This is a genomic window from Bacillus sp. SCT118 (genome assembly GCF_058566435.1).
In genome coordinates, this window is the sequence record NZ_CP191225.1 from 2,939,431 (window position 1) to 3,054,773 (window position 115,343).

Sequence of the window (115,343 nt, forward strand, 5' to 3'; positions counted from 1 at the left end):
ACCATTTTGTCACCAGATCCCGAAACAGCCGTTCCGCAAAAAGAATCTCTTCCTCGGTATAGCGGTCAAAAAATGACAGAAAACGCTGTTCAGCCTTCTGATGATAATATTTGTGCAAACTGTGCAGCTTTTTTCCAGCAGGCGTCAATCGGAAGTAGACCTCCTTTTTATTATCGCTGAGCTGTGTTCTGTGAAGGAACCCTGCGCCGAGCAATTTTGTGCTGATGCGTGATACAGTCGCTTTTGTCGTATTCATTTTTTCTGCTATCGACGTGACATTAATTGGTTCATTGTCCCCGACACAAGATAGAACATGAATTTCTGTCATCGTCAATTGAGATTTACTCCCGTGCTCTACATCCAGCTTCCTCAATTCGTCAGATAAAAAGGCTTTAATAAGCCCCTCCCATTTCTCCTGCTGATGAATGAGCTCCGCATACAATTCAAAAAGATTGCGTTTTGTATGATCTGTGTTCATCGGGTTTTCCATCCTTTTTCATTCGATTGTTTCTTCTATCATACCGTTTTGTTACAGATGAAACAATCGAATTGAATTATACTCGGCTGGTGACGGAAAACCAGCGGCTGATCCCTTTTTGAATCACCTCGGCACAATCGGGCGCTGATGCATCCACCGCCCAGGCAACATGTCCATCGGGACGAATCAATATGGTATGCACATCCCGCAACTTTTCATTCGGTTCTGCAAGCGAGGCGGTTACCGTACGTAAGCCTTTCACTTCGATATGATCATCAGCTTCCTGCCTCAATGACAGCAAAACGAATGTCCCGTTTTGGAGAAAGCTGTACAGCCGTTCCGAATTGCCGTCGGAAAGAATCAGCTCCATGTCAGGGAGCCTTGCCCCGTTCAAACGATTCGGCGGCATGGTACGATCAGCTTCATATCTGACATCGAGTGCAGAAATTTGCCCTGCTACATATCGATTCACATCAGGGAAGGCCAGCAGCTCCGACATCATGCTTCGCAAATGGAGGCCTGCTTGACTGAAATCGATCAGCTTTGTCTGTGCCTCTGTGTTTCTGAGGAGCCCTTCAGCTGCCGGATGCCGCTCGTCATGGTAGCTGTCCAAAAGCCAAGAAGGCGCAGAGCCTTTGATGGCCGCCGCCAGTTTCCACCCGAGGTTCATTGCATCCTGAAGGCCGACATTCAGTCCTTGCCCGCCCGCCGGAAAATGAATATGCGCGGCATCACCCGCAAGAAAGATTCTGCCGTCCCGATACCGTTTCGCTTGGCGCGCGGCGTTCCCGAACCGCGACATCCACGAAGGGTCGCTTAAACCAAAGTCAGTTCCGCAAATTCGCAGGAGGTCAGCTTTCAGCTCTTCCTCAGTCACAGGCACATCTTTCGGCGTTTGCGTGCGATAAGGGCTGATCACAACGACACGATATCGGTCTGAAGATAACGGAACAATCATAACACCGCCCTCTTTTGTGCAAAGGGACAGCACGCCTGACGGCGGCGGAGAAAGGAGCACCACATCCCCAAGCGCAGCGGTGACAGTGCTGTCTGTTCCCGGAAACTCAATTTTCGCCTGTTTCCGGACGGTACTTCCGGCGCCGTCTGCCCCAACGGCAAACTTGCTTGTGATCGTCCGTACACTGCCGTCCCGATCCTTAAAGATCGTTTGGACCGTTTCCCCGTTTTGCGTAACCGCCAGCGCCTCGGCACCCCGAAACACCTCTGTTCCCAGGCTTCGTGCATGATCTTCAAGAAGCTTTTCTGTTTTTGACTGCGGGAGCAAAAGCGTGTAAGGACAGCTCGTATCCAAGCCTGAAAAATCCAGACGGGTATCCAGCATTGAAAAATGTCCGGAAGGTATCTTGCTTCCCTTGGATACGAACCGCTCTAAAATCCCTCTCATCTCAAGGAGCTCCAGCGTTCGGGGGTGCAGCGTCAACGCCTTGGAATGCGGAACAGGTTTTTCAAGCCGTTCAATCACACATGTTCCCACTCCGGCCATCGCAAGCTCAGAAGCCAGCATAAATCCAACCGGCCCTCCTCCTATAATCACTGCTTCATATTTCATCATCATTCACCACTCCTTTTGTTTCATACAAAACGAACAAAATCTAATAAAAACAACTCATAATCAAAAAACAACCGTTTTTTTTGTTACGCGCGTAACAATATTGATTATAGCTCCTTACAAATTTTTCTTCAACACATTTTTCCAAACGGCATACAAAAAGACGCCTCTTCCATTAGCGTCTTTTTATTCGGCATCAGAAATCACACCGACAATATTTTTTTCTCTTATCGGACCAAAATGCCGGCTGTCGAAGCTGTATATGCGATTATCTCCAACGACAAAATATTTTCCTTTCGGCACCTTGCTTGTTCCCGTCACATCTTTCAAAGAAAAATCACCCGTTACATGGCTGCCGGCAGAAACAGATTTCAAATGCTTCAAAAATGGCTCAGCAACCTGCTTTCCGTTCACATACAGCTGATCATCTTTATATTTGATCGTTTCACCGGGCAAGCCGATTACCCGTTTAATCAGCACTTTATGATCAGGGCCTTTAAAAAGGACGATGTCAAAACGATGGATGGTTTTAAATCGATGCGAAAATTTATTGACCAACAATTCGTTTCCTTCCTGGAAGGTCGGATTCATACTGACGCCTTCTACCTTGTAATCAATAAAGACAGCATTTTTAACCTGGATGGCGAGAACAACGGACACTACACCGGCAAGAAACCAAAACCGTTTTTTCATGTTACTGTCTCCCTCCATCATGCTCACGCTGACTGGCTCTTACATGCAGATACCGCTCCACCTTTTTGCCGACATACCATAAGACAGTGATCACCAATACGGCGATGACCGTTCGAATCGGCTGGGTAATCAGCGCGTGCAGATCATATCCGATGAAGCTGATCATAAAAATCATGACAAGCTTCCCCGAGGCTGCCGCCAAAATAAACGGCCGCGTTCCGATCCTTGACAAACCGGCAACAACATTCACCGCGGCTGACGGTGTAAATGGAAAACAAAGCAGAAGAAACATGGGACCGAAGCCGTGTCTTTCCACCCATAACATCAGCTTTCTTACAGACGGATGACTGCGGATAAATCCAAGCAATTTTCTCTGTCCGTATTGACGGACAATCAAAAATACGAGAATGGAACCAGCAGTTGATCCCGCCCAAGACAGGATGAATCCTTCCCACAAGCCAAACGAGTTCGTATTCGCCACCACAAACACGATCAGCGGCAAAAACGGGAGAAATGCTTCAATTAAAGGCAGCAGCACAGCTATGAGCGGACCGAAAGCCCTATAGCTTTGAAATAATTCAGTTAAATGTTCTTGTGTCAAATAGGATAAAAAATGCTCCAACATTTATACTCCTTACCGGGTTTGTCTATCCTTATTCTACACATTATCAGCAGAAAACTAAAAAGTTTTGGTGATTTTTTCTGTCTTGAAACATTTCACCAGCCGATATAGAATACAAATAGAACAAACGTTCCCTTAGAAAGAAGGAGTCAATATGCCAAATCTGCAGGAAGAAATATACGATTTAATTGAACGGGCTCTCTTTTTGCCCATGGCCATTACGATTTTTAACCGTGATCTCGCCGAAATTGAAGAAAGCACATTAAAATTGAAGCATCCTTATAAACAGCTTATCAGCGAATCATTAAAAATAGCACAAAAGGATTTGATTGAGGTCAGAAAAGAACTGAGGAAAAGAAAAATTGCAATCCGCGAGACGGAACGCGATGAAGCCTTTACGCTCTATACATTTGTCATCGACGGTTATGAAGAAAACCATCGCTATTTTAATCCGCGAATCCGTGAGCAGGTCAGCGAATTATTAACATACTATCTATTTGCCCCGGACAGACTCCGAGCCTTTTGAATCATACTGCCCGTTCCCTCTTCGGGCGATTCAGATCATTAATTTCAGACAATTCACACTATACAAACAAAATAAATTTATTTATAATTCGAACCACAGCCTTTCACCCTAAAAAGTGACATGTGCTGCCATATCTGCGACATCATTTTCAGTACGCTTGGGCTTGTACACCCCAATCCTAAATAGAAGGAGGATTCTATGAAACTGATTCACGTTCTTGCCGCTTTGCCCTTTATCGGAATCTTACTCGGCATCCCTTTTGCAAATAAGGTGACCCCCTATGTGTTCGGCATGCCGTTTATTCTTGCCTATATTGTGATGTGGGCTCTTTTGACCTCTGCGCTGATGGCGATTGTGTATGTCCTCGACAAGGAAAATAAAAAGGAGGAAGCAGAATGAATGCAGCACTCATCATCATTTTCGGTGTCCTGCTCTTGAGTATTTTTCTCGGTATACGCGCCCAAAAAGGAAAAGACATGAACCTGGAGCAGTGGACGGTCGGAGGGCGCGGCTTCGGAACTGTTTTCGTCTTCCTTTTGATGGCAGGCGAAATTTATACTACTTTTACGTTTCTCGGCGGCAGCGGCTGGGCCTACGGAAAAGGCGGTCCAGCCTTTTATATCATCGCCTACGGATGTCTGGCCTACATCCTTTCTTACTGGCTTCTTCCGGCAGTTTGGACGTACGCGAAACAGCATAAACTGATGTCGCAGTCTGATTTTTTCACAAAAAAATACAACAGTCCGCTGCTCGGCATTCTCGTTTCACTGGTCGGCATCGCCGCACTCATTCCCTATCTTGTACTGCAGCTGAAAGGCCTCGGGCTGATTGTATCGGAAACCTCGTACGGCAAAATCACCCCGACCGCCGCCATCTGGATCGGCGCTGTTTCCATCACGGTTTATGTTATGGTTTCAGGCATTCACGGGTCTGCCTGGATATCGGTTGTGAAGGACATCATGATTCTGGTTGTCGTTCTGTTTTTAGGTGTGTATTTGCCAATTCATTACTACGGCGGATTTCAAGACATGTTTCAGCAGATTGAAACGGCAAAGCCTGGCTTTCTTACGCTCCCCGAATCGGGACAAAGTGTGGCCTGGTTCAGTTCAACCGTACTCTTGACAGCGCTCGGGTTTTACATGTGGCCTCACACCTTTTCCGCCTCGTATTCAGCTGAAAATCCAAAAGTCTTTCGCAAAAACGCCATCATCATGCCTTTGTACCAGCTGGTCCTGCTCTTCGTCCTTTTCGTTGGCTTTGCGGCTATCCTGCAAGTTCCAGATCTGAAAGGCGCAGACGGGGATCTGTCGCTTTTGAGACTGTCTCTGCAAACATTTGACCCTTGGTTTGTCGGAATTATCGGTGCTGCCGGACTGCTGACAGCACTTGTGCCAGGGTCTATGATCTTAATGTCCGCCTCCACGCTGTTTGCAAAAAATGTGTACAAGGTAATCGCGCCCCGCACGACAGAACTGCAAGTATCGGCGCTTGCTAAGTTTTTAGTGCCGGTGATTGCGCTGATTTCGGTGTATTTTACCTTCAAAGGCGGGAATACCATCGTTACGTTGCTTTTGATGGGCTACAGCCTTGTCACACAGCTATTCCCCGCCCTTTTGTTCAGCCTGTTCAAGCATAATATGGTGACAAAGCAAGGAGCCTTCGCCGGCATTATTGCAGGTGTCGGAGCAGTTACTTATATTACAATGACGGAAACGACCATCGGCACTTTATTTCCGGCGCTGCCGCAAGCCGCAAAAGACTTGAATGTAGGCATCGTCGCCCTGCTTTTGAATATCACGGTCATGATGGCAGTCAGCCTTATGACAAGGAAGGCGAAAAGCGCTGCGGCCGATCAGGCAGCTTAAGCAATAGAAAAAGCAATCTGGACACCAGATTGCTTTTTCTTATTTACCGTTCACAGGCGATAAGATCTTTATCGCGGTCTTTCTTTTTATTGGCATCATAAAGGTCCTTAGAGACGTAAGGCTTGTACTTTGTTTTTCCGCCTTTGTTTTTCGCCTTCGAAGTGCGGGCCACTCCGCCTTTGTATACTTTGTTTAACTCCTTGCAGTTCTTATAAACCTTCACCTTTGTTTTGGCTTCCGCCACATGGTCAGCTCCGTATGAAAAACCGAAAACGAGACCGAGTGACAGCAAAATCGCCGCCGCTTTTTTCATGACGATTCACTCTCCCAATACCCAATATTTAGTTGATTTATAGCTCGAATTTATCATAATTCATATAGTCTTATTTGACAAGATAAATATGGAAGAAGGCTTTGTTTTTTCTTGTTTTCTTTGGTCCTTCAGTGTTCAAACTGCCAACACATGTTTTTCTGCTTATGCTCAGGGGTACACATACGAATGTACACCAAACAGAAAAGGAGCGTTGCTGATGTCTGATTCAAATCTTACGAATCCTATAAAAGCATTTTTTCATGATGAATTTCCCGAACAATATCAAGAACCGCCAGGCCTGCAAAAGAACATGAAGCCTGTCCCTGATTGCGGAGAAAAAAGCTACAAAGGATCAGGTAAACTAACGGGTCGAAAAGCGCTTGTCACGGGCGGCGATTCCGGTATCGGCCGCGCTGCCGCGATTGCTTACGCCAGAGAAGGTGCCGATGTGGCCATTAACTACTTGCCCGAGGAACAGCCAGATGCTGAAGAGGTAAAAGAACTGATTGAAGCAGAAGGCCGAAAAGCAGTGCTGATCCCCGGAGATTTGAGCGACGAATCCTTTTGCCAAGATCTAGTCAAACAGTCGCATCACGAACTCGGCGGACTTGATGTGCTAGCGCTCGTTGCAGGCAAACAGCAAGCGGTCGAAAACATCGAAGATCTGCCTACTGAACAAATCTATAAAACATTTGAAGTGAACGTCTTTTCCCTTTACTGGGTTGTAAAAGCGGCGCTTCCGTATTTGCCGGAGGGAGCTTCAATTATCACAACTACCTCAGTTGAAGGCTATAATCCAAGCCCGATGCTGTTAGATTACGCAGCAACGAAAAACGCCATTATCGGCTTTACCGTCGGACTGGGAAAACAGCTTGCTTCCAAAGGCATCAGAGTAAATTCAGTTGCGCCCGGACCAATTTGGACACCGCTGCAAATTTCCGGCGGACAGCCGACGGAAAACATCCCGAAATTCGGACAAGGCACGCCGCCAGCTCCATTACATCGCGCTGGACAGCCAGTGGAATTGGCCGATGTTTATGTATTTCTAGCTTCAGAGAATTCAAGCTATGTGACATCTCAGGTATATGGCATCACCGGAGGAATTCCGACGACATAGCTTTATGAAAGGAGCTGCCCTGTTCGGTCAGCTCCTTCCTATTTTTCTAATACCGTTCCCCGAGCTCACGCAAAATAAAATCATAAATCATCTTCGTCCGCTCTTCTTTCGGGTACAGCATAAATTCCTGTCTTTTCGGAACGCTGTGGTCGATTCTGTCTTGGAATTTGGTTCTGAGCCACGCTGTTCGGTATACCTGGTTCTCGAACGAATTATAAGAGATCGGCAGCTCCATCGTTTTCCCATTCGAAAACGTCACTTCCGTATCGTCGAATTCAGTCGCTTTGAATTCTTTTACATGCACATGGGAAATCCAGCCGCATTGGGGTCTTGTCGAAGAAAGTGTAGGGAATAAAAAGATTTGGTTCGAAGGGTCCACCATGATTGGCGGCTTGTGTGAAATTTTTGTCACTTCATAAGTTCCTGCTTTTCTTCCCGCATAGCTTGATCCAAAAAATCGGCAGCTTCTGTCAACAATTTGCAGCGGCTTCATGTTGACATAAAACACGCAATCTTTTTCAATAATTCTGGAACAGATTTTGCCGTCTATTTCTTCTGGCAGCACGGCAATTGTTGCGCCGTTCACTTCATACGATTCTAAAGGTGCGTCTGTTTTCTGACTCATATTATGGCCTCCATCCTTTTTCTGCAAAATTTATACTAATAATCTATCATCTGTTTTTGTAAAACGACAGGTTTTTTTAACATTTAAGATAAAATCATCTTTTAATGATATTTAATGGTACTAAATTACTAGTAATAAACCGATTTTACTTTCATAAGACTTGCCGGTTTACGGCATTTTGCAGGATATGTCGATAGATTGCCAAGTATTAGTTGTCTAAAAATTATAAAAATTTATTGATTTTTTCGACCGTTATCCATATACTATAAAAAAGGCATTGGGGGGATTCTTTATGAAAGAGAAAAAATCGTACACTGAGCTCATGAAGTCCCGCAACACGCAAAAAACAAAAGAATTCGATGTCACAATGACGGATATTTACATTCAAATGGTGCTCGATGAATCCTTGTATAACCGTCGGCTTGCCATGCTGACGGACCAAATTAACAAAGCCTTGGACGAAAAAGATAAAGATGCGTTTCTTACGCTCTCTAAAGAATATGCAGCGCTCAAGCAGAGCGAATAAGCCAATCCTTCAAGGATTGGCTTTTTATTATCCGTTCACAATTGTTCCGCCATTGACGTGAATCGTCTGTCCTGTGACGTATGTGGAATCGTCGCTGGCAAGGTATAGATAGCTTGGCGCCACTTCGACCGGCTGTCCCGGGCGTTCCATCGGCACGTCTGAACCAAACACTTCCACGTCTTTTGCGGCAAAGCTGGCCGGGATAAGCGGTGTCCAAATGGGACCCGGTGCCACTGCATTGACCCGTATGCCCTGCTGAACAAGCGACTGGGAAAGAGACCTTGTAAACGTAACGATCGCGCCTTTTGTCGCTGAATAATCAATCAGCGTTTTATTGCCTTTATAGGCGGTAATTGAAGCGGTATTAATAATAGAGCTCCCTTTTTTTAAATGAGGCAGCACTGCCTTTGTTAAGTAAAACATGGAAAAAATGTTTGTTTGGAAGGTTCTGATCAGCTGGTGGCTGGTGATTTTTTCAATACTGGGCTGGACATGCTGCTCAGCTGCATTGTTAACCAATATATCAATGGATGGAAACACTTGGCTTGCCTGCGCGACCACATCATTGCAAAACGCTTCATCCCCGACATCTCCTGCAATCAGCAGGCATTTTACCCCTTCCTTTTCTACATACTGCTTTGTTTCCTCGGCATCCTGATGTTCATTCAAATACACAATGACCACATTAGCCCCTTCTTTTGCGAATAACACCGAGACAGCGCGTCCAATCCCGCTGTCTCCTCCAGTAATAATAGCGGTTTTGCCCTCTAATTTTTTCGCTTTCTTCGGCTTATCAAAAACCGGACGCGGGTCCATGAGATATTCAAAACCAGGCTGCTGGTTCTGGTGCTGAGGCGGTAATGTTTTCTTTTTTTGATTCGCCAATGAAATCACTCCTTTTCAACCTTATTATGTTATGAACAATGCCTGCTTCCTATGTATGAAAAGATAGAATATGGAAAAATTAAGAATAAATCTGATTGGAGGTATAACGGCTTGGCTAATCAACATTTTGCAAAGGAAGCACCTGAAACATACTGGAAAACATCAACTGACCTGCCTTCTTTTCCTGCGCTTCAAAAGGACACTGAATGTGACGTCACCATTATCGGAGGCGGGATTACAGGAATCACAACGGCATATGAACTTACGAAGAGAGGCTTCCGTGTCGTTTTGATTGAAGCAAATCAGGTTCTTAACGGAACCACTGCGCATACAACTGCTAAAGTTACCGCACAGCATGACATGATATACGACGAATTTATCCGCAATTTCGGATTAAACCATGCGAGGCTTTATTATGAAGCAAACCAAAATGCAATTGATTACATAAAAGGCATTGTGGATGAACATCAAATTGATTGTGAATGGATCGAGCAAGACGCATATCTTTATACGGCAAATGAAAACGCTGTTCAAAAAATCCGCACCGAGCATGAGGCATACACAAAGCTCGGAATTGAAAGAGACCTTATCAAGGATCTTCCAATTCCCTTAGGTTCTAAGCTGGCGCTTGTCATGAAGAATCAAGCTCAATTTCATCCGCTTCAATACTTAAAAGCGCTTCTGGAGCAAATTGTTCAAAAAGGCGGCCGAATTTATGAAGAGACCGTTGCGCTTGATATCAAAAAAGGCGAAAGGCCCGAAGTGGTAACAAAAAGCCGGCACGCTATTAAGAGCCGCTTTATCATATGCTGTTCCCACTTCCCTTTTTATGACGGAGGCGGATTATATGCTGCGAGAATGTACTCCGACAGATCTTATGTCCTTGCCATCAAGCCGAAGATCGAGTATCCCGAGGGCATGTATTTGAGTATCGATCAACCGTCAGTGGCGCTCCGCTATACGGTTGTAAACGGTGAAAAGCTGATTCTCTTCAGCGGAGTAAGCCATAAAACAGGCCAGGGAAAAGACATGTCTACACATTATGAAACACTAAGACAACTGGCCGAAAGCACCATCGGCATCGAAAGCATTCCATATTATTGGTCCACCCAAGATCTAGTGACGATCGACAAAATCCCGTTTATCGGGCCGATGTCGGAAAATGAGGACAATATTCTAGTAGCGACCGGGTTCAAAAAATGGGGCATGACGTCCTCAGCAGTCGCAGCTACTTTATTGTCAGACCTTGTGGAGAAAAAAGACAATCCATACGAAAGCATTTTCACTCCGTCCCGTTTCCATCTGAATCCCGGGTTGCAGAAAGTGATTTCCTACAATGCCGATGTCGCCAAGCATTTGATTAAAGGAAAGCTTGAAAAGCCTGATGTCCAATTTGAAGACATTTCGCCAGGAGAAGGGAAAGCCGTCACCATAAACGGCAGGCGAGCGGGAGCATTTCGGGATGAGACAGGCTGCTTCCATCTCGTTGATACGACTTGTACCCATTTAGGCTGCGAAGTCGAGTGGAACGACAGTGAGCATACGTGGGATTGTCCGTGCCACGGATCACGCTTTAAGCCATCTGGCGAAGTTGTAGAGGGTCCGGCCATTAAACCATTAAAACAAATAGATCTCGATTAAACCGTTCATTTTAATGAACGGTTTTTCAAATATTTTTCATCTGCAGCTTCATTCATGTTTCCCTTAGCCGATAAAAAAGAAAAAGGCTTAAAAAGCCAAAAAGTAAAAATTATATTTTTCCCAAGGGGGATCATTGTATTGTTATTTAAAAAAGACAGAAAACAAGAAACAGCTTACTTTTCAGATTCAAACGGACAACAAAAAAACCGCATTCAGCTCACAAACAAACATGCAGATGTCAAAAAACAGCTCAAAATGGTCAGGTTGGGAGATGCTGAGCTTTACGTGTTAGAGCAGCTTCAGCCACTCATTCAAGAAAATATCGTATGCATCGTTGATGCGTTTTATAAAAACCTTGACCATGAAAGCTCATTGATGGATATCATTAATGATCACAGCTCAGTTGACCGATTAAAACAAACGTTAAAACGGCATATTCAGGAAATGTTTGCAGGCGTTATCGATGATGAATTTATTGAAAAGCGTAACCGAATCGCCTCCATCCATTTAAGAATCGGCCTTTTGCCAAAATGGTATATGGGTGCGTTTCAAGAGCTCCTTTTGTCAATGATTGACATTTACGAAGCGTCCATTACAAATCAGCAAGAACTGCTGAAAGCCATTAAAGCAACAACAAAAATCTTGAACTTAGAACAGCAGCTTGTCCTTGAAGCGTTTCAAAGCGAGTACAACCAAACCCGTGATGAACAAGAAGAAAAGAAAAACCTTCTTCATCAGAAAATTCAAGAAACCTCTGGATCGATTGCCAATCTGTTTTCAGAAACAAGCAGATCAGTTCAAGAGCTTGTGGACAAATCTGAAGGCATTTCTCAAGCATCCAAAGCCGGCACTGTAACATCCAGCACTGTTGAAGAAAAGTCGATCGGCGGAAAAAAAGAGCTAGAAGTCCAACAAAAACAGATGAACAAAATTGACACAAGCCTTGTCCAAATCGAAAAAGAAATGGTCAAGCTGGATGAAATCGCGCAGCAAATTGAAAAAATCTTCGGCATCGTCACAGGCATAGCTGAACAAACAAACCTTCTCTCGCTTAATGCATCTATTGAATCCGCCCGCGCCGGAGAACACGGCAAAGGCTTTGCTGTCGTGGCAAATGAAGTACGGAAGCTTTCTGAGGACACGAAAAAAACCGTCTCTACTGTTTCTGAGCTTGTGAACAATACGAATACACAAATCAACATTGTATCCAAGCATATCAAAGACGTGAATGAGCTAGTCAGCGACAGTAAAGAAAAAATGACGCAAATTAACCGCTTATTCGATGAAATCGTCCACAGCATGAAAATCAGCAAAGAGCAATCAGGCAAAATCGACGTCGATCTGCAAGCCTTTCTTGGAGGGCTTCAGGAAGTCAGCCGCGCCGTTTCCCATGTGGCCGCTTCCGTTGATTCGCTTGTCATCCTGACAGAAGAATAACCATCAAAAACCGGTCTGCCATACGGCCGGTTTTTTTGCGTTCATTATGTAAACTTAAATTAAAAATCAGTTGACATAATAATTACCTGCATTTATTGTATAACCATATTTGATTACTGTTTGGAGGATTTCACATGCTGAAATTAATCGACATGATGCATATTGCTATTTTCACCGCACTGATGGCAGTGCTCGGCTTTATGCCCCCTCTCTTCTTATCCTTTACACCTGTTCCGATTACATTGCAAACGCTTGGTGTCATGCTGGCAGGCAGCATCCTCAGGCCAAAGTCTGCTTTCTTAAGCCAGCTTGTCTTTTTGCTGCTCGTCGCCTTCGGAGCGCCGCTGTTGCCCGGCGGACGAGGCGGTTTTGGTGTGTTTTTCGGACCGAGCGCAGGCTTTTTGATTGCTTATCCCCTCGCTTCATGGCTTATCAGTTTAGCCGCTAACAGGATGCGGAAGGTGACAGTATTGCGTCTCTTTTTCACTCATATTGTATTCGGCATCATCTTTATTTATCTGCTTGGTATACCGGTACAAGCTTTTATCATGCATATTGATTTGTCACAGGCCGCCTTCATGAGCCTTGCATATGTGCCCGGTGATTTGATAAAAGCGGCTGTATCTGCATTTCTGGCGATAAAAATCACTCAAGCCTTGTCTCTTTCTGATACGATGTTTACGAAAGGAGGCTGATTTTATGACAATTACTCATACCTATTCATCTATTGCCGCAACATCGCCCGGGCGTGTGGCGATCCAGACTGAATCGGAGCAAATCACGTACCAGGATTGGGATCGGCTTGTCTTTCAAACCGCAAATTGGCTGCGGTCACAGCCGAGCATGCCGAATCGTGTGGCGATCCTGCTCCCAAATAGTCTGGCGTTTTTACAGCTGTTTGCCGGAGCCGCAGCGGCTGGATGTACGGCAATTCCCATCGACACACGCTGGAGCCCGGCTGAATGCAAGGAGAGGCTGTCCATAAGCAATGCGGATCTTGTGGTTACTTTAGCCTTTTTCAAAAACAAACTGACAGATAGCCAGACACCTGTTGTTTTTCTGGATAACTGTATGGCAGATATTTCTGAAGCAGCCGCTGATCCCTTGCCTACCATTGATCCGGAGCACCCTTTTTATATGGGATTTACATCGGGCTCGACAGGAAAACCGAAGGCCTTTACGCGATCTCACCGCTCATGGATAGAGAGCTTTACCTGTACAGAAACAGATTTTTCGATTTCATCAAATGACACGGTATTGATTCCCGGGACGTTAATGTCCTCTCACTTCTTATACGGGGCAGTCAGCACTTTGTTTCTCGGAGGAACCGTTTGTTTGCTGAAAAAGTTTTCTGCTGCCAAAGCGAAGGAATGGCTGTGCCGTGAATCCATCAGTGTTCTCTATACCGTACCGACGATGACAGACGCCCTCACAAGAATTGAGGGTTTTCCCGACAGTCCTGTCAAAATCATTTCATCCGGCGCAGACTGGCCGGCAGAATCCAAGAAGAAGCTTGCCGCTGCATGGCCTCATCTCAAGCTGTACGATTTTTACGGCACATCAGAGCTTAGTTTTGTGACGTTTTCTTCACCGGAAGACAGCAAACGGAAGCCGCATTCAGCGGGCCGCCCTTTTCATAATGTCCGGATCGAAATCCGCAACGCTGAAGGAGAATGCTGTCAGCCAGGGGAAGTCGGAAAAATATTTGTCAAAAGCCCGATGCGGTTTTCCGGCTATGTGAACGGCAGCACACCAGATGAATGGATGACAGTGGATGATATGGGCTATGTTGATGAGGATGGCTTTCTATACATATCAGGAAGAGAAAACGGGATGATCGTGTACGGAGGATTAAATATTTTCCCAGAAGAAATTGAACGTGTGCTTCTCGCCTGCCCAGAGGTTGAAAGCGCGGCTGTCATTGGCATTCACGACGAGTATTGGGGAGAAATCGCTGTAGCTGTCATTCTTGGAAACGCTAATGCCAGAACACTGAAAGCCTGGTGTAAACAGAAATTAGCCTCCTATAAAATCCCGAAAAAATGGGTGTTTGCAGACAGCTTGCCGGAAACGAGCAGCGGAAAAATTGCCCGTTCCAGAGTGAAAAAATGGCTGGGAAAGGGACGTACAGTATAAATGAATGCCGTTATTGTTGATGCAAAACGAACGATCTTTGGAAATCAAAACGGACTGCTGAAGCCCTTCCTGCCGGAGGATTTGGCGGCTCCCATCATCCGCTGTCTCAGCCGAAAGCTAGAGGATCAAATTGACGAGGTCATTCTCGGAAATGCTACCGGCAGAGGCGGCAACCTCGCCAGACTGTCAGCCCTTCAAGCCGGACTGCCTTTATCGGTTCCCGGAATGACAATTGACAGACAGTGCGGCTCCGGCCTTGAAGCTGTGCGCTATGCCTGCAGCCTTATTCAAGCGGGAGCCGGCACGATGTATATCGCGGGCGGCTCAGAAAGCAGCAGCCAATCCCCTTTTTCAGAACGGGCCCGCTTTTCTCCAGATGCCATCGGCGATCCCGACATGGGAATCGCAGCAGAATATACGGCAGCACGTTATTCCATCAGCAGAAACATGCAGGATGAGTACGCGCTTCTCAGCCATCAACGCAGCAGGAACGCGCATGATGGAGGATTTTACCGTGAAGAAATTGTTCCTCTCGGGGAATTGGAGACAGACGAAGCATTTTTGAAAACACGTCCGATAAAAGCGATTATTCCCCGCGCAAAGCCGGTTTTCGACACCAGCTCCGGAACAGTCACAGCAGCCAACAGCAGCGGCATAGCAGACGGAGCAGCGGCTCTTTTGGTAATGAAAGAAGAAAAAGCGGCAGCCCTGGGACTTAAGCCTGTGCTCCGGTTTATCGGCAGCGCAGTCAGCGGGATTCATCCCAACTATCCGCCCGCGGCTCCGGTTGATGCGATCCGTAATCTCTTACATACACACGATGTAACACCTGATGATATCGGTTTATTTGAAATCAATGAAGCCTTTGCCGTCAAAATTTGTGTCTGCTCGCAAGAACTCGGCATTCCCTTTTCAAAAATCAATGTGCGCGGCGGCGCATTAGCTCTTGGCCATCCATACGGTGCATCAGGTGCAGCTCTGGTAACCAGATTGTTTTATGAAGCGAAAAGACGGACAGACTGTCAATATGCTGTTGCAGCCATCGGAAGCGGCGGCGGAATCGGGCTGGCTTTATTATTTGAAGTTCTTGCATAGGCTTTTTCATAGGATGCACGCTTTCGATTTAGTATAATAGTGATATGAATAAAGTCAGGAAGGGGATTTTATGACAGCCGTTTGTTTAGTAAGACATGGAGAAACCGATTGGAACCTGCAGCAAAAATGCCAAGGCAAAACCGATATTCCGCTAAACGCAACAGGTGAACGCCAAGCAAGAGAAACCGGAGAATATGTAAAGGACTTTTCTTGGGATATTATCGTGACGAGTCCGCTGAAAAGAGCGAAAAGAACCGCGGAAATTATTAATGAATATCTGCATCTTCCGATTGTCGAGATGGATGATTTTAAGGAGCGCGATTACGGCGACGCGGAGGGCATGCCGCTGGAGGAACGGACAAAGCGCTATCCGGATAACATCTATCCGAATATGGAAACGTTAGAAGAACTCACTGACAGGCTGATGGGCGGTTTGGCAAAAGTGAACCAGGCGTACCCAAACAAGAAGGTACTGATCGTGGCGCACGGTGCGGCAATTCACGCACTGCTGACGGAAATATCGGGCGGTGACCCGGAGCTTCAAAGCACGCGCCTCGTCAACGCCTGCCTCAGCAACATTGAATTTGCAGAAGAAAAATGGCGGATAAAAGACTATAATATCAACAGCCACTTATCCGGCTTTATCAAATAAGAAAAAGACAGGTGTTTGCCTGTCTTTTCTTTTATTTCTTATCAGCCGGCATCTCTTTTTGAAGCTCGTCCAAAATGGCATTCGCCCCGTCTACACTGCGGCGCAAAGACCACACCGCACGGTCCACGTGGTATACATGCCCATTTTTCACTGCCTTCAGCTTTTTCCAAAGGACATTCTTTTCGATCGGGCGTTTACCGTCGGCGTCGAGGTCATCTGTTTTTCCTGTCATCAGGATGATCACATCCGGATCTGTTTTCAGCAGCTGCTCCAGTGTCATTTTCATATTCACAGAGTCGCCGCCATTGCTTGAATCGCTATTACCTGACGTACTGATTGCATATCGATAGCCGACCTGTGTTAAAAGTCTTGATGTAAAGAAGTTTTCATCCCTGGCCATAATCGTATCATTTGTATTTCCGATCAAAAGCACGGACTGGCTGTTCGCGCTGATTTTCTGCTTTGTCTCGCTAAGCTTTTCTTCATGCGCCGTCAGCTTTTTCTCCATTTCCTTCTCCTTGCTGACTGCTTTTGCAATCGTAAGTGAAGCGTCAATTGTATCCTGATAATCAGCATTTAAATTATTAAGCGCAATCGTCGGCGCTATTTTTTTCAGCTGATCGTACACCTTCTTATGCCGGGTTGTGTCAGCAATAATTAAATCGGGTTTTAATGAAGCGATTTTTTCCATGCTTGGCTGTGAGCGAGTGCCGACAGATGTGTAGCCGTCAATTTTCTTCAGCACATCCTTGTTGATCAGCTGCTTCGCTTTGTTGTCATCGGCAACCCCGACAGGCGTAATGCCGAGATCAAGCAGTGTATCAATAAAACCAAGCTCAAGAACAACAACCCGCTTCGGATGCTCAGGCACATTTGTCTTCCCTAAATCATGTGTTACCGCCACTTTATGTTCTATACTGTTTTGATTGCCGCTTGAAGACGAGCAAGCAGCCGTTAAGACAGAAAGAAGTAAAACTGTAAGAATAATCAGTGTTTTTTTCATATGTTCCAGTCTCTCCTGTTGGTAGTTTCTATGGTTAAGATGTCCAAGAGTAGTATAACACGGAATGAGAATCATTATCACCAATTATTTTAAAATGAGAAGAGAAAGTTCGGTTTACAGGAAAATCTTGTTTCGCGACACAGCAGTTCAGCAGCTGATCATCCTGTCCACAAAAAAGCTTGCAGAAAAATAACATTCTCTGCAAGCTGATCCTGTTAAAGCTTCACAATCACTCTTCCTTGAATGCGATTTTGCAAAATATCTTTTAACGCACCCGGCGTTTCTTCCAATGATACTTCCCTGTCTACGATGGTCAGCAGCTGATCAGGCTTGAGATCAGAAGACATGCGCTCCCAAACAGCGGCTCTGACGTCCATCGGACAGTATACTGAATCGATTCCGAGCAGGCTTACTCCGCGAAGAATAAAAGGATACACCGTTGCCGGAACTTCTCCTCCTCCGGTTAAGCCGCTCACCGCGACAGATCCGCCGTATTGAATTTTGCTTAAAAGCGAGGCAAGCTGTTTTCCGCCGACTGGATCAACCGCTCCCTGCCATTGCTGCTTGGACAGCGCCTTAAGCGTTCCGTCATAGACATCTTCCCTGCTGATTACTTCGCTTGCACCGAGCTGTTTCAAATAATCAGCCGCCTCCCGGTTTCCGGTGCTTGCCACCACATCATAGCCCCGCTTGTTCAGCATCGATACCGCAATTCCGCCGACACCGCCAGTTGCTCCTGTGACTAGCACGCTGCCTTTTTCCGGAGACAGACCGTTCTGTTCAAGCCGATGCACTGATAACGCCGCAGTAAATCCCGCCGTTCCGTACACCATCGCTTCTTTTAACGAAAGATTCTGTGGCAAAGGCACCAGCCAGTCACCAGGCACCGAAGCGTATTCACTTAATCCGCCATCACGGGAGACACCGAGCTCATAGCTTGTCGCGATCACCTCATCCCCCTCCGCAAAACGCGGATCATTGGAAGAGACGACCGTACCCGCAGCATCGATGCCTAAAATAAGCGGATACTCTCTGACAATATTGCCTCCTGCTTTTCCGGCCAGACCATCTTTGTAATTGATGCCGGAATAAGCAACTTTAATCAGGACACCATCCTTCGGCAAATCCTCTGTTGATATGGTTTTCACATGGACTGAAACATCATCGGCATTTTTTTCTGCCTGCAATGCTTGAAATAACGTTGACATTCGGCACACTCCTTTTCATTTATATCGTAACCGAAGAACGTTCAAAAAACCAAATCATCAAGCCGCCATTTTCACTTCGCCGGCACATTGAGACGATAATGGACAAATGCGGTATCCTCTTCATAGCCGTTTTGCTCATACAAGCTTCTTGCCTTCCGGTTGTGGTCTCAGTCTGAAGTGCTAAACATTTTGCCCCCCTGCATAAAGCAGCCGGCCACCGGCTCCCTTTGTACGCGCCTGAGGAACGACAAATAAGTCATTTAATATGTAGATCCTTTTCATTGACACAGAAGAAAACGTTGGATAGAGCTGGGTAAAGCCTATGAATTCTCCATTTTCTTCTGCTATCAAAATAACAGACTCGTGATTTTCCAAACGAGCTTTCAAAAAAGCCTCTGCCCCTTGCAAATCAGATGCCTGTCTATAAAATTCCCGATATTGGTTAAACAACGGCGCAATGGCGGCCACATCTGATGTCTTTGCTTGGCGAATGTTCATCTCATTTCTTCCTCCCTCTTCTATCCCTAATAGAATTTTCTGTAAAGTTTATTTTCCAGAATACTTTTATCATCATGCATTGAAAAAATATCACGATAATATCCATTGTTCTCACGGAAACACATGCAGGTCATTTGAACGAATTTTTTCGACAGGATTTTGCCGGGACTCAGGAGCATTTAACCTAAAAAAGCATGACATTTCAGCATAATGAACATTTACTCATGTCTATTTTCGTTCTTTTCTGTACGAAAGTAGTTATTTCGAGTCTCTACGGAAATAGCGAGAGATGATATACCTAAATAGAGATAAAATCATCTCAAAAAAATGGGTCTACTAAAATATTATTCCATCTATTACAATAAATTCACAGAATAGTCTTTTAAGTAAGTCTACTCTGAATTTTTTAAAAGGAGAGGGTAAAGAGTGAGAAGCAAAAAATTGTGGATCAGCTTGTTGTTTGCGTTAACGTTAATCTTTACGATGGCGTTCAGCAACATGTCTGCGCAGGCTGCCGGAAAAAGCAGTACAGAAAAGAAATACATTGTTGGATTTAAACAGACAATGAGTGCCATGAGTTCCGCCAAGAAAAAGGATGTTATTTCTGAAAAAGGCGGAAAGGTTCAAAAGCAGTTTAAGTATGTTAACGCAGCCGCAGCAACATTGGATGAAAAAGCTGTAAAAGAATTGAAACAAGATCCGAGCGTTGCATATGTGGAAGAAGATCATATTGCACATGAATATGCGCAATCTGTTCCTTACGGCATTTCTCAAATTAAAGCGCCGGCTCTTCACTCTCAAGGCTACACAGGCTCTAACGTAAAAGTAGCTGTTATCGACAGCGGAATTGACTCTTCTCATCCTGACTTAAACGTCAGAGGCGGAGCAAGCTTCGTACCTTCTGAAACAAACCCATACCAGGACGGCAGTTCTCACGGCACACACGTAGCCGGTACGATTGCCGCTCTTAATAACACAATCGGTGTTCTGGGCGTAGCGCCAAACGCATCGTTATATGCAGTAAAAGTTCTTGACTCAACAGGAAGCGGCCAATACAGCTGGATTATTAACGGCATTGAGTGGGCTATTTCCAACAATATGGATGTTATCAACATGAGCCTTGGCGGACCTTCTGGATCTACAGCTCTGAAAACAGTCGTTGATAAAGCAGTTTCCAGCGGTATCGTCGTTGCTGCCGCTGCCGGAAACGAAGGTTCATCGGGCAGCACAAGCACAGTCGGCTACCCTGCAAAATATCCTTCTACCATTGCGGTAGGTGCGGTAAACAGCAGCAACCAAAGAGCTTCATTCTCAAGCGCAGGTTCTGAGCTTGATGTAATGGCTCCTGGCGTGTCCATCCAAAGCACACTTCCTGGAGGCACTTACGGTGCTTACAACGGAACGTCAATGGCGACTCCTCACGTTGCCGGAGCAGCAGCGCTAATTCTTTCTAAGCATCCGACTTGGACAAACGCGCAAGTCCGTGATCGTTTAGAAAGCACTGCAACATATCTTGGAAACTCTTTCTACTATGGAAAAGGGTTAATCAACGTACAAGCAGCTGCACAATAATAGTAAAAAGAAGCAGGTTCCTCCATACCTGCTTCTTTTTATTTGTCAGCATCCTGATGTTCCGACGCATTCTCTTCTTTCTCCGCATGTTGAATCCGTTCCATGATCGACGGATGGCTGCCTCTGAAAATCTTCACAAGCACCGGAGGATCAACCTGGCTCAGCCCCGTCACGGCCAAATCCTGAAACGTTTTAACAGCGGCTTCTCTGTTCTCTGTCAACTCGATCCCATACTGGTCAGCCTTATTCTCCTGATAACGCGAGACAGCATTAGAAAAAGGCGTCACCGCAAAGCTCAAAACAGAAAACAAAAGCAATAACAGCGGAAGTGCCGCAAGATCATGCCGCCCTTCTAAATGAAACATGCTGCGGGTTAGGCGAACCGTCCGCTTGTAAAGCTTATCAATGACATAAAATCCAGCGAGCGACACGAGCAAATAGCCGGCCAGTCCGATATAGACGTGCTTCATGACATAATGGCCCATTTCATGGCCCATAATAAACAGAATTTCTGAATCGTCAAGTTTGTTCAGCGTCGTATCCCACAATACAATCCGTTTGTTGGCCCCAATTCCTGTAACATAGGCATTCAGCGCATTTGTTTTTTCTGACATGTTCACTTCATATACATGATCAGCCGGAATATTGGCTTCATCTGCCAGCTCTAAAATTTTGCTTTCAAGCTCTTTGTTTTTCAGCGGATAAAAATCATTGTATAAAGGATCGATAATGACCGGCTGAATAAAAAACAGAAAAAGCGAAAACGGCACTGTTAACAGCCAGGCGTATAACCACCATTTTTTTTCATGCCTTTTGATCAGCCAATAAAAAACGAGAATGCAAAGCGCAAAGATTGGAAAGCTGATCCAAAAGCTGATAACCTGATCCTTAGCCCAGCTGGCCGTTGTCTGTGTGGAAATGTTATAGTCAAGCGATACTTGATAGCCTATCCAATCTAAAGGCAGCGTCACCAATGTTGTAATCAGCAAAAGCACAAAGACAAAACCAACGGTCTGCAAAAACCGAAAAGACACGGCCGCTTCCATCCATTTCTTGATTTTCTTTGAAACACCGCTGACCAGCAGAACAAAAAACAGAAACCAATCAAGTGGTACCCCGATAAAAAATAAAAAATTCTTGACATTCGAATACTGCTCGGCCACTGCCAACTCAGACGGCTTCATGAAAGAAGCCGGATCAGCCTGCGTCCCTTTCACGGCTTCCGGTATTGCGGAATCACCCGACAGGAAAAAATACCAATAAAAAAACAGCCCGTACAGCACGTAAGCAAGTCCTGCTGCCGCAATCCACTTGCGCATAACGCCTCACTCCTCACATCAACCCGTTACTTCTATTCTAATCATAAATTCAAATTCTTAGAACCAAGCTGTGTTCCGCACTTTTCCATCCTTTTAAGCATGGAAAGCCTGATCGCTGGGAAAACTAACAATGTTTGGAGTGATGCAAATGAAAAAAATAGTGGCAGCCATCGTGGTAATCGGTCTTGTGTTTATAGCATTTTTCTATCTTTACAGCCGATCAGGCGATGTGTATCAATCGGTAGACGCGGATTTGATCACACTGTCTTCAAGCGGCCAGGAAGATATCGAGATTGAAAAAAGACAGCACGTCAAAGATATGCTGGATATTATGAATCAGGGAAAACAGGTGAAGACAGAAAAAACATCAGCCCCTGATTACGAAGGGTCAATCAAGTTTCATAAAGACCGGTATGACTCATTCAGACTATGGATTGACGGCAGCCAGCAAGCCGTTTTTTTGAAGGATGGCACATACTACAAATTAAGCAAAAATGATACAAAGGCGCTGCTAAATATTATTAAAAAAGAAGCAAAGGATTGAAAATGAAAAAGCGAAGCTAACCGCTTCGCTTTTTCATTTTATTGGGGCAAAATATCTCTCAGTGCCCGTCTGAGCATTTTCCCCGTCGCATTTTTCGGAATATCGTCAAGAAACGTAATGGCGGCAGGCCGCTTGTATTTTGCCAGATGCTTTTCACAGTGCTTCATGATGTCCTCTTCTGTTACCCCAGAGCGTTTCGGCACCACATATCCCTTTACCGCTTCCCCGCTTTGGGGGTCCGGCACGCCGATGACAACCGCCTCCTTGACGTCCGGATGGCTGTACAGCACCTCCTCCACCTCCCGCGGATACACATTGTATCCTCCTACAATGATCATGTCTTTTTTCCGGTCAACAATGTAAAAATAGCCGTCCTCATCCCGTCTTGCCAAGTCCCCCGTATAAAGCCAGCCGTCTTTTAAGGCATGCTCTGTTTCCATCGGCATTTTATAATAGCCCTTCATCACATTGGGGCCTTTCACGATCAATTCGCCGACCTGGTGAGCAGGCAGCTCGCGTCCGAGCGGATCTACGACCTTGTTTTCGACATGTAAGATACTTGTCCCTATGGAGCCCGGCTTTCTGCCCCTGTCAAACGGGTTAAAGCACGTGACGGGTGATGCTTCCGAGAGCCCGTAGCCTTCCAAAATGGTAACACCGAATTTTTCTTCAAACGCCGTCAGCAACGCGACTGGCATGGCCGCGCCTCCCGAAATGCACAGCCGGATGGAAGAAAAATCATCTTTCTTTCCGTTTTCATGCTGAAACAAGTAATTATACATCGTAGGTACACCGGCAAAAATGGTCGCCTGCTGCTGCTTAACAAGCTTAAAAACAGATGCCGGACTGAATTGAGGCTCAATCAAGACAGTTGCGCCGCTCATCAGCGGTGCATTCATGCAGACGGTTAAACAAAACACGTGAAACATGGGAAGAGCGCAGACCACATTGTCCCTCTCATCCATTCCCAAATAGCCTGCGACATCGTTGGCATTGCTGTACAAATTCTGATGAGTCAGCATCGCGCCTTTCGGTTTTCCAGTCGTTCCTGACGTATATAAAATAACCGCGGTATCATCAGGGACAGGTTCTTGGTTTTGTTTAACGGCAGATGTCGGCCGCAATATTTTTGCAAACGTTGTCATTTTCATCCTGACCTCTGGGTCCGCAGCTTCCGGCTCGGCCTCTCCCGTCTGGCATAAAATGACGAGCTCAACCTTTGGCAGCGATTCATGCATGCTCTCATAAAGCGGCAAAAGCTGGCTAACGCCCACGATCGCCTTTACATCACCATTTGTCAGCATATAACCAATTTCTGTCGGCGTGTACAACGGATTGATGGGAACAACCACGATCCCAGCTTTTAAAGCGCCAAAAAACGCGATGATAAAATCAGGCGAATTGCCAAGCAGCAAAGCTAGATGGTCCCCTTTCTCCATACCGGCTTCCTGAAGGCCGTCCGCAAATCGCTGAATATGTTCATTCAGCTCTTGATACGTCATCTTGTGATCTTTAAACCTGCATGCGATGCTGTCGGGCTTCTCAGATGCTGTTTCTTCCAATTTTGAAACAAGATTCATTCTCCCACCCCTTAAAGTGAATGAATAGTCATTCATTATTGAAGCCAAGCTTTCTCCTCCATTATAGAGAAACAGAAAAAAACACTCAAGAGCAAAAAGCCCTGAGTGTCAGTACTGTCATAGTTTCTTCAATGCTTCGGCAATCGGCGTATCTCCTTCTGTCAGATCAAAGGCCCGATTTTCCGTATTCTTCTCATCTAAAGAGGCAATGACCGTTTTTGCAACGTCATCACGGGAAATAAATCCCCGCTCCAGATCCTTCGCTGCTGAAACAGTTCCCGTTCCAGGCTCATTGCGAAGGCCTCCCGGACGGATAATCGTATAGGTTAAACCGCTCGCTACCAGAATTTTATCAGCATAATGCTTGGCCACATAATAAGGTTTGAGTGCCTCATTCCAATTTTCACGGTTATGGGCTTGCAGGGCGCTGACCATAATAAACCGTTTGATTCCGGCAATGTCCGCAGCTTCAATGGCTTTTGCCGCTCCATCAAGATCCACCAGCAGCGTTTTATCATAGCCTGTGCTGCCGCCGGAACCGGCTGTGAAAATGATCGCGTCACAGCCTTTTGCCGCAGCGGCGATTTCTTCCGGGCTGCCCTCCAGATTCGCAAGCACAGCTTCTGCACCGGCAGCTTCAAGAGACGCTTTCTGTTCTTCTTTTCTGACCATCGCTCTGATGGAATGATCAGGATTATCTTGGAATAAAGAGACGAGTCTTTGCCCGATTTGTCCGTTCGCTCCGATTAAAAACACTTTCATGTGAATCCCTCCTGCCTCCATTATTTCAAAAACACAACCGCTCTTTCAAACGATGTGTTTTGCCTTAATAAATCAGATCAAGGAAATCCTCTTTCGTAATGTTCCCAAAGTAATGCTTGAGATTCACACCTTCGAGCACATCAGCGATGACGCTGCGTTCGTATTGTTTTCCGACCAGCAGGTTTTCAATTTCAGATACATCACCGACACCAAAGAAATCTCCGAAGATTTTGCAGTCCTCGATTTTGCCTTTCTTGACCTCTAGGCGCAAATCGATCGATCCAACCGGATAACGTTTCGAATGATTAAGGTTAAATTTCGGCGAGCGGCCGTAGTTCCAATCCCAATTCTGATAGCGCTCTTTCGAAATTTGATGAATGGTCTCCCAATCTTTTTCCGTCAGCTTATACTCCGGCACGTTTCCAATGTCGTTTGTGTTAAAAATATGGCGAAGCAAATGGCTGCGGAATTCTTCGGTGGTCATTTTATCATCGAGAAACTCACTGATGTTTGCCACTCGGCTTCTGATCGATTTGATGCCTTTTGATTCAATTTTATCCTTTTTCACCTTTAATGCTGATACAACATGATCAATGGCTGAATCAAACATGAGGGTGCCGTGGCTGAAAATACGGCCTTTCGTTGCAAACTGAGCGTTTCCGGATATTTTCCGGCCATCTACTACAATGTCGTTCCGGCCGCTTAATTCGGCTTCAACCCCAAGCTGATGTAACGCCTGAATCACCGGCTCAGTGAATTTTTTAAAGTTATGAAAGCTGTCCCCGTCATCCTTGGTAATAAAGCTGAAGTTCAAGTTCCCCAGATCATGGTACACAGCGCCCCCGCCTGATAAACGGCGGACGACGATAATCCCGTTTTCCTCAACATATTTTGTATTGATTTCTTCTATTGTATTTTGGTTTTTCCCAATGATAATAGACGGTTGATTCACATAAAAGAGCAAATATTGCTGTTCAGGGTCTAAATGCTTGACACAGTACTCCTCGATAGCAAGATTGATCCGCGGATCATTGATATTTTGATTGTCTATAAATAACATGGTGCTCCTCCTTTATCCTTCCCACACAAAACCTGATTTCGCAATATTCACTTCTCCGTTAAAAACGGTTTTCGCTTCTTTGCGAAGGTTGTCATGCACGCCAAAATGCGGCAAATGTGTCAGCAGCAGTTCTCCCGCTCCCGCTTCTTTTGCAATGCGCCCGGCTTCCAGGCTGTTCATATGGCCTGCACTTGTTCCGTCTTGATCGGCATAAAAATTGCATTCCGAGATCAATAAATCAGCATCTTTCGAAAACGGTATAAATGAATCCTGATAGCTGGAATCAGCAGTATAAACGACAGTGTGGCTGCCGTCAGTAATCCGCATGGCATAGCACGTCACCGGGTGAATCGTTTTTAAAAAGGTGATCGTAAACGGACCGGCAGTCAGCGGCTGATCCGGCTGATAGGCGATCCCTTTTGTATGTGTTTTATATGTAAGCTTTTGAAACTGTTCTATATCAGCATCATGTGCGTAAATCGGAAGCGTATGCTCTCCTTTGCCGAGAAACGAACCGACTTGCTTGGCAAATTGAAGCGGCCCGATATCAGCGATATGGTCATGGTGATAATGAGACAGAACGACCGCATCCAGCTTTTCCGCCGGCACATATCCGAACAGCTTAGACAATACGGCACTGCCGCAATCAACAAGCAGAGAGTAATCACCTGATTGAAACAAATAGCCTGACGTCGCTTCATTTGCGGCCGGAAAACCGCCATAGCATCCGATAACTGTAACTTTCATAATGTCCTCCTATCTTTTCAAAAAAATTGATCCTCCTTCAATATACCCATTTTTCTTGAAAAAAGCATGTTTTAAACATTGTATCAAAACAGTTATTGATTTTTTCAATCTGTTATATTACAATGAAATCACTACAAAGGGGAAAGAGGGATTGGTTATGCTGGGGAAAATCACAGAATTTTTTAGAAACCTGCCTTCGAAAAAGTGTGCGGAATGCGGAAAAAAGATAGAAGAGCAGCATGAGTGCTATGGTAATATCTGCAATGACTGTATAAAAGTAAACGATTTGTAATGAGCGAAAATCCCGCGCCTTACGCGTGGGATTTTCTTATTTTTTCACATATCTCTTAATTTTGAAATAATAGTCAGGTTAGGTCAAAGCTCACCTGTTTTTAGATAATTCTGGTGATTATCATAATGTCATTGAATATTCTTTATTTTCGAAATATAATTTACTATAGACGAATTGATTTCTTATCTATTATAATTTGATCTAATAGTGAGATTAAATATATGTCTATTCATGATATATGTTGATACTTTGTTTTTTGGGAGGTAATCTATGAAAAGAATTAAGTTTGGATTAGCCACACAAATATTCGTTGGACTTATTCTAGGTGTCATTGTTGGCGTCATTTGGTATGGCAACCCAGCATTGCCTACTTACCTGCAGCCAATCGGGGATCTCTTTTTACGCTTAATCAAAATGATAGTGATTCCTATTGTTGTCTCCAGCTTAATCATCGGTGTAGCCGGTGCAGGAAATGGAAAGCAAGTCGGTAAATTAGGCTTCAGAACGATTCTGTACTTCGAGATCATCACGACTTTTGCCATTATTCTCGGACTAGCCCTTGCAAACATCTTCCATCCGGGTACAGGAGTTAATATACACGAAGCTCAAAAATCGGACATCAGTCAATATGTTGAAACTGAAAAAGAACAAAGTAATAAATCAGTGGCGGAAACGTTCCTCCATATTGTGCCGACAAACTTCTTCCAGTCATTGGTCGAAGGGGATCTTCTAGCCATCATCTGCTTTACAGTACTATTTGCATTGGGTATTTCCGCGATCGGTGAAAGAGGCAAGCCTGTATTAGCCTTTTTTGAAGGTGTATCCCATGCCATGTTCCACGTTGTAAACCTTGTGATGAAAGTGGCGCCATTCGGCGTTTTCGCTCTTATCGGAGTGACTGTGTCTAAATTCGGACTCGGTTCTCTTATCTCTCTCGGAAAGCTCGTCGGATTGGTTTATGTCGCGCTTGCTTTCTTCTTAATTGTTATTTTCGGGATTGTCGCAAAAATTGCCGGCATCAGCATCTTCAAGTTCCTTGCTTACATGAAGGACGAAATCTTACTGGCGTTCAGTACGTCCAGCTCTGAAACGGTTCTTCCGCGCATTATGGAAAAAATGGAGAAAATCGGATGTCCGAAAGGCATTGTTTCCTTTGTTATTCCGATCGGTTACACGTTTAACTTAGACGGTTCCGTTCTCTATCAATCTATTGCCGCACTCTTTTTAGCACAGGTATATGGCATTGATTTGACGATTTGGCACCAAATTACGCTTGTGCTCGTCTTAATGGTGACATCTAAAGGGATGGCTGCCGTGCCTGGTACTTCTTTTGTTGTCTTGCTTGCAACGCTTGGCACCATCGGCGTTCCGGCTGAAGGACTTGCCTTTATTGCCGGCGTAGACCGCATCATGGATATGGCACGTACAGTTGTCAACCTGACTGGTAACGCGCTTGCTGCCGTTGTGATGTCTAAATGGGAAGGCATGTTTAATCCTGCGAAAGCAGAAACTGTTATGTCCCAATCGAAAACAGAACAAAACGCAACCATTTCTGGTTAATGAAAAGCCTGCGGGGTTCTTGCCCCGCAGGCTTTTTTTAATCTTTAACGAGCACAAACAGCTCTGTAATCAAAACAGTATCCTCATTCAGCTCCAGTTCACCGCTTTTGATCAGTTCCGCCCATGCCATCTGATGATCCTCTTGAAACTCCTCAATTCGGTCTCCATTGCCCTCTCCTTTGACTAACCTCATATCAGGCGCACCAAAGCTGGTTTCAAAGACATCTGTTACTTTTATATTGCATCTTGGATTGTCATGTTTATCATAAACGGTAACAAGCTGACCCGCTGTTTGATAAACGTCCCTCAATTCATCTTTTGAATACAATGATTTCGGCGCGCACGTGGCGGTTTTTTCTCCGGCAAGGATCTGCTGAATCAGCTGTTCTCCCAACCCGTCATCACCTTCCCAGCCGAATGTGCTTTTCAGCTTATAAATCTTCATTGGTCCTCCCCCTTATACCATTGGTGACTGTACATAGTAATACAGAAGCTTAGCGGTATGGCGAAGAGATGATTTATGGGTGCGTTCAAATGCATGGGAAGCGTCAATTCCCGGCCCTATGAGGCCATGCACAATATCATGCCCGGATTTGATCGCTGCTGACGCATCAGACCCGTAGTACGGATATATATCAAGCTTATAGTCGATATGATGCTTCTCGGCTAATTGAACTAAATGCTTTCTGAGCTGATAATGATACGGCCCGCTCGCATCCTTCACACAGATTGATACTGAATATTCATCAGTCGCCTGCCCGTCACCGATAGCCCCCATATCAACCGCCAAATATTCAACTGTTTCAGGAGGAATATTCGAATTCCCGCCGTAACCGATTTCTTCATTATTGGAAATAAGAAAATGGGTTGTATACGGCAGCTCAATGTCTTCTGTTTGAATTTGATGAATTAAGCGGAGCAATAAGGCGACGCTTGCTTTGTCATCCAAATGGCGCGATTTAATAAATCCGCTTGATGTGATCTCGACACGTGGATCGAACGACACAAAGTCTCCGACGCCAATGCCAAGCTCCTCCGTATCTTTCCGGCAGTGAACAGGTTCATCTAGGCGGATCTCCATATTCTCTTGATTCCGCTCAGCCTTTCCCGCGTCTTTGTATACGTGCACAGACGTTTGATGCATTAAAATTGTGCCTGTGTATGTTTTTCCCGAGGCGGTTTCAATTTGGCAATACTCCCCCTCAATCGAGTTGTAGCGGAACCCGCCGATTAAGTCGATTTTCAGCCGGCCGTCCGCTTTAATCTCCTTCACCATAGCGCCGAGGGTGTCAACGTGCGCTGTCAGCATACGATGCCGGGATGTGTCGCGTCCTGGAAGCGTTGCAATTAAGCCGCCCTTGTGGTTCCGAACCGTTTCTACCTTCCATTCTTTTAAAAGGCTTTCAATATAATTGATCACCTCATATGTATTTCCTGTCGGACTTGGGATCGATACAAGTTCTTTAATGAGCTCCATCGTTTTACGTACGGACGTCATAGGGCATTCCTCCTTTTATTTTCTACTTAAAATATACTCTTTTCCCGAGGGACCCGTCCAATCTTTTCCTATCAATCTCTCATATGCTGTAGAGAGCATGGGAAGAGGAGGGATATCTATGTGCTGTCGTCATTCACATGAACAGAAATGTCGTTGTCACGATTGGTTCGATGATTTTTGGTTCTTTGACGAGTGGTTCGATAAAGATTTCCACGACCATTGCAAGAAAAAGAAAGAATGCCATGACCCTTGCGAGAAGAAGAAGAAAAAGAAACACCATTGTTTCTCTTGTAAAAAACACAGACATTCTTGCTGTCATTGCTAAAGACTGAATCAGAAATATTCTGATGACCCATGCTTAATGAATATTTCCATTCACATTTTTCCAAGCGGGCATTGCTGCTGCTTGGACCTTTTATTGAAACACCCTTTTTGCTTTTACAATCCAATAAACTGATAAAGCCGCTATAAGAGCAATAATGATTTCAACAGCTGCAGCATGCTCTATGATTCCTCTCTGATATAAAACCGCCGGTACATTAAACAGTGCATGTAAAAGAATAGAATACAACAAAAACAACGGTCGGCGGCTTTTAACCGCGTACAAAACAAGCAGAGACAGCCCAATTTGGACGGCAATGGCACTGATTCTTTCTATTCCGCCCAGCATCCATTCATACGAAGGAGTATGCAGCAGCTGCTCCTGTATCGGCAAAAGCGCCTGTTTGACGTCGCCATTGACCAAAAGCTGTTCAAACGTACCGCTATTGATTGCAAATGCGTATACAATAAGTGAGACAGAGGACAAGCCTGTAATCAGGATGGCTTCAAGCCCGCCATGGCCGGCCCCGAAAGCCAGACCATCCGCCCAGGTATGATGGCGCTTCATAAAAAATCGCATCATCATATACCTTCCGCACTCCTCAAAAATTCCGGCCATCAAGCAGCCGTAAATGCCATACCATAATGGATGTTGCATCGCTTCTTTCGTCATTTCATTCACTTGCAGTACATAAACATGAACGCCGCCTTCCAGCAGCTGAGCGAAGACAAAAAACGTGAGAGCGCCAATAAAAAACACTTTAAGCGAGGCGCCATACTTTCGCTTAAACCATACAATCAGCCCGATTGGCAACAGAAACGCAATAGCCCCGGATAATGCCAAAAAGACTACTGCTTCTTGACTGACCATTTTTCAGCCTCCTTTTTCTTTTTCATAGATTCCCTATTCTACACTTCTCTTTTTTTGTAAAAAAACCTTCTTTTTTAGTACCAGATACTAATATCTAGTGTTATAATCTGACCATAAGGAGTGATTCATATGTCAAAAGCAAAAATTACAGCTATCGGCACCTATGCGCCGAGCAGACGCTTAACCAATGCAGATTTAGAAAAGATCGTTGATACCTCTGATGAATGGATCGTTCAGCGCACAGGAATGAGAGAACGCCGGATTGCGGATGAACATCAATTTACCTCTGATTTATGCATAGAAGCTGTGAAGAATCTCAAGAGCCGTTATAAAGGAACACTTGATGATGTCGATATGATCCTCGTTGCCACAACCACATCCGATTACGCCTTTCCGAGTACGGCATGCCGCGTACAGGAATATTTCGGCTGGGAAAGCACCGGCGCGCTGGATATTAATGCGACATGCGCCGGGCTGACTTACGGCCTCCATTTGGCAAATGGATTGATCACATCTGGCCTTCATCAAAAAATTCTCATGATCGCCGGAGAGACGTTATCAAAGGTAACGGATTATACCGATCGAACGACATGCGTTCTGTTCGGCGATGCCGCGGGTGCGCTGTTAGTGGAACGAGATGAAGAGACGCCGGGATTTCTTGCGTCTGTACAAGGAACAAGCGGGAACGGCGGCGATATTTTGTATCGTGCCGGACTGCGAAATGAAATAAACGGTGTGCAGCTTGTCGGTTCTGGAAAAATGGTGCAAAACGGACGCGAGGTATATAAATGGGCCGCACGAACCGTCCCTGGCGAATTTGAACGGCTTTTACATAAAGCAGGACTCAGCTCTGATGATCTCGATTGGTTTGTTCCTCACAGCGCCAACTTGCGCATGATCGAGTCAATTTGTGAAAAAACACCGTTCCCGATTGAAAAAACGCTCACTAGTGTTGAGCACTACGGAAACACGTCTTCGGTTTCAATTGTTTTGGCGCTCGATCTCGCAGTGAAAGCCGGGAAGCTGAAAAAAGATCAAATCGTTTTGCTTTTCGGGTTTGGCGGCGGATTAACCTATACAGGATTGCTTATTAAATGGGGAATGTAACAAAAAAAGAACTTGTTTCCAAGGAAACAAGTTCTTTTTCTTTATGAAGCCGGCTGTTCTTCTGATGATTCTTCCTTCCGGCTTAACATTGTAAAGTAAGTAATGCTTAGTGCAATCATGACGAGGGCGATGCCGATTAAGACGCCGGCCATCTGCCACATGTAGCCAAAGTCACCGTTTGAAATGACTGCTCTGAATCCGTTAATGCTGTAGGTCATCGGCAATGCGCCATGGATGACTTGATAGAAATTCGGAAGCAATTCAAGCGGGAAGGTTCCTCCGCTCGCTCCCAGCTGCAGCACTAAAATAATGACTGCGATAAATCGTCCCGGGTTGCCCATCGTTGTAGCCAAAAATTGAATTATCGCCAGGAAAGCTAGACTCGTAATGATCGTAAACACGTAAAATCTCCACGTGCTCTCTACCTCGAGACCAATTCCCAATAGAAGAACCGTCGCCACAATCAATGATTGAATGATTCCTACAAGCATCATGACATTGAATTTGCTGAAGAACCACTCAAAACCGTTTCTCGGACGTCCTGACGCTTCCTTCAGCGGGAAGACAACCGTCAGCATGATGCCGCCGACATATAAGCCCATTGACAGGATATAAGGTGTCAGCCCTGTACCGTAGTTAGGAACGGAATGAATGGCATCATCTTTGGTTTTAACCGGATCTGCAAACATGCCATATGTTTGATCATCAGCATCGATATCTCCTGTTTGGTCAGCCGCATCCTTCAGCTTACTAGACAGCTCTCCTGTGCCGTCCAATAGCTTGCCTAAACCTGTATCAAGTGATGCAGATCCGTCTGCAAGTTTTGATGATCCGCTTTGGACCTGTTTAGACCCGTCTAACAGCTTAAACAATCCGCCGGATACTTGGCTGCTTCCTGTCACCAATTGCTCTGAGCCCGCTTTTGCTTTTGCGAATTGCTTATTATATTCACCGATGCCCGCTGTCAGTTTATTTTGGTTTTCTGTCAGCTGCTGTGAACCATTGTATATCTTCTCAGATCCAGCAGTTAATTTGTCAATCGCATCTTGAGTGGCTTTTGCGCCGTTATAAAGCTTAGCGGTAGCTTCCGGCAATGCCTTCACCTGGGCAACCTCCGCTTTCACATCTTCCAATGAGCTTTTTATCGTTGCGATGTCAGGCAGCTGATCAGCTGAAGGAAGCCCACTTAAAATTTCATCAAAATCAGGCGCATCAACTTTCGGAAGCTGCTTTTCAACAGAGCTGATCAACTGGCTTTTTTGCTCCGCTGTTAAGAAATCACTCGAATTGATGAGATTTTTGAATGCCTGATCACGGTTTTTTAAGCTGTTTTCAAAGTCAGACAGCTGTTTTTTAAATTCCTTCATCGCAGTTTCTGACTTTTCCAGGTTGTTCACAGCTGTTTCAAGCTGTGTTAAATCGAGCGCATTTATGAGTTTTTCCGCTTTTGCTGCTTTTTCCGACTCTTCTTGCGCTTTACTGTTGAGCTGATCCAGCCCGTTTGTCAGATTAGGCAAGCCCTGCTGCACCTTTTGAAGGCCGGCATTCAGTTCATTCAGTTTGCCCGTTATCTTGCCAGATCCTGTTGCAAGCTGACCAGATTTATCATAAATCTGGTTGCTGCTGTCCTGGAATTTCCCAAGCGAGCTGTCAAGTGATTGGATGCCGCTCGTCACCTGAGCCGCTCCATCTGCAAGCTGCGCTGTTTTGTCACTGATGGTAGCGGTGCTTTCCTTCAGCTTCGCCAGATTTTCTTTCAGCTGGGCGCTTCCGTTTTTCGCATCCTTTGTGCCGTCATCAATTTTTTTCGCGCCGCTGCTCGCGTCGCTCAAACCTTTTGCGATATCTTTAAAGTTATCAAAAATAACTTTCGTATATTGCTCGGTCACTTCTTTTGAAACAGAGGCTTTCAGTTTATCAATTGCTTTTTCGCCGATCGTTGCCCCTACATAGTTGGACCCTGCATTTGTATGGTATTTCAGATCCAATTTTTTCGGATTTTTGTCTAATACAGTGCTGGCATTCTTAGAAAAATCCTCAGGAATCTCGACAACTAAATAATATTTTTGATTCAATAAGTCCTTTAACGATTGGTCGAGATCATTGGAAAAATGCCAATCAAAGTTGTTATTATCCTTTAATTCTTTGACCAGATCATCACCGATTTGAAGTTTTTCTCCTTCATACGTTGCTCCCTTGTCTTGGTTGACGACAACGACAGGCAGCTGGTCAACTGTGCCGTACGGGTCCCAATAAGCCTTTAAGAATACGCCGCTGTAAATAAGCGGGACAAACAAAATGGCAATGATGGGAATCAATAATTTTTTACTTGTTACGATGTCTTTCCACTGACTTCGTATTGTGTTCATCCTGATGCCTCCATTCTAAAACTGACTCATCATGAAAAATGGTCATTTTCTTGCAAAGAGAAAGGATTATCTAGTTCGCTGACAATCCTTTGACAACATACAATTCAAGCAGTCCCGCAATTGTCTCTTTATCAAGCGGGGGGTGTTGTTTTTCCCAGTCAAAAATGAGCGCGATATAAAGCTTCAGCATCACAAAGGCTGTCAGCTCAGGGTCGCACGGCTTGATTGCGCCGCTTTTGATCCCGTCTTCAATCTTACTTTTGATATAAGACAGTATGGCTCGCTCCATTTTCTGGATCACTTCCTGAACAGCCATTGTACCAATCTCGGCATTCTCTTGGAAAATTTTAATCGTCAGCTGATGTGTTTTCCTGAACTCCAGAATGGCAAACAGCGCTCTGTGCACATTTTCATGGAACGGAAGGTTCGGCTCCATCGCTTCATCCGCTTTTTGCTTCATTTCCTTTAATAAAGTAGTGAAAATCTCGTCAAACAGCTCTTCTTTGTTTTTGAAAAAAGTATAAATGGTTCCCTTCCCCACGTTCGCAAGTTTTGCGACAAGATCCATTGTCGTCGCTTTATACCCGAACTGCGTGAAAGACTTTGTAGCCGCCTCCAAAATGAGCTTTTTTCGATCTATTGACATTGTATTCACCTCGAAACTGACCGTTTGAACATTTTAGTCATTAAGTACATATGCAAATGTATCATAACCTTCCGTTCAATTCAATCATTTTTTTACACAATATTGCCATTGCACATCAAAAAACCTCCGCGATATAGCGGAGGTTTTAGCTGAATAAATAGGTAAGCGCGTCAGACACGGCAGCTTTTCCTTGATCAATGCAGTCGGGAATGCCGACACCTTCGAAAGAAGCGCCTGTCATATAAACACCCGGATACGCAGATGCAAGTGCTTCACGCAGCTCCTTGATACGCTGCTTATGGCCGACATGGTACTGCGGCATGCTTTCATGCCATCGGGTGACACATGTCATTTCCGGCTCGCCGTTTATGTTCATGACTTTCTTTAAGTCTTCTAACACAATGTTGATAATGTCATTATCTGATAGATCGACAATGGATTCGTCTCCGGCTTTTCCGACATATGCCCGAAGCAGCGTTTTGCCTTCCGGCGCTGCGTGCGGCCATTTTTTATTCGTCCACGTACAGGCTGTGATCGCAAAGTCACTGTTTCTTGAAATGACAAAACCCGTGCCCTCATGCTCCATTTGGACGGAGCCTTCAGGGAAACCTAAAGCGACGTTTGCCACGGATGTGGAGTGCATATTTTTCAAATGAGAAATGGCAGGAAGCTCAGAAAGCATTCCCGCAGCCGCTTTATGCGGAGCAGTCACAATTACTGAATCAGCATCAAGTGTGACGCCGTTATCAAGTTCGAGCGAATAGCCAGAGCCGCTATGGCTGAGTTTGGTCACTTTTGTGCCTTTATACACCTTCGCCAGCTTTAACTGCTTTTCGATCTCTTCTACAAGGGTCTGCAAACCGGTTGACAGAGTCTGGAACTGCCCTTGTTTTTTTGCCGTCAGCTGCTGGCCTGAGCCTTGAGGTCTTGTTTTTTTCATGCCGAGAATCAGGCTTCTATGCTTTTGTTCCGTCTGGTAAAATTGCGGGAATGTCGACATCAGGCTAAGCTTGTCAATGTCGCCTGCGTAGATTCCTGATAGAAGCGGCTCGATTAAGTTCTCGACCACTTCATCTCCGACACGTCTGCGGAAGAATTCTCCCAATGACTGATCATCCTTTGTTTTGCTTGCAGGCAGGATGAAATCCATAGCAGCTCTCGCCTTCCCGGACAAGGAAAACAGACCCGTAGAAACAAACGGCGCAATTTTTGTCGGTATCCCCATTACAGCGCCCTTCGGCATTGGATGCAGGGTGCGGTTTACAAGCACATAGGATTGTCCAGTCGCATTGTTGACAAGCAAATGCTCAAGACCTAAGTCTTTAACAAGCTGCGGGGCGCTTTTCTTTCGTTCCAGAAATGAGTCTGGCCCTCTTTCGATGATATAGCCGTCTTTCTTGACAGTCTGGATTTTCCCGCCGACTCTCGGACTTGCCTCAACAAGTGTCAGCTCAAGCGGCAGATTCTTTTCTTTGATTTCTTTTTCCATATAGAAGGCGGCGGCTAAACCGGTAATGCCGCCGCCGATGATGACTACATGTTTTTTGCCGTCACTCATGTTCATCGCCTTCTTTAACGTCCTAATTTTTTTAATACGACTGTTGCCAAAGCATCAATAAATTCAGGCTTGGCATTTGGCATTTCCGGCCGGTAATAGCTTGCGCCGATATCGTCAGTAACCACTTTGCATTCATAATCATTATCATAAAGCACTTCTAAGTGATCCGCGACAAATCCAACAGGAACATATACAAATGCTTGATAGCCTTTTTGTTCGAATAAATCACGTGTTAAATCCTGAACATCGGGTCCGAGCCAAGGATCAGGCGTGTTCCCTTCACTTTGCCAGCCGACAGCATATTCGGAAACGCCTGCGCCTTCAGCAATCAATTTCGCCGATTCATGCAGCTGGTCCGGGTACGGGTCTCCAAATTCTTTGATTTTTTCTGGCAGGCTGTGTGCGGATACGATAAGCATTGCGTTTTCTCTTTCATCCTCAGGCATTGACGCATATGTTTCCTTCACTCGGTCAACCCAATATGTCACGAACTTCGGTTCATCGTACCAGCTTTCAACTGACGTAATCGTTAAGCCGCCGAGTTTTTCAGCCTCTTCTTTGGCACGTTTGTTGTAGGACTGAACGCTGAACGTGGAGAAATGCGGCGCCAGCACGATGCTGACTGCTTCTGTAATGCCATCCTTATGCATCTCTGCTACGGCGTCTTCAATAAACGGCTCGATATGCTTCAGTCCGATATACGCTTTAAATGTAATCTCATCCTGAATTTCATTCAAGTGCTGTTCCAGATTATGCGCCTGCTCTTCTGTGATTTTGGCAAGCGGTGAAATGCCGCCAATCGCTTCGTATCTGTCTTTCAAATCTTGAAGCATTTCAGGTTCAGGCTTTCTGCCTCTTCTGATATGTGTATAATAACGTTCAATATCTTCTTCCTTATAAGGCGTGCCGTACGCCATCACGAGAAGCCCCATTTTCTTTCTACTCACTGTTTACACCCTCTTTAATGATCTGATACAAACATTTTGACAGGATATCATTAAGATACCAAAAGATATGCTTAGGAATATTGACCCATTTTTTTATTTTGTGAATATTCATGGACAAATGCTGTCAGTTTTTTCAAAACCTCGGGACTGACGTCAGGAAATACCCCATGGCCAAGATTGAAAATGAAGCCGTCTGATTTCATACCCTGATCAAGTATTTCCTTTGTTTTCTTCTCAATGACTTCCCATGGCGCAAGCAAAATGGACGGGTCCAGGTTGCCCTGCACTGTTTTAGTAATTCCTTTTGATCTGGCTTCATCAATGCCGAGTCTCCAGTCAAGCCCGACAACATCGAGAGGTAGGTCATGCCAATCACCTGCAAGATGGCTTGCGCCAACGCCAAACATGATCAGCGGCACATTCTCCTTTGCGAGCTCTGAAAAAATCCGGTTCATTACGGGTTTGATGTATGTTCTGTAATCTGCCTGATTCAATGCGCCGACCCACGAATCAAAGATTTGAATCGCTTTTGCGCCTGCCTCAATCTGCGCTTTCACGTACACGATGATCATGTCGGCAAGCTTGGACATCAGCAGATTCCATGCATCCGGCATGCTGTACATGAAGGCTTTTGTTTTATTGTAGTTTTTCGACGGGCCGCCTTCGATCATATAGCTTGCAAGCGTAAAAGGCGCACCTGAGAAACCGATGAGCGGGACGTTCAGCTGCTCATTGACAAGCAGTTTAATTGTCTCAAGCACGTACGGCACGTCCTGTTTCGGATCAATTTGGCCGAGTTTTTCAATGTCCGCCAGAGACCGGATTGGCTGATCAATCACAGGACCGATCCCGTTTTTGATTTCAACATCCACACCGATTGACGGCAGCGGCGTCATGATATCTTTATAAAGGATTGCAGCATCGACTCCGTATTGCTCAACCGGCAGTCTTGTGACATACGCACAAAGTTCGGGCTGATGGGTGATCTCAAACAATCCGTACTTTTCCTTCAGCTTGCGGTATTCCGGCTGTGAGCGCCCTGCTTGCCTCATATACCACACAGGCGTGTGATCCGCTTTTTCTCCCCGCGCAGCTTTTAAAAACGTCTCGTTAAACGTTTCTCGTTTACTCATCTGATTTCCACCTTTCATACGGCAACCATACGTTCGTATTTCTTGACTTATTACACTATACCTTGTTTTAGGCAAATGGTATAGAAATGTAGCTCAAAGTTCAAAAAATCGCCGAATTCCATTAAGAGGAAAACAATTTTGGCTGAACGTAATCGGTTCCTTCCCCTTCTCTTTTTGTCTGTGTATTATAAGGCACAATTTTATAAGACGCGCCCGAAAATAAGTTGGCATAAGGAATTTCATAGCTTCCCTTCCCTTCAACCGAATCAAGAAGCGTCTCCTTGCCGTCTTTGTTTACATAAATTCTGTATACGGCCCGATCATCCTCTTGAGCGTCCCACTTTAATTCAATAGTAAAGAGCCCCGCTGCTTTAAATGTGTAATCGGCTGTGAGTGTTTTGACCGGCTTCAGCTCAATCGGGCTTTCCAGTTCTTTAACGTTTTTAGGCTTTGTGAACACATGACCGGTTTCTCCTGCCTGTGTCAAAATATCCTTAAACAGCCGCGTCGGGTATGAGCTCCCGGCTTTCAAATAATGGCTTTGATCCGTTTTGTCATAGCCCATCCAGACTGCCCCGGTTATTTTCGGCGTATAGCCTGCAAACCAGGCGTCCTTTGTCGCGCCGGAGACGCCTGTATAAGATGTAGAACCTGTTTTTCCCGCCAGGTCCCCGTGATAGGTGCCGGACGTGGCCGTTCCCTTTTTGACTACCTGCTGCAGCATTCTCGTCATATTCCAAGACGTCTGCTTGCTGAAAACCCGCTTTCCTTCCTCTTTATGATCGGCTATTGTTTCTCCGTCTTCATCTATTATGCTCGAGATAAAGAAGGGTTCCGTATACGTTCCATTCGCGGCAAATGTATGAAACGCGCCGGCAAGCTGGAGCGGCGAAACGCCTTTTTCCAAGCCGCCTAGAGCAAGAGCAAGGCCTTCATCAGGGATATCAATGCCATTTGCTTTCAAATAAGATTTTCCTGTTTCGACGCCGATCTCATTCAGCGTCCAGACAGCCGGCGCGTTTTTGCTGTACGTAATGGCGTCAGACATAGTGACTTCGCCCTCATACCGGCTGTCGTAGTTTTTCGGCGTATAATCTCCGTAGGACTGCAACTCATCCTTCAATAGAGAATATGGCTTAAATTTCTTTTCCTGCATCGCCGGTCCGTATACGGCAAGCGGCTTAAATGTGGAACCCGGCTGGCGGACAGCTGTGACACGGTTATATCCTTTGGATGTGTAATCCCTTCCGCCGATGGCCGCTTCTACACCGCCTGTCTTGTTATTAATAAAGACCGCGCTTCCCTCAGCATTCTGATCTGTTCCGGGATAATAGCTTCCCTCTTTCATCACCTGGTAAGCCGTCTTCTGCAGCTTCGAATCGAGCGGCACCTTGATCGTGTATCCGCCTTGAAGAAGCTGCTCTCCGGAAATGGAATACTTGTCTTCCGCCTCTTTGATCACAAGGTCAATGTAGCTGTCAAACCAAGGTGTTTCCGACTGTTTCTTCACGTGCAGTCCAAGCGTTCGGCCCTGTGCGGTGACAGCCTCTTTCGCACTGATATAGCCTTGGTCATTCATCATACCTAGAATTGTATCACGCCGCTCCTTATTTTTATCAGGGTGCAAAATCGGAGAGTACGTAGAAGGCGCCTTCGGAATAGCGGCCAAAACAGCGCCTTCAGATACAGTCAAATCTTTTACTTCTTTATTAAAATAATAGTGGGACGCCGCTTGTATGCCGTAGACCCCGTGTCCGAAGTAAAGCTGGTTCAAATACATTTCAAGCAGCTTGTCCTTGCTGTAATCCCGTTCAAGATTGATCGCAATGATCACTTCTTTTGTTTTTCTTAGAAATGTTTTGTCATGTGTCAGAAAAATATTTTTGGCAAGCTGCTGGGTGATCGTGCTTCCGCCTTCCACCTTTCCGCCTGCTAATATATCGCGATACACTGCCCTTCCGACAGATTTTGCATCAATGCCGTGATGCTCATAGAACCTTTTATCCTCAACAGCGATAAACGCTTCTCTGACCTGCTTTGGAATCTCATTGATCGAGACCGGCTCGCGATTTTCTGTATACAGGCTTGCAACCTCATCTCCGTTTTGATCAACAATTTTTGAAGAAGCATGAAGAATAAGCTTTTTTTCATCTATGACATAATGGCCGAGAAAAATAATTGAAATATATCCTATTAAAGCGAGAAAAGCAGTTAACACTAAAATAATGATAGGTATAAAAAGTTTCTTTTTCTTTATCTTAAACATGAACTCACCTCGCCTTTCTAAAGGTAGTATGGGAAAAATTGTTTGGAATTATGTTCGAAGCACTCGCCAATAGAAACTTATACCATTGTTTTGATATACTAGCAAGCAGGAGGTGGCTGATATGAAGGTTTATATTACATATGGGACAGCCGATTTTTTAAAAACGATCGTAGAGAAGCATCCCTCAGAAAATATCCTTTTGATGCAGGGGCAGGAAAACGCCATTTTGATTCATGAAACAAACGGAGATACCGTTTTCCAGGCACCACACGCTTATGAAGTCATTGACCAAGTCGGAGAGATTATGCATCCCGGTTTTGCAGTATTGAACAATATTGCCGTCACTCAGGAAGGGCGTCCGCTGTTTGAAAACAGATTTAAAAACAGAGCGGGAAAAGTCGAAAACGAGCCTGGCTTTGAAGCCATTCGAGTGCTCCGTCCGCTTGACAGTGACACCTATGTCATTCTGACCTTGTGGGAAACGGAAAGCGCCTTTCAAGACTGGCAGCAGTCCGGTTCTTACAAAGAAGCCCACAAAAAACGCGATACATCTGCCGGAATTGACACAACGTCCATCTTCTCCCGGCCTTCCTATGTCACCACATATTTCGCTGTCGAATAGCTGCCGGCATGTCCGGCAGCTTATTTTATTGGGAGGAAAGCAAAATGAAGCATACTTGCCCAGTCTGCGGGTTTAAGGGATTGGCTGAACCGCCATATGATCATGAAGGCAATCATTCTCATGAAATCTGCCCGTGCTGCGGTTTTCAGTTCGGATTTGATGAGTACGAGATGCAGCACGAGGATGGTTCATATGTAGAGCCATCGGAAAGCATCATCGCCTATAGAAAAAACTGGCTTGCTGAATTGTGCATCATTTTTTCTCCTGAATGCTTCCCAAAACATCAGCAAAAAGCGAATAGAGTATTAAGGCATCATCTGATTGAGCAGCTGAAACAAATCAATGTTCATCTTCCATCATAACCCTCCCCTCTGTCCCGGCACCTTCCGCCCGCCTATGAATAATCTGTAAGCGGAAGGAGTGATCGATGATGGAAGTCGGGATTTTGTCTGTCCATGTTCTGTATGTGTTTTTTATCGGTGCAATTATCCTATTTATGCTGCTGAGAAAAGACACGACATTTATTTCTCTATTCGGCATTTTTATCATATCGCTATGGGCCAGCCATTCACTTTCAGCTTCTGTCAGCAGTTTATTCCACAGCTTTATCTATGCGGCCGGCGAACTGCTGCCCACGATTTTCATCATTTGCTTTATCGTTTCGATGAGTGATTTGTTAACAAAAACAGGGATAAATGAAGCGATGATTTCTCCCTTTGCAAGCCTTGTGAGAGGGCCTGTGACTGCCTATTGGCTGATTGGAGGCCTGATGTTCGCCATTTCTCTCTTCTTCTGGCCTTCTCCGGGTGTCGCTTTAATCGGCGCCGTCCTGCTCCCCGCAGCCGCACGTGCCGGTTTGACGCCTCTTGCCGCGGCCATGGCCATGAACTTATTCGGACACGGTTTTGCCCTGTCAGGAGACTTTGTCATTCAGGCGGCGCCAAAGCTGACTGCGGATGCAGCAGGCATTCCAGTCGGTGATGTCGTCTCGGCCAGCATTCCGCTTGTGCTGATTATGGGTGTGACCACAACAACCGCTGCCTTTATCATGATTCAGCGCGAACGCAAAAAACAGGAGCATCCCGCTTCTTTTTCCCCCGTTCTTTCCGGCGAACAAGACAACTCGCTGTACTTGCCAAAACGCCTGCGGTCCATACTGGCTTTTTTGATTCCGCTTGCCTTTCTTGCAGATATCGCCTGCATGCTCTTGTTTAACCTACAAGGAAATGATGCCACCGCGTTAATTGGCGGGTCTGCAATCTGTATCCTCCTTACCGTTCATTTTTTCGTGTATAAGCATCAAGGGCTTGAAAAAATCACCGGCTATTTTATTGACGGATTTAAGTTTGGTTTTAAGGTTTTCGGCCCCGTCATCCCGATTGCCGCTTTCTTTTATCTTGGCGACTCAGGCTATGAGAGCATACTGGGCACTTCACTCCCTAAAGGTTCCCACGGCATTGTCAACGATCTTGGCATTGCTTTATCCCATATGATGCCTATGTCAAAGGAGCTTGCCGCCGCTGCATTAACTGCCGCTGGAGCCATAACAGGCCTTGACGGCTCAGGATTTTCTGGCATTTCTCTCGCCGGCTCCATCGCAAAGCTCTTTTCGTCCGCTCTCCATGCCGATCCCGCCGTTCTGACCGCGCTCGGACAAATCTCTGCCATCTGGGTGGGCGGAGGAACACTGGTCCCATGGGCGTTGATTCCCGCCGCGGCCATTTGCAAAGTTGATCCTTTTGAGCTTGCCAGAAAAAACTTCATTCCAGTCGCGATTGGCCTTTTGGTGACAACCCTCGCAGCTGTGATGATGCTTTAAAACAGTACAAGTTGAAATATTCAGACTTTTTCTATACAATCATGGAAAAGCATAGAAAAGGGGGAAGCGGCTTTGTCCATATCCACACTGCAGAAAGAGATAAACAAACAGCTCGACAACTGTTTTGAAGAAATGGTTGAGATCAGGCGCCATTTTCATATGTATCCTGAGCTCTCATTTCAAGAAGAAAAAACCGCCGCATTTATTGCTTCCTATTATGAATCGTTAGGAGTCCCAATCCGCACGAACGTCGGCGGCAGAGGGGTTTTAGCATATATAGAAGGAAGCGAACCCGGCCCTACAGTCGCTTTGAGGGCCGACTTTGACGCTCTCCCCATTCAAGATGAAAAAGATGTCCCTTACGCCTCCAAAGTGCCAGGTGTCATGCATGCATGCGGCCACGACGGCCACACCGCAGCTCTTCTCGCAGTGGCCAAGGTCCTTCACCAAAACAGACATGAACTGAAGGGAACATTTGTGATGATCCACCAGCATGCAGAAGAATATTATCCGGGAGGCGCAAAGCCAATGATTGATGACGGCTGTCTCGAAAATGCGGATGTGATATTCGGCACTCATCTTTGGGCAACTGAGCCGCTCGGAACCATCCTTTGCCGCCCCGGTGCCGTAATGGCGGCGGCAGACCGATTTACGATTAAAGTCTTCGGAAAGGGCGGCCACGGCGCTCATCCGCATGATACTAAAGACGCCGTCCTGATCGGTTCGCAAATCGTTTCCTCTTTGCAGCACATTGTCAGCCGCAAAGTCAATCCGATTCAATCCGCCGTCATTTCGACAGGCTCCTTCATCGCCGACAATCCGTTTAATGTCATCGCAGACCAAGCAGTACTCATCGGCACAGCGCGTTCTTTTGATGAAAATGTCCGGGACATTCTGGAGAAAGAAATTGAAGCGGTTGTAAAAGGAATATGCAGCATGCACGGCGCGTCCTATGAGTACACCTATGAACAGGGTTATCCGGCGGTTGTGAACCATACTGCCGAAACGAACCACTTGGTGAGCACCGCAAAGAATACCGAGGGCGTTCAGCAGGTCATTGACGGTGAACCGCAAATGGGCGGCGAGGATTTTGCTTATTACTTACAAAACGTGAAAGGCACTTTTTTCTTTACAGGTGCCGCTCCCGAACAGCCAGATCGAGTTTATTCCCACCACCATCCGAAATTTGATATCAACGAAAAAGCCATGCTGACAGCGGCAAAGGTCCTTGCCGGCGCTGCGATCACCTATCATCAGCTATAAAAAAACAGCCGGAGTGTTTATTCTCCGGCTGTTTCCTTTAATATCCTCAGATGAAAAACATGTCTTGCCGTTTCTCCAAGCTGAGCAAGCAGCTTATAATTGGCAATTCCGCCGACTGCCGCTCCTACGCCCGGCAAAAGCTGAAAAAGCTTCACGACGTCGATATAATCGCGATATTCCTGCTGGAACACTCTCCAGTCGATGCTCTTTTTCTGCGTCTCCCAATTTTCGATGACAGAAAAAAGCGATTTACGGCCATCGTCACTCGAAAATGCAAGCTGAAATACGAGCAGCAAAAACATCCTTTCTTGTGCATCCTTGACATCAAAGCCGTAAATGGAAGACAAGGTAAATAAACACTTCATCTTAATTGAAAGCAGCAGCGGAAAATCAGCAATGCCTAAAAAAATGCCGCCCGCTCCGGTGCCGACTCCCTCAGCAGCTGCCACTTTCTGATAAGAAACAATCGTTTTTTTCGCCAATTCGTTTTTTTCACTGAGCGACAGTGCGCTTGTATCCTTTTTATAAGTGATGATATTGGAGCCGGCCATTGTCGCTTCTACCATTTTTTTCACACTCTCGGTGACGACCGTATGGATTTTTTCAGGAATCCGTTCATTCACCTTCGTCTGCACACGCTTCGAAAAGCGTTCAAACATGGAACCCTTTCGCAAAAAATGCATTTTCCATTGCAAAGCTTCCTGCATCAGCAGCTGATTATCTGTCATTTGATTACCTCTTTTCAGTTCACAGCTTTCCGTGCTTTTTCAGCCTGGTTGTCATATAAGCAGGCAAAACAACAAAAATCAGAACGGCAGAACCGATCAGCGCGTACAGAAAACCGGTCAAGCCGGCTGCATAGGCAGATGCAACAGACATCAGCAGCGCTTGAATACTAAGTGCAGTTTTTAATAGAGAGAAATAGCTTTTCAGCTTTGTTTCTTTTTTCACAGGGTACAGCTCTTGAAGCGCCAGATGGTCAAAGTGGCCGAAGAGCGGCAGAAGCTGAATGCCCGTAATGAAAATGGCAAACACTGTCAAACCCGCTGCAATCAGTGGGCTAGCTGAGACATACATAATGATCAGCGCGAAAACGATCGTTAATCTGACAAGAATGCCCAAATAATCACTCGAACGCAAAAAGGCGCGGGTGAACATATAGGCAAATGTTTTGCGCTGTTCAAACGGCACAAGCCGCAGCAAAAAGTCGAGATAAGCTCTGCGTTTGGCTTGCTTTCGTAAATGCGGCACATCAGTAAACAGGTTGGCAATCCGATAGAAACGCTGCTTTCGTCTCAATTCGGACTCAATATGGCTTTCCCATTTAAATGTTTTCCGTTTTGCTGCGGAAGACATATACAGATAAAGAACAGCCATAATGACATAGACGAGAAGCGCATACATATAAACAGATTGGAAAATAAAATAAAGAACGAGTGTATTCGCCGCAAAGCGAATGATGACGTCCATCCGTTTCATGCTGCGGTCGTTTTGGAAAGTCGTGCGCCATTCCATTACCTGATTCCACGCTTTCAGCAGCAACAGTTGGACAAAGACCGCGGCATACGATACGAGCGAAGCCCCCGGTGTGACTGCGAAATAAAGCGGCATCGCAACGATGCTCAGCGCAATAAGCGGAAACAGCTGAGACACATAGCTGTAGACAAACGCCTGCTTCAAGTAAGGCTCCATTTTTGCTTCAAGTGGCAATAAGAAAACAAGGTCAGCCTCCTTCAAAAGCGTTCGCACATAAGAGCTTGTCAACACGAGCGAAAACAGCACAGCCATCACCCAAAAGGACGGAAAGTGAGCGGGAATGTCCCGTATCCATTTGCTGTACCAGCTTGCAGCGCCCGCTAGAAAAAAAATCAAAACAATGACGAGGTGATCGTTGAGCATATATTTCATGTATGTTCTTGTTTCTTTGATATGCTCCTGCAGCCGCGACTGCCAAATATCAAGCATATTATTCATGGCCAGCGTCTTCCTTTGTAAGCTCAAGATACAAATCGTCCAGCGCCGCGTCCTTCATTCCAAACTGCTCTCTGAGCTCTGACAGCGTGCCGCGCGCCCGCACCTCGCCGTTATGTAAAATAATAAACGAATCGCAATAGCGTTCTGCCGTTGCCAAAATGTGTGTTGACATCAGCACGCTCGCCCCGCCTTTTTTCGCTTCATTCATCCGTTCAAGCAGCGCGTTAATGGCAAGCGGATCAAGCCCTAGAAAAGGCTCATCAATAATGTAGAGCGCAGGCTCTGCCAAAAATGCGCACATAATCATAACCTTCTGCTTCATTCCTTTAGAAAAATGGGCCGGGAACCACTTCAGCCTCTTTTCCATTCGGAATTCCTTTAAAAGCGGAGGCAGCCTTTTCTCCATCGTTTCTTTTGACAGTCCATATGCCATGGCTGTTAGTTCAAGATGCTCCATCAGCGTCAATTCTTCGTATAAAACAGGTGTTTCAGGTATATAGGTAAATTGTGAACGGTAGCCTTCCGGATCCTCAGCAAACGTTTTACCGTTTAATTCGATTGAACCTTTATGCGGGTCCATCAGCCCGATGATGTGTCTGATTGTTGTACTTTTACCAGCACCATTCAGCCCGATTAAGCCGACAATTTGATTCGGTTCAAGGGTGAATGATACGTTTTTTAAAACCGGATTCCTTGTATATCCGCCGGTCAAGTCTTTTACCGATAGCAGAGACATAGTTTCTCCCCTTATAGTGTTTTTCTTCATAGTACCAAAAACAAGGCCTGATTTGAAACAATTCCCTTTTAACAAATGATGAATTTGCTGTCATAAAGAGACAGGGTTCTGGACATCTTAATAGTTGTAGAGGAAAAGCATATCAACTGAAAAATGAGGTGTTTGTCAAAGACGTCTTAGAAACAGTTGGATAGAAAATAAACATGTCCAATGCTCAAACCATTTCTCTTCACTGAATTGATGAATTCTTCATGTATGAAGCAAATTGTCAAATGAGGTGTTTATCGCAGGAATCGTTAGGCATTAAACAAGTCTTCATTTTATTGACAAATGAGGTGCTTACCAAAGGCATAACACATTTTCTTCATATAAGCTCTTCCTCTGCATTCAGGGTGAACGCTCGCCGTTCATCCTGTTTTCTATTTTCTGCATTTCTGTGGTACGATGAGTGTATACATACTAAACAATTTCATAAGGAGGAACCCTCATGCATTGTGCAGAGAATTGTATCTTTTGTAAAATTATCGCCGGCGACATTCCATCCGCAAAGGTGTATGAAGATGAACATGTACTTGCCTTTCTTGATATCAGCCAAGTGACAAAAGGCCATACGCTTGTCATTCCGAAAACACATATTGAGAATGTATATGAATTTACAGATGAATTAGCAAAACAATATTTCCATGCTGTTCCGAAAATCGCCCGCGCTATCCGGGATGAATTTGAACCGATCGGCTTAAATACGCTGAACAATAACGGCGAAAAAGCTGGACAATCTGTGTTCCACTACCATATGCATATTATCCCTCGCTACGGAAAAGGAGATGGATTCGGAGCGGTTTGGAAAACGCATGCTGATGATTATAAACCGGAGGATCTGCAGAACATCTCTTCCTCTATCGCAAAACGCCTGGCCTCATCATAAGATGAGGTTATTTTATTTTGTGAACATTTCGCAAACATCCGTCAATTTCTTTTGATAATTCTAATTTTTTATCAAAAAACTGAATTTTTGTGATAGGATAATTGTATTATTTTATACATTAACGTGGAAAACAGGGAGAGATCATAATGGAACGTACAACGAATTTTAACGCAGGTCCTGCAGCGCTGCCACTGGAAGTTCTGCAAAAAGCACAGAAAGAATTTATTGATTTTAACGAATCCGGCATGTCTGTTATGGAGCTTTCCCACCGCAGCAAAGAGTATGAAGCGGTGCACCATAAAGCGAAAAGCCTCTTAATCGAACTGATGGGCATTCCGGAAGATTACGATATCTTGTTTCTTCAAGGCGGGGCAAGCCTTCAATTCTCAATGCTTCCGATGAACTTTTTAACACCTGAAAAAACCGCACATTTTGTCATGACCGGCGCTTGGTCTGAAAAAGCACTGGCAGAAACGAAATTGTTCGGGAACACGTCTATCACCGCTACAAGTGAAACAGACAATTACAGCTATATTCCAGAGGTTGACCTTACGGATGTAAAAGAGGGCGCATATTTACATATCACATCCAACAATACAATTTTCGGCACTCAGTGGCAGGAGTTTCCGAATTCTCCAATTCCGCTCGTAGCCGACATGTCCAGCGATATTTTAAGCAGAAAAATCGATGTGTCTAAATTTGACGTGATCTACGGAGGCGCCCAAAAGAACCTCGGTCCTTCCGGCGTGACTGTAGTCATTATGAAAAAAAACTGGCTGAAAAATGAAAATGCGAACGTCCCAAAAATCCTGAAATATTCCACGCATGTCAAAGCGGATTCACTCTACAACACTCCGCCGACATTTGCGATTTATATGCTGAGCCTCGTTCTGGAATGGCTCAAGGAAAACGGCGGTGTGGAAGCTGTTGAACAGCGCAATGAACAAAAAGCGCAGGTTCTCTACAGCTGTATTGATGAAAGCAACGGCTTCTATAAAGGACATGCCAGAAAAGACAGCCGCTCACGCATGAATGTCACCTTCACGCTTCGAGATGACGAATTAACGAAAACATTCGTCCAGAAAGCAAAAGATGCGAAGATGATCGGCCTTGGCGGACACCGTTCGGTGGGAGGCTGCCGCGCTTCTATTTATAACGCGGTCTCTCTCGAAGACTGTGAAAAATTAGCTGCGTTCATGAAGAAATTCCAGCAGGAAAATGAGTAAAAAGTCTGGCTATGCAAACCGTCCGTTTGGTATACTGTTTGCATAACACATTCTGTAAAGCCTTCGCAATAAATGATGAGCATATTATTGGAGGGCAAAAAGCTTAGCAGAGGAGAGCATAGTTATGAAAACAAAAGAGTTAGTCATTATGGCTCTGTTTGCCGCAATCGGCGCAGCGCTTCATTCTATTATTCCGCCCTTTTTAGGCGGCATGAAACCAGATATGATGCTGATCATGATGTTCATGGGCATTCTGCTGTTCCCGCGAGTGCAAAATGTACTCGTCATCGGGATCGTGACCGGAATCATTTCCGCGCTTACAACCGCGTTTCCAGCCGGACAGATCCCTAACATCATTGATAAACCGGTATCAGCGTTTCTGTTCTTCTCCCTGTTTCTCTTGTTCAGAAAGAGCCTAAAAACAGGTGCAGCCGCTGTGCTGACAGTGATCGGGACCATCTTATCAGGAATTGTGTTTCTATCGTCAGCTTTATTGATCGTCGGTTTGCCGGGCGGTTTCGCCGCATTGTTCGCGGCTGTTGTTCTGCCGGCCGCTGTGCTGAATACAATCTCAATGATCATTATTTATCCGATTGTGCAAACCATTTTAAGACGTTCAAGCTTTATGGAAGCTGCTAAATAATTGTCACACAAAACCTCTTCCGCTTCCGGGAGAGGTTTTTTTGAACAGAGCGCTCGCAGCATGTCAGCATGTTTTAAGCGAGGAGTTTTGTGAAAAAGATAAGACATAGTGTAAAGGCGGTTCCGGTTGAACAAACAAGCGCTTTCTGCCGGATGACTTTCTTGGGCGGATAAGAAGCAGCCTGGCTGAGAAGTCTGATATAGTAAACAGCGCCTGAAGCGAAGGCAAGGGTGATGCAGGATAACACAATTAAAAAGACAGACAACCTTCTCCCTCCTTTTCACTTAAAAAATATGCTAAAATAAAGCAAGCTATGTATAGAAGTTCAGGCTTTCAACAAAAATGAAAAATGCTGAATGAATCCTATTTGAAGAAAAAGACGGGGTGATTGTAATGGCGAGCGGACGTTCTCTATTAACAGGACTATTCGTAGGCGGCATCATCGGAGGAGCAGCGGTTCTTCTTACTGCACCTTCCTCAGGAAAGCAGCTGCGTGAAAAAATGAAAACCAATTATGATTCTTTTGAAGAAACAATCAAACGCTTAAAGTCAGACGGGCTTGCATTAAAAGACCAGCTGATCAAAGCGGCAAAAGAAAGCACGGATGTTATTAAAGACGTGGGCGGCGAGCTCCAAACGTCAATTAAAAAATGGCAGGAAGAGATCAAGCCTCACCAGCAGGATTTGCAAAAAGAAATTGCCGATATCGAAGAGAAAATCAGACAGCTGGAGAAAACCTTACAAAACTAATATCCTATTCAAAAGAAAAAAATGCGGGCCAGAATTGGACCCGTATTTTTTTTGGCCGAAAAACCCTTCCGCCGCAATGGTTTGTGAATTTATTAAAAAATTCTTACATTTTCATCTTTATTAATCTTTATTTTATTGGCATAATAGAGAAAAAGAAAAAGAGAAGCAGGTGACGTAATGAATCGAGTGGAACCGCCCTATGATGTGAAAGAAGCTCTGGTCTTCACCCAGAAAATGGCTCAGCTTAGCAAGGCTCTTTGGAAATCGATCGAGAAGGATTGGCAGCAATGGCTCAAACCGTATGACCTGAATATTAATGAGCATCATATTTTATGGATTGCGTATCAATTGAATGGAGCTTCCATTTCTGAAATCGCGAAATTCGGGGTCATGCACGTATCAACCGCATTCAACTTTTCAAAAAAGCTGGAAGAACGGGGATATTTAAGGTTCTCCAAACGGCTGAATGATAAACGGAACACATATGTCCAATTGACTGAGGAAGGTACCGAGGTATTCTGGAGCTTGCTTGAGGAATTTGATCCGACACGCAACGCTGTTTTTAAAGGGTCACAGCCTTTGTATCATTTATTCGGAAAATTTCCTGAAGTGGCAGAAATGATGTGTATGATACGCCATATCTACGGCGATGATTTTATGGAAATTTTCGAAACGTCACTCACCAATATTGACAATGACTTTGAAAGCGTAAACGGAAAACTGAAGAAAAAAGCAAAGGACAGTGCGGCGGATGAACCGGCTGAAGAGCTCGAACCTGTAAACAGTTAATCAAAATGCTTCATGATGTCGATAAAGACTTCCATCAGCTCTTGATAAAGCCCCTGCTCATACAGGGCAAAAATCGTTTCATGAACATCTAATTTTTCATTCAGCTGTCCGGCAAAAAGCGCAAGGAGCTTATCAAAGGTTACAAATCCTTGCGCTTTTTGTGTTGCCAGCTCTTCCGACAATTCATCGCATATCCTCATAACCGCTTCCCCTTCTTCCTTGCTCAGCCCTTTGTCAATGAGAAGCGCATAGAAGGGGTACCTGTCCATATCTACTGTTTTCACTAATAATTGTATGTAATATTCTAATCGCTCAATGCGATGATCCATCGAATCCATCCACATCACTTCTTTCTATCTTTAATCTTATTTTAGCTGATAATTCACTGAGAAGAAAGTTCTAACCCCATATTTCGCAGTTTGTTTGCTTGTTTCAAAAAAATACCTGCCGGATGATATTTTTTCTTAAAAAAGCATTGATTTTTTCTCTTGGGAGGAGTAAATTATTTTGAGATTCTATTCAAGATGTATGGAAGGATGACTTTGATGAATTGCTGGAAGACCATAAATCTCATGAAGGATTATGGCGCCGTTCGCATAATATTAACTGCTGTATGTTTTATGATTTTGGTTTTTATATCTACCTTTTTAGCTTTTGAGCTGCTGCGGCCTGGCACAAGCTTAAGCGATGAATATGTATCTTTATTCGGCGGTTTGCTCGTCGTTATTTTATTTGTACATAAAGTCATCCATGTCCTGCCAATCATCTGCAAAAAAAGAAAAATAGAAAAAAAGTTTTACATATTGCGCACGCGCACATGGAAACGTATACCAAAAACAACAATGCTCATTTCACTGGTCAGCCCGTTCTTGCTGATTACACCGGTATTGTTTTACGCAGCACTGGCATTTCCGAATCATGCTCATTATTTCTGCATGATCTCGGGCATTCACGCCGGCTACTGTCTGCCTGATTTCCTGCTGGCTCTCAAGCTGATAAAAGCACCGAAAACCGCTTTTATTGATCAGGAAGCAGACGGCTTGGATATTCTTGTTGAAAAGTAGTCAACCCCTGGTGCTGGTGGCGATTTTTCAATTTGCATTCTATCTTTTTTAATAAATATTTGGTAATGTAATATGGGACAGTTCAGAGAGAGGGGGAATCTCCCATCATTTTATTCTATTTTATCGTGGCTGCCGTGTTTATTTTATATTTCATAAACAGGCTCACCAATACATTATGCCTTGTCAGAGAGATTCCTGAAGAGCGGCAAGATAAGGTATTCCGATTTATTAATGTATCTATATTAATTTTACTGATCTCTTCGTTTGTGGAGATCTCCTTTACAGTGTAAATACGAAAGAAAGCATAGCTGCTGATTAAGCAGCTATGCTTTTTTATGTTGATTAGTACAGCCAAGAAGCGCCGATGATAATCAATAAAATAAATAACACAACCAATAAAGCGAATCCGCCTGCAAATACTTCACCCATCTTAAAAAGCACCTCCTGTAATAAGCTTTATTTACCAATTACATGTTATGCAATTCATGTTTGAAACGATTAGGCGCTAGTGAAAATAAAGGATCGCTTATGTTGCAAGCGATCCTCGGGCTGCTTAGTAGATGTAAGCTGCACCTACGATGATAAGCAAAATGAACAGTACTACGAGCAACGCGAATCCGTTAGAGTATCCTCCGCTCATGTTACATACCTCCTTTTCTTGATCAATATATAAGTATGTCGTCAGCAAAAGTTTGACTAGACGAATGCCCTTTATTTAAAATCTTTTTACAGAAAGCCACAATATGTTATGATACGCATAGGTAATTTAATTTGGAATGATTAGGAGTGTTTGAAACCAATGAAGAAAATCGCAATAGCAGCTATCACTGCTACAAGCATCCTCGCTCTCAGTGCTTGCAGCAGCGGCGACAAAGAAGTTATCGCAAAAACAGACGCAGGCGATGTCACAAAAGGCGAGCTTTACACAAACATGAAGAAAACAGCTGGCGCAAGCGTACTGACACAGCTAGTGCAAGAAAAAGTATTGGACAAGAAGTATAAAGTTTCGGATAAAGAAATTGACAACAAGCTGAAAGAATACAAAACGCAGCTTGGCGATCAATATACTGCCCTCGAAAAGCAATATGGCAAGGATTACCTGAAAGAACAAGTAAAATATGAATTGCTGACACAAAAAGCGGCTAAAGATAACATCAAAGTTACAGACGCCGATATCAAAGAATACTGGGAAGGCTTAAAAGGCAAAATCCGTGCAAGCCACATCCTTGTTGCTGATAAAAAGACAGCTGAAGAAGTAGAGAAAAAGCTGAAAAAAGGCGAGAAGTTTGAAGATCTTGCGAAAGAATACTCAACAGACAGCTCTGCTTCACAAGGCGGAGATCTAGGCTGGTTTGCAAAAGAAGGCCAAATGGACGAAACATTCAGCAAAGCTGCATTCAAATTAAAAACAGGTGAAGTCAGTGACCCTGTCAAAACGCAATACGGCTACCATATCATTAAAAAGACAGAAGAACGCGGCAAATACGATGATATGAAAAAAGAACTGAAATCTGAAGTGCTTGAACAAAAATTAAATGACAACGCAGCTGTTCAGGAAGCTGTTCAAAAAGTCATGAAGAAAGCTGACATCGAAGTAAAAGATAAAGATCTGAAAGACACATTTAATACATCTTCAACAAGCAACAGCACTTCTTCACCTTCAAGCAGTTCTAAATAATAAAAAAGCTGTGCAGGCTCAATGAGCCGCACAGCTTTTTTTATGCGATGGAATGGTTTTGATTTTCTTCTTCATGCTGCTGAGAACTGCGGCGTTCTCGCTCCTTTTCCATCCTCTCCATATAAATCTGCCCTTCTTTTTCAATAAAAGCCTGGTCTACTTTTTCTTCCTCTTTGGCTGCCGCCACAAGTTTATATGCGCTGAAAATGATGCCTACAATACAAAGATACACCCACCATGGAAAAAATAACACGGGCTCCTCCCCCTTTGCATAGATTCTTTATTCTTAACCATATGCGGGAATGAGACGAGTTATGTGCGGGAAAGACGCATCAAAAAGGACTGAGCTGAATATGTCAGCATCAGTCCTTTTTACGTTATTTATGAAATGTCGGTTTATAAAAGGAACGGTTTTCCAGTGCAAATACGCGTTCAGTATACTCGCCCGGCTTCACGCGCTCAAGCGCTCTGTCCATCATATTCATTTTTGCATCCAGATTGTCTATATAGTGAAGAATTTCCGCTTCTTTCACCATCGGCGGTTTCGGGCTGCCCCATTCTGCTTTGCCGTGGTGACTCAAAATCAAATGCTGAAGAATTAACACCTCTTCAGAATCGATTTGAAGCTCCTCAGCCGCTTTTGAAAGCTCTGTCACCATGATGGAAATATGGCCGAGCAAATTGCCTTCAACCGTGTACGAAGTGGAAACAGGGCCGGACAGCTCCTTCACTTTTCCAAGATCATGCAGGATGACACCGGCGTAAAGCAGATCACGATCAAGAGACGGATATAAATCTGCTATTGCTTTCGCCAGGTTCAGCATAGAGACAACATGATACGCCAAACCTGAGACAAACTCATGGTGGTTTTTCGTAGCCGCCGGATAATCCATAAACTCAGCTTCGTGTTTTTTAACCAAGAACCTTGTGATTCGCTGGATATTCGGATTTTTCATTTCAAATATATATTGAGTGATGGTATCCATCATTTCATTTTTCGGAATCGGCGCGGTTTCTAAAAAATCATCAATATTGACGTTTTCTTGCTCGCTTACCGGTCTGATATTTCTTAGCTTCAGCTGGGTGCGTCCGCGGTAATGATGAACATCGCCGACGACCTTGACAATCGTCTGCGGCGCATAGGTCACTTCATCACTTTGCTTGGCATCCCACAGCTTCGCTTCAATATCGCCTGACTGGTCTTGCAGCATCAGCGTCAAAAACGGTTTTCCATTGCTTGCAATCCCTTTCGTCGAGGATTTAATCAATAGATACTGGTCCACCTGTTCGCCAACCTCATGTAGCATAATCCCTTTAGCCATTCTATTAAAGCTCCCTCCGTATCTTACATAATACCAGTATATCACATACCGATTTTCAGCTATAGAACCTCTTTTATGACACCAAATGGATGATTTGGCTGCTATGAAATGCATCTTTTACGTGCTCATGGCATGTAAAATACAAAATCTGCCTACCGCCTTCGGATAAATCATACAGAACATGTAATACACGTTTCAGCCTTTCCTGATCAAAATGAACAAAACTGTCGTCAAGCTGGAACGGAAGCTTTGACCCACCCTGGCGCGTAACGGCCAAAGCAAATCGGATCGCTGTATACAGCTGTTCACATGTCCCTTGTGACAGCTCTTCCGCATGATAGACAGTTCCATCGCGATGCATAACCATGATCGAATCATCCGTTTCGGAAAAATAAATGGTTTGGTAGTTACCGTCAGTCAGAGGGCGGAAGAATTCTCCTGCCGTCTCCAGAAGGCGCGGAAGCTCGATTTTTTTATGCCGCTCCAATTTGTTTCTGATCACCTGTTTGACCATTTGTATCGAGGCCCATTTTTTAGCCGTTTCTTTTACACGTTCTTTTTGCATTTCGGTTTGAAGCTTGAGGTCTGAGACCAATCCCGAAGCCTCTAATTGTTCCTGTTTGACTGAGAGCAGTGCGATTTGGCTGCGGAGCTGCTCGATCTCCTCAGTCAGCCGCTCTTTTCTTTCATTCTCAACAAATTGCTTATCTTTCAATTCAGAAAGCGTATTGGAATCCGCCAGTTCAAGTTCCTCCGGGTGCCCGCCTTGAAGCTGTGCGTTTACGTGATGAAGCTTGTTCTCCGTATCCTTCAATTGCCTGCTGATGTCGGCTATGGCAAAAAACGCATCTCTGTCTTTTGCAGCAGCCGCGGCAAATAACTGTTTGATCTGTGCGTGGAAATACTGTATTTCTTGCTCAAGTTCAAGCATCTGTTCCTTTGTATAATGAATATCTGTTTCAATTTCCTTTTTTTGCTTCTCAATTTCTTTTTCACGTTCAATGTTTTTCCGCAATGTGTGAAGGGCGTCCGAAATGGAGATATCCTGACTCTGATTCACGGGACGAAGCATACTGACGCGTTCTTCGAATGTTCTCCGGTGCTTTTTCAGCCTGCCTGCTTCAATGGTCAGCTCATGCTTTTTCTTCACTTCTTTTTTAACATCCTTCATTAAGCTGTATGCCTCAAGCAAAAATGATGGATCTTCCTTAAATCCGAGCTCATTCATAAAACGCTCAACCTGTGTAAAGGACGGCGCCATTTCGGCTTCCCACTGTTCAAACTGCTGGATGACCCTTTCATACGCCGCCTCCTTTTGCTGGAGCGCTGCACGCTGTGTGAGAAGGTGCTGCTTATTGCGGTCATCCTCCCATAACGCTTCTCTAAGCATTTCAGCTTCTGCTGGTGAAATATCCGTCATGGGTTGTCTTGTCTCTCGGCTGTTTCGAGAAGACGGTTTTCCTGATACAAGCCAATACACAATAAGTGCAGCGCCGAAACTTATGGCAGGAATCCATTGCTGCAGCAGAGAAAAGAGAACGATGAACAACATACCAGCTGCAATGACAGTCTTTTTCTGTTTAGCCTGCTGTCTTTCAAAAAACGTTAGCTGTTCTCTGAGCTTCGTTTGCTCTTGGTGCTGCCCCTGTGTTTCATCATATGCTCTAAGAGCTGCTTCTTTATCTTTTCTTTGGCTGTTTTCAAGAATCGCGGACGAAGCGGCACGAACGGCCTTTTCCGCGTCTTCCAGCTCATGCCGGGCAAGTTCAAACGTCTCGTCAAGCTGCCGTTTTCTGTCTCTTGCCTGTACATATTGCTGCACCGCTTGCTGAAGCTGCCATTCATAATCATATGAGGTGTTCATATTCAGGAGCTCATTTTCATCCGTTTTATTGAGCTGTTCCAGCCCTGCCGCTGTCTGCGCAGACGCCTGGCGCAGCTGTGCCTGAATGGCTGCCAGCTGTTCTCCCCAGGATTGGTACATATGAAACGCTGCCGAAAGCTCTTGTATCAGCGTTTCTTTCGCCAATAGTTCTTTATCGGGGATAAGCTTTTGCCTCTGTTTGTCCAACTCCGCCATCTTCACCCGAAGCGCCTCAAGCTGTGCTGATTTCGGGTGAAGATGGGATTCATATTTTTCCAGCTGATGCAGTCCGTCAGCAGGAAATTGTCCTGCATGTTCCTGACATTCTGCAATTACCTGTTCGAGTGTCGCTTTTTCATTTAGCAGCGGCTTTCGCTCAATCGCCCCCTCAATCATTCGGATATGTCCTGCCGTCTCTTTCAATTCGATTTCCGCGGCTGCAAGGCGGGCTTCAAGCGTTCGTTTTTCCTCGAGAAGCTGATGATAGCCCGCTTCCTCTGCTTCAGCCTGTTTTAGCTTCACTGCCAGCTGCTTAAGCGTTTCCAGCTCCTGATTCAATTGAGGGTTTCGCCCATTTGGTTTATAGAGCCTTTCGCTTTCCTTCGTCAGCCTTGTATCAAGCTTTGATACGGCTTCAGCACCAAACAAGCTGGAAAAGAGCAAAAATTCCCCTATCTTGTCCCGATTAAAGGCGTGAACTTCCTGCAGCCCGAATACGTCGAACGAATATATGGCTTTGTACAACGACCTGTCTGTGCCCTGGAACAGCTGCTTTATAACATCTCCCTGCTTTACTTCGCCCTTTTCTGTGTACACGCTTAGTTTTTCGGCTTTCCCTTTCGTCCGTTCGATCTTCAGCACCCCATACTCAGGATGTTCAGCTTCAAGAACACCACCGTAGACACCGCCTGTTTTCGGTTCATATTTTTTCGTTTTCGGAAAACCGAACAGCATGCTTTCAATAAATGACATCATCGTCGTTTTTCCTGCCTCATTTAATCCGTAGATGACTTGGACAGGAGAGGCGGAAAAGCGAAAGGTCCGATTAGAAAATTTTCCGTATTGGTAGATATGTAAAGATATAATTCGCAAAGCTGTCACCGCCTCATGTATCAAGCACCTTAAGCTGTTTTTTCAATAATATCTGTGCCTGCTCTTTTATTTCCTTTACCTCCTCTTGTCTAAACCGGTCCGCGTGCCTTCTATACACTGGATGCCGCTCAAGCCCTTCCAGCACGTCTGACAGATCGCTGCGATCAATGTCTCCAAATAAACCGCCAAAAAAAGGATCAAGGTTTGTTAGGTTTGCTTCGTTTTCAGTCTCATCATCCAATCTAAGAGGCCAAACGAAATGTTCCTCTTCCGCTTCTTGTTCCTGAAGAGCTTCAAGAAACTCATCCAAGGTGCCTTTTGGCGCCTCCAGCAGCCATTCCGGCGCCGTCCCTTGTAAAACAAGCCTTACACAAACAGGGCTCCCCTTTTGCCGCAGCTTCGAAAACGTGTTCTCCACCATTTGGAAGAGGGCGGTCATATTCTTTGCCCCCGTCACATCAACTGCCGCTTTTTCCCACAGGACATCATGCGCTCTCTGAAATTCATAAGAAATATCTCCGTTAGTCACACGAACGAGATAATAGCCTTTATCTCCCGTCTCCTTCATATGGCGTGCTTGCGTGTTTCCCGGGTAAATGACTGCCGGGTGCTCGGCAGATAGAACTTGGCGTTTATGTATATGGCCAAGCGCCCAATAATCCATCCCGCTTTTCACGAGGTCGTCATGTGTAAACGGGCAATACGGATCGTGTCCTTCAGATCCAGACAGCGTGCCGTGGAGCATGCCGATATGAAACGGTGCGTCAGTTGATCTCCGATAGCGGGCAGCTTGGTTTTCCGTCACTGCTCTGGCTTGATAGCTGAAGCCGTAAATGCTTGCTATGCGCCTGCCTTCTTTAAAAAACGATTTTTCTTCTGGAACAGCGGACGAAAAAATATGGACATTCTCAGGCCATTCAATCGGCGTCCACTCCCCGCCAAGATGATCGTGATTCCCAAAGATGACGTATACCGAAATCCCGCACTCTCTGAGTCTTTCAAACTGTTTTTTCAAAAAGAGCTGAGCCTTTAAGCTTCGATTGGCTTCATCAAACAGATCTCCCGCCAGCAAAATGAAATCAACGTGTTCTCTCACTGCGGCGTCTATCATATGTCTCACGCTTGCAAACGTGCTTTCTTTAATCCGGGCAAAAATCGGCTCCGGCAGATGCGATATCCCGTAAAACGGGCTGTCAAGATGAAGATCTGCCGCATGAATAAAGGTTAGATCAGTCAACATTCTGCTCCTTTCCAGGATGAAGTACCCTTATTTTAGCACCGAATTCTTGCGAATGCACGTTCTGTCAATAAAGAAACAGCCTGAGAATCCCCAGGCTGTTTTCCAATCAGTTTTTCGCTAAACGTAGCGCTTGTTTGATCGCTTTGAACGCGCTTGAATTGCCGTAAATTAATACACCGCCTTTATAAATTCTGGCGCCGATAACGGCCAGTATGACAATGGTGAGCAGTGTGATTCCGATTCCGACAGCCGCCTGCCAGAACGGAATATCAAGCATGCCGACGCGCAGGAACATAATCATTGGCGTAAAGAACGGAATAAACGAAGTTACCGTGATAAATCCTGCGTCAGGCGCATTCAAACCGAACATCGCGATCATAAAACCGGCGACAACCAAAAGCGTCATCGGCGTGATCGTTTGCTGCACGTCCTCTATTCTGCTGACGACACTGCCGAGAAACGCGGCAAGTGTCGCGTACAAAAAGTATCCGAGCAAAAAGAAAATGACAGCATAGATGACAGTGGTTGCAGATACATCGGTCAAATTAAGGAATCCGCCGACAGATGAAGCCGTTTCGCTCTTTTCGTTCAGCTTAAGCGACAGAGAGCCGGCTCCTATAATAATAGCAAGCTGTGTGATCCCGACAAGCCCGATACCAAGCAGCTTTGCAAACATTTGCTGGATCGGCGGCATACTTGAGATCAGGATTTCCATAACTCGCGAAGATTTTTCGGTTGCGACCTCCATCGCTATCATGCTGGCATACATAATCACCGAAAAATAAATGACGAACAGCATAATGTAAACAAGCCCTACCGTCTGGCCAAGCTCTTCCTCAGACTTTGCCCCTTCTTTCAGCGCCTTCTGCCCCACAGTAACAGGCGCATAAAGGCTGCTGATCGTTTCCTGCGACACGCCGAGCTCCGCTGTTCCGACAGCTGTTTTGGTTTGCGTCAGCGCCTGCTGCAGCGTTTGATACGTGCTTTCATCAGAAATCGTTAACGCTTTATATGTTCCTGAAATGGTCCCTTTTTCATCTCGTTTGATGATGAGCATGCCATCGAGTGATTCATCTTTGACTTGCTTTGTGACCTCATCCTCCGATTGCTTCGACAGCTTCACATCAAGATCGCCATCTGTATCCACCGCTTTCAGCTGCTTTGAAAAAACCGGATATAATTCGTTTGTTTCATCAACAACGGCAATTTTTTCTTTCGCATCGTCACCTTGAAACAAAGAAATGATCGACTCCAGATTCGTTACAACTAAAACAAGCAGCACCGTGATGACAGTCGATATAATAAAGGATTTTGCCATAATCTTATTTTTGTATGTATGAGAAAGCATGATCCAAAATTTATTCATAGACGGCCCCCACCTTTTCTATAAAAATATCATGCAGTGACGGCTCTTCAAGCTCAAACTTTCTGATAAACCCTTTTCCTTGGAGCATCGCAAAAATCTCTTGAGAAATGTCTTCATTGGCAATCTGCAGCTGGACGCCGTCTGCCGTTTCCTTCCATTGAAGAATGCCTTCATGAGACTGCAAAAAGCGCAGATCGTCATCGGAGTGAATGGTAACATTCTTTTTACCGAAAGAACGCTTGATCTCCTTCAGCTTGCCTTGTACAACCGGTTTTCCTTTCTGCAATATGCAAAGGTTCTCACAAAGCTCCTCCACATGTTCCATCCGATGGCTTGAAAATAAAATAGAAACACCGCTGTTTTTCAGCGAGATCACAGCCTCTTTTAACAGCTCAACATTGACAGGGTCCAAGCCGCTGAATGGTTCATCAAGAATCAGGAGCTCCGGCTTATGCAAAACTGCCGAAATGAATTGGATTTTCTGCTGATTCCCCTTTGAAAGCTCTTCCACCTTCTTATTCTCGTAATCTGTGATATTGAAGCGTTCAAGCCATGTCCCGAGCTCTTTTACAGCCTCCCGCTTCTCCATCCCTTTTAATCTGGCAAGATAGACGAGCTGATCCCTTACCTTCATTTTCGGATAAAGGCCCCGCTCTTCCGGCAAATAACCGATTTTGTTGCTGATATGATAATTCACAGGACGGCCCTTCCAGCTGATTGAGCCCTCCGTAATGCTTAATAATCCTAGGATCATGCGAAACGTCGTTGTTTTTCCCGCTCCGTTTGCGCCTAATAGACCGAACATTTGCTGTTCCGGAATATCTAAGTCCAATCCGTCAACGGCTTTATAATCTCCAAATGTCTTCGTTACGTGATCAATTGTAAGCACTGAATCTCCTCCTTCCCTGACCCATTATATACTAATTTTGGATTAAGCATAATAAAGGATTTTGATTTCCTATTTAGAATATAAATGAAGAAAGACTGATAAACCTTAAAATGGAGGAGAAACCTGATGGCTGATTATTTCCTTACCGTATTTGATCCTTCGGGGAACACGCTGGTAAACGAGCAATTCGAGGCAGAACATGAAGAAGCGGCAAAAACGCATGGTGAAGCCCTCTTAAAAGAAAAAGAGCTTCATAGTCATACTCATCGTTTAGTCAATGCAGCCGGAAAGCTGATTTTGTTTCACAGATGATCAGCTTTCCGGCTGATCTGTTACGCTTGAAACTTCGGCTCCCGTTTTTCTAAAAAGGCACGGATTCCTTCTTGGTGATCCTTGGTCCTTCTCATTCTCTCTTGGGCGCTGCGCTCAAGGAATAGCACTTTTTTCAGTTCTTCAATTTGGAGGCTTTGAAAAATAGCTTTCGTTTCGATCATCGCCAAAAGAGGGGAGGCCAACAGGGTTTCGATAATGGGTCTTGCGCCTTCGGCAGGGTCTCCGGCAAATGTCCCATCAAGAAGCCCCATATCGTCAGCTTCCGAGGCAGATAGTTTTTTTCCGCTCCAAATCAGTTTTTTCGCTTTTGCTTCACCGATTCTTTTCTTCAGCAAATAATGTCCTCCGCCGTCCGGAACAAGCCCAATGCCGATAAAATTCATCGCGAGGACGGCGTTTTTTTCAGCGAGCACAATGTCCGCACAAAGCGCCAAACTCAGGCCTAGTCCCGCAGCAGCGCCATGAATGGCTGCAATTGTCACTTTCTTCATCTGATATAAATTCAGGGTGACAGCCTCAATCGTATCCATCAGCCGTTTAAATTGATCAGAGTCATGCTCTGATGTCATCATCCTGATATCACCGCCGGCCGAAAAGCCTTTCCCGCTTCCTCTCAGGAGAACGATGAGCGCCTCGCTTGCAGCCGCCATTTCGACTGCCTCCTTCAATTCAGACAGCATCTGTTCATTCAGGGCGTGATGGGCATCAGGCCGATTCAGGATAATCTCTGCAACGGCCCCATTACATGCATATTGAACAAACTCCATATGAAGCACCTCCATGTATGCGCTTGCTTTTTTCTTTCTCCTATACATTCCCCGCCATCCTCAAATAAACCTTTTTATTTTTCAAGGTCAATAGATACTGAAAAATGCATATTGTTTGAATGGAAACATAAAGTTTTATATAGTGAAATAGAAGGGATATCTTGATGAGAAGGGAGGAAAGGAACATGGATAAATTGCTGATCAGTTTTCTGTTAAGTTTATTTATGGTGTACTTTCCCCCTTCGGACGTGGTTCTGCCTTCCCAGTTTGAAGCAAGCACTGACAGCTATGTGCCTATGTCCTCATATCCGCAGGAAACACAATCGGCAAAAACGCCGTCGCCGGGCAGCATGCACCCGGCTGAGCTGATCAAAGAGTACAGCCCGCTGGCGCAGTCTGTCAGGCAGCTCTCTGTCAAACCACTTGACGAACCGCTGATAAACAGGCTGGAAAAGGCTTGGGCCGTCCCTGTCAAATACCAGTCTAATTACCTCCGAATATAATTTGCTCAAGTTTTATTTGTAACTCACCCCATACTGCCAACACTACATTCGGAGGGATTTTCATTGAATATTAAAGAAAACGATCTGCCGGGCATCGGCAAAAAGTTTGAAATCGAAACAAGAAGCCACGAAAAAATGACGATTATCATTCATGATGACGGAAGAAGGGAAATTTACCGGTTTAATGACCGGGACCCGGATGAGCTTCTTTCAAATATTTCATTGGATGATACTGAAGCAAGGCAAATTGCAGCTATTCTCGGGGGTATGGTCTATAAACCGCAAGCTCTGGAGTCCATCGAGATGGCCTTCAGCGATCTTATTATTGAATGGTTTAAGGTCGAAAAAGGCGCCAAATCGATCGGACGCACACTCGGAGAGCTTGATGTTCGCCAGAATTACGATGTCACTGTGATTGCCATTATCAAACACAACCAGGAAAAGCTCCTAAATCCCGGAGCCGATTCGATTATTGAAGAAAATGACACCCTTGTCCTCTCAGGTGAGAGAAAGCATCTGAAGAAACTGATTCACGATTTTCTTTCTGGAGAGGGCGTGTGAGCCCCGATGGACCATCTTGTATTTGAAGTCGGAACTGCACTTGTCCTTGTGGCAATCGCCAGTGTGATCGCCAATAAAATTAAATTTTCGATTATTCCGTTTCTGATTGTGCTGGGAATGCTTGTTGGACCGCACGCGCCGAAAATAGGGATTATTGATCTAACATTTATTCAAAGCAGTGAAATCATCGAGTTTTTCGGGCGAATGGGCGTACTGTTCCTCCTCTTCTATCTCGGACTCGAATTCTCTGTCGGGAAGTTAATCAAATCTGGAAAATCAATCGCGGTCGGCGGGACGATTTATATTTTGATTAACTTCAGCCTCGGACTGCTTTACGGGTTTATCACCGGATTTTCCTTTCTGGAAGTCCTCATCCTCGCAGGCGTCATCACAATCTCGTCAAGTGCGATTGTCGCAAAAGTGCTCGTTGATTTAAAAAGAACCGCCAATCCGGAAACCGAATTGATTCTCGGCATCATCATGTTTGAAGATATTTTCCTTGCCGTATATCTGTCCGTTGTTTCCGGCCTTGTGCTAGGTGATGCGACATCCGTAAGGAGTGCACTCTTGTCCATTTTGATCGCCTTCGGTTATATGCTGCTGTTTTTTATCGCAGCAAGAAAACTCCGGCCGCTGTTGAACAAACTGTTGGACATTCGCTCAAACGAAGTGTTTATTATCGTCATTTTCGCAGCACTCTTTTTTATCGCCGGGTTTTCCGAGACGATTCATGTAGCGGAAGCAATCGGCGCGCTGTTGCTCGGTTTGGTCTTTTCAGAAACAGAGCATTCCGATAGGATTGAACACCTCGTCGTTCCGTTTCGCGACTTCTTCGGTGCGATGTTCTTTTTCAGCTTCGGCCTCAGCATCGATCCGTTTTCGCTCGGTGAAGCGGTTTGGCTTGCGTTGGGTGCAGTGATTTTGACCATTCTGGGAAATTTTATCGCCGGAATGGTGGCAGGACGACGCGCAGGGCTTTCTCATAAGGCTTCATCGAATATCGGGCTGACGATCGTATCGCGGGGAGAATTTTCGATTATCGTTGCGAATCTCGGAATAGCAGGCGGACTGTCGACCACATTAAAGCCGTTTGCCGCATTATATGTCCTCATTCTGGCGATTTTGGGACCGCTTGTCACAAAGGAATCAAAACGAATTTACCGCTTGCTGAACAAGGTATTTAAATGGAAGCCTGAGGTTCAGCCCGCAAAAAAACAGGGATAAAAAAAGCAGCACTGTGATCAGTGCTGCTTTGTCGTCTTCTCAAAAATCTGCTCTAAATATTTGATTTTTTCGTCCGTGTAGTGCTCGAAGCGCTCATTGTACGATTTCGGATCTTTTGGATTCGCAAAATGCGTGATTTTCCCTGTATCCCGATCAATAAATTTACTAGCAGCGCCGCAGCCGATGCCGATAATCGTCTGCACTTCTTCCATAATCATAATGTTGTAGATGCTTTCTTGTCCCGGCAAAGAGTATCCGACGTTTTCAAGGTTTCCAAGAATGTTTTTCTGGCGGTATAAATAATAAGGCACGTACCCATGCTCTTTCGTCCAGGCTACCGCGTCTTCCATCATTTGAGAAACCTCTTCCCTGCCGGCAACTTTGTACTTATGCTTGTTTCTCGTCATTTCTGACGCCCGTTTAAATGAAAGAGTATGAACGGTAAGGGATTCCGGCATCAGTTTTTCTGTTTCTGAAAGACTGTGCCTGAACTCCTTCACGCCTTCCCCAGGCAAACCAATAATCAAGTCCATGTTGATATTATTCATGCCGTGCTGGCGTGACAGATGATATTTCTCAATGGTCTCTTCAACCGTATGGTGCCGTCCGATCGCCTTTAGCGTTTCGTTTTCATAGGATTGCGGATTGATGCTGATCCGATCAATGTCATATTTGTTTAAAACGGCGAGTTTTTCTTCTGTAATCGTGTCAGGACGACCGGCCTCCACCGTAATCTCACGAATGTTTTTCACATCCGGGAAGGAGCGGACCATTTCTTCATACAGCAGATCCATCTCCTCCGCTGTAATGCTTGTCGGCGTCCCGCCGCCAAAGTAAATGGTTGTAACCTTAACATCATGCTCCTTCAGCCATTCACCGATTTTCTGCATTTCGTAATGCAGTCCCCATAGGAATGAACCGACTCTGCCCGCCTGTCCCTGGATGGCATACGCAGGGAATGTGCAATACGCGCATTTTGTCGGGCAGAACGGAATGCCGATATAAATGCTGACTTCATCCTTTACTCGGTACAAATCCGGAACTGCCGCCAGCTGACGGTCAACAATTTCCTGCATTAGCATGATTTTTTCATCATGAATTAAATAGTCTTTTTTCAACTCAGCATGCGCTTGCTCCTTGGACATTCCGCTTTGCAGTTTTTTATGAAGCAGCTTTGTGGGCCGGATTCCTGTCAGGATTCCCCACTTCTGCGTAATGCCCGTATGCGCCTGAAGAAGATTGAGATACACATAAGAAATTGTGTTTTTCACTTGCTTAAAAGCTTCTTTTTCAGTCATGCCGGGAGAAAAAATTTTTGTATGCTGTTCCTTTATGCCAGTACCCTTCACTTCTCCCGAAACCGTCACATGCTCATCCGTTTGTGACAACGCTAAAGAAATGACAAAATCTGCGGGCTCCTCTCCGCCATACGCAAGCTCGCACTCTTCATAAAACAAATTTGCAATATTTTGCAGAGGCCGATGCAGGCGGTCATCATGTATGCCTTCTATTTTAATTTGCAACTTCATCACCTAATTTATCAGATTCAAAACTTTCTTTAGTGTACAGAAATAAACTGCTAAAATCAATCCGGCAAAAAAGCCGCCGCACCTGTCAGGGTGCGAGCGGCTTTTTTACACACGTTTCATGTGGAACTTATCAAGAAATCCTTTTCGCTGCTGCATTCGGAAATATTCCTTCATCATATAAGCGACACCTTGCTCGTCATTGGACCTTGTAACCCAATCTGCCTTTCTCTTAATTTCCGGAACGGCATTCCCCATCGCTACCCCAAGACCTGCAAGTTCGATCATCGGCAGATCGTCATACTGATGCCCAATGGCCACGACATCATCCATACTCAGGCCCAGCTCTGAAGCGACGAGGGCCAACCCCGCTTCCTTCGAGACACCTTTCGGGACGATATTCAGCTTCTCATCGTTTACGCGAATCACGTCCACCGCAGGGAAGGCTTTTGTAATCGTTTCTGTAATGTCATGCTGAATGTCGTGCTCCGTGTACACCTCGATGACGGGTGCACTCACCGGCTCATCCATGAGGAGATCGCTTAATGATTCAACGAACTGGACTGGATAAAAGATCGGGTCAGACGGATGAATGAGTGCTTTCCCCAATAAATTCGAATTCACCTTTTTCTTGTTTCCGATGGAATACTTTTCGTGAAGAAGCCGAATATTGCATTGATAGCTCTCCAGCACTTGAACAATGTTAAAGGTATGATCATCAGAAATTCTTTTTTCAAAAAACGGGGCGTCAATTTTCTCAGCGATATATGCCCCGCTATGGGTGATCAGCTTGGCATCAAGCTTCAGCGATTTCGCTATTTTCTGTGCTGAGCGAAAATGACGGTTGGTCACAAGTGTGACGTAAATCCCTTTTTTCTTTACATATTCAATCGCGTCTTTCGTTGCCTGATGAATCTTCCCGTTCGACCGAAGCAGCGCTCCATCTATATTTAAGGCAAGCAATTGTTTTGACACAGAGATGTCCCCCTCCTTGATGACTGTACTTGTGTATAGGATATGACCCTGTCTCTGTGTTTAGAACAACCTTTTCTTAAAGCAAAAAAAGCCTGGCTCAGCAGACTTTATGTATGGCTTGTTGATAGGATACGATCGAAGCAGCCATTCTCCCTAATATCGTTATTTCGATTTACGAAAAATCATGTATCAGGAACCCCTTGTTTGACCAATGATGCGCTCCGAACACTTACTCTCTGTTGCTTATCCCCTCTATATAACGGCATGATATGCGACCGTATCCATTTGAAATAGGTAAGTGTAGGCGCTTTCAATGTTATTATCTCAGTTTTCCTTTCCGATGACAAGGGTTTTTTTAACTAAAAAAAGCAACCAACTTTTGTATATCCGTGGTAGGATCAGTTGTTAATTTTTAGGACTATACACTTGATTCAGAACGTACATTCCCATACAATATAAATAATAAACGAAAAAGCGGTGTTTATATGGCTGATTTAAAAGAAATATATAATGAAGAACTGATATCTCAGTTGATCCATCATGTAAGGTCATCCTATCCTGATTTTAACAAAAACAGATTCTTGGATACATTACGGCTGGAGGACTGGCCTGAACTCACTTTAAAAGAGCGGATGCGCCGCGTGACAGTTTCTTTATACGAAACTTTGCCAAAACAATACGTTGAAGCGCTCGCAATTTTACGGGATACAGCCCCTCATTTTAAAGGACTCAGCGGAATTTTATTTCCAGATTATGTGGAACAGTACGGGTTAGCGCATTGGGAAGAATCAATAAAGGCATTGGAATACTTTACGCAATATTCCACCTCAGAATTTGCTGTAAGGCCTTTTTTGCTGTTAGATCAAGAAAAGATGATTGCACAATTGCTTGCATGGTCTGAGCATAAAAATGAACACGTGAGAAGACTTGCGAGCGAAGGCAGCAGGCCCCGCCTGCCGTGGGGAAAATCGATACCGGCTTTGAAATCGGACCCTTCCCCCGTATTGCCGATCCTTGAAAAGCTGATGCAGGACGAGTCCTTATATGTAAGGAAAAGCGTGGCCAACAACCTTAATGATATATCAAAAACGCATTCTCATTTACTGAGAAACGTCGCAGATCAATGGTACGGAACACATCCCCATACAGACTGGATTATCAAACATGCCTATCGGACCCTATTAAAAAAGGGTGATAAACAGGCCTTAGCGCTTTTTGGTTATGAAAATGCTGATTCGATACAACTACATGATTTAACATGTCAGCCCAAACGTATAGTTATTGGCGAAAGCCTTGAATTTTCTTTCTATATTCATTCAGACAGGGATCAAAAAGTAAGAATTGAGTACGCAATTGATTTTGTAAAAGCAAGAGGCCAGCGTCATCAGAAAGTATTTAAAATAACAGAAACAAATATACGAAAAAACGAAACAAAGTCATACACAAGAATCCAATCCTTTAAGGATTTAACCACCAGAAAGCATTACAAAGGAATTCATACATTATCAGTCATCATCAATGGAGAGGTAAAAGATTCATTGGATTTCCAAGTTTGCTGAATAAATAAAAAATCCCTTCTTATCCAAGAAGGGATTTTGCTGATTAGCCTTCAACACTGCCGTAAAGCTCTTCTAAAGGCTTCATAATGATTTTGTTCAATTCACCAATCAGCATGCTCATGCGCTGCTCCGCTTCCATCAGCTGAGAAATTTTTTCGTGCTGCTGTACAAGCGCAACTGTTTTTTGAGCCTGCGTCACTTCTTCTTGTGTAATCTCTTCTCCTGCCATTTGTTTTTGCTGGAGTCTAAGCTGTACATCACGGAAGTTTTCGAACATGCGCTTCGCTGATTCATCTGCGTTAACTTCGTCGTAAAGGTTTTTTAAACGGGTGAACTCTTCGCTCCCGCGTAATGCATTTTCCAGATCATACGCTACATCATAAAAATTAACAGCCATTGTAAATAGCTCCTTTCATCATTGCCGTTTGACATACCACTCCACTATAACAGACTATGGAGCTCCTTTCATTAATCAAAAACCATTTCTTCTTAAAAAAGGATGACAAACAGTGCTTGAATCGCGCCTATCATTCCGCCGAGAAGGCCCCCCAAATAGGTAATCATTTTAAGTTCTTTTTTTGAAATGGACAGCACCATTTCTTCAAGACGCTCCACCGGGAACTGATCCACCTGCTCCTTGACGATTTCCTCAAGACGCAACCGTTTTAAGACACTTTCAAGGTTGGACGAAATCCCTTCAAGCAATTTGTCTAACAGTGCCGGCAGCATTTGCTGGGTCAGCTCAGATTCATAGCGGACGGTAAGCGTGCCAATCGTATTGTCGAAGAAAGGGGCAGTCGAAAATGCTTGCAGCACTCTTCGTTTCAAACTGAAAATGAGCGCCTTTGCATTCCATTTTTCATCTGCTTCATTAAACGTATACTCCCTCAGCTTGCCCCATTCGTTTTTTAAGAGATCAGAAAGCAATTTATTTGTTTCCTCATTCCGCAAGAATTTCAGCAGCTCCGGCAGCACGCGATCCGCAAGGCTTGAATTGCCAAGAAACATTTGCACCATGCTTCCAAGCATGCCGCGCTCTTTTAAAAAGTCATCAATCATATTGCCAAGACGGATTTTTCCTTCATCACTTTCAAAATAACGGACACTCCGTGACAATATATATCCTGAAATCATCGGAATCTTTTCCTCTAGCTTTTCCTGCACCTCTATAGGCACCAGCTCTTTTAACGATTGGTGCCCGTATTGGCGGAAAAGCTCATTCAGCTTATCATCCGTCCAGCTGCTGATCCATGCATCAGCAGCTTTTTCGGGGCGCTTCATCCCGGCTTTTTCAAGCGCTTCTTTTACTGTCACTTCAGAAAGTGACAGCTTTTGAATCAGCTGTTCCCCCACTCGAAGAGCCTGCGTTTTGGCTGCATCAGAGACGAGCCGCTTTTTAATGCCTTCAGGGGTTAAGAGATGATTGACTACCATCAGTCCCATTTGTTTTGCAAGTTCATCTCGCCGTCTTGGAATCAGCCCGGGCGTAAAAGGAACTCGTTTCCCAAACAAATAGTATGCTTTATACGGCCTAAACAGCATTTGAATTGCTAAATGATTGGTCACCGCTCCAATGGCAGCGCCGATCACGATCATAAAAATAAAGGTTCCTGCAATACCCATTCCTATTCATCTTCCTCCATCTGTGCTTCAGCTTTTTTCATATAGATTATGTACCTATACGTATTATAGAGGCTCATGCAATCACTTAGCAAACGAGGAGACAAATTCCTATTCTTAGAAAATCAGCTTGTTCTTTTGGAATAGGGCAAGGTGGAGAATCGTATTCTGTAAAGTAGAATACCGTCAGCTGCGTTCGTCTTACATGTATTTAGTGTAAAGCTGCGGACACCCGCCGACAGCTTTTGAATAAAAGGGGGAGTCTCACCATGATAACACTCGGTTTTATGTCCTTATCCCGCCAGCATGAAGCGGATTATTCCGCAGAACTGGCCAAAAGAGCACCCGAATTCGGCATACGTTTCATCCGGTTTACACCATTTGATATTTCACCTGACACTTTGCGTGTCAAAGCATCGGTCTATCATTCGGCCAGCAGCACATGGAACGAAACTGAAATGGCGATTCCAGATTATATTTATGATCGCTGTTTTTACGGCAAGGATTCACATTCCCAAAAAGCAAAACCAATCGTTGAGTGGCTCAAAAAATATCCGAAAACGGAATTTATCGGGCGGGGTCTTCCCGATAAGTGGACCGTCCTTCACGATTTGCAGCAGCACTCTGTAATCAATCCCTATATTCCCGAAACGATAAAGGTGAACCGCTACGAACAAATTCACTCCTTTTTATCCAAAGAAAAAGCCTGCATCCTTAAACCGGCATTCGGCGCGGGAGGCAGAGGCGTGATTCTTTTGAAGCTGGGCAAGAAAAACATCACTGCTACTTATCACATCGGAAAGGATAAGCAGACAAAAACGTTTTCCAACCAGACTTCTTTTAAAACATGGTGCAAAAAAGTGCTTCAGCATCAATATTTGCTTCAGCCTTACTTAAACATTCAAGATAAGGAACAATACCCTTGTGATATTCGTCTGTTTATGGAAAAAAACGAAGCAGGTGAATGGAATACAGTCGGAAAGGCAGTAAGACGCGGATACAAACACGGGCTGCTGGCCAATTTGTCAGGCGGATCTGATGCGCTGACATTTGACTCCTGGTTTGAAGATATACCGAAAAAACAGCAAGTGGTTTTACTAGATGATGTGTTTTCAATTACCCAATCGGTTCCGTATTATCTTGACGAGCGCTACGGGCCGTTGTTTGAACTCGGTCTTGATATATGTCTTGCAAAGGACGGGAGAATTTGGATTTTAGATATCAATTCCAAACCGGGCAGGAAGTCAATCCTGCGTGTCTCTCCCGAGCAAAAAGAACAGCTGTACACTTGTCCCCTAAAGCGCTGCCAATATCTGTTTTCTGAGCAAAGCCAGAAAGGAGTTCTTCCGCGTGAATCCTAAACGGTTTTTGATCGGCATAGACAAAACCAGTGAAAACACCCTGTTTCTGCCCTCTTCGCTGAAGCAAGACGGACTTTTGCATGCCGCATTCGGAACGAAGGTTGTCAGATGCCACGTTGCTTACAGACGGCATCTGGAACAAACCGTGCTTCTCTCTGAAAATCTGTTTCATGAGCTTTTGCTTCCCCACCGAAGCAGGGCTGATATACTGATTCATGATCATACAGTGCATATCGGGCCGTTAGTCGGCATCTTTACGGCAGGGTTTACTGTATCTCTTGAACGTCCATTTAAGGATCGTTCCCTCTTTTTTTCTAAGCTTGTCACGTTACACGAGCAAGCCGGAGGCTACTGCTTCGTTTTTGGCGCGCACCAAATCAATTGGGAGGAAGGCACGATTGAAGGCCTCCTTTACAGGGAAAACGGCTGGGAGAAAAAAATCGTTCCATTGCCGAACGTCGTTTATGATCGTTTGCCGAACCGAAAAATTGAAGATTCACTTCTCTTGCAACATACAAAAAAGAGGCTGATCGATGAATATCAGATCCCATGGTTTAATAAAACGTTTTTCAATAAATGGAACGTTCATCAATTGCTCGAAAAAGATCCGAGAACGGCACCCTTTTTGCCTAGATCCGAGCTGACACCATCTGTGGAGCTGATAGATGAGCTCTGTGGCGCATACAAAAAAGTCTATATCAAACCGGCAAATGGAGCACTCGGCACCGGCATTTATCAGCTGACAAGAACAGATGGCGGCCTGACGGTAAAGCATACGAATGACGCCAAAACATTTACTTCGATTGATTATTCCGATGCCGCCTCATTCCTTGCAGAATTTCAAAAACAGCACAACCCGTCCGACTTTCTCATTCAGCAAGGTGTTGATCTCATCGAATTTCAAGGCAAACCAGCGGATTTCCGTGTCCATACCAATAAAAACAGAAAAGGAAAATGGACAGTGACAGCAATTGCCGTAAAAATTTCCGGAAAGAACAGCATTACAACACATCTGTCTAACGGCGGCACTGTAAAGACACTTGCGGAAGTATACGATGATCCCGCTGAAAGAGTTGAGGTCATTAAAAAGCTTTCTGCAGCGGCACTGACGGCAAGCCATGTCCTTCATGATCATATCGAGGGGTTTATCGGGGAGATCGGTTTCGATTTTGGCATTGATCAGAACGGTAAAGTATGGATGTTTGAAGCGAATTCGCGCCCGGGCCGAAGCATTTTTTCTCATCCAAATTTGCATCATGTTGATTCTCTTACAAAACGAAGAAGCTTTGAATACGCGTCCTATTTATCTGAGAAGGCAATCACATCTCCTGAAGCATTGTGGCCTTCGTAACCTGTCCGCTTTTTTAATAAAGCGGGCTTATCTTTATCCAAGGCTGGGACAAACTGCATATTAAGGCCTCTTCAATGATGTTCTGGAACAATGATACAATGAACATAAGCCGTTTATATTCAGGTCAATTGATACCAAATGTAAGGAGCGTGGCCGTTATGATTTCTCATTTCAGCTGGAAACCGTTGTTCCCAAAAGAAAAGCTGCCCGGTTGGAAAATATCATTTTATTATAAAGGGACCCATTATGAAGGCATCTATCATAAGAGCGGTGAGATTGAATGGGGAGACTTGTTTCCCGCCCGCGCTGACGAGCCTGCTCTTACAAACGAGATACATGAACTGATGCTTTTTCATATTTATGACTAGCTTAGCCTAAACGGCTAAGCTTTTTTTGCTTTCTCAAGATTTACCACACAATTCTCCGCATGAGTTTCCGGCCATTTTAACATAATACGTAGTAACAAGCCGGCAAAGCATTGGGTTACGCCGAGGCGGCAGTGACACCCGATAAGGGTTCACAGATCTGGTGCAACTCCAGTTAACCCAACCATACTAAATAAAAAGGAGATTTTACACATGGCTAACCAAAACTCTTCAAATGACTTACTAGTTCCTGGCGCAGCTCAGGCTATCGATCAAATGAAACTTGAAATCGCTTCTGAATTCGGCGTTAACCTTGGAGCGGACACTACTTCTCGCGCTAACGGTTCTGTCGGAGGAGAAATCACAAAACGTTTAGTATCTTTCGCTCAGCAGCAAATGGGCGGCAGAGTTCAATAACAATTCAATATATGGCTATAGAGGGCGCGGTTTCCGCGCTCTCTTTTTTTGTCACCCTTTTTTCCTGCTCCACATATCCTAGAAAAAAAGGGAGGAAATCGGGGTGTCATTCATCACCATTGTGAATTGGGAGCTGGTTCAGTTCGTAAGTGTATCCATGATTCATGAATATGTTTCCCATCGTTCTGTTTATTTGTACAGGTATTCTTTCCCGCGCTGTTCAAACTGAGAACATCCTTTTATAATGAAAGGCGAGGAGGTTTTTTGATGAAAATCGCTTTATTAGGAGCCAGCGGCCGCGTCGGACAGGCCTTTTTAACACAAGCTGCAGCAGATGAAAGATTTGATATTTTCGCTCTGATCAGATCTCAACATGCTGATCTTCCCCTTTCAAAAGACAGAACCGTCACGGGAAACGCCCGCCGCTTAGAAGATGTGAAAAAAATAATGGAGAATGCTGAAATCGTGATCAGCTGTCTAGGCACAGATGGTGATGATACCTTGTCAACTGCTATGGCACACATTCTCTCCGCTATGGAGGAACAGCATATCAAACGGCTTATTACGATCGGCACCGCAGGGATCCTAGATTCCCGATATGAACCGGGAAAATACCGGTTTGAAACAAATGAATCGAAACGAAAGCAGACCCGCGCAGCCAAGGAGCATACAAAAGTATACGAAATGCTTAAAGAATCATCATTAGACTGGACAATCATCTGCCCCACTTACCTCCCGGACGGAACAGCAACCGGCGTATATCGTACGGAGCGTAACGTTTTGCCTGAGGGCGGCACAAGCATTTCGGTCGGCGATACTGCGGACTTTTTATATCGTGAGCTCGTTACAGGTAAGTATGTCGGATACCGTGTCGGACTAGCTTATTGACTACATAAACCAAAAACCCAAAACACGATTGTTTTGGGTTTTTTGAGCGTTATGCAATGGAATGTTTCTGTCCCTTTTGCAGTTCATACATTTGATAATATTGGCCTTCTAATGCCATCAGTTCCTCGTGGTTCCCTCTCTCAACAATTTCTCCTTTATCAAGAACCAAAATCTGATCAGCATTTCTGATTGTTGAAAGCCGGTGAGCGATGACGAAGGTGGTGCGTCCTTGTTTGACGACATCAAGCGCCTTCTGGATTACGGCCTCTGTCTCTGTATCAATATGCGCTGTAGCTTCATCTAAAATCAAGATCGCGGGATCAAACGCCAAAGCTCTAGCGAAAGAAATTAACTGCCGCTCTCCCGAGGATAGCGTGCTGCCTTTTTCAATCACGGGCTCATTAATGCCCTTCGGAAGCTTCTTTAGAAGAGGCTCAGCACCGACTTGCCGCAGTGCATTTTTTATTTCTTCTTCAGTCATTCTTTCGTCATCCAGCCTTACATTAGATCCGATTGTACCCGAGAATAAGTACGGGTCCTGAAGCACAATGCCCATATGGGATCTGAGTTCCTGTCTTGACATGTTGTAAATGCTTCTCCCATCAATCAGAATATCCCCTTTTTGCGCATCATAAAAACGAAACAGAAGATTCAAAATCGAGCTTTTTCCTGATCCGGTATGGCCGACGAGCGCTACGGTTTCGCCTTTTTGCGCAGTAAAGGAAATATGCTTTAATACCTCCTCACCTTCTTGATACGCAAATGACACATCACGAAATTCAACCCGCCCCAGCGCACGCTCCTTCGCCGGTTCACCCGCTTCTTCCGTTTTCTTTTCTTCAAGCAGTTCAAAAACACGCCCGGCGGAGACCCTTGCAAGCTCCAGCTTTGAAAACTGATTGACGATGCCTGTGATCGGCTGAAATAACCGGTTCAAATAATCGACAAACGCGTACAGCACACCGATAGAAACAATCCCGGCCGCATTCAGGCTCGCACCGCCAAAATGCCAGATCAGACAGACGAACGCAAGATTGCGGATGACATTGACCAGATTATGGGACATTAAGGAGTTTAAATTCAGCATCCTGTTTTGGAAATAAAAATGTGATTCATTTAATTCCTCAAATTCTCTCATTGTTTCCTTTTGATGGCGGAAAGCCTGAATAATGGTCATGCCTTGAATTGACTCATTCATTTTTGCGTTAATGTCACTGTTGATCGAGCGGATTTTTTGGTTGTAATATGACGCATATCTCCGGTATATGACCGACCACAGCCAGATAATCGGCACAATTGCCAGACATACAAACGCAAGCTTCACATCAAGCAGAAACAAAGCCGTGAATATCCCGAACATATAGATTCCGCTTGTCACAAATGTTGAAAGCACTGTGACATATAAATCCCTGATAGCCTCCGTATCATTGGTAATCCGCGCAACGACTTTTCCGGCCGGAAGGTTGTCAAAATAGCGAATCGGCATTTTCTGTATGTGCGAAAACACGTCCTGCCTCATCTTTTGAATAATCCGATTGGCACTCATCTGCAGCAGATAATGCTGTCCGTATTGAAAGAATACCGAAAACACAAGCAAGCCCCCATACAGGCAGATCAGTAACACCATTCCCTTTATTTCCGGCTGATAGAACTGGAAAAGTTCCTGCTTAGTCAGCTTTTCGGCAGCATATGCCCGGCTCTTGTCTCCGTTTGTGATCGTCAGTTTCCCGTCAGAAACCGTTCTATGCCCGTCGAAGCTGACAGCCTGATCAACAAAATAGAACGCCATTCCCACTTGATAAATATGCGCTTCTTTTGCTTTTGAAACAGGCTCCTGCAAGCGGTCCTCTCTGACATATGAGACGCCGTGAAACTGAACGGCATTTTTATCTTTTTCCGCAGCTTCATACCATGTTTTCTCAATGCCGAGGATATGGTCGTCTATCATTTTTTTGCCAATAAAGGGCCCAGTCAGTTCTGCACCGACGGCAACAGCTAGCAAAAGGACGGCTGTGATCAGCAATTTTCGATAAAGAAGTGCGTATCTCCATAACGTTTTTCCTATTTTCATGCCCCTGCTCCCCCTTCTTCCGCAGTGAACAGCTGCTGTCTTTCATATTGTTCCCGGTACCACCCATTATTGGCCAACAGTTCTTGATGCGTGCCTCTCTCAGCAATGACGCCGCCGTCCATCACAAGGATCAGGTCGGCGTGCTCTACCGCGGATAATCGGTGCGTCAAAATCATTGTCGTTTTTCCTTTGCGGTTTTCTCTGATGTTCTTGATAATTGCAGCCTCTGTTTTGGCATCTACAGCGGAAAGCGAATCATCCAGGATCAAGATTTCCGGATTTGCCATGAGTGCTCTCGCAATCGAAATTCTTTGTTTCTGCCCGCCTGACAGTGCTACGCCTTTTTCACCGACCATTGTCTCCAGACCGGACGGAAGCATGTGCAAATCTTTTTCAAAATGTGCTTCGGCAATGGCTTGCTGAACCTCTTTATCACTTGCATCCTGTTTTCCGTATAAAATATTTTCTTTTACAGTCCGTGAAAACAGTAAATGATCCTGAGGCACATATCCGATCCACCCGCGGAGCCGGTCAAGAGGGATTTGCTGAATCGGTACGCCTGAAAATGTAATGCTCCCTTCACCTGGAGGATACTGGCGCAAAAGCTGCTTAATAATTGTCGTTTTTCCGCTCCCGGTTTTACCTGCAATCCCGACAGTCTGCCCTTTTCGCACCGTAAATGAAATATCCTGAAGATTGTCACTTGTTGAGCTTGGATATGTAAAGCTGACATGACTGAAAACGATATCTCCAGGCTCTTTAAGATCAGCGGGCTGTTTTGGATCTGTCACATCCGTTTCATAAGAAAGAGTTTCATTTACCCGGTCTAATGACGCATTGCCGCGCTGCATCACGTTAATGAGTTCACCGATTGCAAACATCGGCCAAATCATCATGCCTAGATAAACGTTAAAGGACACTAACTCTCCAAGCGTCAGCTCGTTCCGGAATACAAGAAACGCTCCGTAGCCGAGCCCAATCAGATAGCTTACGCCGACAAGCAGTTTCACCGTCGGCTCAAACAGGGAATCAATAAAAGCCACTTTCATATTTTTCTGATAAACATCAGCGGTCATTTCATTAAACCGGCGAACATCGTTTGTTTCCTGAACATACGCGCGAATCACCCGCACGCCTGAAACAGATTCCAGCACTCTGTCATTCAGCGCCCCGAACGCGTTTTGGGCCTCAGTAAACCGCTCATGAATTTTACTTCCATATAGACTGATTGCAATCGCCATGACTGGAAGCGGGATAATGGCGGCAAAGGTCAGCTTCCAGCTGATCAAAAACCCCATCGTCAAAAAGATCGTCATCATAAACATCGTAGAATCGACTAACGTCAAGATGCCAAACCCTGTCGTTAAACTGACGGCCTGAAGATCATTTGTCCCTCGTGCCATTAAATCGCCTGTCCGGTTTTTTTCATAAAACGGCGGCGACATAGTCAGCAAATGCCCCATCAGCTTCGTACGAAGAATTTTCTCCATCAGATTCGCTCCGCCAAACAGCTGATGCATCCAAAAATAAGACATGATATACACGGCCGCCGTCAGCACAAAAAAGATACCGATATAAAACAGCAGCCCTTCCGCAGTAAACGCCCCTGCTTTCATATCATCTATGGCGTTCCCCAAGAGCTTAGGCGGAAACATTTCAATGACATTGACTGCTAATAAAAGGACAATCGCAATCGTATAGCGCAGCCAGTACGCCTTAAAAAACCAGCCAAGCTTTTTCAAAACTGAAAACATCTATCCCCATCTCCTCATCAGCCGCCTTCTATTTTTTCCTTGCAGCTTTTTTCATCCAATTTGGCACGAACAGCCCTCGCCTCTGTATTTGTCTTCACATCCCATACACCTGTCTTTCCATAGATTTTGTATATAAAAAAGGCATGAAGCGTCAGCTCCATGCCTTTTTTAACCGATATGTTACGCACAGCGCTTTTCAGCGCGCGGTCTGACCTAAAAAACCGTTCACGAAAACAGAACAAAAGGTTTGCCGCGCCAATATGAAACTGTTTGATAAACACGTAAATTCCTTGGCATAGCAAACCCTCCTTCCATTCTGATTTCATCTTTTTATCATCATATAAACAAAACCTTTTATTGTCAATCATTACTTGAATAGGAAAAGGTTAATTGTGCTCAAATTCGGGTAGTAGTGTTGTAAGACGCTTTGAAAGGGTGAGAAGGATGTTCCATGCTGACCGTATCATTGTTGCGTTTGACGGAAGTGAAAATAGTAAGAAAGCGCTTCAGACAGCCATTGATCTTGCTAAAACCGTAAATGCCACTATTACCGTCGCCCATTCACATGATATGAAAGACAATCAGACCGTCATCGACCCGCCCAGACCCGCAGCTGAGGCAAGCTATATCAGCGGAGGCGTGACAAGTGTTCCTGATCCGCTGATATCGGATGTAACATCACCTGAGCCAATGATCTATGAAGACCGTACGGAAGAAGTCATCGCCGAAGCCAGAATGATGCTGAATGAACAGCAGGCAGATGGAGATATCGATATATTAGAAGGCGATCCGGCTGAATCAATTATCGAGCATGCAAACCGCATTTCTGCCGATATGATCGTAACCGGAAGCAGAGACCAAAACAGGCTGAAAAAGCTAATATTCGGAAGTGTAAGTGAAAAGCTTTCAGCAAAATCGGATATACCCGTCCTGATTGTAAAGTGAGCACGCCCTGTGCTCACTTCTTTTATATTCATAATTGTGAAAAAACATAGATTTTCGTTTTTTTCTGTTATAATGCTTTCGTGCCCAAAAGCGCAAAAGCATTAAAGATAAATATGGGGTGTTATTTTGGATTCTCAAAAAAAGCTGACGTTTCCGTTAGCCGTCGGTTTATTTATATTCATGTTATGCATTATTATTTCTTGCTTATTCTTGCTTCATGTAGAACCTCATATCCCGCTGTTTTTAAGTGTTGTCATGCTTTCAGCAGCAGCTTTATGGTTTGGATTTTCCTGGAAGAGCATTGAAAAAGGGATTGTAGACGGGATCAAAAACGGCGTACAGCCGATTATTGTTCTAGCGCTGATCGGCATCTTAATTGGCGCCTGGATGTACAGCGGCGCAATACCGACTGTGACAGTTTATGCCCTAGCCTTTATTGAACCAAGCCACCTTCTGTTGACTGCTTTGTTTTCATGTATGATCATCAGCACACTTGTTGGCTCAAGCCTGACAACTGTAAGCACAATCGGAGTAGCGCTGATTGGCGTGGCGAGCGCGGCTGGCGTTCCGCTTGAATGGACAGCAGGCGCAGTCATATGCGGCGCTTGTTTTGGGGATAAAATGTCGCCGATGTCGGACACAACCAACTTTGCAGCCGGGATAGGCGAAATACCGATCTTTGAACACATTCGCCATATGATGGGCACAACCATTCCAGCTTTGCTCATCACTGTCGTTCTGTTTTACTTTCTCGGTTCATCAGTGTCAGCGGACGCTGCTTCAACCGAGAATATTCAGCAGGTCATAACCGGAATAAAAGATGCTGCAAACGTGACACCGTGGGCCCTTCTTTCTCCGCTCTTAGTCGTTTTGCTGGCAATTAAACGGGTATCAGTAATCCCCGTTCTGACTGCCGGAATTATTTCCTCGGGAATTTTGACTGCTATTTTTGTACCCGACAGCAGCCTGCAGGCGTTTATGACAGCTTTGCAAAATGGGACAACTTTCGAAACTGACAATGAGGCAGCCGCTAAAATTATCAACAGAGGCGGACTGCAATCCATGATGGGCTCTGTCTCTCTCATTATGATTGCTTTTGCACTTGGCGGATTGATGGAGAAAATCGGATTGATTTCTGCACTATTGGAAGGCGTCATGAAAGGCATCCGCTCAAAAGGCCGTCTTGTTGCAGCAACTGTCTGCTCAAGCATCGGCGTCAACTTGGCAACCGGCGAACAGTATTTATCGATATTAATACCGGGACAATCATTTAAATCCTTATATGACAAACAAAACATCCAGCGAAAATTTCTGACAAGGTCATTAGAGGACGGCGGAACATTAATTAACCCATTGATTCCTTGGGGCGTCAGCGGCGCATTTATGGCGAGCGCACTTGGTGTTCCAGTCATAGACTACATCCCGTTTACGTTCTTCCTCTATATATCGCCGATGATCTCCATTTTGATTGGATTTGTTAAAAAATAAAAAGAGCTCCGCTGTATAAAGCGGGCTCTTTTCTTCGTTCATTTATGAAATGCTAGCAGCCTGTTGAATGCTTTCTTGAAAAGCAGCCTGAAGCTGTTTGGTCACCGGTCCGGGTTTCCCGCTTCCGACCGATTGTCCATCGAGCGTCACGACCGGAATAATTTCTGCCGTCGTTGACGAAATAAAGATCTCTTCCGCCTGTTTCAACTCTTCTTCACTGACAGGAGTCTCATCCAGTTTGATCCCATTCTTTTCAATCAGTCCTAAAATATTCATCCGTGTAATTCCATTGAGAATGAGCCGGTTAGCTGGATGTGTTCGCACCGTGCCGTTGATAACGGCATAAACGTTAGAGGATGTACCCTCCGTAACAACGCCGTCCCTAAGTAAAATGGCTTCAAATGCTCCCGCTTCATAGGCCTTTTGCTTCGTCATGACATTATACAGTAAATTCAGACTTTTGATATCACATCTTAGCCAGCGAAGATCCTCATCTGTAATGGCCGCCACTCCGTATGCCTGCTCTTGCTCCGGTTTTTTCACCGTAAACGTATAAGCAGTAGTCTGCGGCTCGAGGCCGGCTTCATACTGGTGTTTTCGCGGGGCCACACCTCTTGTTGTCTGAATGTATACCGCTCCCTCACTGACCGCATTTTCCTGTACAAGTTTTTGCAGGTCCCACTCGAGATCTTCTATACTGAATGGCAGTGAAATTCCGATTTCAGCAGCACTTCTGAAAAAACGCTCAGCATGCTCACGTAAGCCGAACAATACTCCTTTGTACACCCTGATCACTTCATAGATGCCGTCACCAAACTGATAACCGCGATCTTCCAAATCGATTGATGCTTCACTGCGCCCAATCAGCCGGCCATTGACTAAAACCTTCATAAAAGCCCTCCCTTTTCGAGATGTCCCTGATGTCATTCAAGCTGTCATTGTCACTAATTCTACCATATTGGACAAGCTGAAAAACAGAAAGATCAAGAGATCTATAGCGGAAAGGAGTTTATTTTTTCCTTAAAATCTGACATTTCGACAAATTTTCTATGTGCTTTCCAGTTTTATTCCTGTATACTTGACTGGTAATACATAGGTTGTAAACATAAGGCATCTTCATAAGCTGCCTGCTGTACAGCATTATGTAGAGATTTTATGCCAATGGAGAGATTGTTATGCGACAAACGAGAGGAGAGGCTTCTCCTTCTGCAGTTTCGCTTGCTTTTAAATTTGCAAGTTTAACAGTTTTATGTGTGCTGCTTTTGCTTATGGTGATTTTGGGTTATTCCAACAGTTCAACGAAAGCAAAGGAAGTCACTGTCACAACTAACGGACAGCTTCGAGATGAGAAGGAAAGCCTTAAGCTGAAAAACGACTCCCCCGATCTGCTGATAAAACATCTGCAGACAAAGCAGGACATGGGAGATAAAACGGTTTACTTAACCTTCGATGACGGCCCGTCAGCCTTTACAAACCGCTTGCTCGATGTACTGAAAAGCGCTGATGTAAAAGCGACGTTTTTTATGCTGTCACCGCGGATGAACGAATTCAAACAAGCTGTGAAAAGAGCAGAAAAGGAAGGCCACGCACTCGGTTTACATGGCGTTACCCACAATAACAGATTGTTCTATCAAACACCGACATCTCCTCTAAAAGAAATGCAGGAGGCGCGTGACACGCTGCAGGACATTACAGGTTATAAAACCGATCTTGTCAGAACGCCATACGGAAGCAAACCGTCACTAACCCCCTCACAAATCCGCAATCTTGAGAAAGACGGTTTTGTGTACTGGGATTGGACGATTGACAGCATGGACTGGAAATACCGAAATTCAAAGTATGTGACGGCCGTGTTAGAGCAGCTTGAAAATATGGAACACAGCTCTTCAGGCCGCCCGAATGTGATTCTCATGCATGATCTTCCCGCTACCGTAAACGCGCTGCCGGTACTAATCAATAAATTAAAAGAAAAAGGCTATTCCTTCGGAGTGTTAGAGGACACAATGGTTCCTGTTCATGAATAAAAAAGTGAGGCGCATAAGGCGGCTCACTTTTTTATGCCCAAACTTCGGGCAAACTCGCCGATTTTTTGATGGATGACCATGTCAAACAAGCTGTCGCAATACGTTGGTTCAAGGTTTATGATGACTTTCTTCATGCCGGGAATCAGACTTGCATCCTCAGGCACAAATCTAGCCGGAGCCACTTCGAGAGACGTGCCGATAACCAATAAAAGATCTGCTTGATCCAGCTTTTCATAAAGGGTGTCAAAGTGCATGACGGCGTCGCCAAAGAGAACAACATCGGTTTTTAATACCGTTCCGCAAATGTCCCCATTGTTTCCGGGCGCCGTGCACTCCGGCACCTCCCGCTCCAGCAAATGGGGAAGATCATATCGGGCGCCGCATGCCGGACAAGCTGCTGTCTGGATAGAACCATGCAGTTCGTACACATGCCTGCTCCCCGCTTTTTTATGAAGACCGTCAATGTTTTGTGTGAAAATATCGATCTGCTTCCCTTGCTTCTCCAGCTCAGCTAAAAGCAAATGGCCTTCATTCGGTTCAAAGCTGCCGCTCATTTTCATCTGGAACAATTCTTTGAATTTGGGCCAAAACAGACGCGGATGACTTAAAAAATAATCAAGGCTCATCGCTTCCATTCTTGAGGCATCTTCCGTCCAAATGCCACCTGCTGAACGAAAGTCGGGAATCCCTGATTCTGTGCTCATTCCCGCTCCGGTCAGCACAACAATTCTCTGTGCTTCATGTAGAATACTTTTGAATGCTTCCAACTCAACACCGCCTTTTTCTCTTATTTTACCATGAAAAAGACTCCGCCTCTGTCAGACGAAGTCTCTCTTTTAAGCCCGTTCCTTTTCCTCTTTATTTAGATTCACCTGGAATGGGTCGCTTTCGTGCTTTTGCTTGACAACAACCATTTGGCCGGGATATGCAAACTGGACACCTTCCGCACCTAAAATCTCAATAATTTTATAGTTGATATCCTCTCTAATATTAAGGTTTTCAGCCCAAACTGTCGTTTTTGTATAGAAGTTAAAAAATAAATTGTAGTAGCTGTCGGCAAACGTATCGAAGTTGACCATGATTGTTTCATTATCAACGCCCTCATGCTCTAAGAGCATTGTTCTGAGAGAATGAATGGAGCGTTCAAGGTTCTCAATCGGCGTAGCGTAGGACACATGGATGGAAAACGTAATCTGGCGTTTGGTCATTCTTGTCCAGTTCGTGATCGCTTCCATCGACAGCGTAGAGTTCGGCACCGTTACAAGCGCCCCCTGTGCTGTTCTGAATCTCGTGCTCCTAAAGGTAATATCCTCGACTGATCCTGTTACTGTCGACGTCTCCACCCAGTCACCAATTGTAAACGGCTTTTCAGTAATAATAATAATACCGCCGAAGAAGTTGCTGATGGTATCCTTCGCGGCAAGCGCAAAAGCCAGCCCGCCAAGACCTAGGCCCGCTACAAATCCGTTGACATCATAATTGAATTCCTGAGCGATCACACTGACACTGAGCGCAATGATCACAAAACGAAGCAATTTGGATAAAAACGGAGCAAGAATGTCATCCATGTCAAGCTCGAAGCGCTGATTCACCTTATGGAAGATAAACGACGATGTTGCGGTCAAGTTACAAAGACCCCAGCACAAGAGCGCCACAATCAGTGAGCGGTATATTTTGCTGATGACCGGCATTTGCTCATCTAAAAACGGTGAATACCGGATCGCTAAAAACAGCCCAAGGGCAACAAAAAACCATCTGGCCGGCTTATCAAACGCCAGAACCACCTGTTTAAAAATTTCTGTTTTCGGCCGGTTTGTCAAATTAAAAAGCAGGTTAAAGAAATATCTTGTGAATAATTTTCTAAGTATAAGAAACACCAGCAAAATCGCCAAGCTGATGCCGATTTGAATGATGATATCAAGCGTAAAATACTGCTGCAGATAATCCGGCATGACTGTCTCCCTTCTATCCCAATCAATTGTTTATTATACTAAAATATTCGTAAGGATGTTCATTTAAATGTCTTTTGCAGCACAAAACCCCGGCGAAACGCCGGGGTCATTTCTCAATTCATCTATCAGCCAGATTCAATAGGGACAGTCACTTACCTTTTTTCGTTTGTGTCTGATCAAGGAGAGTTGCTTTTTGCATTTCAGCATCCGTTTCGGCTTTAATTCTTTCCTCCACTCTGATTCTCCCTTTTCCCATGATCTCGCCTCCTTTTTTGCTATTATAAAGGATCATATTTTGTTGTGAACATGTCGAAAGACCTAATTTTCTGACGAAATGTGTTCTGATACGCTGAGTGTCTTTTTTTAGTTATACGCATTCCTCAGCCCGGACCATTCCGATATGGCAGAAAAAATTCACCAGTTTGTATCGCGGTGCATATATGGATTTGATACAATAACAGAAATGCCCATACGAGGAGCTGACTTAGCTTGTACATCATTGCCCATCGCGGAGCATCCGGCTACGCTCCGGAAAATACGATTGCCGCATTTGACCTTGCGGTGAAAATGAATGCAGATATGATCGAACTGGATGTTCAGCTTACAAAAGACAGGCAGATTGTTGTGATACACGATGACAGGGTTGACCGAACAACAAACGGATCGGGCTTTGTTAAGGATTTTACCTTGGAGGAATTGCAAAAACTCGATGCAGGAAGCTGGTACGGCCCCGCTTTTCAAGGAGAGCGTATTCCGACCCTGGAAGCGGTGCTCAAGCGCTACCACAAAAAAATCGGCCTTTTAATTGAACTAAAAGGCCATCCGTCTCAAGTCGGAATTGAAGAAGAGGTGGGGCAGCTATTAGGGCAATTTTCTTTTTCTATCAATAATATTGTTCAATCCTTTCAGTTCCGCTCCGTCCAAAGATTCCGCGAGCTTTATCCATCGATTCCGACAGCCATCATTACAAGGCCCAACTTTGGCATGCTGTCCAGAAATCAGATGAAGGCCTTCCGCTCTTTTGCAAACTATGTCAATATAAAATACACACGGCTCAACCGTCTGATGATCGGCTCCGTCCATAAAAATGGCTTAACCATATTTGCATGGACTGTCAACAATCAAAAGACAGCGGCAAAATTACAAGCCATGGGCGTGGACGGCATCGTTACAGATTACCCGGATTTCATCATAAAGGATGGCAAACATGAAAATATATAGCGCGGTTTTTATCGGAGGCGCGCTTGGCGCCTGCCTCCGATACGGATTAAACTTATGGATACACACCGGTCAGTTCCCGGCGTCAACCTGGCTGGAAAATGCGGCAGGCAGCCTTCTATTAGGCATTTTGACCGGATTTTTTATGATCGGGGCAAAACGGCCTCTGCTGTCGGCTTTTTTAGGCACCGGCTTTTGCGGAGGCTTCACAACAATGTCCACGTTTTCTAAGGAAACAGTGATGCTTTTGCAAGAACAACCCTCATTGGCTCTTTTATATGTGGCAGCCTCATTGATATCAGGGATCATATTTGCACTGATTGGTGTTTTTGCGGGACGGCGCATAGCAGGCATTCAGCAAAGAAAGGGGCTGCAGGAAAGATGACACTAACGGGTATTTTCATAGGGGGCGGACTTGGCGCAATGCTTCGCTTCTGGCTTGGCAATGTCATAACCGCCAAAACCAAAGGTCTGAGCCTGCCCATTGGCATACTGACAGTCAATATTCTCGGAGCTCTCGGGCTCGGAATATTTACAGGACTTCACGTTGCAAATGCTTCGGTCTCGCTTATCATCGGCACGGGGTTTTTTGGCGCCTTTACGACCTTTTCCACCTTCAGCGTTGAAAGTATTCAACTCCTTATGGCCAAACGTGTAATAGAAAGCAGCTTGTACATCGCCCTGACACTTTGCGGATCGCTTTTGACATTTTGGTGCGGCTGGACAATCACAATGTAAAAAAACCTTGAGCTTATTTCTCGCTCAAGGTTGCACTGTTCAGCATCACAGGCTCAGGCAGCGGCAGCTTGTGGTGCGCCGTAATCCCGGTTGTGTTGCCGGCTTCTTCTTTTATATCGATTTGCTTGATTAATCGGCCATCCATCTTCAGCACCTTTATCGTATATGAACCGATGCGAATGGATTCGCCAGCCTCAATATCGATGTTTTCTTTTAATATCAGCCCGCCGATCGTATCGACGTCTTCTTGAATCGATGCGCCAAGAAGGCTGTTCACCTGATCGATCCGAACCTTTCCATCCATCACATAATGGCCGTCGCCAAGCTTTTGGATCAGCGGCTGTTCATCTTCATCAAATTCATCTCTGATCTCTCCGACAATTTCCTCAAGAATATCCTCTGTCGTCACAAGTCCCGAGGTTCCTCCGTATTCATCCGACAATATAGCCATATGAATGCGCTCGCGCTGCATTTTAATCAGCAAGTCATGAACCGGGATCGTTTCAATCACTTCGATGACCGGCCTCACATACGGATGGATCGTCATCTTCATTCGTTCTTCTTCTGTCATAAACAGCAAATCAGAAAACAAATGCTTCGTATTGACCAAACCGATCACACTGTCTTTGTCCCCATCTGTGACTGGCCAGCGCGTGTATTTTTCCTTCAGCATGACTTCAAGCATCTCGGCCATCGTCATCTCAGTTGACACAGCAGCCATTTCCTTCCGCGGTATCATAATTTCTTTGGCGATCCGATTATCAAATTCAAAAATCTTATTCACATATTTATATTCAGACGGATTAATCTCTCCGTTTTTTAAACTCTCAGATAACAGCATCCTGAGTTCTTCCTCAGAATGGGAACCATCATGTTCTGACGCAGGCTTCAAACCGAACATCCCGCATAAAAGCCGCGCCGATCCATTGAGGATCCAAATAAACGGAAACAGGAGCAAATAGAATAAACGCAAAGGGCCCGCTATCAGTAAAGTCAGCTGTTCTGCCTTTTGAATCGCGACCGTTTTCGGGGCCAGTTCACCTACAACAACGTGCAGGAACGTGATCAAGCCGTACGCGACTGCAAAAGAGACTGCATGTGAAACCGATTCCGGCAAGCCGAGCGGTTCAAACAGTGGATGCAGCAGCCGTTCAAAGGCCGGTTCACCCAGTACGCCAAGCCCGATTGATGTTAATGTAATGCCTAGCTGGGATGCGGATAAATATTCATCCAAATCTGTAATGACACGCCTTGCGAGTATCGCCCGTTTGTTTCCTTCTGTGATAAGCTGATCTATTCTGGATCTCCTTACTCTAACAATCGCAAACTCGCTTGCAACGAAAAACGCGGTTAAAGCAATGAGCACGCCAATTAAAATCAGACTGTCAATATCGTCCATTTAACCCTATCCTCTCAACAAAGGATAAGGAGTCACCTCCTGATATAATCATTTTTCCTTAACATTGAGGTACGCGGTGTATTGTTGCCTAAGCAGAGGGCCCCATCATACCACCTCCAAAAGTCAAAGTTTGATTATAAATTGTATATTTTATTGTAACACAACTCATTCCAAAAATGATTTTTAATTTTTAGACTTTTATCATGGTCAATTCTGCGCCTGTCTGGATTGGAAGAGGAAGGATTTTGCGGATATAAAAAGAAAACAGCCTTGAAAACTGTTTTCTTTTCTTTGCCTTCTTAAGCAAAATCTTTATATAAAGAAATGAAAATGTCCCGTGAGTTTTTAATCTGCTCGATCGGCACACTGAAGGATAATCGGAAATGCCCGCTCATTCCAAAACCGCTGCTCGGCACAATTAATAATTTGTATTTTTGGGCGGCATGCACGCAAAATGCAACTTCATCTTCAATCGGCGATTTTGGAAAAACAAAGAAACCTCCCTTTGGCATTTCAAATTCAAAACCGGCTTCTTTTAAAATGTCTACCATTAAATCCCGGCGCTCTTTATAAGCGCTCGCGTCTACTCTTAAATCATCCATTCGTGCCACAGCCCGCTGCATCATGACAGGGGCATTCACAAATCCAAGCGTTCGATTACAATACACAAAAGCGTTGATCAAAAGGTCCGCATCCGGCATTCGGCTGTCCAATCCGATATACCCGAGCCGCTCCCCAGCTATGCCGAGATCTTTACTGAATGAGCTGGCCAATATCACACGATGGTACGATTGAAACGGATTTGCCAGCTCTTCATCATAGATTAATTGACTGTACGGTTCATCAAACAGCACATAAATCGTCTGGCCGCTCTTCTCTTCTATTTCTTTTAATAAAGCGCCTAAATCGTCTATATTTTTCTGGCTGAGAACCGTGCCTGTGGGGTTATGCGGAGTATTGAGGATCAGCCCTTTCGTCTGTGGAGTGATCGATTGCCTTACCGCTTCAATGTCGATCTCAAACCGGCTTGTCAACGGGCAGCTGACGGCCTTTCCCCCGTAGTTCTCAATATACAACTTATATTCGGCAAAATAAGGTGCGAGAATAATGACCTCTTCCCCAGGGTTTACGATGCTTTTTAACGCAACATTCAAAGCGCCTCCCGCACCCACCGTCATGACGATACGCTCCGCTGAGAAATCAGCTTCAAAACGCGACCCCAGAAATTGCGCGACTTTTTCTCTCGCTGCAGGAAGCCCTTGATTTTGTATGTATCCGTGGCTGCCTTTTTCAGCTTCCTCTATTAACGCTCTCTTAAAAGCTTCAGGCGGTTCAACAATCGGGTTGCCGAGTGAAAAATCAAATACCTGGTCTTCCCCGAACTCCTTCTTCAGCCTTGCACCTTCATCAAACAGCTTGCGAATCCATGATCCTTTATTTAAATTTTCTTCAACTTCCCGGGATAACCCAGCCAATTTCATCTGTCCCTTCCGCATATAAAAATTTGAAAATTCTATCTTCCTATGTTACTTCAATCAGATGATGAATTCCACAACTTCCAATTCCGGTCTGAAAAAAACAATAAACTTGTGCAAGACACCGTTCATATATTAAACTATTCTCATAACTATAACGTGATGGTTGGGAGGGATATAGATGGGGCTGAGACTTATCGCATCAGTGAACTAGCGGCATTCGCCGGAGTAACGAAACGGACAGTTGATTATTATACGAATCTCGGTCTGCTTACGCCGGCCAGATCCTGTTCAAATTACCGTTACTACGACGAAAATGCACTCAAACGACTTATATTTATTGTAGATTGCAAGAAGCAGCGATTGGCCCTGTCCGATATTAAAGATCGACTGGAGAACCAGTTTCCCTCTTCAGCTAAACTTGATGATGAAATTGGAAATCTGGCATTAGAAATTGATCATATGAATCAAAACATCTCCGGAATCTTGCATCGGTTTGAACGGCTGAAGCCCGAGGATCGTGACAAGCTGAAAAGCAAACTCCCGCCTGAAAAGCTCGCCGTGTTCCAATCATTTATGCTGCTGTTAAGTTAAAACCATTTTATCTAACAGGAGGTGTTACCTTCATTCTCATTGCTAGAGTGAAGGTTCTAATTGGACATAGTGAATTTGATTTTAGTTGCTGTTTTAATCGCCCTGACGGCATTTTTCGTGGCATCTGAGTTTGCCATTATCAGAATCAGAGGCTCACGGATCGATCAGCTGATCGCGGAAGGAAATAAAGCAGCAATAGCCGTAAAAAAAGTGACCACGCATCTTGATGAATATTTATCTGCGTGTCAGCTCGGAATTACATTGACTTCCATCGGATTAGGGGTTTTAGGTGAATCAACGATCGAAAGGCTGCTTCACCCGCTTTTCGTCCAAATGAACGTTCCAGGTTCCCTTTCACATGTCATATCGTTTATTTTTGCGTATGCCATTATCACGTTCTTACACGTTGTTGTCGGAGAACTTGCACCTAAAACAGTCGCTATCCAAAAGGCGGAAGCAGTGTCTATGCTGTTTGCGAAACCGCTGATTTGGTTTTACCGCATCGCGTTCCCATTCATTTGGCTTTTGAACAATTCCGCACGGTTATTGACCAAAGCATTTGGCCTGGAGACCGTTTCAGAAAACGAACTGGCACACTCAGAAGAAGAGCTGCGAATCATTTTGTCTGAAAGCTATAAAAGCGGTGAAATCAACCAATCAGAGTTTAAATATGTGAATAAAATCTTTGAATTTGACGACAGGCTCGCGAAAGAAATTATGATTCCGCGGACCGAAATTGTCAGCCTTCCGCATGATATCAAGATTTCTGAAATGATGGACATCATTCAGATTGAAAAATATACCCGCTACCCTGTGGAAGAGGGCGATAAAGATAACATTATCGGGGTTATTAACATTAAAGAAGTGCTGACCGCCTGCATCAGCGGTGAGGTATCTGTTGATTCCACCATTTCTCAATTCGTCAACCCGATCATTCATGTCATTGAATCTGCGCCGATCCAAGACCTGCTTGTCAAAATGCAAAAAGAGAGGGTCCACATGGCCATTTTGTCTGATGAATACGGCGGTACTGCCGGGCTTGTGACGGTTGAGGACATCATTGAGGAAATTGTCGGTGAAATCCGCGACGAATTTGATATTGATGAAATTAGCGAAATCCGCAAAATCGGCGAAGGCCATTATATTCTTGACGGAAAAGTGTTAATTGACCAAGTAAACGACCTGCTAGGCATTCATTTAGAGAACGAAGAAGTCGACACAATCGGCGGCTGGTTCCTTACTCAAAAATACGATGTTGAAAAAGATGATTCCATCATCGAAGAGGGCTGCGAATTCATCATTAATGAAATTGACGGCCACCACGTCGCATATATTGAAGTGAAAAAGCTTCAAGAAGAAGAACTTCTGGAGACAGCTAACCAGCAGGAAGCATAATAAGAAAAGCACCTTGTATAAGGTGCTTTTCTTATTTTCACAGTTTCAGGGCAATCTCTCAGAACGCCTTATAGCTGATCAAGTTTATTCTCTAGTTCTTTAATCCGCTGATTCAAAGCCTCTGTCATTGCTGCAAGTCTTTCCTTTGAAGGCAGGTGGGCAAAATCAGCCTGGTGAAGAGGCTCACCGATAATCAGCTTCATTTTTCCTTTTTTGAATAATTCTTTTCCGCTTGAAGGGCCCTGATATGCAGCGGGGACAAGCGGCGCTTTCCCCATTTGCGCAATCGTCACCGCACCTCTTTTCAAAGGCACATCCTCAGAGGTTCTTGTTCCGCTTGGGAAGATACCGACGATCTCTCCTTCTTTCAGCAGCTTAATCGGCGTTTTAATACTGCTTGGCCCGGGATTTTCCCGATCTACCGGAAAGGCATGAATTTTCTTCAGAAACGAACCGATCCATTTATTTTGAAAAAGCTCTTTTTTCGCCATATAGTGTATTTGATAAGGAAGAATCCCGACTCCGAGTGTAATCACATCAACCCAGCCGGAATGTGTACACGCGATGACAAAACCTGAATCGGCCGGAAGGTTTTCTTTGTTATACACCTTCACTCCTCCGCGAAGAGAAAGAATAACTTTTAAAGCATTTGCACAAAACTTATACATATCGCACTTCCTTTGTCGTAATCAATGATTCTTTCTGTCATCTATTATAACAACATTTTTTATTACCTGGTACTAATTTTTAAGATTTCTCCCGTTAAACGCCAAAAAACTGAGGATTCATCCTCAGCTTTTGTTATATTTCCTCTCTGGTCGGCGGGGCCATAAACTCCGGTCCGACAGGGTCTGATATCGTATTTTCCAATATAGTATTGATATCTTTCTGATCTTCACTGTTCAGCGTCCAGCCTGTAATCTCAGATAGGGCCTCAAGCTGCCCAGGCTTTCTTGCTCCCCAAAGAGCGATATCCGCTCCCGGCTGATCTAAGATCCATCTGACAGCCAAGTGAATCACTGATTTTCCATAACGTGTCTTCGCCAGCTTATCCAATTGATTGACAGCAGAAAGATACTCTTTAAAGCGGGGCTTCTGGAATTTTGGATCGTGATTACGCAGATCATCGCCCTCAAATGTATACTCTTCGGTCATTTTTCCTGTTAACAGCCCTCTGCATAAACTGCCGTATAATAATGTTGTTATCTTGTTATCTTTCGCATAAGGAAGAACACTCTCTTCCATCTCTCTTTCAAACAGATTATATGGAGGCTGAATCGTATGGAGAGGTGCGACGGCGCGAAATGTATCCATTTGCTCAATTGAAAAATTGCTGACGCCAATCGCCCGGATTTTTCCCGCATCATATAATTCCTTCATGACTTCAGCCGTTTCTTCAATTGGCACAAGCGGATCGGGCCAATGCACCTGATAAAGATCAATATAGTCTGTTTGAAGCCGCTTCAAAGAATTCTCAACTTCCTCTACAATTCTCGCTCTGTTCGCATAGCGGAACAGCTGGTTGTTCTTCCAGTCCAGAGCCGTTTTCGTTGCGAGAATCACCTGGTCTCTTTTGCCGTACTCTTTGATTGCCTTTCCGACAATTTCCTCGGACTGCCCGAAGCCGTAAGCCGGCGCGGTGTCAATCAGTGTAATCCCCTGATCAAGAGCGGCGCGGATTGTTTCAATCGATGTTTTTTCGTCAGTGCCTCCCCACATCGTTCCGCCAATGGCCCATGTGCCGAGGCCGATTCTAGAGGCTTCTATTCCTGTATCTGCTATACTGGTATATTCCATTGTGCCACTCCTTCACTTTTTCACTATTTTTTCCCCTCTGGAAAAAATGTTAAACATTTCTCCGCACTATCTTTTGGGGCCATTTTTGGGTACTATATAGTAATGGTGTTTGATTAGGTATAAAAAAGCCGTTTGCATGTAATGTGCAACTTTAAACCTTTCTTATGCGTGTATAACATAGAGGGGAGAAAAGGCAGTGACGATCGATGAAATTTACCAAATGTACATGAATGATGTTTACAGGTTCCTGCTCTCCATGACAAAAGACAAGCATCTTGCTGAAGACTTGCTGCAGGAAACCTTTATGCGGGCATACATACACATTCACTCCTATGATCACAGCAAAGTAAAGCCCTGGCTTTTTCAAGTGGCGCGAAACGCCTTCATTGATTACGTCAGAAAGCATAAGAAAGAAGTAACCATTTCTGATGACTTAATCGGAAGCCTCTTTCAAAATGCTGTTCAAAGTCCTGCCCATCAGGTAGAGATAAAGGAAGTGCTGACTGGTTATATGTCCGAGCTCCCCGATAATTATCGGGAGGCCTTAACGCTATATTATTTAAAAGAGTTAAACTACAAAGAAGCATCCCATATTATGAATATTTCAGAGGCGAATTTTAAAAGTGTTTTATTTCGTGCCAGACAGCGGCTGAAAGCACTTTATAATAGAGGTGTTAATGATGAATGAAGAATTTAAAAAGCGTTTTGATCAATATAAAAATGGGGAAATGAGCGACCAGGAAATGACTGCATTTGAGGAAGAACTTGAGAAGCTCGAAGTATATCAGGAACTGATTGACAGCGAACTCGAGGACGATAACGATTGGGATCTCAGCATCAGTCCTGAAAAACAAAAAGCGATTTTAGCCTACGGCAAACGCAAGTCTTATTTGCGAATTTCTGTGCTTGCCGTCATTTCGACATTGATGATTTTGCCGCTTTGTACGCTGGGAAGCTACCTCTATTACGGAATGGGTGGAAAACACAGCACCGGCAATGAGTTTATGGAAACTGCCGCAGTCACTGTAGCCCTGACCATGCCGAATGTTCTTGTTGATACTTCCGGACTGAAAAGCCAAGTGAAGCTATTTGGAATGAATACGGAATTCCCGCTGCAAAAGCAGATTGGCACGAAGACGGCTGCCGTAGGGAATGAACGGGTTGAAATGTTTTATAACAAAGTAAAAGCGCCGGCAGTAAACTACTATGACTTAGAAGTGAATAAAACTGGCCATTACTTTACACATCCTTCAAACAAGTCTGAACAAACGACCGCAAAAGCAGAAAAAACGTTAAGCACATTGCCCGAAGGAACGGTATCAGAGGTCTACCTTTCATATGACCGTGCATATCCGACAAAAGACGTGTATAACAAATTCAAAGGCTATGATGTGAGCTTTTTGTGGAACGCAATCGAAACAGAGAAAAACACAAATAAGACAGCTTCCACAGAACCTCTTGGCTATCCTGGGAAGGATTCAAAGTTCTTGGCCGCCCTTAATACAAAAGGCAAGTCGAATGGCGATCAGTTTATCAACGCCCTGAAATTCATGTCCAAACACGAAAAATGGGCTCAGGTCATTTCAAAACGGAAAGACCTGAATGTAGATAACCGATTAGATTATGTAGAGAAAAACGGTGTCAATGTATACGGTTCGGTCGTTACAGGGCCAACCAAGGAAATCCAGCGCATGCTGAAAAATAAATCTGTAAAATCAGCGAATGTCGGCGAGGTGGAATTATGGAACTGGTAAGAATTTTTAAAGAACACAATGTATTCGGCTGGATCTCTGTCGGGACAGCGGTTCTGTCCCTGCTGTTGCTGAATTTGGCCATTATCAGCAACGTCACGTTTTATTCCTATCAAATGCTTCCATTCGCCATGGCTGCCGTTCCGTTTGGCGTTGTTGAACTCTTCATCAAGAGAGGGCGCACAGGCCCCGGCCTGCTCGGCGTCATCCTTAATCTCTTTGTGATTATTTGTGTGTATACCATTGTATCTGTAGATACGAATTTACAGTTTGGCTTTTAAAAAAGACGCCTTTTCAGGCGTCTTTTTTTTCGTTATACCGGTTTTCGGAACAAATAACTTTCTATAGTAAAACCCATCTTATCTGTATAAAATCGATGTGCGTCTTTACGCTGAAGGCCAGATGAAAGACTGACAAAACCAAGTCCGGCTTTTCTCGCCCAGTCTGAGGCATAATCCAAAAGCATTTTGCCGTATCCCTTTGATCGGCAAGGTGCCGTTGTAACAAGATCCGCAATCCACAAGTGCTCTCCTTTATGAATGGAAACCCTCGGCAGAGCCCCGCACAGCGCTCTGATTGCTGTATCCTCATATAAGGCAAACAGCATATACGATTCTTTCTGCACACAGGCTTCAAGCCTTTGTAAATACGTCTCAATATCCAGTTCTGTTCTCAATTCACTCATAATCGGATACGACTCAGCCCATTCTTCTTTCGAGGTTAATTGTTTCATATGGATCATCTTCTCAATCCCCTTTCCTTTCGTTACAATGATCATAGCTAATAAATGGCATTTGCCAAATAGCCAATATCAGAAAAAATGACCATGCCAGATATAAAGGAGACATGAGATGGATATTACGCCGTTTCTTGATAAAAAGAGCAAAACACCGCTGTATGAGCAGCTTTATACCTTTTTTAAACAAGAAATTTCACATGCGCGAATAACAAAGGGAACAAGACTTCCGTCAAAACGCAGGCTCTCCAGCTTGCTCGATGTCAGCACGGCAACTATAGAACGAGCTTACGAGCAATTAACTGCTGAGGGCTATGTCAAAAGCAAGGCGAAAATCGGCTGGTTCGCGGCGGAAGTAGAACCAGGCTTCCCGACAGCTCCTGACCATTTTCAACAGTCTGTACAGCCGGGATTACATGAAAAGAACGCACCTGCTATTGACTTCCATCAGGGCAACGTTGATCCGACCCTCTTTCCCTTTAACGCATGGAGAAAAAGCATAGTAAAAAGTCTTGATCGCTATTCCGGATTGTTTCACACCTCTGGCGACCCTCAAGGAGAATACGAACTCAGACACATGATTGCCCGATTCGTCAGGCTGTCTCGGGGAGTAAATTGCGAGCCCGGCCAGATTATCATCGGCGCAGGAACCACCGTGCTTCTGCAAATTCTTTGTCTTTCGCTAAAGCCAGGTACAAAAATCGGCTTTGAAGAACCGGGCTTTCACCGTTCAAGAAGGATGTTTGAAGCAAATCACATGGATGTCACTCCGATTTGTTCTGATGCAGAAGGCGTCCTGCCGGATGAGCTCTACCGTAAGAATCCTTATCTCATGTATACGACTCCTTCGCATCAGTTTCCGATTGGGACCATTATGACGATTACCCGCAGACAGGAGCTGCTGGCATGGGCGGCAGAAACAAATTCATTATAGAAGATGATTACGATGGAGAATTTCGCTACAGCGGCCATCCCATTCCGTCTTTACAGGGTCTTGATCCGAATGGCAGAGTCATATATCTGGGCACTTTTTCAAAGTCACTTCTGCCTTCTTTGCGGCTCAGCTTCATGATTATGCCCCCTGAACTCATGGAACCAATCAAAAACAACGCTCAGTTAATGAAGCAGACCGTCTCTGTTCACTCGCAATTGGCACTGGCAGACTTCATCGAAACCGGAGAGTGGCAAAAACACATAAATAGAATGAGAAGCTTATACCGAAAAAAACACGCTGTCCTGTTAGAAGCCATCCGCTCTGAACTAGGAAACACCGTTGAGATTCTCGGTAAAAACTCGGGGCTTCACATTCTGCTGCGCCTTTTGTTTCCAGCAAGTGAGGAAGAAGCAATACAAGCAGCCGCAGACCACGGTGTAACTATCTATCCCGTGTCTCCCTCATATAAAGAACAGACGCCTTTTGCTTCTGTCTTAATCGGTTATGGCGGTTTGTCAGAAGAGGACATCAGGCTCGGCATCCTAAAACTGAAAACGGCATGGGCACCATTGATATCATCTTATTAAATAAAAAACAGGCCCCAGAAACGGAGCCTGTTTTTTTAAAATGATAAAATTCCGATTAAATTTAAGAACACGATAATAATGGCAAGCGGCACGATAAAACGAAGCAAATAAAACCACGTGTAAAAGAATGCTTTACCTGCATTTGATCCATTTCGCATTTCAGATAAGAGTTCGCTTTTCGAAATTTTCAGCGGGATAAATAGAGAAATTAACAGAGCGCCTGAAGGCATTAAAATATTGCTGACGGTAAAATCGGCAATATCAAAAAACGTTTTGCCAAATAGGTGCACATCACTCAATACGCCATAAGACAAGCAGCATGGGATTCCGACCAAAAAGATCAAAAGCCCGCTCGTCCATGACAGTTTTTTTCTTTTCTTTTCGTCCCCTTTTCCGATTGTGGCAACGATAATTTCAACCATCGAAAATGCTGAGGTTAAGGCTGCAAATAAAAATGCAACGAGAAAGCCGATAAAAAACAACGTGCCGAACGGAAGCTGTTCAAAAACGGCCGGAAGCACTGTAAACAGCAATGTCGGTCCTTCATTTGGCTGAAAACCGAATGAGAAAACCGCCGGAAAAATAGCCAAACCTGCCAAGAGTGTCACAATGATATTCATCAAGACAATGGAGGCTGCCGAACGAGGGATATTTTGTGTTTTCGGCAAATAAGAGCTGTAGGTCACCATCACCGAAACCCCCAGTGTTAACGTAAAGAAGGCCTGTCCCAGCGCGAATAATATGGATTCCGGAGTCAGATCGCCGAAATGAGGCACAAGCAGAAACTTTACGCCTTCCATTGCACCATTAAGCGTAAGAGACCGAAGAACGAGCAGAATAAACAATAAAAACAAAATCGGCATCATCACCGCGCTGACCCGTTCAATCCCTTTTTGAACCCCTCTTGCGACAACGAGTACAGTCAGTGCCATAAAGACAAGCTGAGCCGCGAGCGTCTGCACCGGATTTTGGATAATAGAAGCAAAAAGAGCGCCATACTGTGCTTGAGAAAGCCCGGACAGTGATCCTGACGCTGTTTTCACGATATACAGCAAAATCCATCCCCCGATTACACTGTAAAACGACAGCACTAAGAAACACGCGGCTACGCCGATCCACCCTGTAAGAAACCAAGCTGATCGCGGCGCTTCTTTTTTATATGCATCAATGGCATTCGTCTGGTTCCGTCTTCCAAAAATAAATTCCCCCACCAAAAGCGGATAGCCTAAGAGGATGGTAAATAACACGAAGATAAGAAAAAAGGCTCCTCCCCCATTGGTCCCCGCTACGTAAGGGAACTTCCAAATCGCGCCCAAGCCGATAGCCGAGCCGGCCGCTGCCATGACGAAACCGATTTTCGAAGCCCATTGGACTGGTTTTTGCTCAGACAATAAACGTCACTTCCTTTCCAGCCTATATTATCTCTTATTTTTGTCTTCATTTCTATAGATTCATTTGCCAAGAACAGAAAAGAGAGCGGCCTGTATGGCCGCTCTCTTTATCAAAAGGTTATTTATTGATTTAATTTTGAATGCTTTCTTGAATACAGGAAATAAATTACCAAGCCGATTAACAGCCACACTAGGAAGCGGACAATCGTCACCCATCCCAGATTTAAAATCAAGAACAGGCAGAAAAGAATCGCCAGGCCTGGGATCACGGGAACTCCCGGGCATTTAAAGGCTCTCGGAAGATCGGGCTGCTTCTTTCTCAAAACGATAACTGCCACAGAAATCAGTACAAATGCCGACAGTGTCCCGATGTTCACCAGCTTTGCAAGTTCATCCAGCGGAACAAGTGAGCCGAGAAGCGCCGACATCGTTCCGAAAAACCAAGTGGCCACATAAGGTGTTTTGTGCTTTGGATGCACTTTAGAAAGTGAGCCCGGCACAAGTCCGTCACGAGACATGGCAAACATGACGCGTGTCTGCCCGTAAAGCATCACAAGCATAACTGTTGTCATTCCCAGCACGGCGCCAATATCAATGATGCCTGCCACCCAATTTTGCCCTGCGCTTTGAAGAACAAGAGAAACCGGATGATCCACACCCGCAAATTGAGCAAACGGGATAACCCCAGTCATGATCGCTGATACGGTGACATATAAAATCGTGCAGACCAGTAAAGAGAAAATAATGCCTTTAGGCAGATCCTTCGCGGGATTTTTCGTCTCTTCCGCAGCAGAGGATACAGCGTCAAATCCGATAAAAGCAAAGAATACGAGCGCCGCTGCACTGAACACGCCGCCAAAGCCCATCGGCATAAACGGCTGCCAGTTGTGCGGCTTCACGTAAACGGCTGCCACCGCGATAAACAGCAGAACAACCAGTATCTTCAAGATAACCATGATATTGTTGACTCTTTTTGATTCTTTGATGCCTAAATAAAGCAAATATGTGATCGCCATTACAATGACGAATGCAGGAAGATTAAACAGGGTAAAGGTGCCTTTCACTGCGCCCGGTGCCGCTGTTAAAGCAACCGGAAGATGAATGCCGAGCCCTGATAAAAACGATTGGAAATAACCAGACCAGCCGACCGACACTGCACTTACCGCCAGCATGTATTCTAAAATTAAATCCCACCCGATAATAAAGGCCATAAGCTCTCCCAATGTCGCATAAGTGAATGTATACACCGAACCTGAAACAGGCACACTTGACGCAAATTCCGCGTAAGACAGGGCGGCGAATAAACAAGCCAACGCCGCCACAACAAATGAAATCGTCAGCCCGGGACCGGCCGTGACTGCACCTGTTCCCGTCAGAACAAAAATCCCTGTGCCAATAATGGCGCCGATTCCAAGCAATGTTAAATCAAGTGCCCCTAATTCTCTTTTTAAAGATTTTTCCCCGCTCGTCGCAGCGATTAAATCCTGAATGCTCTTCTTCCTAAAAACGCTCCCTTTCATTCCCCTTCAACTCCCGATCATCTATTTTTATATATTTTATTTGAATTTTCTGAATTCATGAGCAACAATGGTCATTTTTCTTTTTTTCTACTATATTTGTACTGGTCGCGAATCATTCCTTTCTCCTACTCAATATTATATATAAAATTGCAAAAATGAAAACAAAATTGTTAGAAAAATCGACAAATTTTTTATTTTGAAATTTTTTACCATACAAAAAAACCAGCTCTGGAGCTGGTTTTTCGTTGATTACGTTGAAATAAAACGGCCGCCATTCACATGAATGGTCTGCCCTGTCATATAGGAAGATTCGTCAGACGCCAGCAGAACATAGGCGCCTGCATGCTCAACCGGCTGTCCCGGTCTTCCCATTGGGGTATCCAAGCCGTGCTGTTTCACTTTTTCCTCAGGGAATGTCGCCGGAATAAGCGGTGTCCAAATCGGACCGGGCGCCACCGCATTCACTCTGATGCCTTTATCTGCAAGCGACTTCGCCATGGAACGCGTAAAGGAGACAATCGCACCCTTTGTGCTAGAATAATCAATTAACGCCGTATCCCCTTCATAAGCGGTAATCGATGTCGTATTAATAATGGCACTCCCCTCTTGCAGGTGAGGCAAAGCTTTCTTCGTCATATGAAACATGGAAAAAATATTTGTGCGAAAGGTTTTTTCCAGCTGTTCTGTTGAAATATTGAGAATGCTGTCCTGGGGATGCTGTTCAGCGGCGTTGTTCACCAAGATATCGAGTTTACCAAAATGGTCCACTGTTTGCTGCACAGCTTGTTCACAATGGTTCTCATCCCCGACATCTCCCGGGATAAGCAGGCAGCGGACATTCTCCTTTTCGATCCGTTTACGTGTTTCCTCTGCGTCCGAATGCTCGTCCAAGTATAGAATGGAGATATCAGCCCCCTCTTTAGCAAAGGCAATAGCTGCTGCTCTCCCTATTCCGCTGTCGCCTCCAGTAATGATCGCAACTTTTCCTTTCAGTTTTCCGCTTCCTCGATAATCCTCGTCCTCTGACAGCGGCAGCGGATTCATTTTTGACTCAATGCCCGGCTGTCTGTCCTGATGCTGCGGTTCTTGTCCTTCTGTTTGTCTGTCCATTGGGTTCACATTCATCACTCCTAGACATGTGGTTGATACTGAACGTTACCACACGATAGAAATGAATAAACGCCAAAATATGTTATGAAAGAACTTCCTCGGGAATGGCACCGGTATATTGCGCTGACGGGCGGAAAATCATGTTGTTTTCTGCCTGTTCCAGTACATGGGCGCACCACCCTACCATTCGGCTTGCTGAAAAGGTCGGAGTAAACAATTCATCGTCAAAATCGATGGCCTTCATCACTGCAGCTGCGTAAAATTCAACATTTGTGTACAGCTTACGTCCCGGTTTGTAGATTTCTAGCAAACGAATCGCTTCTGCTTCTACATGCAGCGCAAGATCAAGATCACGGTCATTGCCGGCCACCTGTTCTGCTTTCTGTCTCAAAGCTTCTGCCCGCGGGTCTTTTGTTTTGTACACCCTGTGGCCGAATCCCATCAAGCGCTCTCCTTTTTCGAGTTTTTCTTTTAGATATGCTTCAGCATGTTCTTTTTCTCCAATGTCTTCAAGCATTTTTGTCACCGCAGAAGGAGCGCCTCCGTGCAGCGGACCTTTCATCGTGCCGAGAGCAGCCGTGACGGCTGACACTAAATCACTCTCTGTAGATAACGTGACTCGTGCTGAAAAAGTGGATGCGTTCATGCCGTGCTCCATGGCCAGAATCATATAGGTTTCAAGCGCTTTCTTTTTTGCCTCTGAAGGCTGTTCACCTGTGAGCATATAATAGTAGTTTTCAACATGTCCGTACTGGGAAGAAGGTGCAATTGCTTGTTCACCGCGCGTCCATCTTTTTCTGTATGCAATGATGGAAGGCGTGATTGCAATCAGCCGGATTGCTTCTTCTGTTTTCGGATGGAATGTGTACGTATTTTCCCCCAATGCTGAAACAACCGTTCTCAGCACCGACATATCGTCCATGTTGTTTGGCAGTGATTGAATCAAGCGCTCAATATGTTCCGGAAGATTCCGTTCCGCAGCCAGCTTATCTTTAAATACCTGCAATTCTTCAGTTGAAGGCAGTTTTCCAAATAAAATCAAATAAGCCGCTTCTTCAAAGCTGTGATTCAGTGCGATGTCTTTTGCATGATGTCCTCTGTAAATCAGACGCCCTTTTTCACCATCAATATGGCTGATGGATGTTTCCACACATGTAATTCCCTTTAATCCGTAATGTACCATTTGTATTCCCCCTATCCTTTTCTGTTATTATAGTAAATATAATATTTAAAAAATAATGAATATTTTAAAGGGAATTAATTAAAAATATTAATCAGAGGGAGAATAGAAATGGATTTCAAATGGCTTCACACCTTTGTGACCGCTGCAAAATATGAAAACTTCCGAAAAACGGCGGAAACGCTTTTCTTATCTCAGCCCACTGTGACCGTACATATCAAGCAATTAGAAAAAGAAATCAGCTGCAAGCTGTTCGAGCGTAAAGGCAGGCAAATCCAGCTGACTGATGAAGGCAGGGCCTATTTGCCGTATGCGCTCAGGCTTCTTGATGATTATGAAAACAGCATGGCAGAGCTTCACAGAGTGAGACAAGGCTACTCTCAAACCTTACAGCTCGCGGTTTCTCCGCTTATTGCAGATACAGTGCTTCCTTCTGTCATGAAGCGGTACACAGCAATGAATACGGAAACAGAAATGGCGGTTACGATTTTCGAGTCAGCGGAAATCGCGTCACTGATTAAAGCCGGGGAAGCAGATATCGGACTAAGCTGTTTAAAGGTACAGTCTTCTTCTTTAAGCTGCCACTGCTTATACAAAGACCCTGTCGTCCTTGTTGCCCCGCCCGATAAGCGTTTCATAGAAGACAACGAAATTGATGCCAAAGAGGTGCTCGAACAATACCTGCTTTTGACCCACAATCATCCTGATTACTGGGACGACTTGCTCCGTCAAGTCAGAATGACTTTTCCATTTGTGAGAACAATGAAGGTCACTCAAACACATATAACGAAACGGTTTATCAAGGAAGGACTCGGAGTTTCATTTCTGCCTTTATCTACAGTAAAGCGTGAGTTAGCAGAGAAACAGATGATCAGAATTCCTTATCAGTCTGTACAGCTGCCCTATGCAGGCGCTTACGCGATTGCCCTTTATGAAAATAAGAAAGAAAAAAAATTCTTGGATTTTTTATCACATTTTCATTTTTAGGAGCAACCAAAACGCCTGTGCTCCGTCTAATGAAAAAAACCCGTTCCAATGAACGGGTTTTCTCTAAAAATTAGAATCTTTTCGCACCGAGGTAACGAGGCTTCCAGTAGCTGTTGTTCAGGCTGCTGATTTGTACGCCGTCAGATCCTGCATGAATGAAACTGTTGTTTCCAATGTAAATCCCCATGTGAGAAGGGCCGGATTTATATGTTGTGAAGAAGACGAAATCACCAACAGACGGGCTGGCAATGCTCTTCATAGAACTCCAGTATCCTGCAGTGCTTGTTCTGCCCACACTTGTTTGTTTATTCAGTACGTACCAAATGAATCCGCTGCAGTCAAAGCCGGAAGTTGTCGTTCCGCCCCATTTATATGGCGTTCCGACTAACGCTTTTGCATCAGAAACCAGTTTGCTCACATTAAGTGATGTAGATGACGTTTTGCTGCTTGAAGATGATGAAGATGAAGCAGGTTTTGAGCTGCTTGTGCTTGTTCCTTTCACCTTCAATACTTGGTTGACATAGATTACATCTGATTTTAAGCCGTTTAAGCTTTTTAATTTGCTAACCGTAGTGCCGTATTTGCTCGCAATTTTAGAAAGGCTGTCTCCGCTCTTCACTTTATAAGTAGAAGTGGAAGATGATGACACTTTTGATGAGCTGGAGCTGCTTGAACTAGTTGAACCTTTCAGTTTCAGGACTTGTCCAACACGAAGCAAATCTGATTTTAAGCCATTCAGCTTCTTCAGTTCATTGATTGTCATGCCGTATTTTTTTGAAATTTTCCAAAGGCTGTCCCCGCTCTTTACTTTGTATGTAGAAGAAGAGGAAGAAGAACTGCTGCTTTTTGAACTTGTAGATTTGCCGTTAATCGATAAAGTTTGTCCCACGTAAATAATGTCTGAACGAAGGTGGTTCTCTGATTTAATTTTACTGATCGTTGTGTCGTATTTTCTTGAAAGATCCCATAACGTGTCGCCTTTTTTCACCTTAATGCTTTGTGCAGATGCCGCTCCTGCAAATAACGTCGATCCTAAAACAACTGCTGTCGTAGCTGTAATGATTTGCTTTTTCATATTTTCCTCCCCAAATGTTAACTCTCTATATATGTATCTCTTTTTTTTAATTATTCTTATTGATTTCTATTATAAGGATAGATTCCCATCAGAAATAGTCTTGACTTCATGTGACAAATTTCTTAATTATTCGTTCTAAAAAAAAGTTTTTAAGGGTATTAAATATTTCATTTTCGTTGCAAAGGTGACAAAAAATGAGTGCTTTTGTCATGTTTTATGGGATGTTTTTCAACATAAAGGAAATAAATGAAAAACTTTCGGGGTCGGCTCACATACCGGAAAATGAGTGATAAAGAATATTCGAGGAGAGCTGCGGTTATCCGCGGTTTTTTTATTTAAACAAACATATCATGCAAAGACAGAGAGGTAAAGATTTTTCTGAAAAATGAATGCTTTACATCAAATAAGGCAAGATAACGAAAAGTGTTTTTTCATTTCCTTACAAGGCTTTACTTATTGTTTACATGATCAACAGCCATATTTAACAAAATTTCCCTAACATGATAAACGGAATACATTAAAGGAGGCATGAAAAAAATGAATTTGTTTCAAAAAATGAAATCAAAATTTCTGCCAATCGCCGCTGTTTCTGTCCTTACAGCTGGAATTTTTGCCGGAGCTGAGCTGCAGCAAACAGAAAAGGCCAGCGCCAAAAAACAAGACAAAGCTGAGATCAGAAATGTCATTGTGATGATAGGCGACGGCATGGGGACGCCTTACATAAGAGCCTACCGTTCCATGAAAAATAACGGTGACACACCGAATAACCCGAAGTTAACAGAATTTGACCGGAACCTGACAGGCATGATGATGACGCATCCGGATGACCCTGACTATAATATTACAGATTCAGCAGCAGCCGGAACAGCATTAGCAACAGGCGTTAAGACATATAACAATGCAATTGGCGTCGATAAAAACGGAAAAAAAGTGAAATCTGTACTTGAAGAGGCCAAACAGCAAGGCAAGTCAACAGGGCTTGTCGTCACGTCTGAAATTAACCACGCCACTCCAGCCGCATATGGCGCCCACAATGAATCACGGAAAAATATGGACCAAATCGCCAACAGCTATATGGATGACAAAATAAAAGGCAAACATAAAATAGACGTGCTGCTCGGCGGCGGAAAATCTTATTTTAACCGCAAGGACAGAAACTTGACAAAGGAATTCAAACAAGCCGGCTACAGCTATGTGACAACGAAACAAGCATTGAAAAAAAATAAAGATCAGCAGGTGCTCGGGCTTTTCGCAGATGGAGGGCTTGCTAAAGCGCTCGACCGTGACAGTAAAACACCGTCTCTCAAAGAAATGACGGTTTCAGCAATTGATCGCCTGAACCAAAATAAAAAAGGATTTTTCTTGATGGTCGAAGGGAGCCAGATTGACTGGGCGGCCCATGACAATGATACCGTAGGAGCCATGAGCGAGGTTAAAGATTTTGAACAGGCCTATAAAGCCGCGATTGAATTTGCGAAAAAAGACAAACATACACTTGTGATTGCAGCTGCTGACCATACAACCGGCGGCTTTACCATTGGCGCGAACGGGGAAAAGAATTGGCACGCAGAACCGATTCTCTCCGCTAAGAAAACACCTGAATTCATGGCCAAAAAAATCAGTAAAGGCAAGCCGGTTAAAGATGTGCTCGCCCGCTATGCCAATCTGAAATTCACATCTGAAGAAATCAAAAGCGTTGAAGCAGCTGCACAGGCTGACAAAAGCAAAGGGGCCTACAAAGCTATCATCAAGATTTTTAATACCCGCTCCAACAGCGGATGGACGAGTACCGATCATACCGGCGAAGAAGTACCGGTATACGCGTACGGCCCCGGAAAAGAAAAATTCCGCGGATTGATTAACAATACGGACCAGGCAAACATCATATTTAAGATTTTAAAAACTGGAAAATAAAAAGGATGCAGAACGCTGCATCCTCTTTTTTATAAATATCTGCGGTGAACACCTTTTCCGTCGTACGAAAACATGACTTCCTTATCCTCAAGCACAGACTCAATGTGCACGCTTCTTCCCCAAAGCTGGAATAAATAAGGGAGCACTTTCTCCAAATATTTCAAATCTAACTCTATTCCCTCATACCAATGCTTAATATAGAGCTCGTTATTTTTCATATAATCGCCGTCGTTTACTGTCAAATATGGAAAACCGCCATTTACCCGCATGCTTACGAGCTGGTCGCGCACCGACTTCCACTGTTTATCGATGATTTTATAATCTCGGCCCTGTTTTTGAAACAAATAAAGATCCTCGCGCATGACTAATTCTTTGGTTAAATAATTGCGGATGAAAGAGATATCGGATTCAATCTCCCTGACCTCAAACATTTTCTCCCGGCCGGAGTCAGGCTGCACGCCCATTTTCTTCATTTCCTCCGTCGGGTTGTTGTACCTCTTTTCAATGTCTTCAAATATTTTCAGCCCTAAATAATAAGGATTAATGCCTGTTTTGGACGGCTGAACGACACCTGCATTCAGCTTGGCGAACTCGATCGCTTCATCAGAGGTTAAATCAAGCTCACGTATAATTCGCTGGTGCCAATAGGAAGCCCAGCCCTCATTCATAATCTTGGTTTCCAGCTGAGGCCAGAAATAAAGCATTTCCTCTCTCATCATCGTTAATATATCACGCTGCCATGGCTCCAGCTCCCGGGAATGCTCCTCGATAAAAAGCAGGATATCTTTTTCAGGCCGCGGCGGGAACGGTTTTTTCGATTTTTTCACTTGTTTTTTCGGCTTCTTTTCATCCAAAGACCATAGATCATCGTAAGGCGTGGCTGCCTCTTCAATCTCCTCTTCCTCATCATCCACACTCCATTGGAGCTTTGGTCGGACCAACGACGGATCGATATGCTCCTGAATCGAAAGGATCGCATCTAAAAAAGATTCGACTTCTTTAATCCCGTGAACCTGTTCATAGTGTTTTATCCGTTCAGCCGTTGCCGCCATGCTTTCCACCATATCGCGCTTCGTGTTTTGGAAACGGCAGTTGTTTTTGAAGAAATCGCAATGGGCAAGAACGTGTGCGACAATCAATTTATTTTGGATCAGTGAGTTGCTGTCCAGCAAAAAAGCGTAGCATGGATCTGAGTTAATGACCAGCTCATATATCTTGCTTAACCCTAGATCATAGTGCAGCTTCATCTTGTGAAACTGCTTGCCGAAGCTCCAGTGGCTGAATCTTGTCGGCATCCCGTACGCGCCAAATGTATAAATAATTTCAGCCGGGCAGATTTCATATCTCATCGGGTAGAAATCAAGGCCGAATCCTTTTGCAATTTCGGTAATTTCCTCAATTGCCCGCTGTAATCCCTTCTTCTCCTCCGCGTTCAACCGAATCCCCCCTACTTGGACTTATCTATAATGTATGAGCCCGCCAGACAAAAGATGATAGCCTCACTCAGGCAGAAAAAAATTCCCCCGGCACATTCAGCTGTTTGCTTATTGGATCAGTGGGTAAACACACACCATACTACGAAAAAAAGGAGCGATACCAATTGAATGTAGCAGACGTGCTTTCTTCTTATCTCAGTAAGCTGCCAAACGTAATCATTGCTTTACTCGTCTTATTAATCGGATGGGCTATCGCTAAAATCATTGAAAAAGCGGTATACAAAGGGCTCAGCAAAACAAAAATCGACGACAAGCTCTTTGCTGGGAAAAAGCCTTCACGCTATTCCTCAGAAAAAGTCATAAGCAAGGTCGTTTATTTTATCGCACTGATCATCGTCTTTATTTTATTCTTTAACATTTTGCACCTGACAACAGTGGCATCGCCGTTTGTCAGTATGCTTTCGGCGATTGCAGCGGCGATTCCAAGCGTGCTGAAAGCCGGACTCATTCTGCTGTTAGGATGGGCTGCAGCCTCTGTTTTGAGCTTCCTTGTCAAAAAAATCGGGATGAAGCTGAACACGAGTGACAAACTGCGCAAGTGGAATTTGGTGTCTGAAGGAAAAGATATTCACCAGGCTGTCAATACCGCTTCACAAATTGTCTTTTATCTCGTGCTGCTTGTTTTTCTGCCAGGGGTCTTATCTTCTTTGAAAATCAGCGGCATTTCAGGTCCTTTTACAAATATGATGGAAAGCGTGCTCGCTTTTCTGCCGAAATTATTTGCAGCGGCGCTTATCGTATTAATCGGCTGGCTTGTTGCCCGCCTTGTTCGTGGTATCATTACGAATTTCCTTGCGAGCATCGGCACGGAGAGATTCGCGGCACGTATGGGTTTATCAATTTACTTAAAAGATACAAGCCTTTCAGCAGTCATCGGAACAATCGCTTATGTGCTGATTATGATTCCGGTGGTCATTTCAGCGCTTGATCAGCTGGATGTCGCTGGCATTTCAAAACCGGCTGTCTCTATGCTGAATACGATTTTAAACATGCTTCCGAACATCTTGATTGCCATCGTGCTTGTTTTAGCGGGTATCTGGGCAGGAAAATGGGTGAAATCCATGGTGTCCGGACTGCTCCATCGCGCAGGCTTTGATTCTGTCTTAGGGAAAATGGGCATGGAAGCCGGAACGCCTGCAAAGCTGTCCTTGTCTCAAGTTGTCGGTATGATTGCGCAAATCATTGTCATTCTGCTCTTTACAGCTGAGGCGCTTCAAATTGTTCGGCTGCACTTCCTCGTAGAAATTGCCACCGGCATCATCGCATATCTGCCGAATGTCCTTGTCGCAGTATTCATTCTCGGACTCGGCCTTTACGCAGGAGAATTGGTGAGAAAAGTGCTCTCAAGCATGATAAAAGGCCAGGAATTCAAGTCTTTAGCGCCTATTGCTAAATATACGATTATCGCACTTGCTTTCTTTATGGCCCTGGATCAGCTTGGTGTCGCTGCGACAATCGTCAATTCCGCGTTCATCATCGTACTTAGCGGCTTCGCACTTGCCTTCGGTTTATCCTTCGGCCTTGGCGGTAAGGATTTTGCATCACGTTATCTGTCTACATTTGAACGCAAAATGCAAAACACAGAAATCGAAAAAAACCGTAAAAACCAAAATCCGCCGAATGACATGTAAGCAAAAAACATGCACCCAGCTGGGTGCATGTTTTCAGCTTGTAGAGAAAACGATGTTTTTTCTACAAGCTTTTTTGTTGTGTGCTGTTTCTTTAGATTTTCAGCTGATTTCAAAAACAGAAAAAGAGCTCCCACATACCTAGCTCTGCTTGGCTAGGTATGTGGCAATCTTCTTCATGTTCTGGCATGCGGCTGTGAGGAGAACTTGTTCGCTCACATTCCGTTTTCCCCTCAACCTGCAATAGCGAAGCCCGTGCAGTTGTTTTGAATCTGCAAAGCTTCGCTCTATTTTTTCTTTTCTTTTTTTGTAGAGGTTTTTTCCTGAAACAGACAAGCGATTTTGCCTGATCTTTTCTTTGTGGTCTTCCCATACATGCCGGGTGATGACTTTCTGATGTTTTTTTGATTTTGTGCAGTTTTCAAGAAAAGGGCATGAGGAACATGTTTCAGGATTTGATTTATATGACCTGTATCCTTTTCGGTCAGTTGTTGAGTATGTGAGTGTTTGCTGGTTCGGGCAAATGTACCTGTCTTTTTCAATGTCGTAATGAAATTTCCATTTTGGAAACAAGCCTCTAGTAGGGTGATATCGTCTGTGGGCAATGACGCCAAAAATATGACGGTCAGATAATCCTTTACAGATAGGAGCTGTTAAATATCCGGAATCAAGGGCGACAGCTTCTACTTGAAAACCAAATCGTGCGATTTGGTGATCTAATCGGTCAAGATAAGGCACAGAATCATGGAGATTTCCCGGTGTGACGTGGGCATCGGTGATAATGTTGTATTTCATATCCGTTGTGCGGTGATCTAAATAGAAAAAACCTTCTGGTTTGTTTTCGCGATACAGATATCCACTTTCGGGATCAGTTGTACTGTGGCGGATCTCTTTTTCAGCTTTCACCTCCTCTTTGACTATTAGTGGCTTTTTTCCGTGTTCCTCTCGATCTTCTTGGATGGCTTCATTTAAATCTTTGATATAGTTTTGTGTATCCTGTTCAATCGTTTTTCTTGTGTATTTATGCTTGTTGGCATTGGCTTTAAGGTGAGTGGAATCGGTGAATAGGACACGTCCGCCCACCATGTCATGATTGATGGCCTGAAGAACGATCTCATCAAAAATATCTTGGAAGATGGTTGTATCTTTAAAACGTGTGCGTCTGTTCCAGCTGATGGTGGAGTGGTGCGGAACTGGATCGTTTATGTTCAATCCGAGAAACCATCTGTACGCCATATTGTAGTAAATTTCTTTTTCGAGCTGTCTTTCTGAACGGATACCATAGAGGTATCCGATAAACATCATTTTGAATAAAATCAGCGGATCAAGTGAGGGGCGGCCTTTGTTTTCACTGTAGTAAGGCTTAACCTTTTCAATGATAAAAGAGAAGTCTATGTATTTATCGATTTTTCGAAGCAGATGATCCTCTTCGACAAGTTGGTCGAGAAGAACAAATTCGGCTGCGTTTTGAGAAGAATTTCTTGTGTGGAACATGGGAAAGACACCGTCCTTTTGAAGTCTTTCTTTTATTTTATTACAGAAGAATGGATATTTTAAGAAAAAATAAAGGCTGTCGAGATTTTCTCGACAGCCTGAAAACATGCACCCAGCTGGGTGCATGTTTTTTCAATTCCTTTTTTTTCATTTTTCAATCGATTATGATAAGATATAGAAAATGTCTTATTCTGAGGTCTTATTATGAAGTTAACCAATTATACAGATTATTCATTAAGAGTGTTGATTTTTCTGGCTGCAGAGCGTCCCGGAGAACTTTCAAATATAAAACAGATTGCCGAAACGTATTCTATTTCAAAAAATCATCTCATGAAAGTCATATACAGGCTCGGCCAGCTCGGCTACGTAGAAACGATACGCGGACGGGGCGGCGGCATACGATTAGGCATGGAACCTGAAGACATCAACATCGGTGAGGTTGTCAGAAAAACGGAGGACGATTTTAATATTGTTGAATGTTTTGATGCGAACAAGAATCTCTGTGTTATTTCCCCGGTTTGCGGCTTAAAACATGTGCTGAATGAAGCGCTTTTAGCCTACCTCGCAGTTTTAGACAAATACACACTGCGCGACCTCGTCAAAAACAAAGAAGATATCATGAAGCTTTTAAAAATGAAGGAATAGATTAAGATTCCTTCTTTTTTTATGCCCTTTTTCCCCCTTATTGTTAAGATAATTTGGCTATTTTTATAAAAAGGCAAAACGATGAGACAAATGTGCCGATATAAAAAAGAAACAGCAAATGCAAAATCATTGGGGGAAAAAGGAGAGCTAAGATGAAAAAGAAATTAGCAGCAGGGCTGACAGCATCTGCGATTGTCGGCACAACTTTAGTAGTGACACCAGCTGAAGCAGCAACGATTAAGGTCAAAAGCGGAGATTCTTTATGGAAACTGGCCCAAACCTATAACACAAGTGTGGCGGCCCTCACATCCGCCAATCATCTTTCGACTACTGTTCTGTCGATCGGCCAGACGCTTACTATTCCAGGCAGCAAATCCAGCACTTCTTCATCTACTTCAAGCTCAACAACCAAGAAGAGCGGAAGTTCTGTTTACACAGTGAAAAGCGGAGATTCACTTTGGCTGATCGCAAATGAGTTTAAAATGACGGTACAGGAACTGAAAAAATTAAACGGACTAAGCAGCGATTTAATTCGTGCTGGGCAGAAATTAAAGGTGTCCGGTACTGTTTCTTCAAGCTCTAGTTCCAGTAAAAAAAGCAACTCTAATAAGAGTTCAAGCTCCAGTTCAAAAAGCAGTTCTAATAAGAGTTCAAGTTCTTCATCTTCTACGGGAACATATAAGGTGCAGCTTGGAGATTCACTTTGGAAAATTGCAAACAAAGTCAATATGTCCATCGCTGAATTGAAGGTCTTGAACAACTTAAAATCAGACACCATTTACGTGAATCAGGTGTTGAAAACAAAATCAAGCGGCTCTGATACGTCTTCTAAAGACAATTCATCCAAATCGAACCAATCTTCAGCAACAACTAAATATACCGTTAAAAGCGGTGATTCACTTTGGAAAATCGCAAACAACTATAACCTGACTGTACAGCAAATCCGAAATATCAACAATCTGAAATCAGATGTGCTTTACGTTGGACAAGTATTGAAGCTGACAGGTAAAGCATCTTCAGGCTCTTCATCATCGTCGTCTTCTTCGTCAAATGCAAGCTCCGGCACGACGACTACATACACGGTGAAAAGCGGTGATTCCTTATGGGTGATTGCACAAAAATTTAATGTAACAGCTCAGCAGATTCGTGAGAAAAACAATTTAAAAACGGATGTCTTGCAGGTTGGCCAAAAGCTGGTCATTTCCGGAAAAGCTTCATCATCGTCTTCATCCGGTTCTTCAAACACCACCAGCTCAACGAGTGCGAAGATTAACACAATGATTTCGGCCGCTAAAGCGCAGCTTGGGGTTCCGTATCGCTGGGGAGGCACGACACCGTCCGGGTTTGACTGCAGCGGATTCATTTATTATGTACTGAACAAAGTCACATCCGTATCTAGATTAACGGCAGCGGGATATTGGAACACAATGAAATCAGTTAGCCAGCCTGCTGTCGGAGATTTCGTTTTCTTTACAACATATAAAGCCGGCCCTTCCCACGTCGGAATTTACCTAGGCAACGGGGAATTCATAAATGCCAACGATTCCGGAGTTGTCATTTCCAATATGAATAACTCTTACTGGAAACAGCGCTATCTCGGTGCAAAACGATATTTCTAAAAACAGAAACTGTGCGGCCTTAACGGCTGTACAGTTTTTTATTAGAGCCTAAAGACGTTGATGCTGATCATATGATTTGTCACCGGATGAAAATAGACTTCGGCCCGAACAGAAAAAGTGTCATCTTTTTGTCTGACTGTCACCCGAAAGACATCTTTCGTCTGCTGATCATTCACCTCTGTACGCCCCATATAAGCATAATCAGAAAATGAAGCGCCCTTATATTCATCCTGAATTTTGCTCCAGGCAAGCTGTTCCCACTTTTGAACGGACTCGTTTGTGTCCGTTGAATGACCTTTTGCAGCCATTGACACGATAATCAATCCGCAAAAAAGAAGCGCAATGGTATACGGCAGAGATTTCATTTTTTCAGTCTCCTGTACCCAGAATATGTTCCCTCATAGGTTTACCAAAAGCGATATCTTCATTCAGGCATTTTGATTTTATGTCTCCCTCATATTGCTACCCCTTTACTGACGCAGACGGCAAGTTTTGCCCCGTCAATAACAGAGGATGCGGCATAAACTAATCATGAACTTCTCATCCAAGAAAGGAGAAGCGATTCATGGATTATGCCGATTACGATAAAGCGCTTTATTACACCCATCGTTCTCAATGGGATAATTTATTAATTTTAATGGTGCGTACAGAGGACGATTTGTTGTCAAAACG

The 115,343-nt window shown here is 44.5% G+C and carries 115 protein-coding genes and 6 pseudogenes (2 of these 121 only partly in view); 58 read left to right on the forward strand and 63 right to left on the reverse strand.

Features of this window, described 5'->3' with window-relative positions:
* The 4 genes from ACQVGT_RS15040 to ACQVGT_RS15055 all read right to left on the reverse strand — a co-directional run.
* On the reverse strand, positions 1-478 hold the 5' portion of the coding sequence (locus ACQVGT_RS15040) for a MarR family transcriptional regulator (protein WP_003245853.1). 50 nt of this gene lie to the left of the window's left edge; 478 of the gene's 528 nt are visible here — the first part of the coding sequence; its start codon is at positions 476-478; its stop codon lies beyond the left edge, outside the window.
* 76 nt (positions 479-554) lie between these two features.
* Positions 555-2,054: a monooxygenase gene (locus ACQVGT_RS15045; RefSeq protein WP_080109035.1), complete on the reverse strand. Its 1,500-nt coding sequence runs from the start codon at positions 2,052-2,054 to the stop codon at positions 555-557.
* Between the two features lie 180 nt (positions 2,055-2,234).
* Positions 2,235-2,741: a signal peptidase I gene (gene lepB / locus ACQVGT_RS15050; RefSeq protein WP_003233128.1), complete on the reverse strand. Its 507-nt coding sequence runs from the start codon at positions 2,739-2,741 to the stop codon at positions 2,235-2,237.
* A 1-nt stretch (position 2,742) separates the two neighbouring features.
* Positions 2,743-3,366, reverse strand: a complete 624-nt coding sequence (locus ACQVGT_RS15055) for a TVP38/TMEM64 family protein (RefSeq protein ID WP_010886465.1) — start codon at positions 3,364-3,366, stop codon at positions 2,743-2,745.
* A gap of 151 nt (positions 3,367-3,517) precedes the next feature.
* On the opposite strand from ACQVGT_RS15055, the gene ACQVGT_RS15060 reads away from it, so the two are divergent.
* The 3 genes from ACQVGT_RS15060 to ACQVGT_RS15070 all read left to right on the forward strand — a co-directional run bounded on the left by ACQVGT_RS15060 (position 3,518) and on the right by ACQVGT_RS15070 (position 5,754).
* Entirely contained in the window at positions 3,518-3,889 is a 372-nt protein-coding gene (locus tag ACQVGT_RS15060; RefSeq protein ID WP_015383278.1) for a YhjD family protein, read from the forward strand.
* 198 nt (positions 3,890-4,087) lie between these two features.
* A complete protein-coding gene (locus tag ACQVGT_RS15065) occupies positions 4,088-4,288 on the forward strand; it encodes a DUF3311 domain-containing protein (RefSeq protein WP_003224377.1) in 201 nt (66 codons plus the stop codon).
* Positions 4,285-5,754, forward strand: coding sequence for a sodium:solute symporter family protein (locus tag ACQVGT_RS15070; RefSeq protein WP_015383277.1), 1,470 nt, complete (start codon positions 4,285-4,287; stop codon positions 5,752-5,754). Before ACQVGT_RS15065 ends, ACQVGT_RS15070 begins: the two co-directional genes overlap by 4 nt.
* Positions 5,755-5,797: 43 nt before the next feature.
* Here the strand turns inward: ACQVGT_RS15070 and ACQVGT_RS15075 are convergent, their stop codons facing one another.
* Complete coding sequence (locus ACQVGT_RS15075) at positions 5,798-6,067, reverse strand: excalibur calcium-binding domain-containing protein (RefSeq protein ID WP_015483052.1); 270 nt, start codon at positions 6,065-6,067, stop codon at positions 5,798-5,800.
* A 217-nt stretch (positions 6,068-6,284) separates the two neighbouring features.
* Between ACQVGT_RS15075 and ACQVGT_RS15080 the strand changes: the two genes are divergently transcribed.
* Positions 6,285-7,184 carry an SDR family oxidoreductase gene (locus tag ACQVGT_RS15080; RefSeq protein ID WP_015483051.1) on the forward strand — a complete coding sequence of 300 codons (900 nt, stop codon included), beginning with the start codon at positions 6,285-6,287 and terminating at the stop codon, positions 7,182-7,184.
* A 46-nt stretch (positions 7,185-7,230) separates the two neighbouring features.
* Here ACQVGT_RS15080 and comK read toward each other — a convergent pair whose 3' ends face one another.
* On the reverse strand, positions 7,231-7,809 hold the full coding sequence (gene comK, locus ACQVGT_RS15085; RefSeq protein ID WP_015483050.1) for a competence transcription factor ComK: 579 nt from the start codon (positions 7,807-7,809) through the stop codon (positions 7,231-7,233).
* Positions 7,810-8,101: 292 nt separating this feature from the next.
* Here comK and ACQVGT_RS15090 point away from each other — a divergent pair, with 292 nt between their 5' ends.
* Positions 8,102-8,335: an IDEAL domain-containing protein gene (locus tag ACQVGT_RS15090; protein ID WP_003233142.1), complete on the forward strand. Its 234-nt coding sequence runs from the start codon at positions 8,102-8,104 to the stop codon at positions 8,333-8,335.
* Between the two features lie 27 nt (positions 8,336-8,362).
* Here ACQVGT_RS15090 and ACQVGT_RS15095 read toward each other — a convergent pair whose 3' ends face one another.
* Positions 8,363-9,220, reverse strand: a complete 858-nt coding sequence (locus ACQVGT_RS15095) for an SDR family oxidoreductase (RefSeq protein ID WP_015483049.1) — start codon at positions 9,218-9,220, stop codon at positions 8,363-8,365.
* Between the two features lie 111 nt (positions 9,221-9,331).
* Here ACQVGT_RS15095 and ACQVGT_RS15100 point away from each other — a divergent pair, with 111 nt between their 5' ends.
* The 7 genes and pseudogenes from ACQVGT_RS15100 to phoE all read left to right on the forward strand — a co-directional run bounded on the left by ACQVGT_RS15100 (position 9,332) and on the right by phoE (position 16,181).
* A complete protein-coding gene (locus tag ACQVGT_RS15100) occupies positions 9,332-10,861 on the forward strand; it encodes an FAD-dependent oxidoreductase (protein WP_015483048.1) in 1,530 nt (509 codons plus the stop codon).
* 255 nt (positions 10,862-11,116) lie between these two features.
* Positions 11,117-11,494, forward strand: a pseudogene (gene hemAT / locus ACQVGT_RS15105) (heme-based aerotactic transducer HemAT); the annotation flags it as partial.
* A 6-nt stretch (positions 11,495-11,500) separates the two neighbouring features.
* The gene (locus tag ACQVGT_RS15110) at positions 11,501-12,298 is read left to right on the forward strand and encodes a methyl-accepting chemotaxis protein (RefSeq protein ID WP_404840991.1); all 798 of its coding nucleotides are present in this window, start codon (positions 11,501-11,503) and stop codon (positions 12,296-12,298) included.
* Positions 12,299-12,432: 134 nt separating this feature from the next.
* Entirely contained in the window at positions 12,433-12,993 is a 561-nt protein-coding gene (locus tag ACQVGT_RS15115) for a biotin transporter BioY (RefSeq protein WP_015383271.1), read from the forward strand.
* 4 nt (positions 12,994-12,997) lie between these two features.
* Positions 12,998-14,438, forward strand: a pseudogene (locus ACQVGT_RS15120) (acyl-CoA synthetase).
* Complete coding sequence (locus tag ACQVGT_RS15125; RefSeq protein WP_015383269.1) at positions 14,435-15,529, forward strand: acetyl-CoA C-acyltransferase; 1,095 nt, start codon at positions 14,435-14,437, stop codon at positions 15,527-15,529. Before ACQVGT_RS15120 ends, ACQVGT_RS15125 begins: the two are co-directional and overlap by 4 nt.
* Positions 15,530-15,599: 70 nt before the next feature.
* On the forward strand, positions 15,600-16,181 hold the full coding sequence (gene phoE, locus ACQVGT_RS15130) for a phosphatase PhoE (protein WP_003233157.1): 582 nt from the start codon (positions 15,600-15,602) through the stop codon (positions 16,179-16,181).
* Between the two features lie 31 nt (positions 16,182-16,212).
* Here the strand turns inward: phoE and ACQVGT_RS15135 are convergent, their stop codons facing one another.
* The 3 genes and pseudogenes from ACQVGT_RS15135 to ACQVGT_RS15145 all read right to left on the reverse strand — a co-directional run bounded on the left by ACQVGT_RS15135 (position 16,213) and on the right by ACQVGT_RS15145 (position 18,890).
* Positions 16,213-17,184, reverse strand: a complete 972-nt coding sequence (locus ACQVGT_RS15135; protein WP_015483045.1) for an ABC transporter substrate-binding protein — start codon at positions 17,182-17,184, stop codon at positions 16,213-16,215.
* 215 nt (positions 17,185-17,399) lie between these two features.
* Positions 17,400-18,392 carry an NADPH:quinone oxidoreductase family protein gene (locus tag ACQVGT_RS15140; RefSeq protein ID WP_003233163.1) on the reverse strand — a complete coding sequence of 331 codons (993 nt, stop codon included), beginning with the start codon at positions 18,390-18,392 and terminating at the stop codon, positions 17,400-17,402.
* 71 nt (positions 18,393-18,463) lie between these two features.
* Positions 18,464-18,890: pseudogene (locus tag ACQVGT_RS15145) on the reverse strand (GNAT family N-acetyltransferase).
* Positions 18,891-19,316: 426 nt separating this feature from the next.
* On the opposite strand from ACQVGT_RS15145, the gene aprE reads away from it, so the two are divergent.
* The gene (aprE, locus tag ACQVGT_RS15150) at positions 19,317-20,462 is read left to right on the forward strand and encodes a subtilisin AprE (protein ID WP_046340224.1); all 1,146 of its coding nucleotides are present in this window, start codon (positions 19,317-19,319) and stop codon (positions 20,460-20,462) included.
* A gap of 38 nt (positions 20,463-20,500) precedes the next feature.
* Here aprE and ACQVGT_RS15155 read toward each other — a convergent pair whose 3' ends face one another.
* A complete protein-coding gene (locus ACQVGT_RS15155; RefSeq protein ID WP_015383266.1) occupies positions 20,501-21,781 on the reverse strand; it encodes a M48 family metallopeptidase in 1,281 nt (426 codons plus the stop codon).
* A gap of 148 nt (positions 21,782-21,929) precedes the next feature.
* On the opposite strand from ACQVGT_RS15155, the gene ACQVGT_RS15160 reads away from it, so the two are divergent.
* Positions 21,930-22,325: a YhfM domain-containing protein gene (locus ACQVGT_RS15160; protein ID WP_041517778.1), complete on the forward strand. Its 396-nt coding sequence runs from the start codon at positions 21,930-21,932 to the stop codon at positions 22,323-22,325.
* 38 nt (positions 22,326-22,363) lie between these two features.
* Here the strand turns inward: ACQVGT_RS15160 and lcfB are convergent, their stop codons facing one another.
* The 4 genes from lcfB to ACQVGT_RS15180 all read right to left on the reverse strand — a co-directional run bounded on the left by lcfB (position 22,364) and on the right by ACQVGT_RS15180 (position 26,474).
* On the reverse strand, positions 22,364-23,905 hold the full coding sequence (lcfB, locus tag ACQVGT_RS15165; RefSeq protein WP_046340223.1) for a long-chain-fatty-acid--CoA ligase LcfB: 1,542 nt from the start codon (positions 23,903-23,905) through the stop codon (positions 22,364-22,366).
* Between the two features lie 117 nt (positions 23,906-24,022).
* Entirely contained in the window at positions 24,023-24,667 is a 645-nt protein-coding gene (locus ACQVGT_RS15170; RefSeq protein WP_015483041.1) for an SDR family oxidoreductase, read from the reverse strand.
* Positions 24,668-24,731: 64 nt separating this feature from the next.
* On the reverse strand, positions 24,732-25,727 hold the full coding sequence (gene lplA, locus ACQVGT_RS15175) for a lipoate--protein ligase (protein ID WP_014479356.1): 996 nt from the start codon (positions 25,725-25,727) through the stop codon (positions 24,732-24,734).
* A 12-nt stretch (positions 25,728-25,739) separates the two neighbouring features.
* The gene (locus ACQVGT_RS15180; RefSeq protein ID WP_015383262.1) at positions 25,740-26,474 is read right to left on the reverse strand and encodes an MBL fold metallo-hydrolase; all 735 of its coding nucleotides are present in this window, start codon (positions 26,472-26,474) and stop codon (positions 25,740-25,742) included.
* Positions 26,475-26,631: 157 nt separating this feature from the next.
* Here ACQVGT_RS15180 and yhfH point away from each other — a divergent pair, with 157 nt between their 5' ends.
* A complete protein-coding gene (gene yhfH, locus ACQVGT_RS15185) occupies positions 26,632-26,766 on the forward strand; it encodes a protein YhfH (RefSeq protein ID WP_003244802.1) in 135 nt (44 codons plus the stop codon).
* Between the two features lie 270 nt (positions 26,767-27,036).
* Positions 27,037-28,326: a glutamate/proton symporter GltT gene (gene gltT, locus ACQVGT_RS15190; protein ID WP_003245579.1), complete on the forward strand. Its 1,290-nt coding sequence runs from the start codon at positions 27,037-27,039 to the stop codon at positions 28,324-28,326.
* 37 nt (positions 28,327-28,363) lie between these two features.
* Here gltT and ACQVGT_RS15195 read toward each other — a convergent pair whose 3' ends face one another.
* The 4 genes from ACQVGT_RS15195 to ACQVGT_RS15210 form a co-directional block, all read right to left on the reverse strand.
* Entirely contained in the window at positions 28,364-28,771 is a 408-nt protein-coding gene (locus ACQVGT_RS15195; protein WP_015383260.1) for an ASCH domain-containing protein, read from the reverse strand.
* Positions 28,772-28,783: 12 nt separating this feature from the next.
* A complete protein-coding gene (locus tag ACQVGT_RS15200) occupies positions 28,784-29,824 on the reverse strand; it encodes a M42 family metallopeptidase (RefSeq protein ID WP_038428732.1) in 1,041 nt (346 codons plus the stop codon).
* A gap of 133 nt (positions 29,825-29,957) precedes the next feature.
* Positions 29,958-30,125: a hypothetical protein gene (locus ACQVGT_RS15205; RefSeq protein ID WP_172398294.1), complete on the reverse strand. Its 168-nt coding sequence runs from the start codon at positions 30,123-30,125 to the stop codon at positions 29,958-29,960.
* 114 nt (positions 30,126-30,239) lie between these two features.
* Positions 30,240-31,016, reverse strand: a complete 777-nt coding sequence (locus ACQVGT_RS15210) for a YhfC family intramembrane metalloprotease (protein WP_015383257.1) — start codon at positions 31,014-31,016, stop codon at positions 30,240-30,242.
* 129 nt (positions 31,017-31,145) lie between these two features.
* Between ACQVGT_RS15210 and fabHB the strand changes: the two genes are divergently transcribed.
* Positions 31,146-32,123 (forward strand): beta-ketoacyl-ACP synthase III FabHB, encoded by a 978-nt coding sequence (fabHB, locus tag ACQVGT_RS15215; RefSeq protein WP_015383256.1) that lies wholly within the window; start codon positions 31,146-31,148, stop codon positions 32,121-32,123.
* Positions 32,124-32,164: 41 nt separating this feature from the next.
* Here fabHB and ACQVGT_RS15220 read toward each other — a convergent pair whose 3' ends face one another.
* The 6 genes from ACQVGT_RS15220 to ACQVGT_RS15245 all read right to left on the reverse strand — a co-directional run bounded on the left by ACQVGT_RS15220 (position 32,165) and on the right by ACQVGT_RS15245 (position 41,042).
* Entirely contained in the window at positions 32,165-34,492 is a 2,328-nt protein-coding gene (locus ACQVGT_RS15220) for a YhgE/Pip domain-containing protein (protein WP_015483038.1), read from the reverse strand.
* A gap of 70 nt (positions 34,493-34,562) precedes the next feature.
* Entirely contained in the window at positions 34,563-35,138 is a 576-nt protein-coding gene (locus ACQVGT_RS15225) for a TetR/AcrR family transcriptional regulator (RefSeq protein WP_014479348.1), read from the reverse strand.
* A 145-nt stretch (positions 35,139-35,283) separates the two neighbouring features.
* Positions 35,284-36,696: a protoporphyrinogen oxidase gene (hemY, locus tag ACQVGT_RS15230; protein WP_015483036.1), complete on the reverse strand. Its 1,413-nt coding sequence runs from the start codon at positions 36,694-36,696 to the stop codon at positions 35,284-35,286.
* Positions 36,697-36,710: 14 nt separating this feature from the next.
* A complete protein-coding gene (gene hemH / locus ACQVGT_RS15235; RefSeq protein WP_014663414.1) occupies positions 36,711-37,643 on the reverse strand; it encodes a ferrochelatase in 933 nt (310 codons plus the stop codon).
* A 71-nt stretch (positions 37,644-37,714) separates the two neighbouring features.
* Positions 37,715-38,776, reverse strand: coding sequence for a uroporphyrinogen decarboxylase (gene hemE / locus ACQVGT_RS15240; RefSeq protein WP_015483035.1), 1,062 nt, complete (start codon positions 38,774-38,776; stop codon positions 37,715-37,717).
* A 121-nt stretch (positions 38,777-38,897) separates the two neighbouring features.
* Positions 38,898-41,042 carry a transglycosylase domain-containing protein gene (locus ACQVGT_RS15245; protein ID WP_015383251.1) on the reverse strand — a complete coding sequence of 715 codons (2,145 nt, stop codon included), beginning with the start codon at positions 41,040-41,042 and terminating at the stop codon, positions 38,898-38,900.
* A gap of 121 nt (positions 41,043-41,163) precedes the next feature.
* On the opposite strand from ACQVGT_RS15245, the gene hmoB reads away from it, so the two are divergent.
* The 4 genes and pseudogenes from hmoB to sndC all read left to right on the forward strand — a co-directional run bounded on the left by hmoB (position 41,164) and on the right by sndC (position 44,746).
* On the forward strand, positions 41,164-41,664 hold the full coding sequence (gene hmoB, locus ACQVGT_RS15250) for a heme-degrading oxygenase HmoB (RefSeq protein WP_015483033.1): 501 nt from the start codon (positions 41,164-41,166) through the stop codon (positions 41,662-41,664).
* Between the two features lie 44 nt (positions 41,665-41,708).
* Positions 41,709-42,026: pseudogene (locus ACQVGT_RS15255) on the forward strand (hypothetical protein).
* A gap of 65 nt (positions 42,027-42,091) precedes the next feature.
* Complete coding sequence (locus ACQVGT_RS15260) at positions 42,092-43,483, forward strand: hypothetical protein (RefSeq protein WP_015383248.1); 1,392 nt, start codon at positions 42,092-42,094, stop codon at positions 43,481-43,483.
* Between the two features lie 72 nt (positions 43,484-43,555).
* Positions 43,556-44,746, forward strand: a complete 1,191-nt coding sequence (sndC, locus tag ACQVGT_RS15265) for an N-acetyl amino acid acetylase SndC (RefSeq protein WP_015383247.1) — start codon at positions 43,556-43,558, stop codon at positions 44,744-44,746.
* Positions 44,747-44,763: 17 nt separating this feature from the next.
* On the opposite strand, the gene ACQVGT_RS15270 is transcribed toward sndC, so the two are convergent.
* From ACQVGT_RS15270 to ecsA, 3 genes are read right to left on the reverse strand one after another with little or no spacing between them, the layout of a single operon-like run.
* Positions 44,764-45,474: an EcsC family protein gene (locus ACQVGT_RS15270; protein ID WP_015383246.1), complete on the reverse strand. Its 711-nt coding sequence runs from the start codon at positions 45,472-45,474 to the stop codon at positions 44,764-44,766.
* Between the two features lie 19 nt (positions 45,475-45,493).
* Positions 45,494-46,720 (reverse strand): ABC transporter permease EcsB, encoded by a 1,227-nt coding sequence (ecsB, locus tag ACQVGT_RS15275; RefSeq protein WP_015483030.1) that lies wholly within the window; start codon positions 46,718-46,720, stop codon positions 45,494-45,496.
* Positions 46,713-47,456 (reverse strand): ABC transporter ATP-binding protein EcsA, encoded by a 744-nt coding sequence (gene ecsA, locus ACQVGT_RS15280; RefSeq protein ID WP_003233230.1) that lies wholly within the window; start codon positions 47,454-47,456, stop codon positions 46,713-46,715. Before ecsA ends, ecsB begins: the two co-directional genes overlap by 8 nt.
* A 487-nt stretch (positions 47,457-47,943) precedes the next feature.
* Between ecsA and ACQVGT_RS15285 the strand changes: the two genes are divergently transcribed.
* The 3 genes from ACQVGT_RS15285 (at position 47,944) to trpP (ending at position 50,250) form a co-directional block, all read left to right on the forward strand.
* Positions 47,944-48,381, forward strand: a complete 438-nt coding sequence (locus ACQVGT_RS15285; protein WP_003233231.1) for an HIT family protein — start codon at positions 47,944-47,946, stop codon at positions 48,379-48,381.
* A gap of 146 nt (positions 48,382-48,527) precedes the next feature.
* Positions 48,528-49,607 (forward strand): 3-phosphoserine/phosphohydroxythreonine transaminase, encoded by a 1,080-nt coding sequence (gene serC, locus ACQVGT_RS15290; protein WP_015383244.1) that lies wholly within the window; start codon positions 48,528-48,530, stop codon positions 49,605-49,607.
* A gap of 124 nt (positions 49,608-49,731) precedes the next feature.
* Positions 49,732-50,250 carry a tryptophan transporter TrpP gene (gene trpP / locus ACQVGT_RS15295; RefSeq protein ID WP_015383243.1) on the forward strand — a complete coding sequence of 173 codons (519 nt, stop codon included), beginning with the start codon at positions 49,732-49,734 and terminating at the stop codon, positions 50,248-50,250.
* A gap of 73 nt (positions 50,251-50,323) precedes the next feature.
* Here the strand turns inward: trpP and yhzF are convergent, their stop codons facing one another.
* A complete protein-coding gene (gene yhzF, locus ACQVGT_RS15300; protein ID WP_014476318.1) occupies positions 50,324-50,515 on the reverse strand; it encodes a membrane protein YhzF in 192 nt (63 codons plus the stop codon).
* Positions 50,516-50,643: 128 nt separating this feature from the next.
* Between yhzF and ACQVGT_RS15305 the strand changes: the two genes are divergently transcribed.
* Together ACQVGT_RS15305 and ACQVGT_RS15310 are read left to right on the forward strand one after the other, a co-directional pair.
* A complete protein-coding gene (locus tag ACQVGT_RS15305; protein WP_003245875.1) occupies positions 50,644-51,000 on the forward strand; it encodes a YtxH domain-containing protein in 357 nt (118 codons plus the stop codon).
* Between the two features lie 177 nt (positions 51,001-51,177).
* Positions 51,178-51,789, forward strand: a complete 612-nt coding sequence (locus ACQVGT_RS15310) for an HTH-type transcriptional regulator Hpr (RefSeq protein ID WP_003239501.1) — start codon at positions 51,178-51,180, stop codon at positions 51,787-51,789.
* On the opposite strand, the gene ACQVGT_RS15315 is transcribed toward ACQVGT_RS15310, so the two are convergent.
* Positions 51,786-52,127: a YhaI family protein gene (locus ACQVGT_RS15315; RefSeq protein WP_009966921.1), complete on the reverse strand. Its 342-nt coding sequence runs from the start codon at positions 52,125-52,127 to the stop codon at positions 51,786-51,788. The two genes, ACQVGT_RS15310 and ACQVGT_RS15315, sit on opposite strands and share 4 nt — an antisense overlap.
* A 207-nt stretch (positions 52,128-52,334) precedes the next feature.
* On the opposite strand from ACQVGT_RS15315, the gene ACQVGT_RS15320 reads away from it, so the two are divergent.
* Together ACQVGT_RS15320 and ACQVGT_RS15325 are read left to right on the forward strand one after the other, a co-directional pair.
* Positions 52,335-52,853 (forward strand): DUF3267 domain-containing protein, encoded by a 519-nt coding sequence (locus ACQVGT_RS15320; RefSeq protein ID WP_015483028.1) that lies wholly within the window; start codon positions 52,335-52,337, stop codon positions 52,851-52,853.
* A 107-nt stretch (positions 52,854-52,960) separates the two neighbouring features.
* Complete coding sequence (locus tag ACQVGT_RS15325) at positions 52,961-53,143, forward strand: hypothetical protein (RefSeq protein WP_024571667.1); 183 nt, start codon at positions 52,961-52,963, stop codon at positions 53,141-53,143.
* 52 nt (positions 53,144-53,195) lie between these two features.
* Here ACQVGT_RS15325 and yhzE2 read toward each other — a convergent pair whose 3' ends face one another.
* Together yhzE2 and yhzE1 are read right to left on the reverse strand one after the other, a co-directional pair.
* On the reverse strand, positions 53,196-53,282 hold the full coding sequence (yhzE2, locus tag ACQVGT_RS15330; protein WP_003155248.1) for a sporulation protein YhzE2: 87 nt from the start codon (positions 53,280-53,282) through the stop codon (positions 53,196-53,198).
* Between the two features lie 124 nt (positions 53,283-53,406).
* Positions 53,407-53,493 (reverse strand): sporulation protein YhzE1, encoded by an 87-nt coding sequence (yhzE1, locus tag ACQVGT_RS15335; protein ID WP_003327753.1) that lies wholly within the window; start codon positions 53,491-53,493, stop codon positions 53,407-53,409.
* 159 nt (positions 53,494-53,652) lie between these two features.
* On the opposite strand from yhzE1, the gene prsA reads away from it, so the two are divergent.
* The gene (prsA, locus tag ACQVGT_RS15340) at positions 53,653-54,531 is read left to right on the forward strand and encodes a peptidylprolyl isomerase PrsA (RefSeq protein WP_015383240.1); all 879 of its coding nucleotides are present in this window, start codon (positions 53,653-53,655) and stop codon (positions 54,529-54,531) included.
* 40 nt (positions 54,532-54,571) lie between these two features.
* On the opposite strand, the gene yhaL is transcribed toward prsA, so the two are convergent.
* The 6 genes from yhaL to ACQVGT_RS15370 form a co-directional block, all read right to left on the reverse strand.
* The gene (gene yhaL / locus ACQVGT_RS15345) at positions 54,572-54,784 is read right to left on the reverse strand and encodes a sporulation protein YhaL (RefSeq protein WP_003233252.1); all 213 of its coding nucleotides are present in this window, start codon (positions 54,782-54,784) and stop codon (positions 54,572-54,574) included.
* 124 nt (positions 54,785-54,908) lie between these two features.
* Positions 54,909-55,853 (reverse strand): 3'-5' exoribonuclease YhaM, encoded by a 945-nt coding sequence (gene yhaM, locus ACQVGT_RS15350; protein ID WP_003245698.1) that lies wholly within the window; start codon positions 55,851-55,853, stop codon positions 54,909-54,911.
* A gap of 73 nt (positions 55,854-55,926) precedes the next feature.
* Entirely contained in the window at positions 55,927-58,818 is a 2,892-nt protein-coding gene (gene sbcE / locus ACQVGT_RS15355; RefSeq protein ID WP_080341616.1) for a DNA repair/recombination ATPase SbcE, read from the reverse strand.
* Between the two features lie 4 nt (positions 58,819-58,822).
* Complete coding sequence (locus tag ACQVGT_RS15360; RefSeq protein ID WP_015383238.1) at positions 58,823-60,049, reverse strand: metallophosphoesterase family protein; 1,227 nt, start codon at positions 60,047-60,049, stop codon at positions 58,823-58,825.
* A 106-nt stretch (positions 60,050-60,155) separates the two neighbouring features.
* A complete protein-coding gene (locus ACQVGT_RS15365) occupies positions 60,156-61,415 on the reverse strand; it encodes an ABC transporter permease (RefSeq protein WP_015383237.1) in 1,260 nt (419 codons plus the stop codon).
* Positions 61,408-62,304: an ABC transporter ATP-binding protein gene (locus ACQVGT_RS15370; protein ID WP_015383236.1), complete on the reverse strand. Its 897-nt coding sequence runs from the start codon at positions 62,302-62,304 to the stop codon at positions 61,408-61,410. Before ACQVGT_RS15370 ends, ACQVGT_RS15365 begins: the two co-directional genes overlap by 8 nt.
* A 126-nt stretch (positions 62,305-62,430) precedes the next feature.
* On the opposite strand from ACQVGT_RS15370, the gene ACQVGT_RS15375 reads away from it, so the two are divergent.
* Complete coding sequence (locus ACQVGT_RS15375; protein ID WP_003233264.1) at positions 62,431-62,616, forward strand: YhzD family protein; 186 nt, start codon at positions 62,431-62,433, stop codon at positions 62,614-62,616.
* Positions 62,617-62,636: 20 nt separating this feature from the next.
* On the opposite strand, the gene ACQVGT_RS15380 is transcribed toward ACQVGT_RS15375, so the two are convergent.
* Positions 62,637-63,404, reverse strand: a complete 768-nt coding sequence (locus ACQVGT_RS15380) for an enoyl-CoA hydratase (protein WP_015483023.1) — start codon at positions 63,402-63,404, stop codon at positions 62,637-62,639.
* A 164-nt stretch (positions 63,405-63,568) separates the two neighbouring features.
* Between ACQVGT_RS15380 and khtS the strand changes: the two genes are divergently transcribed.
* From khtS to khtU, 3 genes are all read left to right on the forward strand, one after another.
* Positions 63,569-63,907 carry a K(+)/H(+) antiporter modulator KhtS gene (gene khtS, locus ACQVGT_RS15385; RefSeq protein WP_080030652.1) on the forward strand — a complete coding sequence of 113 codons (339 nt, stop codon included), beginning with the start codon at positions 63,569-63,571 and terminating at the stop codon, positions 63,905-63,907.
* A 63-nt stretch (positions 63,908-63,970) separates the two neighbouring features.
* Positions 63,971-64,468 (forward strand): K(+)/H(+) antiporter subunit KhtT, encoded by a 498-nt coding sequence (khtT, locus tag ACQVGT_RS15390; RefSeq protein ID WP_015383233.1) that lies wholly within the window; start codon positions 63,971-63,973, stop codon positions 64,466-64,468.
* Between the two features lie 6 nt (positions 64,469-64,474).
* A complete protein-coding gene (gene khtU / locus ACQVGT_RS15395; RefSeq protein WP_046340221.1) occupies positions 64,475-65,692 on the forward strand; it encodes a K(+)/H(+) antiporter subunit KhtU in 1,218 nt (405 codons plus the stop codon).
* 17 nt (positions 65,693-65,709) lie between these two features.
* On the opposite strand, the gene ACQVGT_RS15400 is transcribed toward khtU, so the two are convergent.
* Both ACQVGT_RS15400 and ACQVGT_RS15405 read right to left on the reverse strand, forming a co-directional pair.
* The gene (locus tag ACQVGT_RS15400) at positions 65,710-67,215 is read right to left on the reverse strand and encodes a coproporphyrinogen III oxidase (protein WP_014476306.1); all 1,506 of its coding nucleotides are present in this window, start codon (positions 67,213-67,215) and stop codon (positions 65,710-65,712) included.
* Between the two features lie 111 nt (positions 67,216-67,326).
* Positions 67,327-68,193: a Cof-type HAD-IIB family hydrolase gene (locus ACQVGT_RS15405; protein WP_003233277.1), complete on the reverse strand. Its 867-nt coding sequence runs from the start codon at positions 68,191-68,193 to the stop codon at positions 67,327-67,329.
* A gap of 485 nt (positions 68,194-68,678) precedes the next feature.
* On the opposite strand from ACQVGT_RS15405, the gene ACQVGT_RS15410 reads away from it, so the two are divergent.
* A complete protein-coding gene (locus ACQVGT_RS15410) occupies positions 68,679-69,752 on the forward strand; it encodes a DNA alkylation repair protein (RefSeq protein WP_015383230.1) in 1,074 nt (357 codons plus the stop codon).
* Between the two features lie 43 nt (positions 69,753-69,795).
* Here ACQVGT_RS15410 and ACQVGT_RS15415 read toward each other — a convergent pair whose 3' ends face one another.
* Positions 69,796-70,149, reverse strand: coding sequence for a YlbF/YmcA family competence regulator (locus ACQVGT_RS15415; RefSeq protein WP_003224239.1), 354 nt, complete (start codon positions 70,147-70,149; stop codon positions 69,796-69,798).
* Positions 70,150-70,241: 92 nt separating this feature from the next.
* Entirely contained in the window at positions 70,242-71,375 is a 1,134-nt protein-coding gene (locus ACQVGT_RS15420; RefSeq protein ID WP_015383229.1) for a DUF445 domain-containing protein, read from the reverse strand.
* Between the two features lie 266 nt (positions 71,376-71,641).
* On the opposite strand from ACQVGT_RS15420, the gene spaC reads away from it, so the two are divergent.
* From spaC to ACQVGT_RS15450, 6 genes are all read left to right on the forward strand, one after another.
* Entirely contained in the window at positions 71,642-72,733 is a 1,092-nt protein-coding gene (spaC, locus tag ACQVGT_RS15425) for a spore coat associated protein SpaC (protein ID WP_003233283.1), read from the forward strand.
* Complete coding sequence (gene yheD / locus ACQVGT_RS15430; RefSeq protein WP_015383228.1) at positions 72,723-74,084, forward strand: spore coat associated protein YheD; 1,362 nt, start codon at positions 72,723-72,725, stop codon at positions 74,082-74,084. Before spaC ends, yheD begins: the two co-directional genes overlap by 11 nt.
* 149 nt (positions 74,085-74,233) lie before the next feature.
* Positions 74,234-74,452 carry a YheE family protein gene (locus tag ACQVGT_RS15435; protein ID WP_010886462.1) on the forward strand — a complete coding sequence of 73 codons (219 nt, stop codon included), beginning with the start codon at positions 74,234-74,236 and terminating at the stop codon, positions 74,450-74,452.
* 210 nt (positions 74,453-74,662) lie between these two features.
* Complete coding sequence (sspB, locus tag ACQVGT_RS15440) at positions 74,663-74,866, forward strand: beta type acid-soluble spore protein SspB (protein WP_003233287.1); 204 nt, start codon at positions 74,663-74,665, stop codon at positions 74,864-74,866.
* Positions 74,867-74,969: 103 nt separating this feature from the next.
* Entirely contained in the window at positions 74,970-75,095 is a 126-nt protein-coding gene (locus ACQVGT_RS15445; protein ID WP_003245136.1) for a hypothetical protein, read from the forward strand.
* 38 nt (positions 75,096-75,133) lie between these two features.
* Positions 75,134-75,754, forward strand: coding sequence for an SDR family oxidoreductase (locus tag ACQVGT_RS15450; protein WP_015383226.1), 621 nt, complete (start codon positions 75,134-75,136; stop codon positions 75,752-75,754).
* A gap of 49 nt (positions 75,755-75,803) precedes the next feature.
* Here ACQVGT_RS15450 and bmrD read toward each other — a convergent pair whose 3' ends face one another.
* The 3 genes and pseudogenes from bmrD to ACQVGT_RS15465 form a co-directional block, all read right to left on the reverse strand.
* On the reverse strand, positions 75,804-77,825 hold the full coding sequence (gene bmrD / locus ACQVGT_RS15455) for a multidrug resistance ABC transporter ATP-binding protein/permease BmrD (protein ID WP_015383225.1): 2,022 nt from the start codon (positions 77,823-77,825) through the stop codon (positions 75,804-75,806).
* A complete protein-coding gene (gene bmrC, locus ACQVGT_RS15460; protein ID WP_015383224.1) occupies positions 77,822-79,579 on the reverse strand; it encodes a multidrug ABC transporter ATP-binding protein BmrC in 1,758 nt (585 codons plus the stop codon). The genes bmrD and bmrC overlap by 4 nt, the downstream gene beginning before the upstream one ends.
* 122 nt (positions 79,580-79,701) lie before the next feature.
* Positions 79,702-79,860, reverse strand: a pseudogene (locus tag ACQVGT_RS15465) (hypothetical protein); the annotation flags it as partial.
* Positions 79,861-80,023: 163 nt separating this feature from the next.
* On the opposite strand from ACQVGT_RS15465, the gene ACQVGT_RS15470 reads away from it, so the two are divergent.
* Together ACQVGT_RS15470 and nhaC are read left to right on the forward strand one after the other, a co-directional pair.
* A complete protein-coding gene (locus tag ACQVGT_RS15470) occupies positions 80,024-80,524 on the forward strand; it encodes a universal stress protein (RefSeq protein ID WP_015383222.1) in 501 nt (166 codons plus the stop codon).
* Between the two features lie 126 nt (positions 80,525-80,650).
* Complete coding sequence (nhaC, locus tag ACQVGT_RS15475) at positions 80,651-82,012, forward strand: Na+/H+ antiporter NhaC (protein ID WP_015383221.1); 1,362 nt, start codon at positions 80,651-80,653, stop codon at positions 82,010-82,012.
* 42 nt (positions 82,013-82,054) lie between these two features.
* On the opposite strand, the gene dat is transcribed toward nhaC, so the two are convergent.
* Positions 82,055-82,903 (reverse strand): D-amino-acid transaminase, encoded by an 849-nt coding sequence (gene dat, locus ACQVGT_RS15480; protein WP_015483020.1) that lies wholly within the window; start codon positions 82,901-82,903, stop codon positions 82,055-82,057.
* A 284-nt stretch (positions 82,904-83,187) separates the two neighbouring features.
* Here dat and ACQVGT_RS15485 point away from each other — a divergent pair, with 284 nt between their 5' ends.
* On the forward strand, positions 83,188-84,036 hold the full coding sequence (locus ACQVGT_RS15485; protein WP_015483019.1) for a polysaccharide deacetylase family protein: 849 nt from the start codon (positions 83,188-83,190) through the stop codon (positions 84,034-84,036).
* Between the two features lie 23 nt (positions 84,037-84,059).
* On the opposite strand, the gene srtN is transcribed toward ACQVGT_RS15485, so the two are convergent.
* The 3 genes from srtN to ACQVGT_RS15500 form a co-directional block, all read right to left on the reverse strand.
* The gene (gene srtN, locus ACQVGT_RS15490; RefSeq protein ID WP_015383219.1) at positions 84,060-84,803 is read right to left on the reverse strand and encodes a sirtuin NAD-dependent deacetylase; all 744 of its coding nucleotides are present in this window, start codon (positions 84,801-84,803) and stop codon (positions 84,060-84,062) included.
* Between the two features lie 69 nt (positions 84,804-84,872).
* On the reverse strand, positions 84,873-85,988 hold the full coding sequence (gene mscY / locus ACQVGT_RS15495; RefSeq protein WP_015383218.1) for a small-conductance mechanosensitive channel protein MscY: 1,116 nt from the start codon (positions 85,986-85,988) through the stop codon (positions 84,873-84,875).
* Positions 85,989-86,136: 148 nt separating this feature from the next.
* Complete coding sequence (locus ACQVGT_RS15500) at positions 86,137-86,244, reverse strand: YhdX family protein (RefSeq protein WP_009966908.1); 108 nt, start codon at positions 86,242-86,244, stop codon at positions 86,137-86,139.
* A gap of 233 nt (positions 86,245-86,477) precedes the next feature.
* On the opposite strand from ACQVGT_RS15500, the gene ACQVGT_RS15505 reads away from it, so the two are divergent.
* Genes ACQVGT_RS15505 through crcB form a run of 3 tightly spaced genes read left to right on the forward strand, consistent with a single transcriptional unit; the run spans position 86,478 to position 87,944 of the window.
* Complete coding sequence (locus ACQVGT_RS15505; protein ID WP_015383217.1) at positions 86,478-87,209, forward strand: glycerophosphodiester phosphodiesterase; 732 nt, start codon at positions 86,478-86,480, stop codon at positions 87,207-87,209.
* Entirely contained in the window at positions 87,196-87,591 is a 396-nt protein-coding gene (locus tag ACQVGT_RS15510) for a fluoride efflux transporter FluC (protein ID WP_015483018.1), read from the forward strand. Before ACQVGT_RS15505 ends, ACQVGT_RS15510 begins: the two co-directional genes overlap by 14 nt.
* Entirely contained in the window at positions 87,588-87,944 is a 357-nt protein-coding gene (gene crcB / locus ACQVGT_RS15515; RefSeq protein WP_015383215.1) for a fluoride efflux transporter CrcB, read from the forward strand. The genes ACQVGT_RS15510 and crcB overlap by 4 nt, the downstream gene beginning before the upstream one ends.
* 13 nt (positions 87,945-87,957) lie before the next feature.
* Here the strand turns inward: crcB and ACQVGT_RS15520 are convergent, their stop codons facing one another.
* Both ACQVGT_RS15520 and ACQVGT_RS15525 read right to left on the reverse strand, forming a co-directional pair.
* Entirely contained in the window at positions 87,958-89,343 is a 1,386-nt protein-coding gene (locus ACQVGT_RS15520) for a hemolysin family protein (RefSeq protein ID WP_015483017.1), read from the reverse strand.
* A gap of 299 nt (positions 89,344-89,642) precedes the next feature.
* On the reverse strand, positions 89,643-90,824 hold the full coding sequence (locus tag ACQVGT_RS15525; protein ID WP_015383213.1) for a pyridoxal phosphate-dependent aminotransferase: 1,182 nt from the start codon (positions 90,822-90,824) through the stop codon (positions 89,643-89,645).
* A 156-nt stretch (positions 90,825-90,980) separates the two neighbouring features.
* On the opposite strand from ACQVGT_RS15525, the gene cueR reads away from it, so the two are divergent.
* Together cueR and ACQVGT_RS15535 are read left to right on the forward strand one after the other, a co-directional pair.
* Positions 90,981-91,412, forward strand: coding sequence for a Cu(I)-responsive transcriptional regulator (gene cueR / locus ACQVGT_RS15530; RefSeq protein WP_041518217.1), 432 nt, complete (start codon positions 90,981-90,983; stop codon positions 91,410-91,412).
* Between the two features lie 60 nt (positions 91,413-91,472).
* Positions 91,473-92,807: a hemolysin family protein gene (locus ACQVGT_RS15535; RefSeq protein ID WP_009966903.1), complete on the forward strand. Its 1,335-nt coding sequence runs from the start codon at positions 91,473-91,475 to the stop codon at positions 92,805-92,807.
* 68 nt (positions 92,808-92,875) lie between these two features.
* Here ACQVGT_RS15535 and ACQVGT_RS15540 read toward each other — a convergent pair whose 3' ends face one another.
* Both ACQVGT_RS15540 and akrN read right to left on the reverse strand, forming a co-directional pair.
* A complete protein-coding gene (locus ACQVGT_RS15540) occupies positions 92,876-93,475 on the reverse strand; it encodes a 1-acylglycerol-3-phosphate O-acyltransferase (RefSeq protein WP_003233335.1) in 600 nt (199 codons plus the stop codon).
* Between the two features lie 133 nt (positions 93,476-93,608).
* Positions 93,609-94,604 carry an aldo/keto reductase AkrN gene (akrN, locus tag ACQVGT_RS15545; protein ID WP_015483016.1) on the reverse strand — a complete coding sequence of 332 codons (996 nt, stop codon included), beginning with the start codon at positions 94,602-94,604 and terminating at the stop codon, positions 93,609-93,611.
* Between the two features lie 196 nt (positions 94,605-94,800).
* Here akrN and sigM point away from each other — a divergent pair, with 196 nt between their 5' ends.
* From sigM to ACQVGT_RS15560, 3 genes are read left to right on the forward strand one after another with little or no spacing between them, the layout of a single operon-like run.
* Complete coding sequence (gene sigM, locus ACQVGT_RS15550) at positions 94,801-95,292, forward strand: RNA polymerase sigma factor SigM (protein ID WP_003224177.1); 492 nt, start codon at positions 94,801-94,803, stop codon at positions 95,290-95,292.
* Positions 95,282-96,358: an anti-sigma factor gene (locus ACQVGT_RS15555; RefSeq protein ID WP_010886459.1), complete on the forward strand. Its 1,077-nt coding sequence runs from the start codon at positions 95,282-95,284 to the stop codon at positions 96,356-96,358. The genes sigM and ACQVGT_RS15555 overlap by 11 nt, the downstream gene beginning before the upstream one ends.
* Positions 96,346-96,636 carry an anti-sigma-M factor gene (locus ACQVGT_RS15560; RefSeq protein WP_003233341.1) on the forward strand — a complete coding sequence of 97 codons (291 nt, stop codon included), beginning with the start codon at positions 96,346-96,348 and terminating at the stop codon, positions 96,634-96,636. The genes ACQVGT_RS15555 and ACQVGT_RS15560 overlap by 13 nt, the downstream gene beginning before the upstream one ends.
* 32 nt (positions 96,637-96,668) lie before the next feature.
* On the opposite strand, the gene ACQVGT_RS15565 is transcribed toward ACQVGT_RS15560, so the two are convergent.
* On the reverse strand, positions 96,669-97,097 hold the full coding sequence (locus ACQVGT_RS15565) for a GNAT family N-acetyltransferase (RefSeq protein ID WP_015483014.1): 429 nt from the start codon (positions 97,095-97,097) through the stop codon (positions 96,669-96,671).
* 109 nt (positions 97,098-97,206) lie between these two features.
* On the opposite strand from ACQVGT_RS15565, the pseudogene pdxR reads away from it, so the two are divergent.
* Positions 97,207-98,612, forward strand: a pseudogene (pdxR, locus tag ACQVGT_RS15570) (MocR-like pyridoxine biosynthesis transcription factor PdxR).
* A gap of 35 nt (positions 98,613-98,647) precedes the next feature.
* On the opposite strand, the gene ACQVGT_RS15575 reads toward pdxR, so the two are convergent.
* The 4 genes from ACQVGT_RS15575 to citA all read right to left on the reverse strand — a co-directional run bounded on the left by ACQVGT_RS15575 (position 98,648) and on the right by citA (position 103,816).
* The gene (locus ACQVGT_RS15575) at positions 98,648-100,003 is read right to left on the reverse strand and encodes a sodium-dependent transporter (protein WP_015483012.1); all 1,356 of its coding nucleotides are present in this window, start codon (positions 100,001-100,003) and stop codon (positions 98,648-98,650) included.
* Between the two features lie 122 nt (positions 100,004-100,125).
* Positions 100,126-101,523, reverse strand: coding sequence for a branched-chain amino acid transporter BcaP (bcaP, locus tag ACQVGT_RS15580; protein WP_015383206.1), 1,398 nt, complete (start codon positions 101,521-101,523; stop codon positions 100,126-100,128).
* 249 nt (positions 101,524-101,772) lie between these two features.
* On the reverse strand, positions 101,773-102,642 hold the full coding sequence (locus ACQVGT_RS15585) for an SDR family oxidoreductase (protein WP_015483011.1): 870 nt from the start codon (positions 102,640-102,642) through the stop codon (positions 101,773-101,775).
* Between the two features lie 73 nt (positions 102,643-102,715).
* Complete coding sequence (gene citA / locus ACQVGT_RS15590; RefSeq protein WP_015383204.1) at positions 102,716-103,816, reverse strand: citrate synthase CitA; 1,101 nt, start codon at positions 103,814-103,816, stop codon at positions 102,716-102,718.
* A 108-nt stretch (positions 103,817-103,924) separates the two neighbouring features.
* Here citA and citR point away from each other — a divergent pair, with 108 nt between their 5' ends.
* Positions 103,925-104,800, forward strand: a complete 876-nt coding sequence (gene citR, locus ACQVGT_RS15595; protein ID WP_003233357.1) for a transcriptional regulator CitR — start codon at positions 103,925-103,927, stop codon at positions 104,798-104,800.
* Positions 104,801-104,870: 70 nt separating this feature from the next.
* On the opposite strand, the gene lytE is transcribed toward citR, so the two are convergent.
* Positions 104,871-105,875, reverse strand: a complete 1,005-nt coding sequence (gene lytE, locus ACQVGT_RS15600; protein WP_003244816.1) for a peptidoglycan endopeptidase LytE — start codon at positions 105,873-105,875, stop codon at positions 104,871-104,873.
* 528 nt (positions 105,876-106,403) lie between these two features.
* Here lytE and phoA point away from each other — a divergent pair.
* The gene (phoA, locus tag ACQVGT_RS15605; protein ID WP_015383203.1) at positions 106,404-107,789 is read left to right on the forward strand and encodes an alkaline phosphatase PhoA; all 1,386 of its coding nucleotides are present in this window, start codon (positions 106,404-106,406) and stop codon (positions 107,787-107,789) included.
* 29 nt (positions 107,790-107,818) lie between these two features.
* On the opposite strand, the gene spoVR is transcribed toward phoA, so the two are convergent.
* Positions 107,819-109,225: a stage V sporulation protein SpoVR gene (gene spoVR / locus ACQVGT_RS15610; protein ID WP_003233364.1), complete on the reverse strand. Its 1,407-nt coding sequence runs from the start codon at positions 109,223-109,225 to the stop codon at positions 107,819-107,821.
* A gap of 164 nt (positions 109,226-109,389) precedes the next feature.
* Between spoVR and ACQVGT_RS15615 the strand changes: the two genes are divergently transcribed.
* Complete coding sequence (locus ACQVGT_RS15615; protein WP_015483009.1) at positions 109,390-110,916, forward strand: mechanosensitive ion channel; 1,527 nt, start codon at positions 109,390-109,392, stop codon at positions 110,914-110,916.
* A 138-nt stretch (positions 110,917-111,054) separates the two neighbouring features.
* Here ACQVGT_RS15615 and ACQVGT_RS15620 read toward each other — a convergent pair whose 3' ends face one another.
* Positions 111,055-112,407 carry an IS1182 family transposase gene (locus ACQVGT_RS15620; RefSeq protein ID WP_015483356.1) on the reverse strand — a complete coding sequence of 451 codons (1,353 nt, stop codon included), beginning with the start codon at positions 112,405-112,407 and terminating at the stop codon, positions 111,055-111,057.
* A 204-nt stretch (positions 112,408-112,611) separates the two neighbouring features.
* On the opposite strand from ACQVGT_RS15620, the gene nsrR reads away from it, so the two are divergent.
* Together nsrR and lytF are read left to right on the forward strand one after the other, a co-directional pair.
* Positions 112,612-113,052, forward strand: coding sequence for a nitric oxide-sensing transcriptional repressor NsrR (nsrR, locus tag ACQVGT_RS15625; protein WP_014479293.1), 441 nt, complete (start codon positions 112,612-112,614; stop codon positions 113,050-113,052).
* A gap of 152 nt (positions 113,053-113,204) precedes the next feature.
* Positions 113,205-114,671, forward strand: a complete 1,467-nt coding sequence (gene lytF, locus ACQVGT_RS15630) for a peptidoglycan endopeptidase LytF (RefSeq protein ID WP_015483006.1) — start codon at positions 113,205-113,207, stop codon at positions 114,669-114,671.
* A gap of 41 nt (positions 114,672-114,712) precedes the next feature.
* On the opposite strand, the gene ACQVGT_RS15635 is transcribed toward lytF, so the two are convergent.
* Entirely contained in the window at positions 114,713-115,036 is a 324-nt protein-coding gene (locus ACQVGT_RS15635) for a YqzG/YhdC family protein (RefSeq protein WP_014476269.1), read from the reverse strand.
* A 200-nt stretch (positions 115,037-115,236) separates the two neighbouring features.
* Here ACQVGT_RS15635 and ACQVGT_RS15640 point away from each other — a divergent pair, with 200 nt between their 5' ends.
* Positions 115,237-115,343 carry the start of a YhdB family protein gene (locus ACQVGT_RS15640; protein ID WP_015483005.1) on the forward strand. Its footprint extends 136 nt past the window's final position, so only the first 107 of its 243 coding nucleotides appear in the window; the start codon lies at positions 115,237-115,239; its stop codon lies off the right edge, out of view.

Coding starts and splice junctions, on each gene's coding strand:
- ACQVGT_RS15045 (WP_080109035.1), bottom strand. CDS start 2,054: ATGATGATGAAATATGAAGCAGTGATTATAGGAGGAGGGCCGGTTGGA.
- lepB (WP_003233128.1), bottom strand. CDS start 2,741: ATGAAAAAACGGTTTTGGTTTCTTGCCGGTGTAGTGTCCGTTGTTCTC.
- ACQVGT_RS15055 (WP_010886465.1), bottom strand. CDS start 3,366: ATGTTGGAGCATTTTTTATCCTATTTGACACAAGAACATTTAACTGAA.
- ACQVGT_RS15060 (WP_015383278.1), top strand. CDS start 3,518: ATGCCAAATCTGCAGGAAGAAATATACGATTTAATTGAACGGGCTCTC.
- ACQVGT_RS15065 (WP_003224377.1), top strand. CDS start 4,088: ATGAAACTGATTCACGTTCTTGCCGCTTTGCCCTTTATCGGAATCTTA.
- ACQVGT_RS15070 (WP_015383277.1), top strand. CDS start 4,285: ATGAATGCAGCACTCATCATCATTTTCGGTGTCCTGCTCTTGAGTATT.
- ACQVGT_RS15075 (WP_015483052.1), bottom strand. CDS start 6,067: ATGAAAAAAGCGGCGGCGATTTTGCTGTCACTCGGTCTCGTTTTCGGT.
- ACQVGT_RS15080 (WP_015483051.1), top strand. CDS start 6,285: ATGTCTGATTCAAATCTTACGAATCCTATAAAAGCATTTTTTCATGAT.
- comK (WP_015483050.1), bottom strand. CDS start 7,809: ATGAGTCAGAAAACAGACGCACCTTTAGAATCGTATGAAGTGAACGGC.
- ACQVGT_RS15090 (WP_003233142.1), top strand. CDS start 8,102: ATGAAAGAGAAAAAATCGTACACTGAGCTCATGAAGTCCCGCAACACG.
- ACQVGT_RS15115 (WP_015383271.1), top strand. CDS start 12,433: ATGCTGAAATTAATCGACATGATGCATATTGCTATTTTCACCGCACTG.
- ACQVGT_RS15125 (WP_015383269.1), top strand. CDS start 14,435: ATGAATGCCGTTATTGTTGATGCAAAACGAACGATCTTTGGAAATCAA.
- phoE (WP_003233157.1), top strand. CDS start 15,600: ATGACAGCCGTTTGTTTAGTAAGACATGGAGAAACCGATTGGAACCTG.
- ACQVGT_RS15135 (WP_015483045.1), bottom strand. CDS start 17,184: ATGAAAAAAACACTGATTATTCTTACAGTTTTACTTCTTTCTGTCTTA.
- ACQVGT_RS15140 (WP_003233163.1), bottom strand. CDS start 18,392: ATGTCAACGTTATTTCAAGCATTGCAGGCAGAAAAAAATGCCGATGAT.
- ACQVGT_RS15155 (WP_015383266.1), bottom strand. CDS start 21,781: ATGCGCAAGTGGATTGCGGCAGCAGGACTTGCTTACGTGCTGTACGGG.
- ACQVGT_RS15160 (WP_041517778.1), top strand. CDS start 21,930: ATGAAAAAAATAGTGGCAGCCATCGTGGTAATCGGTCTTGTGTTTATA.
- lcfB (WP_046340223.1), bottom strand. CDS start 23,905: ATGAATCTTGTTTCAAAATTGGAAGAAACAGCATCTGAGAAGCCCGAC.
- ACQVGT_RS15170 (WP_015483041.1), bottom strand. CDS start 24,667: ATGAAAGTGTTTTTAATCGGAGCGAACGGACAAATCGGGCAAAGACTC.
- lplA (WP_014479356.1), bottom strand. CDS start 25,727: ATGTTATTTATAGACAATCAAAATATCAATGATCCGCGGATCAATCTT.
- ACQVGT_RS15180 (WP_015383262.1), bottom strand. CDS start 26,474: ATGAAAGTTACAGTTATCGGATGCTATGGCGGTTTTCCGGCCGCAAAT.
- yhfH (WP_003244802.1), top strand. CDS start 26,632: ATGCTGGGGAAAATCACAGAATTTTTTAGAAACCTGCCTTCGAAAAAG.
- gltT (WP_003245579.1), top strand. CDS start 27,037: ATGAAAAGAATTAAGTTTGGATTAGCCACACAAATATTCGTTGGACTT.
- ACQVGT_RS15195 (WP_015383260.1), bottom strand. CDS start 28,771: ATGAAGATTTATAAGCTGAAAAGCACATTCGGCTGGGAAGGTGATGAC.
- ACQVGT_RS15200 (WP_038428732.1), bottom strand. CDS start 29,824: ATGACGTCCGTACGTAAAACGATGGAGCTCATTAAAGAACTTGTATCG.
- ACQVGT_RS15210 (WP_015383257.1), bottom strand. CDS start 31,016: ATGGTCAGTCAAGAAGCAGTAGTCTTTTTGGCATTATCCGGGGCTATT.
- fabHB (WP_015383256.1), top strand. CDS start 31,146: ATGTCAAAAGCAAAAATTACAGCTATCGGCACCTATGCGCCGAGCAGA.
- ACQVGT_RS15220 (WP_015483038.1), bottom strand. CDS start 34,492: ATGAACACAATACGAAGTCAGTGGAAAGACATCGTAACAAGTAAAAAA.
- ACQVGT_RS15225 (WP_014479348.1), bottom strand. CDS start 35,138: ATGTCAATAGATCGAAAAAAGCTCATTTTGGAGGCGGCTACAAAGTCT.
- hemY (WP_015483036.1), bottom strand. CDS start 36,696: ATGAGTGACGGCAAAAAACATGTAGTCATCATCGGCGGCGGCATTACC.
- hemE (WP_015483035.1), bottom strand. CDS start 38,776: ATGAGTAAACGAGAAACGTTTAACGAGACGTTTTTAAAAGCTGCGCGG.
- ACQVGT_RS15245 (WP_015383251.1), bottom strand. CDS start 41,042: ATGTTTAAGATAAAGAAAAAGAAACTTTTTATACCTATCATTATTTTA.
- hmoB (WP_015483033.1), top strand. CDS start 41,164: ATGAAGGTTTATATTACATATGGGACAGCCGATTTTTTAAAAACGATC.
- ACQVGT_RS15260 (WP_015383248.1), top strand. CDS start 42,092: ATGATGGAAGTCGGGATTTTGTCTGTCCATGTTCTGTATGTGTTTTTT.
- ACQVGT_RS15270 (WP_015383246.1), bottom strand. CDS start 45,474: ATGACAGATAATCAGCTGCTGATGCAGGAAGCTTTGCAATGGAAAATG.
- ecsB (WP_015483030.1), bottom strand. CDS start 46,720: ATGAATAATATGCTTGATATTTGGCAGTCGCGGCTGCAGGAGCATATC.
- ecsA (WP_003233230.1), bottom strand. CDS start 47,456: ATGTCTCTGCTATCGGTAAAAGACTTGACCGGCGGATATACAAGGAAT.
- ACQVGT_RS15285 (WP_003233231.1), top strand. CDS start 47,944: ATGCATTGTGCAGAGAATTGTATCTTTTGTAAAATTATCGCCGGCGAC.
- serC (WP_015383244.1), top strand. CDS start 48,528: ATGGAACGTACAACGAATTTTAACGCAGGTCCTGCAGCGCTGCCACTG.
- trpP (WP_015383243.1), top strand. CDS start 49,732: ATGAAAACAAAAGAGTTAGTCATTATGGCTCTGTTTGCCGCAATCGGC.
- ACQVGT_RS15305 (WP_003245875.1), top strand. CDS start 50,644: ATGGCGAGCGGACGTTCTCTATTAACAGGACTATTCGTAGGCGGCATC.
- ACQVGT_RS15310 (WP_003239501.1), top strand. CDS start 51,178: ATGAATCGAGTGGAACCGCCCTATGATGTGAAAGAAGCTCTGGTCTTC.
- ACQVGT_RS15315 (WP_009966921.1), bottom strand. CDS start 52,127: ATGGATTCGATGGATCATCGCATTGAGCGATTAGAATATTACATACAA.
- ACQVGT_RS15320 (WP_015483028.1), top strand. CDS start 52,335: ATGAATTGCTGGAAGACCATAAATCTCATGAAGGATTATGGCGCCGTT.
- yhzE2 (WP_003155248.1), bottom strand. CDS start 53,282: ATGGGTGAAGTATTTGCAGGCGGATTCGCTTTATTGGTTGTGTTATTT.
- yhzE1 (WP_003327753.1), bottom strand. CDS start 53,493: ATGAGCGGAGGATACTCTAACGGATTCGCGTTGCTCGTAGTACTGTTC.
- prsA (WP_015383240.1), top strand. CDS start 53,653: ATGAAGAAAATCGCAATAGCAGCTATCACTGCTACAAGCATCCTCGCT.
- yhaM (WP_003245698.1), bottom strand. CDS start 55,853: ATGGCTAAAGGGATTATGCTACATGAGGTTGGCGAACAGGTGGACCAG.
- ACQVGT_RS15360 (WP_015383238.1), bottom strand. CDS start 60,049: ATGTTGACTGATCTAACCTTTATTCATGCGGCAGATCTTCATCTTGAC.
- ACQVGT_RS15365 (WP_015383237.1), bottom strand. CDS start 61,415: ATGAATAAATTTTGGATCATGCTTTCTCATACATACAAAAATAAGATT.
- ACQVGT_RS15375 (WP_003233264.1), top strand. CDS start 62,431: ATGGCTGATTATTTCCTTACCGTATTTGATCCTTCGGGGAACACGCTG.
- ACQVGT_RS15380 (WP_015483023.1), bottom strand. CDS start 63,404: ATGGAGTTTGTTCAATATGCATGTAATGGGGCCGTTGCAGAGATTATC.
- khtS (WP_080030652.1), top strand. CDS start 63,569: ATGAGAAGGGAGGAAAGGAACATGGATAAATTGCTGATCAGTTTTCTG.
- khtU (WP_046340221.1), top strand. CDS start 64,475: ATGGACCATCTTGTATTTGAAGTCGGAACTGCACTTGTCCTTGTGGCA.
- ACQVGT_RS15410 (WP_015383230.1), top strand. CDS start 68,679: ATGGCTGATTTAAAAGAAATATATAATGAAGAACTGATATCTCAGTTG.
- ACQVGT_RS15415 (WP_003224239.1), bottom strand. CDS start 70,149: ATGGCTGTTAATTTTTATGATGTAGCGTATGATCTGGAAAATGCATTA.
- ACQVGT_RS15420 (WP_015383229.1), bottom strand. CDS start 71,375: ATGGGTATTGCAGGAACCTTTATTTTTATGATCGTGATCGGCGCTGCC.
- spaC (WP_003233283.1), top strand. CDS start 71,642: ATGATAACACTCGGTTTTATGTCCTTATCCCGCCAGCATGAAGCGGAT.
- sspB (WP_003233287.1), top strand. CDS start 74,663: ATGGCTAACCAAAACTCTTCAAATGACTTACTAGTTCCTGGCGCAGCT.
- ACQVGT_RS15450 (WP_015383226.1), top strand. CDS start 75,134: ATGAAAATCGCTTTATTAGGAGCCAGCGGCCGCGTCGGACAGGCCTTT.
- bmrD (WP_015383225.1), bottom strand. CDS start 77,825: ATGAAAATAGGAAAAACGTTATGGAGATACGCACTTCTTTATCGAAAA.
- bmrC (WP_015383224.1), bottom strand. CDS start 79,579: ATGTTTTCAGTTTTGAAAAAGCTTGGCTGGTTTTTTAAGGCGTACTGG.
- ACQVGT_RS15470 (WP_015383222.1), top strand. CDS start 80,024: ATGTTCCATGCTGACCGTATCATTGTTGCGTTTGACGGAAGTGAAAAT.
- dat (WP_015483020.1), bottom strand. CDS start 82,903: ATGAAGGTTTTAGTCAATGGCCGGCTGATTGGGCGCAGTGAAGCATCA.
- ACQVGT_RS15485 (WP_015483019.1), top strand. CDS start 83,188: ATGCGACAAACGAGAGGAGAGGCTTCTCCTTCTGCAGTTTCGCTTGCT.
- mscY (WP_015383218.1), bottom strand. CDS start 85,988: ATGCCGGATTATCTGCAGCAGTATTTTACGCTTGATATCATCATTCAA.
- ACQVGT_RS15500 (WP_009966908.1), bottom strand. CDS start 86,244: ATGGGAAAAGGGAGAATCAGAGTGGAGGAAAGAATTAAAGCCGAAACG.
- ACQVGT_RS15510 (WP_015483018.1), top strand. CDS start 87,196: ATGAAAATATATAGCGCGGTTTTTATCGGAGGCGCGCTTGGCGCCTGC.
- crcB (WP_015383215.1), top strand. CDS start 87,588: ATGACACTAACGGGTATTTTCATAGGGGGCGGACTTGGCGCAATGCTT.
- ACQVGT_RS15520 (WP_015483017.1), bottom strand. CDS start 89,343: ATGGACGATATTGACAGTCTGATTTTAATTGGCGTGCTCATTGCTTTA.
- ACQVGT_RS15525 (WP_015383213.1), bottom strand. CDS start 90,824: ATGAAATTGGCTGGGTTATCCCGGGAAGTTGAAGAAAATTTAAATAAA.
- cueR (WP_041518217.1), top strand. CDS start 90,981: ATGGTTGGGAGGGATATAGATGGGGCTGAGACTTATCGCATCAGTGAA.
- ACQVGT_RS15540 (WP_003233335.1), bottom strand. CDS start 93,475: ATGTATAAGTTTTGTGCAAATGCTTTAAAAGTTATTCTTTCTCTTCGC.
- akrN (WP_015483016.1), bottom strand. CDS start 94,604: ATGGAATATACCAGTATAGCAGATACAGGAATAGAAGCCTCTAGAATC.
- ACQVGT_RS15555 (WP_010886459.1), top strand. CDS start 95,282: ATGATGAATGAAGAATTTAAAAAGCGTTTTGATCAATATAAAAATGGG.
- ACQVGT_RS15560 (WP_003233341.1), top strand. CDS start 96,346: ATGGAACTGGTAAGAATTTTTAAAGAACACAATGTATTCGGCTGGATC.
- ACQVGT_RS15565 (WP_015483014.1), bottom strand. CDS start 97,097: ATGATCCATATGAAACAATTAACCTCGAAAGAAGAATGGGCTGAGTCG.
- bcaP (WP_015383206.1), bottom strand. CDS start 101,523: ATGAAAGGGAGCGTTTTTAGGAAGAAGAGCATTCAGGATTTAATCGCT.
- citA (WP_015383204.1), bottom strand. CDS start 103,816: ATGGTACATTACGGATTAAAGGGAATTACATGTGTGGAAACATCCATC.
- citR (WP_003233357.1), top strand. CDS start 103,925: ATGGATTTCAAATGGCTTCACACCTTTGTGACCGCTGCAAAATATGAA.
- lytE (WP_003244816.1), bottom strand. CDS start 105,875: ATGAAAAAGCAAATCATTACAGCTACGACAGCAGTTGTTTTAGGATCG.
- phoA (WP_015383203.1), top strand. CDS start 106,404: ATGAAAAAAATGAATTTGTTTCAAAAAATGAAATCAAAATTTCTGCCA.
- ACQVGT_RS15620 (WP_015483356.1), bottom strand. CDS start 112,407: ATGTTCCACACAAGAAATTCTTCTCAAAACGCAGCCGAATTTGTTCTT.
- nsrR (WP_014479293.1), top strand. CDS start 112,612: ATGAAGTTAACCAATTATACAGATTATTCATTAAGAGTGTTGATTTTT.
- lytF (WP_015483006.1), top strand. CDS start 113,205: ATGAAAAAGAAATTAGCAGCAGGGCTGACAGCATCTGCGATTGTCGGC.
- ACQVGT_RS15635 (WP_014476269.1), bottom strand. CDS start 115,036: ATGAAATCTCTGCCGTATACCATTGCGCTTCTTTTTTGCGGATTGATT.